This window comes from Vibrio plantisponsor (assembly GCF_013041605.1).
In the GTDB taxonomy this organism is placed as follows: Bacteria; Pseudomonadota; Gammaproteobacteria; order Enterobacterales; family Vibrionaceae; genus Vibrio; species Vibrio plantisponsor.
In genome coordinates, this window is the sequence record NZ_JABEQC010000015.1 from 1 (window position 1) to 90434 (window position 90434).

The following is a 90434-nucleotide window of genomic DNA, read 5'->3' on the forward strand; positions in this document are numbered from 1 at the left end:
CCTGAGCCGTACCTTGAGTATCGGTTCCCGTTGTGACTGCATCTAGTGCTGGCGCAGTCTCGTTTGGCTGGCTATTCCCTGTAATTCCTGTTTCAGGCACACCGTCAGATGGAGTACCTTCACCCGCTCCTTGATCGGGACTTAAAAGTTGCTCTGGCGCCTGAGGATTACTCTCCGGAACCTGAGCCGTGCCTTGAGTATCGGTTCCCGTCGTGACTGCATCTAGTGCTGGCGCAGTCTCGTTTGGCTGGCTATTCCCTGTAATTCCTGTTTCAGTCACACCGTCAGATGGAGTACCTTCACCCGCTCCTTGATCGGGACTTAAGACTTGCTCTGGCGCCAGAGGATTACTCTCTGGAACCTGAGCTGTGCCTTGTGTATCGGTTCCCGTCGTGACTGCATCTAGTGCTGGCGCAGTCTCGTTTGGCTGGCTATTCCCTGTAATTCCTGTTTCAGTCACACCGTCAGATGGAGTACCTTCACCCGCTCCTTGATCGGGACTTAAGACTTGCTCTGGCGCCAGAGGATTACTCTCTGGAACCTGAGCTGTGCCTTGCGTATCAGTACGCGTCGTTACTTCCAAAGTTGGGATTATCACTTTTACGGGAACAGACTCTTCAGTCTGATTGGGATGGCTAGTCTCCGTTGTTGTAGTCGGCGTCGAACCTTGATTATTAGGAACTGATAATCCGGTCTCGACTGACTGTTTGTTGTCACTTGCCCGTCTGACATCAGTCGTCACCGTTTGACCAACTACTACAGGTATTGGGTTTTCATCGCTTACATGTCCAAACTCTGCTTTTAATTTTTTAATAGAGCGATCGTTAAAAGCAGCAACCGCTGTTTCCAAATCAGGGTGAGATTGAACAAGTTGTAGATGTGTTAATGGGGTTTCAGATTCGGGCATCATACTCGACAAACTATAGGACAGAGCTTGAAGTTTTTTATTATCTTGCTTGTTAAGGAACTGTACTAGATCTTGCTCGCTAACCTCATCAATAATGTCAGCAACCGTCGTTGTCGCTTGTGCAAAATCGTAACCTTCAGCTTTTTGTTTGGAGTAGATTAGATGTGAAACAGGAGAGATTCTTTGAACCCCTGCTGGCGCTACCATCATGTAAGATTTACTGACTTTCTCACCTGTTGTTTTATTAATGGTGCGATCCTTTATTGCGGATGCAATTAAAGAATGGGCTTGAGGCACAGTGTAGATCGCTGTTACCTCAAGCAGCGCTTTTCCGGTCGAGTCTGTATATGAGTTTGGTTCTCCAGCATCCAGTTGGTAGTTGTTATTTATATCTAACCAAACAAGTGCATCTTGAAGATGCTCGTCGGCCACTTCGGCCTGATAAACTGTGGCTTTAGTCTTGGTATCCGATCCAGAAGAATCTTCGCCACCGCAGCCAACAATGGCACCAACAGACATGGCTACAATCGATAGTCTAAGTGATTTCACAATAACTCCTTATCAAAATACAATCAGTGCAATTTGTTGAACTAAGATCACATTCTGAAGAGGGTATTCAGTCGCCGAGCATGCGTAAACTTATGAACTAGTTTGCAGCGGCGCAGTTCTAGTTATTTATGTTTAATTGTTAAAAAACAGGAACCTATTCGCAAATATCCTAAAACCAGTCTCGATTTAAAGGCATAAAAAAACACCGAACCCTTTCGAGCTCGGTGTTGAGTAGATATTGCTTGATCAGCTTATAAGCATTAGCCGATATGAGTCGCGCCACCCATGTACTTCTGAAGCACTGTAGGAATTTCGATGCGACCATCTGCAAGTTGGTTGTTCTCAAGAATGGCAACCATTGTGCGGCCAACTGCTAGACCAGAACCATTTAGTGTGTGCACAAGTTCAGGTTTCTTCTCGCCTTTACGACGGAAGCGTGCTTGCATACGACGTGCTTGGAAATCCCACATGTTTGAACATGAAGAAATCTCACGGTAAGTTTGTTGTGCTGGAACCCAAACTTCTAAATCGTAAGTTTTACGAGAACCGAAGCCCATGTCACCAGTACATAGCACGACTTTACGGTATGGAAGCTCAAGAAGCTGCAGTACTTTCTCAGCGTGACCAGTCAATTCTTCTAGCGCTGACATAGAATCTTCAGGCTTAGTGATTTGTACTAGCTCAACTTTGTCGAACTGGTGCATACGAATCAAACCTCGAGTATCACGACCATATGAACCTGCTTCAGAACGGAAACAAGGTGTGTGAGCCGTCATCTTCAACGGTAGATCTGCTTCATCAGTGATGGTGTCACGCACTAGGTTTGTTACAGGCACTTCCGCAGTTGGAATCAATGAAAGCTTACGCGGCTCTTCATCGTTCACTTTTTCAGTTAGCGGTTCAGTGTGGAACAAGTCTTGACCAAACTTAGGAAGCTGACCAGTACCAAATAGGCTGTCCGCATTCACTAGGTAAGGAACGTACATTTCAGTGTAACCGTGCTGTTCTGTGTGCAGATCCAACATGAACTGAGCAATTGCACGATGTAGGCGCGCAAATTGGCCTTTCATTACGATGAAACGTGCGCCAGTGATTTTAGTTGCGCTCGCAAAATCTAAACCATCACCCATTTCGCCTAGGTCTACGTGATCTTTTAATTCAAAGTCGTAAGTCTTTGGCTCGCCCCAACGTGCAACTTCTACGTTGTCATTTTCATCTTTACCGTCTGGCACAGAATCATCTGGGATATTTGGTAGCGTTTGTGTAATCGCATCTAGCTGAGCTTGGACTTGGTCCAATTCAACTTTTTTAGCATCAAGGTCGTCACCCAATGTACCGATCTGCTTTTTGATCTCTTCAGCGCCTTCTTTGTCGCCTTTAGACATCAATTGACCGATTTGCTTAGAGATCGAGTTACGCGAGGATTGTAAATTTTCAACTTCTACTTGAATGGACTTACGTTGTTCTTCAAGTGTACGAATTGTATCGACGTCGAGTTTAAAACCGCGACGTGCCAGTTTTGCAGCTGTTTCATCCAGCTCTGTACGAAGTAATTTAGAATCCAGCATTGTTAATCCTATGCTTTTGAGTATCGAAAAGACGTAAGTGCTTGCTTTTTAAGCAAGCCATACGTATTGAATTTTTAACTTGTCAAAGATAACGAAAAGACACTATTTTTCATAGCGCTTTTGTGGGCTTTTTGCGTCTAAATCCGCCAGATAATCTAACTTTTCACCAATCTTAGTCTCTAAGCCTCGATTTGTTGGCTGATAATAGCGGGTTCCGGTCATTTCAGGCGGCAAATATTGTTCTCCGGCAGCGTACGCACCGGGTTCATCATGAGCATAGCGATATTCAGCACCATAGCCTAAATCTTTCATCAAACTGGTTGGCGCATTTCGTAAATGATGAGGCACTTCATATTCAGGCAAGTTATGAGCATCAGACAATGCTTGTTTCCATGCTGAATACACCGCATTGCTTTTTGGTGCGCAGGCTAAGTAGACAATTGCTTGAGCTATGGCTCGTTCGCCCTCGGCAGGACCTACGCGGGTGAAACAATCCCAAGCAGACAAAGCCACTTGCATTGCTCGCGGGTCAGCATTACCGATATCTTCAGACGCAATCGCCAACAAACGTCGAGCAATATATAACGGGTCACAACCTGCAGAAATCATACGTGCAGCCCAATACAAGGCTCCATCGGGGTTTGAACCTCGGATGGACTTATGAACCGCCGAGATTAAGTCGTACCAAATGTCACCTTTGTTATCAAAGCGAGAGACTTTCTCTCCTGCCACTTCAGCCAGAAGACTTAAAGTAATGAGCTTACTCCCGTCACTATCTTCTTCCGCCATGTCATAAAGCAGCTCAAGGTAGTTGAGCGACATTCGCGCATCGCCATTCACCAGCTCAGATAAGCGTTCTAAAACGTTGTCTTTAAATACGGCTTTGGTTTTGCCTAAGCCTCGCTCTGAATCATTAACCGCTTGCTCCAGTGCCTGAAGAATCTCCTCTTTACTTAAAGAGGTGAGCTTATAAACACGCGCTCGCGATAGCAGAGCGTTGTTAAGTTCAAACGAAGGGTTCTCTGTGGTCGCACCAATAAATGTTACAGTGCCGTCTTCAATATGAGGCAGAAAAGCGTCCTGCTGCGATTTGTTGAATCGGTGCACCTCGTCGACAAACAAGATGGTGCGGCGGCCAGTCAGCTTATTCTCGCGAGCTTTTTCAATCGCAAGACGTATCTCTTTAACACCCGAGGTCACCGCCGAAACACGCTCCACTTCCGCATTGGCATAATTTGCCGCCACTTCAGCCAGCGTTGTTTTACCGGTACCAGGAGGCCCCCACAAAATCATTGAGTGAATTTGTCCTGCTTCCAGAGCCTTACGCAATGGCTTACCGACACCCAATATGTGTTGCTGACCAATATACTGGTCAACGGTTTGCGGACGCATACGTGCGGCAAGGGGACGAAAATCTTCGTCCCCTGAAAAATCTAAAGAGTAGTTACTCACTGCACTAATTACCTAGATCCATCGTTAGTTACGTTGGTCATCAACTTCAACGCCGTCAGGCACATCAAATGTGAATCGATTCATTGCCGGCTTCTGTTGTTTTACATCATTAAAACTGAACAGACTTTTCTGACCATCTTGTTCTAATACATTAAAACCTTTTACCACACCTTTTTCATCAATCGTGATTTGAAATTGTCCCTGATTTGATTCAGCAGCCGTTGGTGTCAAGGTAAACACATCATTATCTTGTTCAACTTTGTAAGCATCCCAATCGCTGGTGCGGTTGCGAGTAAGCAATACAAATGGTGTCTGCTCCATCGCCTGTTCTTGGTTATAGATGGTGACCTGTTCGATAAATGGGCTGTAATACCAGAGAGATTCTCCATCAGAAACCAGCAAATTTTCATCTGGATCAAGTGTTTCCCAACGGAAAAGACTTGGGCGTGCGATATCCACTAGCCCACTACCATCCATAACGATTTCGCCATCTGGGCTGATCACTTGTTGTTCAAACTTGGCGCTGAACCCATCCGTCAGCGCAAGACGCTCACTTAAATTCTCTTTAGGTGTCGCCAATACAGAGAAACTACAGAATAAAAGAGCTAACCATTTTTTCATTGCTATTCGGCTCCTAGCCAATTGAAGTAAGGAAGTTATATCTAAGATTCTTCCTTGTTATGTCAACCTTGTGTCGAAAAAGTTCGAAGCTCGCCACTTTTAGCGCAAGTACCACAGTAAAAGAGGCTTAGTTTCCGCAACAGTGCTTAAACTTTTTACCACTTCCACATGGGCAGATTTCATTACGGCCGATGTCTTTATATGGATTTACGTTCTGAGTTTTTGTGCCAATCATGGCTTCATCTGCGGCCAAAGCGACTTCGTGAATCATCAGATCCAATTGCTTCACCATATTTTCAAGTTTTGGCAGATCACTAAAACCTGCCTGCTTCATCTGCTCATGAGTCTGTTCTTCGTCAATTACAAGCATCAGAGTGGTCAGCAGTGCTTGTAGCATGCGAATAGAACCATCTGACGTTGCCACTTCTTGCCATAACGGTTCAATAGCAGGCCATAAGGTCATAAAGCCTTCAGCAAAGTCCGCCAACGCTTCGTCAAAACCAACGTCTTGCTGCTCAAGCATCGAGAGCAAACCGTATTCGTTGAGCTTAAGCTCGTGATATTGAGCGTTGATTTGATCGGTAATCAGAGTCTTTAAAGTTTCAGCTTGGTCGCCAAATACTGAACTTAACCATGTTTCAGGATCTAAAGGCTTAGTTGCTAAGTTTGCAGCCAGAACAACACCTTCGATAAAAGCAGGTGATTCACTGCGCCCCACTGAACTTAAATTCACAAATTGATAACTCATTTAAACTCTTCTAGCTTTTGATAATTTTGATTGTTGCGGCATTATAACCTGAACTTTCCAATAAGTTCTCGTACGTATCACCCGAACTTTCTACGGATTATCTTCATCAACTCACATTTAGTGCCTTACGCGTATCTCGCAGACTAATCTAACAACGGTCTTAAGCGGATTTCGTGACTTTTCACCGCCATACCTCTACAATCTCGCCTCCATTTTAGACGGTAGTAATAAGATCTTAGTATGCGAGTTGTTTTAGGCCCGATGGAGGGCGTTTTAGATAGCCTGATGCGTGAAATGCTGACAGAAATCAATGATTATGATTTCTGCGTCACTGAGTTTGTGCGTGTCATCGACCAAACGCTTCCAGATCATATGTTCTATCGTCTCTGTCCGGAACTAAAGCAAGGCTCTGCGACTAAATCTGGTGTGCCTGTTAAAGTTCAGTTGCTTGGACAAGAGCCAGTTTGGATGGCAGAAAACGCAGTTCGCGCAGCAAGCCTAGGCGCATACGGTATCGACCTTAACTTTGGATGCCCAGCGAAAACCGTCAATAAGAGCAAAGGCGGCGCTGCTCTATTACAACAGCCTGAACTTATCTACCAAGTTGTCAAAGCATGTAGAGAGGCGGTTCCCGCGCACATCCCTGTTTCAGCCAAAATCCGTCTTGGATGGGAAAACCCTGATGACTGCTACGAGATCGTTGATGCTGTGTCCCAAGCCAAAGCCGATGAACTAACCATCCATGCTCGAACCAAAATGGGCGGCTATAAGGCAAGTGAAATCAAATGGGAATACATTGATAAGATCCGTCAGAAAACCTCTGTGCCGCTTATAGCGAATGGCGAAGTATGGAGCTATCAAGATGGTCAGGATTGTATCAAAACCACAGGTGTGGATTCCCTGATGGTATGCCGTGGTGCGCTTAACATTCCAAACCTAGGGAATATGGTGAAACATAATCACGTGCCGATGTCTTGGAATGACGTAGTGGAACTGCTGATTAAATACTCTGAATACGAAGTGAAGGGTGATAAAGCCAAATACTATCCAAACCGAGTGAAACAGTGGTTCTCCTATCTGCGTCAGGCTTATCCTGACGCAGCGGATCTGTTCAGAGAAATTCGTGTCAAAAATGACGTTGATGCGATGGTTGATCACTTAAAGCGCTACAGAGACGCGCTTTACGCCTAACCCCACCAATTAAAATACCAGTTTGTCTTTGCCCGTTGTTTTGGCTTGATATAGCTTCTCGTCTGCGATTTTGAACAGCTTATCGAAATCGCAGCCTTTGTCACTTTGTATAATCTCTACACCACCCGAAACAGTAAACCCATTCTCGACCACTTCTGAAGACTGACTAGTAATTGCCTCTTTGACACGCAGCATAATCTTTTTCAGAACGTCGCTATCATCGCCGGTTAAATAAACCACGAACTCTTCCCCACCGAAACGCGCTACAGCATCGGTATTACGAATACTTTTTTCTATTTGTTCGCCGAGATAGCAAATAACATCATCACCCACATCATGACCATAGGTGTCATTAATCGATTTAAAATTATCGATATCTAACACTGCTATGGACAGATATTGTTGATGAGTTTTTCCGCGCAAGAACTCTTCCATTCCCCTTCTGTTGAGAACGCCAGTCATAGGATCATGGGATGCTAAATCCGCGTAATAGCTTTTTTCAACTCGGGTGCCGAGATGTAATACGCCCATAACAGTCACTAAGTAACAAAGGAAAACTACCGCCAAACTCATGCTCGTCTCATTCACAAACTGCTTGAATTCGGTGCCCCAATCCCAGTAATAGTAAAGGTAATGATCCATGTTGGTGTAGCTAACTTCTAACTTGTGCGGCAAATAGACTGAACCATCTGTTGGCAGTGATTCCGTGCGAACTAACCTGATTTTCCCTGCTACAGGAGATAAATCACCGATAAGCTTATCAACGCTGACATCGAGTACAACCACACCTTTAAATACCGCGTTCTCAAAAACGGGCATTGCCAATGTCATGTTATTTCTTTGCATCAGCACTTCACTAAATGCACTCGGCCCTACGACAGAAATCACGTCTGGATTTTGTGATGCTTCTTGCCAGAAACTGCGTAGCCTGACGGTTTTTAATTGCTCTTGGGTGATACCTTGAATGGCTTCTTTAGGTGAAGAGATGATAAAGCCATGTTCATCGAGATAATGAACGCCGATAACATAATCATCGAGATCATGAAGAAATGAAATGATGGGAGCCAGAGTCACTTTCCTTAAGGCTAACTCAGTCACATCACTAGAGGCGTTACAATACTTTTCATCGCCTATCATCATATAACTGATGTTAATTGGCGGAGAGGAATGCGCGAGATTCTTAGTAATCATCAGCGACTCTTTTGGAGAGAGCTGGCAAACACCATTGACCACTTCCACATTAAAATCGGTCGCCTCTGTTAATGTGGACTCATAGTAACTGCTAAAACCGTAATCCAGTGCGACTAGTATTTTTCCCGCTCTTTGCAGCATGGCATTTACGTTTCGATATTCACTGGTAATCTGCTGGTTCAGCACCATTAAATACGAGTAAACCATCATCGACAAAATAGCGAAAACTAAAATCAGTGGTCCAAAAATAACGATTTTTTTATAGCTTTTCTTCGGTTGCATATACTTGCTTCGCACCAGTACCTAGTAAGGAAATCTTTTCAATCGACAGATTAGTACACTTAACACTTTTTTTATATGCATATTGTGTCGTTATTCTAAGCCGCAGCAACTCTTTTATGTGTATATCAATGGTGCAGCAGCGGCTTAGCGACCGGAGAAACCGAATTAAAGTAACTTATTCATTTTTATCATCAAACAATCAAGCGTTCTTGATTGAGCCCCAAAAATAGCCCTTGCTGCCAACTTCCACTGACAGGTTGCCCGACGTCACGTTCATTTCATTGCCGGACTTAGAACAAATGACCTTGCCACTTTCAACACCTAACTTCCAGATTGGAATGGAAATAGGCTGAGGAACATCAGAGGCGTTTATCACAACCAAGATAGCCTCTTCGCCATGGACTCGGGCATAAGCAATACAGCCATCTTGAGCATACAAAATCTGCAAAGCACCTTGTTGTAATGCCAAGTGATTTCTTCTCATTGCTACTAGCTTTTTGAATCGCTCTATTTGTTGAGAGTTTTGAATCTCTTCCCAAGGGAAACAACGACGATTATCAGGATCTAATCCACCTTGCAGATTCACCTCAGTACCATAGTAAATACATGGTGTACCAACCATGGTCATCAACAACACTAAACCTATTTCAATCAATGCATCCTCACCATTGACCAAGGTTGCCCAACGCATAGTATCGTGGCTGTCCAACTGATTAAGTTGTGCCAATTGATTAAGCCAAGGCACTTTCGCCTGAGCTTCAACAATCCACTCAACAAATTCCTCTGCGCTAATGGAAATAGGATCATAGGCTATATCTTTTCCTGTTAACCAAGCCCTGACAGGATGCGCAAAACCGTAGTAGTTCATCGCTCCGTCTTCTTGATCACCTTGAAGCCATTGTGTCGCTTCAAAGAAGTGTTCGCCTAAGACATAAGCTTGCTGATTCTCTTGTTTCACCGAATCGCGGAACTGTTTTACATAGTAGGCATTGTTGATGGCTCCTGAACCCTCACCTAGCATATGAATCACATCAAAACGCCATCCGTCAATCGAGTAAGGCGGGCGCAGCCAGTGTTTGATCACTGAATCCTTGGCCTGATAAATGTAATCACGTACCTCTTCGTTTAAGAAGTTCAACACGGGTAAATTTTCAACACCTTTCCAGCAAGCGTAGTGATTATTGGGGTCGAACAGATAATAGTTGCGATAAGGTGATTTCTCAGAGCAATACGCGCCATTGCCATAATGGTTGAAACGGTCAAACCAAGGATGTTCAGCAGAGGTATGATTGAACACGGCATCAAGCACAACCTTCATTCCACGCTGATGAATCTCAGCGCATAGCTGAGCAAACTCTTCGTTGGTTCCCAGATGAGGGTCAACATTGAAGTAATCCGTCGTATCATATTTATGATTACTCAATGAGGTAAAAATAGGATTCAGATAGACAGTAGTGATACCAAGTTGCTCTAGGTAATCTAACTTGCTTCTGACACCGGCTAAATCGCCACCATAGAATTCCAAAGAACCATGTGAGTTGTGAGAACTAACGGGCTCGCCCCACTGTTTAGCAATCACATTGCGTTTCCCGCCGCGAAAAGAATATTCATTTGTCTTGACGCTGATGTCAGGATTACCGTTGCAGAAACGGTCAGGAAATATCTGATAGAAAACTTGCTCGTTCACCCACTCAGGAGGCTGATACAAAGCGTCATACTTAAAATGATACTCTCGAGGTGGAATACGGTTATGCACACCTCTGGCATCTAGCCAATGTTGCGCACTGTCACTCAACATCTTAAACACATAGTGAGTAAGTGATTTATCCGGATTAACAGGGATGGTTGCGCTCCATTGGTTTAAGCGCCCTAACTTTCCACAGGGCTTCATTTCCACCAGTGATTCTTCGTTGTCCGGCTCATGTCTGACATACACTTTCTGATACAACTCAGACTCTGTGTTTAGGATCACTGTCAGTTGTCCATCTTGAAAAGATAAACCGTCGGATGTCTGGGCATGAAAAGCGAAAGGTAAGGACATGCTATTCCCTTAATAAATGATTCCTGTTGCTTGTTAACTTACCTCTTTGTTTAAAAAGAAAAATCCTCCTTACACAGTTAGCGTTTTGCGCATAGTGTAAGGAGGATCACGTTTAGTAGGATGAACTCGGGGATTAGTTCAGTAGCAAGCTATCGTCAGACAGTTCTTCACCACGAACTTTAGAGAACATCTCAAGTAGGTCAGGCACTTGCATGTTGGCACGTTGTTCACCAGATACATCCAGCACAATTTCACCTTGGTGAAGCATTACCGTTCTATCACCACACGCTAATGCGTCTTTCATTGAGTGAGTCACCATCATTACGGTCAGGTTAAACTCTTTAACGATTTTTTTGGTCAAATCGATAATGAAAGCGGCCATACGAGGATCCAGAGCTGCGGTATGTTCATCAAGTAACAATAACTTACTGTCTGAAAGTGTTGCCATCACAAGACTCACGGCCTGACGCTGACCACCAGAAAGCAAACCGATGTTATCACCAAGACGATCTTCCAAACCTAAGCCAAGAATACTGATTCGCTCTTGAAACAGTTTACGGCGATTGGTTGAAAGAGAATGTTTCCAACCACGACGTTTACCGCGCATGTACGCTAGTGCCATGTTCTCTTCAATAGTCAGAGCTCCACACGTACCCGCTAATGGGTCTTGGAATACACGCGCACAAAGGCTGGCACGTTGGTCAACACTGCGGCGAGTCACGTCAATATCATCGATATTAACTTTACCGCCGACCATAGGTGTTTCACCTGTTACCGCACCGAGCAGAGTTGATTTACCCGCACCATTCGAGCCGATAACGGTAAGAAATTGGTGCTCTGGCACTTTCAGATTCACACCTCTTAACGCACGGTTCTCAAGGATAGTGCCAGGATTAAATGTAACTTGAATATCTTCTAAATGGATCATAATGCTTCTCCTGACGCCTTAACCTGCTTAGATACTTCTAATTTCTTAGCAGGCCCACTACCCTTTTTTGGCTTTCGATTCCTTTTCATTTTCGGCATGATTAACGCCAGAGCAACAAGCACTGCAGTAACCAAGTTCAAATCAGATGCTTGCAGACCAAACATTCCCGAACTTAGTGCAAATGCAACAGCCAAACGATAGAGAACAGAACCTAGAATAACGGCAACGACAGCAACCCAAATTTTACGACCAGGAATCAGTGTTTGCCCCAAAATAACAGCAGCCAGACCAACGACTATGGTACCGACACCAGAAGTCACGTCCGCAAAGCTGTTGGTTTGTGCAAATAAAGCACCAGCAAAACCTACAAAGCCATTTGACAGTGCTAAGCAGAAATAAGTGTAGAACGCTGTGCTTGCGCCTTGCGCAGCAACCATACGAGCATTTACGCCTGTGGCGCGAAGCCCCAAGCCAAAATCACTGTTGAGTAGACGAACAACAAACAGAGCAGAAATAAGCACCAACACCGCTACAACCAAAGGACGAATAAGCATTGGATCGCCCATCGATTCAAATGGTGTCAGGATCGTATCTTCACCTAGCAAAGCTAAGTTAGGACGTCCCATAATGCGGATGTTAATGGAGAACGCAGCAATCATAGTTAGGATTGATGCTAATAGATGAAGAATTCCGCAACGAACTGTCAAAAACGCCGTTACCCATCCCGTTGCAGCACCAGCAATAATAGCTAAGCCAGTCGCGATCCATGGGTCAATACCAGAAACAATCGCGGTTGCAGCTACAGCAGCACCCATAGGGAAACTACCATCAACGCTCAAATCTGGGAAATCAAGAACTCGGAAAGTCAGGTAAACACCCAGTGCCACCAGACCGTAGATAAGGCCAACCTCTAAGGCGCCAAAAAAGGCAAAAGCAGACATACAAACTCCCTTCTCTGCTTAATCAAGTTGGCGTATTGCTACGCCAACTCTTTTAACAATGGTTCTATTTAACGCTTGTTGCGCGATCCATAACGGACTTAGGAATTTCCAGACCTAGCTTCTCAGCCGCAGTCTTGTTAATCACTAAATCAGAACCTTTAGCAACTTTAACATCCAAAGAACCAGGAGCAGCACCTTCTAGGATAGCAGCAACGTAATCCGCAGTTTGAACGCCGATTTGGTAGTAGTCGAAGCCAAGGCTAGCAACTGCACCACGCTCTACATAAGATGTAGCAGCGCCAAACACAGGTGTTTTAGCTTGGTTTGCAGCAACGATCATACCTTCAATTGCACTGGCAACTGTATTGTCAATCAGAGCGTAAATAACGTCTGATTTTGCAGAGATTGCTTGTGTCGCAGACTGTACGTCCGCACTTTTCAGAGCAGTAGCTTCAACCAGAGTAATGCCGTGTTTTTGTGTTGAAGCTTTTAGTAGCTCCATCAAGCTCACAGCGTTAGCTTCACCCGGGTTGTAAACCACACCAATTGATTTCACGTTTGGCATGATTTCTTTAATTAGCTCAACGTGTTGCTCAACTGGAGAAAGATCAGAAAGACCAGTAACGTTCTTTCCTGGCTGTTCCATTGAAGAAACCAGTTTAGCGCCTACAGGGTCTGTCACCGCAGTAAATACAACTGGAATGTTTTTAGTTGCTGACACTAGAGCTTGAGCCGTTGGTGTTGCAATACCAACAAGCACATCCGGATTTTCACCTACAAATTGACGCGCAATTTGTACTGCAATAGCTGGGTTACCTTGCGCTGTTTTGAAATCAAATTCTAGGTTTTTGCCCTCTTCATAGCCTTTTGCTTTTAGGCCATCAAGTAGACCTTGACGTGTTGCATCGAGTGCAGGGTGTTCTACGATCTGTGAAACCGCAACTTTAGCGGTTTTAGCCATAATGCTGTGGGAAGAAAGTAATGCAGCTCCGGCTAGAACGGCGGTAGCAATGACCTTGCTTGCTTTCATCTTAACTCCTTGATTTAAAGCATATAGTAATGTGATGTTGTGTGGTGTTTTTTAGTTATTGTGCAATTAGCATGCACTTATGGACATTATTACCAGTAACTATGCGTAAAGGGAAGAAACATTTAACAGCGAAATAACAAAAAGAGAGGAAGAAACAGTATCTTGTGCTTGGTGGCTAAATGAGGACAAATAACGGCTATTTTTTACTCATTTAAAAGCGACTGTAACAGTAGTGAGCAGGGCTGCATATCGGCAATAAAAAAGGCTCTAATCGATGAATTAGAGCCTTAAAAATTCGTTTAGTTAAAACCAGCGTTCTAAAGCAGTTTTATCAAGCTGACGGAATGCACGATTAAGTACCATTGCCAGCTCTTTGTATCGAGGCTTCGATTTTATCGGTTCGAGAGCAGAACCTGTTTCAACAATTTTTGCATGAATTTCGCGATACCAACCTGCAAGCGCAGGCGGCAACTGAGTATTCGCCCTATTACCTAACCACCACATACCTTGCAACGGTAAGCTAATAGCAAACAACGCAACGACAACCGCTTGTGGCATAGCTTGAACGTTTTGGAAACTCATTTGAGTTAACACGCTAATAGCGGCGACAGCTGGCATGACTTTGATGCCAAAACGCGTCGCTTTAATGATTCGCGATTCTGGAAAAAGCAAATTCAACTCTTTCCGCATAGGCCAAACTTGCATGTATTTCTGGCCGTCTTTCAAGCTGTGGATGATTCCGACACGATTACTCATACCACTTCCTCACTCTCAGTTATCGCCTCTTTGGGCGAATTCGCTAAAAAATAGTTGAATAGTTCAACGAATAACGTAAAAATTTGATAAAAGCTAATATAGTTTCAAATTTTTTTTGTTATATTACCCCATTATCGCTATCCTTTGCGGACTCTCAATCTCATTGTTGCCCTTATTTACAATTTAGGCAACTTTAAGACTAATCTGCAAGGAAAGCAGCAGACGATTTCAATGACGAAGTCACGTCTCTAGATAAGGAAGTTAAAGCTTTATTGATTAAGATTAGTACCAATTGCCTATGCATCTACTATTCTTGTCATTGATTTTGTCCTAACCGATTATTACAGGTAGTCACACATGTCTAAGCTAGTTTTAGTTTTAAACTGCGGTAGTTCTTCACTTAAATTCGCTGTTGTCGATGCACAAAATGGCGACGAGCACCTTTCTGGTCTTGCAGAATGTTTACACCTTCCAGAAGCGCGTATCAAGTGGAAACTTGATGGTAAGCACGAAGCACAACTAGGTGAAGGCGCTGCTCACGATGAAGCTCTTTCTTTCATCGTAGAAACTATTCTTGCTTCTAAGCCAGAACTTGCGGCACAACTTAAAGCTATCGGTCACCGTGTTGTACACGGCGGCGAAAAGTTCACTAAATCTGCTCTAATCGACGATGCTGTTCTTCAAGGTATTCAAGACTGTGCAACTCTAGCACCGTTACACAACCCAGCACACATCATCGGTATTAAAGCTGCTCAGAAAGCTTTCCCAGCACTGAAAAACGTTGCTGTATTCGATACTGCTTTCCACCAAACTATGCCTGAAGAAGCGTTCCTATACGCACTTCCATACAAACTATACAAAGAGCACGGTGTTCGTCGTTACGGCATGCACGGTACTTCTCACCTATTCATCGCTCGTGAAGCAGCTGAACGTCTAGGTAAACCAGCAAACGAACTAAACATCATTAACTGTCACCTAGGTAACGGTGCATCTGTTTGTGCAATTAAGAACGGTGAATCAGTTGATACTTCAATGGGTATGACTCCTCTTGAAGGTCTAGTAATGGGTACTCGTTGTGGTGATATCGATCCTGCGATCATTTTCCACCTACACGACGCTCTAGGTTACTCAGTTGAGCAAATCAACAACATGCTGACTAAAGAGTCTGGCCTTCTAGGTCTAACTGAAGTGACTTCTGACTGTCGTTTCGTTGAAGACAACTACGGCGCTAAAGAAGAAGCAACTCGTGCGATGGACGTATTCTGTCACCGCCTAGCTAAATACGTAGCTGGTTACACAGCTAGCCTAGACGGTCGTCTAGACGCTATCGTGTTCACTGGTGGTATCGGTGAAAACTCTGCACCAATCCGTGAAATGGTTCTTAACCGTCTAGCTATCTTCGGTATCGAAGTAGACAGTGAAGCAAACCTGAAAGCACGTTTCGGCGGCGAAGGTGTTATCACTACTGCTGACAGCCGTGTACCAGCGATGGTTATCTCAACCAACGAAGAGTTGGTGATTGCTGAAGACACCGCAACTCTAGCAGGTCTTTAAGTTTCTAACTGGCTAACCTAACGGTTAGCCAGATTTCTATAGGGGCTTCGTTAATATTCACTCTTGAATCTTTAACTAGGCTTTATTTCAATCCAATCTATCTCTTAGATTGCATCCAATAGTTTGAGGTACTTTACAGATGTCCCGTACTATTATGCTTATCCCTATCAGTGCTGGCGTGGGTTTAACCAGTGTGAGCATGGGTATTTTACGCGCTATGGAGCGTAAAGGCGTAAACGTTTCTTTCTACAAGCCTATTGCTCAACCACGTAGTGGTGAAGATCAACCAGATCTGACTTCAACGATTATCGGCCGTAACAGCGATATTAAGATTGCTGAACCACTTTCTATGTCTACAGCTGAAACGCTTATCGGCTCAGAGAAAATGGATGAGCTGCTAGAAACTATCGTTGAGCGTTACAACCAGATCAATAAAGACTCTGAAGTAACTTTGATTGAAGGTTTGGTTCCAACTCGTAAACACCCATTCGCTAACCAAGTGAACGCTGAGATTGCAGCTACACTTGGCGCTGAAATCGTGTTCGTTGCAACGCCTGGTACTAACAACCCAACACAGTTGAAGGAGCGTATTGAAATCGCTTGTTCAAACTTTGGCGGTACTAAGAACAAGAACATCAAAGGTGTTATCATCAACAAGCTTAATGCTCCTGTTGATGAAGCTGGTCGTACTCGCCCAGATCTGTCTGAAATGTTCGATGACGCAGACAGTGCGATTCAAACAAACCTTGAAGTGATGCAGATCTTCAATACTAGCCCTATTCGTGTTCTAGGTTGTGTGCCTTGGAACATTGAACTGATCGCGACGCGCGCTATCGATATGGCTAAGCACCTAAATGCAGAAATCATTAATGCTGGTGAAATCAAAACTCGCCGTATTAAGAGCATCACCTTCTGTGCACGTTCAATTCCTCACATGATTGAGCACTTCAAACCAGGTTCTCTGCTAGTAACTTCTGCAGACCGTCCTGACGTAATCGTTGCGGCTTCTCTTGCAGCAATGAACGGTGTTGAGATTGGTGCTGTACTTCTTACTGGTGGTTACGATATCCCTTCAGAAATCGTTGACCTATGTAAACCTGCATTTGACTCTGGCTTACCAATTTTCAAAGCGCAAGGTAACACTTGGCAGACTTCTCTGAACCTACAGAGCTTCAGCCTAGAAGTTCCAGCTGACGATAAAGAGCGTATCGAGTTCATCAGTGAACACGTAGCTAGCCACATTGACGGCCCTTGGATTGATTCTCTATCTGAAGGTACTCAAGGTATCCGTCGTCTAAGCCCTCCAGCATTCCGTTACCAGTTAACTGAATTTGCTCGTCGCGCAGGTAAACGTATCGTTCTTCCTGAAGGTGACGAACCACGTACAGTGAAAGCGGCAGCAATCTGTGCTGAACGCGGTATCGCAACGTGTGTGCTTTTAGGTAACCCTGACGAAATCCGTCGTGTTGCTGCACAACAGGGTGTTGAGCTAGGCGCTGGCGTTGAAATCATTGATGCGGATTCAGTTCGCGAAAACTACGTAGCTCGTTTAGTTGAACTACGTGGCGCGAAAGGTATGACTGAAGTTGTTGCTCGTGAAAAATTGGAAGACTCTGTTTTCCTAGGCACTATGATGCTTGAAGCGGACGAAGTTGACGGCCTAGTATCTGGTGCTGTTCACACAACTGCGAATACTATCGTTCCTCCGTTCCAAATCATTAAGACTGCACCAAATGCGTCTATCGTATCTTCAATCTTCTTCATGCTTCTGCCTGATCAAGTATTGGTATACGGTGACTGTGCAATCAACCCAGATCCAACGGCTGAACAGCTAGCGGAAATCGCTATCCAATCGGCTGACTCTGCGGCTGCGTTTGGTATCGACCCACGTGTTGCAATGATCTCTTACTCTACTGGTGAATCTGGTAAAGGTGCAGACGTTGATAAAGTACGTGAAGCAACTCGTATTGCTCAAGAGAAACGTCCAGATCTTATTATTGACGGCCCTCTACAATACGATGCAGCAATCATGGAAAACGTAGCAGCTTCTAAAGCTCCTAATTCTCCAGTTGCAGGTAAAGCAACAGTATTCGTATTCCCAGACCTAAACACAGGTAATACGACATACAAAGCGGTACAACGTTCAGCAGACCTAGTATCCATCGGTCCTATGCTACAAGGTATGCGTAAGCCAGTTAACGACCTTTCTCGTGGTGCGTTAGTTGACGATATCGTGTACACAATTGCTCTTACCGCTATCCAAGCAGACCAAGAAGCAAAATAGTCTTAATTTGAGCATTGCTTAGATACATATAACAAAAACCGCATCCTAAAGATGCGGTTTTTCTTTTAGGGCTTTCAACTTAAAAGTTATCTCTACCGTGCGGTGATTTTAAATCCAATTCGGGTCCTACAGGCACTACTTGCGTTGGATTGATACTTGTATGACTGAAGTAGTAATGTCGTTTGATATGGTAAAAGTCCGTGGTCTCTTTTACTCCCGGAACTTGGTATAGTTCTTTCAAATAACCATTCAAATTTGGATAATCTGCAATTCTCTTTTTGTTGCACTTAAAATGGCCAACATATACCGAGTCAAAGCGGATAAGAGTGGTAAACAAGCGCCAGTCTGCCTCTGTGATGCTAGAGCCCGCCAGATATCGATTATGAGCCAGATGTGCATCCACTTTGTCTAATGCTTCAAACAAAGACTCATACGCTTCTTCATAGGCTTCCTGAGTCGTTGCAAAGCCACAGCGATAAACACCATTGTTAATGTTTGGATAGATATAGTCGTTCCACTCATCGATAACATTGCGCAGTGCATCAGGATAGTAATCGACGTGATTATCAGTTAACTCATTAAACGCGCGGTTAAACATGCGAATAATTTCAGACGATTCGTTACTTACAATGGTTTGAAGTTTCTTGTCCCACAACACAGGTACCGTAACGCGGCCTGAATAGTCAGGTTTCGCTTGGGTATAGATTTGGTGAAGCTTAGTGTGCCCAAATAAAGGTTCAGGAATGCCAAATTTCCAACCGTCATGGAGCATGTCTGGGCAAACAATGGTGACATCGATAATATCTTGCAGTTGCTTGAGCTCGCGAAAAATCAATGTCCGGTGAGCCCAAGGACAAGCCAAAGAGACATACAAGTGATAACGACCAGCTTCGGGTGAAAACTTGGCGTCAGGGCGATTGTCTATCCAATCACGAAATCCTGCATCTTCTCGAATGAATCTTCCATCGCTGCTTTTTGTGTCGTACCAAACATCATGCCAGACACCTTCAACTAATTTACCCATTACTCACCCCTTCACTAATTCTTACGTCTGGGAGTCATTATAGTTGATGGAGCTGAATACTCACCCGAAGGGTTTTGGCTTAGTCATTCGAAATTTTTGAAGGTTTCTAGGGCACAAAAAAAGCGCGACTCAAAAAGAAGCCGCGCTTATGCCCGTCACAGGCTGAATTTACATCTCAACGTGTAAGCACGAAACTGCATGAGTATCACTACCCTGAATTTGTGGCTTAGTTTGAGCGCAGATCTCTGTCGCTTGAGGACAACGAGTTCTGAAAACACATCCCGATGGCGGGTTGATTGGTGAAGGCAGGTCGCCTTCGAGCATTTGGATCGTTTTTGCACGTTCCAGCTTTGGATCTGGAATCGGCACAGCCGACATCAATGCTTTAGTGTATGGGTGTTTAGGGTTTGCAAATAGTGCTTCAGATTCACCAAGCTCTACTGCATTACCTAAATACATTACCAATACACGGTCAGAAATATGTTTCACTACTGACAAGTCGTGCGCGATGAATACTAGGCTTAACCCTAGCTCACGTTGCAGTTGTTGCAGCAGGTTAACAACCTGAGCCTGAATCGATACGTCGAGTGCAGATACTGGTTCATCACAGATAATCATCTTTGGATTCAGAATCAATGCGCGGGCAATACCGATACGCTGACACTGACCACCAGAGAACTCATGCGGGTAACGGTTGATCACGTTCGGTAGTAGACCTACTTTCGCCATCATCTCTTTCACACGGTCTTTCACTTCTTGCTTAGAAAGCTCTGGATAGAAAGTCTGTAGTGGCTCAGCAATGATGTCCCCGACTGTCATACGTGGGTTCAATGATGCAAGTGGGTCTTGGAAAATCATCTGAATCTCTTTACGAGTTTCACGACGCTTCACCTCTTGCATACGAGTCAAGTCTTGGCCTAGCCAAACCACTTCACCCTCAGTCGCTTGTACCAAGCCGATGATTGCACGAGCAAATGTCGATTTACCACAGCCTGATTCACCTACAACGCCTAGAGTTTCACCTTCGTAAAGGCGAACATTAACGCCATCAACCGCTTTCAGTTTTACAGGTTTAGCCCAAGGCCATGCTGATTTAGTCGCAATGTCAAAGTGTACTTTTAGCTCTTTAACATCTAACAGTAATTTCTTATCTACACTCATTTCGTCCAAGTCTCCCAGTCAGAAAAACATGCGCGTTGACGATCATTGCCAAATGGCGTCAGGATCGGCGCTTCACGTTTACAGCGGTCCATTACGCGATGACAGCGTTCTTGATAAGGACAGCCCGGTGGCAGACGAAGTAAGTTTGGCGGGTTACCCGGAATGGTTGGTAACACATCACCTTCAGTATCCAAACGAGGAATTGCTTTCAACAAGCCTTCCGCATATGGGTGACTTGGTTGATAGAAAATCTCATCAACCGTACCGTATTCCATTGTGCGGCCAGCGTACATTACAAGCACTTTGTCACAAGAACCTGCAACCACACCCAAATCGTGAGTGATCATGATGATTGCCGTGTTGAATTCAGATTTCAGTTCATTCAGAAGATCCATAATCTGAGCCTGAACCGTTACGTCTAGTGCGGTTGTCGGTTCATCAGCAATCAACAGTTTAGGGCGACATAGCAGAGCCATCGCAATCATTACACGCTGACGCATACCGCCCGAGAACTCATGCGGATACATTGTGATACGTTTGCGAGCTTCCGGAATTTTAACTGCTTCCAGCATGCGAACAGACTCTTCAAACGCTTCTGCCTTGCTCATACCTTTGTGCAGCATTAACACTTCCATCAACTGGTCGCTAACCTTCATATAAGGGTTAAGCGACGTCATCGGGTCTTGGAAGATCATTGCAATTTGTTCTGCGCGAACTTTATTCAGCTCTTTTTCAGGCAAGTTTAGAATTTCCTTACCTTCAAACTTTGCGCTACCAGAAATGATACCGTTCTTAGCCAAAAGGCCCATGATTGAGAATACAGTTTGAGATTTACCCGAACCAGATTCACCAACGATACCTAATGTCTCACCCTGATTCAGTGAGAAGTTCAAATCGTTTACTGCGGTAACAATACCATCTTGGGTAGTGAACTCTACACGCAGGTCTTTGACATCTAATAAAGCCATTACTACTTCCTCAATTCTTATCTGTCTTTTGGATCCAGCGCGTCACGTAGACCGTCACCCACATAGTTAAAGCAGAACAGTGTGACCACCATGAACGCCGCAGGGAAGCCAAGCTGCCATACTGCAATTTCCATTGTGTTTGCACCTTCTTGCAATAGTGCTCCCCAGCTAGTCATAGGCTCTTGAACACCTAAACCAAGGAAAGATAAGAACGATTCCGTCAGAATCATGCTTGGAATCAGTAGCGTTGAGTAAACTGCAACAATACCTAATACGTTTGGAACGATATGACGAGTAATGATCTTCCAGTTACTTACACCACAAACGTGTGCCGCTTCGATGAACTCTTTGCTGCGAAGGCTCAGCGTTTGACCACGTACAATACGTGCCATATCAAGCCATGCAATAGCACCAATAGCGACAAAGATCAGAACGATATTACGCCCAAAGAAGGTTACCAATACGATAACCAAGAACATGAATGGTACTGCGTATAGGATTTCAAGAATACGCATCATGATACGGTCAACACGACCACCGATGAAACCAGACGCTGCGCCGTAAAGCGTACCGATCAATACTGCAACCAGTGCGCCCATGACACCAACCATCAGCGAGATTCGGCCACCGATCAAAGTACGAACGTAGATATCACGACCTAAACTGTCAGTTCCAAACCAATGCTCTGCATTTGGTGCAACGTGCATTGCATACCAGTCAGTATCGTCATAAGTAAAAGGAGCAATCATTGGCAGGAAAATAACCGCCAACGTCATCAGCATGAGAATAAATAAACTCACCATCGCTGCTTTATTTCGCATAAAGCGGATACGAGCGTCCTGCCACAGGCTGCGACCCTCGATTTCAAGATTTTCGGAAAACTTTTCAATCGCTTCCAGATTTTCTTTTTTCGTCAACATAGTAATACTTCCTTAGTAACGAATTTTCGGATCAATCGCTGCCAACAAGATATCTACAATTGCGTTGAACAGGATAAATAAGAAACCAATAAGAATGGTTACACCCATTACCAGAGAGTAGTCACGGTTAAATGCCGCGTTTACGAACAACTTACCAATACCCGGAAGACCAAAGATGGTTTCGATAACAACCGAACCAGTAATGATACCTACGAACGCAGGTCCCATATAAGAAACAACAGGCAACATAGCAGGTTTCAACGCGTGCTTAACAACGATGTATGGATAGCTCAACCCTTTTGCTCGCGCAGTTCGAATGAAGTTACTGTTTAGAGTTTCAATCATCGAACCACGTGTAATACGTGCAAACGTTGCTACGTATAGCAGAGACATACCAAGAACTGGCAGGGCCATATACTTGAAGGACCCGTCTAACCAGCCCCCTGCAGGGAACCAACCTAAATTAATAGAGAAAATGTAAATCAATACTGGTGCGAGAACGAATGAAGGCATTACGACGCCAATCATAGCCGTAGCCATAATTGAGTAATCTAGCCAAGTGTTTTGCCTTAAGGCGGCAAGTGTCCCGACCGTTACACCCATAATTACTGTGAAGATGAAAGCGGCAAAACCTACTTTCGCTGACACAGGAAGGGCTGCAAAAATCAACTCGTTTACCGAGTAATCAAGGTACTTGAATGAAGGACCGAAATCGCCTTGTAAAACGTTGGTCAGATAAGTGGTGTACTGCTCTAATACAGGCTTATCAAGTCCATATTTCGCTTCGATGTTCGCCATTACTTCTGGCGGTAAAGCGCGCTCGCTTGAGAAAGGGTTTCCTGGTGCGAAACGCATGAGAAAAAACGACACTGTAATCAACACCAACATAGTTGGGATTGCTTCCAGAACTCGTCTAATAATGAATTTAAACATAAACTCACTCTTCCAGTCTGTGACTATTTAAAACAAAAAAATACTGCATGTACCATCCGCGAACCTCAAGCACATGCAGAATATTACTTAATTATAGTTTTATAGCTTTGCTAATTTATTCAGCTTTGATGTACAGATCTTTTGAGTAGATCTTTTCTTCTGCGTTGTTCGCAGGGAAACCGCCTACTTTTGGAGATAGTAAACGAGTCTTAACATACTGATAAATTGGAGCGATTGGCATTTCTTTCGCCATTAGAGCTTCTGCATCTGCGTAAAGCTTTTGACGTTCTTCTTCAGAAGTAGAAGTCAGAGCTTTATCGATGATTGCATCGTACTCTTTGTTGCCCCAGTGTTGACCACCAGTAGTGTTGTTACTTGTCATCAAAGTTAGGAATGAAGACGCTTCGTTGTAGTCACCACACCAACCGGCACGAGCAACTTCGAAGTCACCTTGGTCTTTAGAAGATAGGTAAGTTTTCCACTCTTGGTTTTCTAGAGTGACATCTAGACCCAAAGTTTTCTTCCACATAGAACCAATCGCTACAGCAACCTTCTTGTGGTTTTCTGAAGTGTTGTATAGAAGAGTGAACTTAAGTGGGTTGTCTTTACCATAACCAGCTTCAGCAAGTAGACGAGCTGCTTCTTCGTTACGTTCTTTCTGAGTCATTTTGCCGTAAGCAGGCATAACTGGGTTGAAACCAGAAGTGATCTCAGGCGTTAGGAAGTATGCTGGTTTCTGGCCTTGACCCATGATTGCATCGCTAACAATGTTACGGTCAATCGCGTAAGAAATCGCTTTACGAACACGAACGTCATCAAATGGCTTTTTCTTGGTGTTGAAAGAGTAGTAGTAAGAACATAGGTTACCCACTACAGAAACGAATTCAGGGTGCTCTTTCTTAAGACGACGGAAATGCTCTACTGGCACTTCATAGCTGATATCGATCTCACCCGCTAGGAAGCGGTTCATTTCAGCAACTTGGTTTTCGATCGGAAGGAAAGTTACTTTATTGATAACTGTGTGCTCGTTATCCCAGTATTGTTCGTTACGTTTAAGAACTAAACGCTCGTTCACAACCCAGTTTTCAACTACATAAGCACCGTTACCAACGAAGTTTTCAGGTTTGGTCCATTGATCACCAAACTTCTCAACTGTCGCTTGATTAACTGGTTTCATTGTTGTGTGACCAGTCATCATAACGAAATATGGAACCGCAGAGTCTAATTCCACAACAAGAGTGTTTGCGTCTTTAGCGTATACGCCTAGCTCACTCTTGTCTTTTTTCCCTGCTACGATGTCTGCTGCATTCTTCATCTGGGTCATTTCCATGTACCAAGAGTATGGAGAAGCAGTTGCTGGATCAACAGCACGTTGCCAGCTGTATACGAAATCTTGTGCAGTTACAGGTTCGCCGTTAGACCACTTAGCGCCTTCACGAATATGGAAAGTGAACGTTTTGTTGTCTGATGTTTCCCAACGGTCTGCTACGCCAGGAATAACCTTACCGTCAGCGTCTTGGTTTACCAAGCCTTCTAGCAGGTCACGAATAACGTGTGATTCTGGAACACCTTGAGATTTGTGCGGGTCGATAGTAGCGACTTCTGTACCGTTACCACGAACAATCTCTTGCACTGGAGCTAGCTTAGTACCTGCTGGCACGTTTGCAGCAAAAGCTGTAAGAGAAGTTGTAGCCACCGCAAGGCCAGCACCTAGTAAAAGTGCTTGTGTGATTTTGTTCTTATACATCTGTATAAACTCCAAGTTTTATTTTTGCATCCATGACTTCTTTGTATTTCGGCTAGAACGGCTAACCTAAAAGACGATGGAATAGACTATATTTTCGTCATTTTCCATACAAAGAATGCGGCAAACATTATCAAGCATTGAAGCAATTTGCCATAAAATCAGAATAAAAAGAGATTATATTCTTATCAATACTGAATAATTAGACATAAAAACCAATACAAACCACAGTTACAGGACAACAATGGAAAGTAATCCTTTACATTAGATTTAAATATCGATTTATCTAGCTAAAACCGCATTCTCAGCATCTTGCACTAGAAAATACCAAGATATTTAACATTTTGTGCACAATCATAGGGAGGTTGTGTGATTTTCATCTCATCAGACAAGAAGGATTTGTGAGCAACCTCACTCGTTTGCACTAACATAGACACAAACGCCCAATTTAAGCGCATATGAAACCTCATCGTCTGTGCAAAATAGTTATGCAGAACCTTACTCTGCAACTACATGCGTCAAATATTGGTGATATCTTCAGCTACTTCGAATCAGCTCAGCCAAACTGGTCAAACGGCGTTTTGAATCCTTAACGTATGGATTATTGGTATCCCACGCATAGCCCGCCAATATTGAACAAATCATCTGTTTGATTCGTGAGTTAGGCTTTTCATAGTAGATGACATCTTGAAGCGTGCCGTCGTACCAACCTTCGACATAAGTCCTGAACGCATTTACACCAATCATCAGTGGTGTTTCATAATCACGTTTCCAGTCAACGCTTTCACCTTTTAACTGACGAACTACACACTGAGCAGCGATTTGTGCTGATTTCATAGCAATAGTCACGCCAGAAGAAAACACTGGATCTAAAAACTCACCGGCATTCCCTAACAGAGCGTAATGTTGAGTCGCCAAATGCTTCACATTGGCGGAATAGCCTTTCAGCTCACCTGCCGCATTCGGAAACTCTGCATTCTCAAGTAGCAATGCCAGATGTGGCTCTTCGCCAGCCAGTTGCTTTATCGCCTCGATTTTGTCTTCAGCATAACCTTCAAAAAACTCTGGTGTTGCAACCACACCAATGGAACAAACGCCATTTGAGAATGGAATGAGCCAATACCAAACGTCAGCATGCTGGGGATGAACAGATATAAGAATCTTATCTCTGTCATAGAGATGTTTATCGGCATCTATATGATCGATTGTGTGGGTAAAAATGGCTTTGCGAGCAGGCAAACAAGAAGGCTCTTCAAGATTTAACAGTCTCGGTAACACTCGACCAAATCCGCTAGCATCTAACACGTAAGAGGTTTGAAGTTGATAGCTCTTTCCATGTTCATCCTCCACCGTAAGCAGCGAATTCGACTCATCAAACTCTATGCTTTTCACTTCATGCTGGTAGCGAATTTCAACCCCTTGGCTTTGAGCACTATCGGCGAGAACTTTATCGAAGCTGGCTCTTTGCACCTGGAACGTGGTACCTGGGCCTGGAGTAAACTTGTTGCGAAAATCGAACTCTGTGTAGACTCCATTTTTGCGAAAAGATGCGCCGTTTTTAAACTGAAAACCAGCTTCCTCCACCGCTTGTAGCATACCCGCAGCCTCTACTACTTCCATACACGCGGGTAACAGGCTCTCTCCGATAGAGAAGCGAGGAAACTGCATTTTCTCAAGCACTAAAACATCGATACCTTGCTTGTTAAGCAAAGCTGCGGCCGTCGAACCAGACGGCCCCGCGCCAATAATAACGACTTGACGTTGCTGTATATCCATTACAATTATTCTCTGATTATTATTTTTACTTTGCTTTTAGTTCTAACAACGTATGCCCCAGACCAATGTGATCTGTACGTTCCACCACTTCTAGGCCAGCTGCATCAACGATCTCAAGAAAATCATCACTGCGATAAAAACGGCTATTACCATTTGCCAAGCAGGTAAAATAAAGCGAGGTAGCGTTCAAGCTGTAGGAAGCCGCATCATATTTCTGCGCATCCCAGAATAGCTCCAAAATATACACTTTTGAATCTGGTTTTAGCTGCTGTTTGACTCTTTGTAGAATGCTTAGAATTTCCATTGGCGAAAAACAGTCTAAAAACTGACTCATCCACCACACATCGGCTTGTTCTGGCAAAGCTTGGCTCTTATCCAACATGTTAGCTGGATAACCCTTTATACGTTGCGAAAAACCATTTTCTTCGGCATTTTTTAGTGCCATTTCAAGCTGTTGAGGAAGGTCAACAATCGTCACTTGAACATCTTTATCGTAGTGACAGCACTGCATCGCCCATTTACCTGTGTTGCCACCAATATCAACCAGAGTTTTAGGCTTGGAAGCAAAGACACGTTCAAGAAGGATCGGAAACGAACGATCTGAGTAAAAATGGTCGAACTGGAACCAGCTCTGCTTTGCTTTTTCAGGCAAACGAGAAAGACCTTGATAAATGGTTTCCCATTCGCCCAGCTCTTTAAGACCAGCGGGTTTACCTTCGGTAATAGACTCGGTTAGATGCATCATAGCGGCGTAACAAACATCTGCGGTGAAATCCATGTTTGCTTGAGTCATGCCGTCATGAAGAATGAAATGACCCAGATTTGCCAATATGTAATTGGGCTTTTGCCACAACACGATGTTGGCACTGATCGCCATATCCAGAAGAACTTTGACACCGTACTCAGATACACCCGTCGCTTTGGAAAGAGATTCAGCGCTCGCGCCTTGCGAACCCGCTTTATCCAATTCCATTAAAATACCTAAATCACGCAATGTACGTGCGGTATGAAAAATAATTGGCGCAAAAGATAACTTTTGCGCCTCGGTTTTCGCTTCTAGAGCGTTATAAGGGTCTTGTTTTTGTTCAAACACGAAAAAGCCTAATTAGATTTATTTGAAACTATTTTACTGACGCTCTAGCTAACTGTTTCTGAATATCGACATTCAGATTATTAACCCAGCGATTGTAATTACGGTGAATATTGCCGCCACCCGCTTTCAAATTCACAGAACCGACGTAGATGATGGAATAATATTTGTCACTATAAGGAATACGAATTTCCGCGCTATGATCTCGAGCCACTAGTTTGGCAGTTAATTCCGTTGGAGTGCTGTTTGAAATCACCCAACCTCTATTAGTTGCAGCAACAACAATCGCTGCTTTTACTTCATCGCTTTGAAGATTATAAGCAACAGGAGTATTCTCAACGTTCATGATTGGTTGAACGCGCCCACAGCCAGCTAAAAGAACAACTAACATAATCGAAATCGTATATTTTATTGCTTTCATTGCATTTCCTTGCTTTGATTGGGGAATTTTTATAAACGAGCATAGTATTTAATGTGCTCAACAACAAATCAATACGTTATGTCAAATCAGTTGCATTTAATCTCATTTAATATCGATGCTTGGTCAGCAAACAGTTTGGGTATCTCAGATTTGTCTGATTGGCAACAATGGTCCCAAAACCATCAATGGCCAGAAGATGAAACCATCGAAGCCGGTCTCATCCCTGCGATGATGCGCCGCCGCATGAGCCCTCTGAGTAAACTGGCGGTTCAAACGGCTATCCATCTTCTGCAGGAAGAATCCATTGATTACTTGGTTTTCTCAAGTCGTCATGGTGAACTGCGTCGAAGTGCTGAGTTAATTCGGAATATTCTTGCGGGTGAAGAAGCGTCGCCAATGAATTTTTCTCAATCGGTACACAACACAGCGGCAGGTTTATCAACCATTGCAACAAAACAAGCTATTCCAGTGACTTCTATTGCTGCTGGCGACAACACTTTTCACAGCGCACTTATCGAAGCTTGGATCTATCTCAAGCAAAATCCCAACGCTAAGGTATTACTGGTCGATTTTGATGAACCCCTACCTGACGATTATTCTGAATACGAAAATAAACAGTTCAAAGGATATGCATTGGGCTTGGTTTTGTCCGCGGGTCATACGTGGCAAGTTGCACAATGTAAAAAAACGGATACTATCAACACCCTACCTCAAGCACTTAGCTTTTTGACACACTATTTATGCAAACAACCTCACTGGATTATTGAAGGTGAAAGAACTTCATGGGAATGGCAGCAAGCATGAATGCTGTAAATAAATATTGGCGAATTTTTGCGACAGGGCTCTGTTTCGCAATTTTTGGTTTAGGCGGTTTAACACTCAGTTTTATTATTATTCCTTTAATTAGACTGACTACACCAAATACAACTCAGCGTGAATATCGAGTACAAAACGTCATTCGCATTACGTTTAATTTTTTCTGTCGCTTAATGAAATTCACCGGTGCGATTGATTACAGAATTGAAGGCGCAGAAATTCTAGCCAACGATAAGGACTGCCTTATTGTCGCAAACCACCCAAGCCTTATTGATTATGTGTTGGTCGCTTCTCAGCTAAAACAGTGTGACTGCTTAGTTAAAGCCGCTATCTGGTCAAACCCGTTTATGAAACACATTGTCAAAGCGGCCGGTTATATTCCCAACGAAACGCCTGATGATCTGCTTGATTTGTGTGAAGAGCGATTTGAACGAGGCAACGTGCTACTCGTATTTCCGGAAGGCACCCGCACGACACCGGGTGTAGCCTCAAAGCTTCAGCGCGGTGCGGCGCAGATAGCCATCCGCACACAAAGAGACTTACGCATAATACATATTTCCGTTTCTCCTAGCTTTCTCACAAAAGAAAAAAAATGGTATCAAGTTCCGGAAACCAAGCCTTTTTTCCATGTGGAAGTTAAGGATAAAGTTGAGGTCATGCCCTTTATAGAGCAAACTAATAACCCAACTTCAGCAGCAAGAAGGCTTAACAGTTATCTTGCTGAAGCAATTTTTCCATCTATTAATAATAACTAAGTAGGTCCTCGTGGAAGTACTACATAACGAAATTAAGCAGTTGATTATCGACGCCCTAAACCTTGAAGACATCTCAATTGATGAAATTGAAACAGAAGCGCCATTATTCGGGGATGGACTGGGACTAGACTCTATTGATGCACTTGAGCTTGGCTTGGCAATTAAAAAGAAATATAACATCGTAATCGATGCTGATGATTCAAATACGCGCCAACACTTCGCTTCTGTAGCTAACCTAGCAGCGTATATTTCATCTCAAACTAGCAACTAATTTGTAGAAAACGATTATGACAGATTTAAACAAGCAACAGGTTTTTGACCAAGTTAAAGAGGCTCTGGTAGAACTTTTCGAAATTGATGAAGCCGATATTCAACCTGAAGCTCACTTATACCAAGATCTCGATTTAGATAGCATCGACGCTGTTGACCTCGTGGTACACCTGCAAAACGTGACTGGTAAAAAAATCAAACCAGAAGAGTTTAAAATGGTGCGTACTGTCGATGACGTTGTTGAATCAGTAGTAGAACTGCTGAAGGAAGCCTGATGCGCCACTTGCTGACAGGTTTGTCTGCAATTGTTCTGCTCGCGTATCCATTTGCAATTTACTACGGTATCGATAAGTTCGGTCTGAGTATTTTAGGAGCAACGCTCGCTGTATTCTTTGTGTTACGCATTTTCACAGCAAGTCGAACCAAACTAAAAGAATTCAAACAGTTAGCAATTATAAGTGGTCTTATCGGGATCACTTTAATTGTTTTGGGCATTCTGTTCCGTAGTAAAGGCTGGTTGCTGTTTTATCCTGTTGCCGTCAACGCTTGCATGTTGATGGTGTTCGCAAGCAGCTTAAAGCAACCCCAAACCATCATCGAAAGACTCGCCAGATTACAAGAACCCGATCTTCCGCAAAGTGGCATTGACTACACGCGAAAAGTGACTCAAGTCTGGTGTCTGTTTTTCCTATTTAACGGAATCACGGCGTTATACACCTGTTTCTTACCAATTGAGATTTGGACGTTATATAACGGCCTGATTAGTTACCTTCTGATTGGAGTGCTGTTTGCAGCCGAGTGGTTGGTACGTCAATTTGTTCGCAAGGATTAGCAACTCAATGACATTAAGCGGCACAACATTTAGCTCACTTTCTCATTTGTTACTAGAAAAACGCGAAAATTCATTAGTCGCGTTTGGCGCTGAGGGTGACATTACATGGGCTCAGTTTGTCGCGGATGTGAGCTATCACATCAATCTGCTCATTGAGACGCCACAACAAAACATCGCACTGTGTGCTCGCGATAGCTATTTGTTTACTGTTGGACTGTTTGCCCTGTTCCATGCAGGGAAAACCGTCATTTTACCGGGCAACTATCAACCGGAAGCACTGGAAGAACTGAGTTCGCAATTTGACGTTTTATTGTGTGATGACGCGATCTCACCATTACGCAGCGCCGAGACTCAACTTATCACTACGGGCCACAACCCTAACCCGCACGCTTTTGCACCTCTTGACCCTGAAAGCATTCAGCTTATTTTGTTTACTTCTGGTTCAAGCGGCACACCGAAAGCCATCCATAAGACCCTAAATCAGCTCAGTGTTGAAGTTGAAATTCTGCATTCCTTATGGGGGGAGGAAATCCCTAACAGTCGGATAGAAAGTACGGTTTCCCACCAGCATATCTACGGTTTGTTGTTCAGAGTTCTGTGGCCGTTATGTGCAGGCAACTCATTCGCCCGACACAGTTTGGAGTTTCCTGAACAAATCACCCATCATGCCAATCAGAATACGGTGTTAGTCAGTAGTCCTGCACTGCTAAAACGCCTGACAGAAGAGCACCTACCAACTAGGCTCAGATGTCTCTTTTCATCGGGTGGGCCGCTGCCTTTTACCGCAGCAAACCATGCAGAAGAATTGTTTAACTTTAGGCCAATAGAAGTGTTCGGCAGCACTGAAACGGGTGGTATTGCCTATCGCCAGCAAGTCACCGAGCAAACCCCTTGGTCACTGTTTCCCAAGGTGGAAGCTGAGTTAAATCAAGAGAACTGCTTACGTTTACGTTCTGCCCATATTGACCCAACGGGTTGGTATCAAACGGCTGATGAATGTGAGTTCGTGTCTGAAAATCAGTTTATTTTGAAAGGTCGCACGGATCGGATAATCAAAGTTGAAGAGAAACGCGTGTCACTGGTAGAAGTAGAAAAACGCGTTGACCAGTTAGACTACGTTCAAGAGTGTGTCGTTATTCCGATGCAGCAGGCAGAACGATTGATTTTAGCCGCAGCCATTGTGCTGACTGATAGCGGTAACGCAAAGCTTGCCGAGCTTGGCAAAGGCAAGTTTTGGTTGCTGCTACGCAATGAACTGAGGCGTTGGCTTGAACCTATTGCTGTACCACGCAGTTTTAGAGTGGTAAAAGAGATCCCATTAAACAGTCAAGGTAAGCGCCAAGTCGCCGAACTTGAAAAATTATTCCAATAAAAACGAAGAAAACGCCGATTATATGATGGCTAAAAGAAAACCAACGTTACTGGCTTGCGAGCAATCAGAACACCACGTGCTACTGACATTTAAGGTAGACGAAGATATCGAAGATTTTAAGGGGCATTTCAATCACTTTCCCCTACTACCCGGTGTCACCCAAATTGATTGGGCGATCTTCTACGCTCGTCAATATTTGAACACACCAGCTCATTTCAAGGGCATGGAAGTGATTAAGTTCCAAGAACCCATTTTGCCTAACGCAGAAGTCACCCTGAGCTTAACGTGGGACGAAAGCAAACAAAAGCTGGCGTTCAGCTATCAATCTCAAAGAAATGACGAAGCCGTAACCCATTCATCAGGCAAAATGAAACTGGGAGATGCCAGTGAGTAAGCTTGATTACCGCCCATGTTTTTTAATCCCTTGTTATAACCATGGCGGAACTGTCGCGGCTGTGATTGATTCTCTGGCTGATTTCGATTTCCCCGTGTTTCTTGTGGATGACGGCAGCAACAAAGAGACCAAATTTGCTCTTTCGGAAGTCGCAAAACGCGATAACGTTTCACTGATTACCTTGCCTAAAAACCAAGGTAAAGGTGGTGCGGTCATGGCGGGCATACGCCATGCACATTGGCTCGGGTACAGCCATGTAATTCAGATAGATGCTGACGGTCAGCATGACATCAATGCATTACCGAATCTAATCGAAAAATCGAAGAATCACCCCCATCACCTAATTTCGGGACAGCCCGTTTACGACGAAAGTGTTCCGAAAGCTCGACTATACGGCCGATATGTCACCCATGTCTGGGTTTGGATTGAAACACTCTCGCTGGAAATCAAAGACAGCATGTGTGGCTTCCGCGCTTATCCGGTACAAGCAGCGATTGATGTGATGAATCGCAACGACATCGGCAGTCGTATGGATTTCGATACAGAAATCTTTGTTCGTATGTTCTGGAATGGCGTGCAGTTCAAGTTCATCAATACCCGTGTAATTTATCCAGAAGACGGCATTTCCCATTTCGATTCACTATGGGATAACGTCAAAATCAGCTGGATGCATACCCGACTGTTTTTCGGCATGTTGCCACGTATTCCTAAATTACTGACACGCAGAAATAACCGTAGCTCCGAAGCTCACTGGTCAAAACGCCAAGAACGCGGAACGGTGCTAGGTATTAAAGTGTTGATGGCAATCTACAAGTTATTGGGGAGAAGGGTTTTTCGCGCCATTTTAAAACTGGTAATGGGCTATTACCACCTCACAGGTAAGCAAGCAAAAACATCATCAGAGCAGTTTCTCACTCAGATAAAAACCTTTGCCGAGCAACAACAGTTGCCTGTTGGCAAAAACCTAACCAGCTATAACCATTTATTGTCGTTCGGTGAAACTATGCTCGACAAACTGGCGGCATGGCGAGGCGATTTTAACGTGGACAATCTTACCGTACATGGTCAGGAACAGCTTAAGCCATTAATCGACCAAAAACGCGGTGTACTTTTATTAGGATCTCATTTAGGCAACATTGAGTTATGCCGCGCGTTAAGTCGACGCCACACACATTTAAAGATAAACGCTTTGGTGTTTACCGAACATGCAGAGCGCTTTAACGCGGTAATGAAAGCGGTGAATCCGAAGTCAGAGCTGAATCTAATTCAGGTCAGCAAAATCGGTCCTGACACTGCGATTATGCTACAGCAAATGATAGAACGAGGTGAATGGGTCGTTATCGTTGGCGACAGAACCTCAACAAGTGTAGAAAGTCGCGTAGTGTGGGCAGATTTCCTCGGAAAACCAGCACCGTTTCCTCAAGGCCCATTTATGTTGGCTTCTGTCCTTGAAGCTCCTGTATACCTTATTTTTGGCCTGCGTGACGACCAGAGTAAACATCCGCACTTTGATGTCTACTTCGAGCATTTTAGTGACGGTATCCAATTGCCTCGCGCAACAAGGCAGCAATCTTTGCAACAAGTGGTTCAGCAGTACGCCAATCGCTTACAACACTACACAATGAAAGCACCACTGCAGTGGTACAACTTCTTCAACTTCTGGGAATTAAGCAAAAACCATGACGAAGACAAACGACAATAATATTTTATTCGGCGCGCAGCGTCTGACCATTGAGGACGTTGTTTCAATCGCACAAGGCGCTTCAGCTTCTATTAACTCTTCCGCCGAATTTACTGCGAAGATTGACCGAGGCGTAGCCTTTTTAGAACGCCTGCTGAAAGAAGAAGGTGTCATTTACGGTGTGACCACAGGTTATGGTGACTCTTGTACTGTCGCGATTCCACCTAATTTGGTTGAGGAACTGCCTCTGCACCTGACTCGTTTCCATGGATGCGGTTTGGGCGAAGTGCTTACTCACCAACAGTCACGCGCAGTATTGGCAACGCGTTTATGCTCACTCGCGCAGGGTGTATCTGGTGTATCTCACGATGTATTGAATCAAATCATAAATCTGATTAACCACGATATCGCGCCGCGTATTCCGCAAGAAGGTTCAGTTGGCGCAAGTGGTGACTTAACACCGCTTTCATACGTAGCCGCGACCTTGATTGGCGAACGTGAAGTGCTCTACAAAGGTGAAGTTCGTTCAACTCAAGAAGTGTTCGCAAAACTTGGTTTAACACCAATAAAACTTAAGCCAAAAGAAGGCCTAGCGTTAATGAACGGCACTTCAGTGATGACTGCCCTCGCCTGCTTGGCTTATCGGCGTGCTGAATATCTCGCTCAGCTGTGCACTAAAATTACAGCTCTTGTTTCTATTGGTATGCAAGGCAACGACTTCCATTTTGATGAAGCTCTGTTTGCGGTGAAGCCTCACCCAGGTCAGCAACAAATTGCGGCTTGGTTAAGAGCCGATCTACAAGCAGAGCGACCGCCTCGCAATAGTGACCGCTTACAAGATCGCTACTCACTGCGTTGTGCTCCGCATGTCATTGGTACGGTGCAAGATGCCCTACCTTGGTTGCGCCAGCTTATCGAAAATGAACTAAACAGCGCCAATGACAACCCGATCATTGATGGTGACAACGAGCGCGTACTGCACGGTGGTCACTTCTATGGCGGTCACATTGCAATGGCGATGGACACACTCAAAACCTGCGTTGCAAACCTCGCTGACCTGCTGGATCGTCAAATGGCACAATTGATGGATTACAAGTTCAACAACGGTCTGCCGTTTAACTTAACTGGAGCAGAAGGCGAACGTAAACCAATCAACCACGGCTTTAAAGCGGTACAAATTGGCATTTCAGCTTGGACAGCAGAAGCATTGAAACACACCATGCCTGCAAGCGTATTCTCGCGCTCAACAGAGTGTCACAACCAAGATAAAGTGAGCATGGGTACAATCGCCGCTCGCGACTGCTTACGCGTACTGCAATTGACTGAACAAGTGGCAGCGGCTTCTCTGCTTGCCTCCGTTCAAGCGATTGAGCTACGCAAGCGCCACAATGAGATCGATGAGCGTCATATGAGCGCCAGCGTGAATCAAATCATTGTTAATGTTCAGCAGGACTTTAAATTTGTGGTAGAAGATCGCCCGTTAGAAGCCGAGCTGCGTTTGTGTATTGAACGCATTCAAACCCAGCACTGGAAGCTTTACTAGGAGTGACAATGGAGAACATTCATTTCCCATTAGAAACCGAAGTGACAGTAACGACTTCGTTTCAAGATGCCGATCCTATGGGTGTGATTTATCACGGTAACTACTTCCGCTACTTTGAAGAAGCGCGTCGTGTATTACTGGATAAAATCGCTTACGGTTACATTGCGATGAGTGAATCAGGCCACATGTGGCCTGTTATTGATACTCGCGTGAAATATGTCAAAGCGATTCCGTTTAACCATGAAATCCGCATCAGCGCCAAATTGACCGAATGGGAAAACCGCCTGCGTATTGATTACGTCATTTTCGATGCAAAAACAGGTCAACGAATGTGTAAGGCACATACCACTCAGGTAGCGGTCAGCATTGCAGAGCAGGAAATGTGTTTTGTCTCGCCAAAACTGTTTTTGGATAAAGTTGAACATTGGCATCAAACCGGAGAGTGTTTGCAATGATTAAGGTGTTTAAAAGCTTCATCATGTCTGTTTGTCTAGGCTTTATGGCTACAACTAGCGTGTTAGCGCAAGTGACGGATTTGACCTCGTTGCAAGCTCAGCTTCAGCAGTCTCCGATTGTTCGTGGTGATTTTGCTCAAAGCCGCACCTTAGCCATGTTTGAACAACCTTTAGTATCAGAAGGCTCATTTCTGCTTGAAAGACAACACGGGTTACTGTGGCAGCAAAACACTCCGTTTCCTGTCAACTTGGTTTTAACACAGGACAAGTTACGCCAAACTTTCGCCAACCAACCCGCTCAAGTCATTACGGCCAAAGAAAACCCGATGGCGTTTTACTTCAGCAAAATCTTTTTGTCCGTTTTCCATGGCGATACAGAACAACTTCAGAGTCAGTTTGATCTGCAGTTTTCACCTCAGAATGAACACTGGCAGTTAGTTCTGAAACCAAAAGAAGCACCGCTGAATGCAGTGTTCAAATCGATCGTTTTGCAAGGCAATCAAGATATTGATTCATTGGTTTTAGAAGAAGTAAGAGGCGACAAAACGGAAATCACCTTCACTAATCAAACGCACCAACCTGAGAGTTTAACGGATGCTGAACAAGCTCAGTTCCAGTTTTAATCATTCCAAGCTGGCGATAATCTGGCTTGTTTTGGTGATACTAAGCTGCGCCCTACTGTTGAAACAGTGGGGCTTTAGCTCATCTGTACCCATTGAAACGGACATCATGAAGCTGCTTCCTCAAAGCCGCCAAGATCCGTTGGCTCAAGTGGCGTTTGATAGAGTCACCAGTAGTGTTAGTGACAAGGTGGTGTTTGTCCTTAAAGGCCGTAACGATCAGCAACTGTTTGCTGCTGCTGAAAGTTTACAAGATTCACTCTCAAGCCTGAGCGAATTTTCCCAAGTTTCCGGCAAAATTGATCAACAAAAGCAAAACGCTTGGAGCCGTTACTACTTCTCCCATCGTTTTCAGTTTTTAACCGACGAGCAGCGAACTCGTCTTGAACTCGCTCCAGAACAGCAAGTTCAGAAAGTGATTCAGACCATTTATAACCCTTTTTCCGGCGTTACCGGTTCAGAACTAAGCAGTGATCCGTTTTTGCTGTTTCGTGATTACTTAAGTCACTTAAACCAGCTGACAACGCAATTTCAGATCCAGCAAGGTTTCCTCACGACGCAATTTCAAAACGATACTTATGTGTTGATAACAGCGACGTTGGCAGATTCACCCTACAGTATGTCTGCACAGCAAGTTGTGCCCAAATTGAAGAGCTTGGAGCAGACGCTAAAAGCACAATACGATGTGGATAGCGCACACACCGGCGTGTTGTTTTATGCCGACTTTGGCACTCAAAGTGCGAAATCGGAAATCAGCACCATTGGTTTGTTCTCCCTACTCGGCGTTGTCGTCATTGTCCTGTTTGTCTTTCGCAGTGCTGCACCTCTGTTATTGGCACTGCTTTCCATCAGCGTTGGGCTTTTAGTTGCACTTGTTGCGACCACCGCCATCTTCGGCAAAGTGCATCTGTTCAGTTTGGTATTTGGCGCAAGCTTGATCGGTGTTTCTATCGACTACGCGTTTCACTATCTGACTGACCGCCTTGCGGCACAAGACAAATGGGATAGCATCCAAGGGCTGAAACATATCTTCACTGCGATTACTCTTGGTTTGATTACCAGCTTAATTGGCTACTTAGGTTTATTAGTTGCGCCATTTCCCGGTTTACAGCAACTGGCGCTATTCTCAGCCATCGGTTTAATTGCGGCCTACGCTACTGTTGTCGCTTGGTATCCCATCCTTGCACGCAAATCGACAGCAAATCGTCCGTTACCCGGCGAAATATTATGGCGTAGGTGGTTAGCAAAATGGCAAAAACGCAGTGTCAGAACTTCTCTACCTCTGGCGTTACTGATTTTCAGTGCCGTTCAATTAACGCAAGTGAACTACGACGATGACATTCGTCAGCTTCAAGCCATGCCTAAGGAACTTAAGCAGCAGGAAGAGTTAATTAATCAAGTCTCTGGTGTGAAATCGTCACAGCAGATGTTGGTGGTGCGCGCAGAGAGCGATGAACAGCTAGTGACAAAACTTGAACAGCTAGACCGCACACTTACGCAGTGGAAGCAGCAGCAAATAATCAGCGGCTATCAAAGTCTCAGTCAGTATCTACCCTCAATTGCGAGACAAGAATCCGACTATCAACTGGTGAGCAACCTCTATCAGAATTATGGTCCCTCACTTTCTGAGTCTTTAAAGTTGTCAGCTCAACCTACGCTGAGTGAACCCATGATTCCGGTCAGTTTATCGGACTACCTCAATCAAAGCGTTTCGGAACCCATTCAGTTCCTTTATCTGGGTAGAATTGAGGATAGCGTCGCTTCTGTCGTCATGCTTAGAGATGTGAGTAACGCTACTGAAATCATCGCTTTTAACAGCCAACGGGCTGACATCAGTTACTTGGATAAAGCAGGCGAAATCTCCGCCTTGTTTGGAGAATACAGAACCAAAGTGATGGAGCTGTTAGCTGCAGCGTTGATCGGTATATCTTTGCTACTGGCTAAGCGTTATGGTGTCGCTCATACAATACGAATTGTCTTCCCATGCGTGGTTGCCTGCTTAGTCGGCATTGCAGTTACCACATTAACCGGTTCAACACTCAACTTGTTTAACCTGTTGGCCTTGGTGCTCGTTGTCGGGATTGGTATTGACTACACGCTGTTTTTTGCCGAACAGGCACAAAGCCGGAGCACTTTATTGGCGATTACTCTGTCGGCGATGACCACCCTATTGTCATTTGGCTTGCTGTCACTGAGTGAAACTCACGCCATTCACAGTTTCGGCTTAACGACATTAAGCGGTATTTTCGTCGCCTGGCTGCTTTCACCATTAGCGATTAAGAGGCAAACAAATCAATGAAATGGCTAACCACACTCTTTGCTTGCCTATGGCTCAGTGGCTGTAGCTTGCAGCCTCAATCCTCTTCAACACAAGTGGAAATCGGTCAAGATGTTTGGGTAGAGCTGCCTTTACCCAATAAGCTGGAACAATCTCTTAGCGCGACACAATTGATATCCGCACAGTGGCAAGATGAGCAAGGCAATACGCAAACTCAACAGTTACCAGTGCAGTTACTAATTGATGACCAGCATATCGTGCTAGCGGGATTTTCTTCATGGGGAACTCGATTGCTGTCATTAGATTATGATGGTGAAAATATTTCCACCCAAGTGTTAAGCGGCCTAGAAAATACCCTTCCGAAACCGGAACAAGTGTTATTTAATCTGATGATCACCCTATGGCCTCGAAGTGCTTGGGAAGCACCTTTAAATAAGGTAAGGTGGTCAATCATTGATGACCCGCATCAACGCGTTATAAAGAACGAAGCTGGAGAGCCCGTACTGATCATTAGCTATGCTGGAAAAACACCACTTGATGGTGATATTCAGTTTTTAAATAAGCCATTGAACTATGCGATCACGATCCAGACATTAAGTCATCAAGCTAAATTAACAACCTCAGAACAGTAGAAAAACCTAGATGAATTCTTCAACTTCATTTCCAGTGTTTATTCATGATTGTGGTTTTCACTCTGCGCTAGGGAGTGAAGCGGTCGCTATTCACCAAGCGCTACAATCTGGGCAGTCAAAAGGCATGCTCATAGACAATGAGATTCTCAATACTCACACGTCCACAGTGATTGGGCGAGTTACTGAGGCGCTTCCACCAATTCCTCAGCCATTGTCACTGTATTCAACACGCAATAATCAGCTCGCTTTGTCTGCGCTTTTGCAGATCAAAACCAGCGTTAAAGATGCTATTGAGCAATACGGTGCAGATCGAATTGCCGTCATTGTCGGCACCAGTACCTCTGGTATTTCCGATGGTGAAGTAGCCTATGCGGAAAAAATCAACCAAGGCGCATTCCCAGAAGACTATCACTACACCAAACAAGAGCTGGGTGACAGTGCGAATTTCGTGGCGGATTACTTCAACATCACCGGTCCTTGTTACACCATTTCAACCGCTTGTTCTTCCAGTGGCCGTGTTTTTATCAGTGCAAAACGTATGCTTCAAGCAGGCATCGTCGATGCTGTTGTGGTCGGTGGTGTCGATTCCATTTGTAAACTGACACTGAACGGGTTCAACGGCTTAGAAGCACTTTCGAATCAGCTTTGCCAGCCGTTTAGCGCAGACCGTTCAGGCATTAATATTGGTGAATCAGCCGCATTTATGTTGTTGAGCGCCAAACCAAGCCATATCGCTTTGTTGGGTGCAGGTGACAGCTCTGATGCACACCATATTTCCGCCCCTCACCCAGAAGGTAACGGAGCAGAACAAGCCATGCGCGCAGCACTTGAAGATGCAGGCCTTACGCCAAAAGATATCGGTTATATCAATGCTCATGGCACAGCAACCCCACTGAATGACAGTATGGAAAGCAAAGCCATCTATCGAGTATTTGGCGATAGTGTACCTGTTAGCTCAACCAAGCCTTTAACGGGTCACACCCTTGGCGCTGCAAGTGCGACTGAAGCCGCTATCGCTTGGCACATTTTGCATCATCAATTACCGCTTCCTATGCAGCGTTGTGTCAACAAAGCAGACGACATTGAAATTGCACTGGTAGAAAGCGAACAATATCTGGGCGGAAAAGCCATTCTCAGTAACTCTTTTGCTTTTGGTGGCAACAACATCAGCTTAATTTTTGGATATTCCCATGACTGAACTACCTGCAATCGCAACACTGTTACCTCATGATAATCCAATGATTCTGGTTGACCGCGCTTTGTCTATCGGGGAGAAATCCATCCATAGCCAGGTGGATATTGATAAACATCTTATGTTCTTCAATGCCGAAACCAATACAGTACCGGCTTATGTAGGCATTGAGTTTATGGCGCAATCCATCGCGGCTTGGTCTGGCTATCAAGCATTACAAAAAGGCCAACAACCACCTATCGGATTTTTATTAGGCAGCCGTCGCTACACCACTGAGATTGACCAATTCACTCAGGGTCAGACACTGGATATCTTCGCTGAACAAGTGATGGAAGATAACGGAATGGCTGTTTTCTCCGGCCGTATAGAATACCAAGGGAATACAATTGCTCAGTGCCAACTGAACGTTTATGTTCCTACACAAGAAAAATTACAAGAAATGAAAATTAGGAGTCATGTATGACCCGACAAGTTCTCGTCACTGGTGCCAGTAAGGGAATAGGCAAAGCAATTGCTGTTGCGCTAGGTAAAGATGGCTTCAACGTCGTCGTTCATTACATGGGAGACCAGAATGGTGCCCAAGCAACACTTGATACCATTGTTGAAAACGGCGGTTCAGGCCGATTGATCAGATTTGATATTAGTAATCGTGCAGAGTGCCGAAGCCAGATTGAAGCCGACATTGCACAACACGGCGCTTACTACGGCGTTGTCAACAATGCGGGTATCACTCGTGATACAGCTTTCCCTGCTATGACAGAAGAAGAGTGGGACGGCGTTATCCATACCAACCTCGACAGCTTCTACAATGTGCTTCATCCTTGTGTGATGCCTATGGTTCAACTTCGTAAAGGCGGACGCATTGTTACTTTAGCGTCAGTCTCCGGCATTGCGGGCAACCGTGGCCAAACCAACTACAGCGCAGCAAAAGCCGGTGTGATTGGTGCAACAAAATCACTGGCATTAGAGCTGGCAAAACGCAAAATCACCGTAAACTGTGTTGCTCCGGGTTTAATTGATACCGGCATGGTTGATGAACACGTCAAAGAACATGCACTTCCGCTTGTACCACTGCGTCGCATGGGTGACCCAGAAGAAGTGGCAGGTCTGGTTAGTTATTTAATGTCTGATATCGCTGGATATGTCACTCGCCAAGTTATTTCTGTAAACGGAGGTCTCGTATGAATCGCAGAGTTGTTGTAACCGGTATGTCCGGTGTGACGGCGTTCGGTAACAACTGGGAAAGTATCGAACCTCGTTTGCGCGCTTGTGAAAACGCCACCCAGTACATGCCTTCTTATGAACAATATGACGGACTGAACACAAAACTGGCGGCACCGATCACTGATTTTGAATTACCGAAACACTACAAGCGCAAGCAAGTACGTGGTATGGGGCGCGTTTCTATGCTAGCAACCGTTGCCACAGAGAATGCACTGATTCAATCAGGCTTAATTGGTAACGAAGTGCTTACTAACGGTCAAACCGGTATTGCCTACGGCTCCTCAACGGGCAGTACTGATGCAGTGGGTGCGTTTGGTGTGATGCTAAATGAGAAAACCACCAGAGCGATTACCGCAACAACTTATGTGCAAATGATGCCGCACACCACAGCCGTCAACGTAGGTCTGTTTTTCGGCCTTCGTGGTCGTGTAATTCCGACCAGCAGTGCTTGTACTTCTGGAAGCCAAGCCATTGGTTATGCGTATGAAGCGATTAAGCACGGATACCAGACCGTTATGGTCGCTGGCGGTGGTGAAGAACTTTGCCCTACCGAATCAGCGGTATTCGATACCCTATTCGCAACCAGTTTGAAAAACGATGCTCCGAAAACCACACCTAGCCCATACGATAGAAATCGTGACGGTCTGGTGATTGGCGAAGGTGCGGGCACGCTAGTTTTAGAAGAGTATGAACACGCCAAAGCTCGTGGTGCCAAAATCTACGCAGAAATCGTTGGCTTTGCCAGCAACTGCGATGCGGCTCATGTTACGCAGCCTCAAATGGAAACCATGCAGATTTGTATGGAGCTAGCACTGAAAGACGCGAACCTTTCTCCGGATAAAATTGGTTATGTATCTGCTCATGGCACAGCAACCGATCGCGGTGATATTGCAGAGAGCAACGCAACCGAGAAAGCGGTAGGAAGAGTGCCAATCAGTTCCCTAAAGAGCTACTTCGGTCATACGTTAGGTGCATGTGGTGCTGTGGAAGCTTGGTTGGGCCTAGAGATGATGCATACCGGTTGGTTTAACCCGACACTTAACCTTAATAACCTTGACCCTGAGTGTGGCGATCTTGATTACATCACTGGCTCGGGTCGTGAAATGCAAATCGACTACCTGATGAGCAACAACTTCGCTTTCGGTGGTATTAATACCTCGATTATCTTCAAACGAGTTGCCGACTAAACGTCAGCCATCTTTTTAAGCTTCAGTAGTATGTTTTAAAGCCGTCCTTGTTTCTCACATAAGGGCGGCTTTTTTGTCTCCACCTCTATACTTCAATAAAAATTGTTAACGGGATTGGATAATTAAATCAATTTCGGGAACGTTACCGAAAACTAAATTATACTAACCGCATTTGAAAATAAGATTCGATGGAGAGACACAATGAATACTGTGTGGGTAACAGGCGACGCTGTCGTTGATTTAATTCCTGACGGGGAAAACCATTATCTCAAATGCCCAGGCGGAGCTCCGGCAAACGTCGCAGTGGCGATAGCGCGTCTTGGTGGTCAAAGTGCGTTCTTTGGCAGAGTGGGAAATGACCCGCTGGGAAGATTTATGAACCAGACGCTTTCACAAGAACAAGTGGATAGCCGCTATCTTATCTTGGATAACGACCAGCGCACGTCTACAGTGGTGGTCGATCTGGATGACAGCGGCGAACGCAGCTTCACTTTCATGGTGAAACCGAGCGCGGACCAGTTTCTGCAAACCAGTGACATCCCAAACTTCAAACAGGGTGACTGGCTGCATGTATGCTCTATTGCTCTGGCGAATGAACCTAGCCGAAGCAGTACTTTTGAAGCGATTGAACGAATTAAAAAGGCTGGCGGAAGCTTTAGCTTCGACCCTAACCTTCGTCCGGAAGTCTGGCAGAAACCGCAAGAGATGATTGCAACAGTGATGCATGCAGTAGCGAACGCTGATGTGGTTAAGTTTTCAGAAGAAGAACTTACCTTGCTTACACAGACCGACTCCATCGAACAAGGTTTGAATGCCATTAAAGCGTTGGAGATTCCTTTGGTGATCATCACTCAAGGCGCTAAAGGTGCACTTGTCGTGACCAAGGAAAGCCAAACACTCGTCAGCAGTAAAGTAGTGAAACCCGTTGATACCACGGGTGCTGGTGATGCCTTTGTCGGTGGATTGTTGTACCAGCTTTCTCAAACGCCAGACTGGCAAGAAGCAGAGAACATTGCTCTTGCTGTCGAATGTGCTCACGGCTGTGGTGCCTTAGCAACCACACAGAAGGGCGCAATGACGGCTTTACCAAATCAACAAGCGTTGAAAGCGTTCCTTGAGTAAGCATTTAAAATAAGCGTTTTTAAATACAACAAAGCCACCTATTACTAGGTGGCTTTCGTTTATCGGGCTTTAGTTTCTCTTTATCTACTCTCAGCTAGACAGCAGGAGCAAATGTCGATTCCACGACCGATTTCAAAGGTGCAAACTCAGCACTGACGTTCGCTCCTTCTAAAATAATTTGTGTTGCTGACTCTGGCGTAAAGACCCTACCCGTCATCACATGTTCACCATGGTTGATAAACACTTCCAGCGATGAGTTATCGGCCAGTATCTGCAAATGTACCGCTTTGTCAGTATCTAACGGCAGCTCACGAATGACATCACCTTCTCGAATTTGAGTTTGGCTTCGGTCGAAACGAAGTACACCTTTATCTGTATCAAGCTGCAACTTCACACCATAGTTGTCGTCAGACATCAGTGTAAGAGCACTTCCCCAAGGCAGTTCAACGTTAAGCTCAAAGCTTTTGGTTTGTGCATCGACAGGACTGATTCCCAGCTCCAAACTTGATACCGACTCTCTAAGCTCCGCAAGCTCACAAATTGGAGTTTGGACAATCTTGCCATTCTCCCATTTAAGCTCTCTTAATGCGGTGAGCTGGTGTATCCAGCCATTGTCACAACTTGGCTGGTTAACTTCATCGGGCAACCCCATCCAACCGACCATAACTCTTCGGCCGTCTTCTGTTTCCATGCTTTGTGGTGCATAGAAATCAAAACCCGCATCCAGTTTCCAACCTTCAAGGAAATGAATTTTCCCTTCACTATCCTGCTCAACATGATAAATGCGATTTTGGTGCTCAATCGTATGTTTCGGGTTATCGGATTTAATACCTTGTGGTCCAAATACAAAAAACAGGTCACCGTTCAGCTCAAACATATCTGGGCATTCCCACATATAGCCAAAAGGTGCGATTTCATCACCATAGAGGGAATCAAAATCCCAGTTCATTAAATCATTTGAATGATATACAGCCAACCGACCTTGCAGATCGGTAGTTTGCGCCCCTAGTAGCATGTGCCACTTGTTTTGGCGATAGAGTATTTTAGGGTCGCGGAAGTGTTCAGTAACACCAGCTGGTAAGGTGCGAATCACAGGCCCCAGTTTCTCAGCCGTATTGTCTTCGCTCAAACGAGCGACACATTGCATTGTTTGTCTCTGACGATCATGTCCCAAACGAGTGTTGCCAGTATAGAAAAGCAGTAACTCCCCGTCATGGCTTACGGCATGGCCAGAAAATACACCATGGCTATCAAACCAGTCTGAAGGCGTGAGAGCAATGGATTGCCAATTCCAATTGACCAAATTGCGGCTTTTTAAAAGCACCCAGTATTTATCTTTATGCTCACAAGCATAGGGATACCACTGATAGAACAAGTAGTATTCACCATTGTGGTAAACAAACCCGTTGGGATCATTTAACAGACCTTGTGGTGGGGAGATGTGCCATTGTGGGCGATAACTGCAAGTCGTAGGTTGCAGATGTTGTTGTGCTGATGCTATTTGCTTCTTGGCAATCAAACGACCTAAGGAAGCCAAATCCTCATCACTGATGTCCACTCTTGGCATGGATAGCTGCCACTCTCCTAACACGGACTCTGCTTGCACAGAATCGGGACAGGGCAATACTTTTTGAGCATCTTTAACGGCAACAACCACTCGCCCTTGGGGAGACAAAATACGTACGATGTTATCAACACCACCAGCGAGTTCGATAAGGAATTGTAGAGACATAGTCTTACCTAGTTAAATTCTAGCGAAAACGAAAACAGCCATTTTCTGAAAATTATTTCGGGAACGTTCTCAAAATATAAAACAACCATTAAATTAGCAAGTATTTAAGCGAATAGATGAAGAAAGAGTCTGGTTAGTGTGAAGCTGGGCACAAAGCCCAGCCATAATTGAGGAAGGAATCTAGCAGGTTTCGCGGTTTATATTTTGGAAAGTCAGTACGACTTTACTCATCTCCTGCCCTTTGCCAGCAATACGCTCTAACAGCATTTTGGCAGCATTTTCCCCAGCTTTATCAAAGGCATAATTGAAGGTAGATAGACTGGGCGTACTAACTGAAGAAAGCTCATCATTACCCACACCGAGTACTTTAATCTGTTTGCCCACTTTAACGCCTTGCTCTTGCAAAGCTCGGATAGCACCTAGAGCTATCCTGTCGGTGGCACAAAACAAACCGTCCATATCCGGAAATGCTTTCAGTTGTTGCTTCGCTAGTCGATATCCCGACTCAATGGAAAAGTCACCGTGAGCATGGAATAACAGCGATAGTTGATTAAAGCTTAATGATTGCTCTAAGCCTTGTGAACGCTGGATATCTACAGCAATGTCGTCCGCTTGCACACCGATAAAACCGATGCGTTTGCATCCTGCCGCCACTAAACGATTCCCCGCTTCAAAACCAACCCGCGTATCATCGTGGACCACACTTGGTATGTTATAAAGCGAACCGTCTTGACCGACGAGCACGACGGGCACATTGGAATTCTGGATTGCTTTAACCAGCGGCGCATCTAGATGTGTCGCGTAGAAAATGATTCCTTCGACACGTTTCTGGTTAAATATCTGAATATATTCAAGTTCTTTTTCGTGAACCTGATGAGTATTCGCCAGCAGAACGTGTTTTCCCGCTTGTTCAAAAATGGCTGTTAAACCATCAACGCCTTGCGCTGTGGCATGCGAGCTGACGCGCGGAACAATCACCCCGACTAAATTCGTCTTCTGAGATTTTAAGTCTTTTGCGACCTGATTAACGACGTAACCGCACTCTTTAACAGCCTGTAACACCTTGATTTTTGTTGATTCTTTAACGCCATACTCGTTGTTAATAACACGAGATACCGTAGATTTCGATACACCAGATAATCTAGCGACGTCGTGCAAACTTGCCATAAAGTACCCTACTCAGATCAAATTGGGATTGATTGCAAACTTATCTGCATTCTTCGATTTATATATCGTGATTCTACCCTTGTTTTTGGCATTCTCACCCACCCTTTTGGCGATCATCTTCACAATATTCACCGTTTACTTTTGACCATGAGCATTTTTTTAACAAGAATCAATCTTGCAAACGTTCCCAAAACAACAATTAAGAACCAATTTTTAATCTACCCAGTCAATCGGGCTTGCAGAAAGAACACAGATGAGCGACAACCAGTGACCAAACTGCAACTTAAAGTGAGACGGGTATCTATACTGACTATTAACATGAAACGGGGTGAGTTATGGACTATCCAGTCATAGCAAAACAGCTTCTCGAGCATTTGGGCGGTAAGTCCAACATCCAAGCTTTAGCGCACTGTGCTACACGCTTACGCTTAGCATTGAAAGACGATGCTTTAATTGATGAAGCCGCAATTGAGTCGCTTGAAGGCGTGAAAGGACAATTTAAAGTTGCTGGTCAGTACCAGATTATTTTCGGCTCTGGCATCGTAAACCAAGTTTACGCTGAGATGGCTAAACTAACCGGTATGAGCGAAATGTCGACCAGCGACGTAGCAAGTGCTGGCGCAGAAAAACAAAACATTGTGCAACGTGCAGTGAAAGGACTTTCAGATATCTTTGTTCCGATTATCCCTGCTATTGTAGCTGGCGGTCTGTTGATGGGTTTGTTCAACGTATTGACGGCGCAAGGTCTATTTATAGACGGACAATCGCTGATTGACGCAAACCCAGGTTTGGCTGATCTCGCTAGCATGATTAACACTTTTGCTAACGCCCCTTTTGTATACCTTCCGGTATTGCTAGCATTCTCAGCTTCTCGTAAGTTTGGCGGTAACCCTTTCCTTGGCGCAGCCCTTGGTATGTTGATGGTTCACCCAGATCTTCTCAATGGTTGGGGATTCGGTAGCGCATCGGTTTCGGGAACGGTACCCACTTGGAACATTCTTGGTCTAGAAATTCAAAAAGTAGGTTACCAAGGTTCAGTTCTACCTGTACTGGTATCAGCATTCATCCTTGCCAACGTTGAAAATGGTCTGCGTAAGTTTATTCCATCAGTGTTGGATAACCTTCTTACACCTATGCTGGCAATTTTCATCACAGGTTTTCTAACCTTCACTTTGGTAGGCCCTATAACTCGTGATGTTGGTTTCATGCTTGGTGATGGTCTGAACTGGCTATACGATTCTGCAGGTTTTGTTGGTGGCGCGCTATTTGGCTTCATCTATGCACCATTCGTAATTACAGGTATGCACCACAGCTTTATCGCAATCGAAACTCAGCTTCTTGCAGATATTGCAGTAACGGGCGGTACGTTCATCTTCCCTATCGCGGCAATGTCTAACGTAGCACAAGGTGCAGCGGCGCTGGCGGTGGGCTTCAGCACTAAAGATATCAAGCTAAAAGGGATTGCTATTCCTTCAGGAGTTACAGCGCTACTTGGTATTACTGAACCAGCGATGTTTGGTGTGAACCTTAAACTACGCTATCCGTTTATTGCAGCCATCACAGGTGCAGCAGTATCGAGCGCATTTATCACACTGTTCAACGTAAAAGCTCAAGCACTAGGTGCAGCGGGTTTACCGGGTATTATCTCTATCACTCCAGACAAAATTAGCTACTACGTTGTAGGCATGGCAATTTCGTTTGCAGTGGCATTCGGTATGACCATCCTTCTAGGTATGCGTGCGAAAGCAAAACAAAATACCCAAGCGTTAGCGTAATCCCCCTCAATTATTACGCTTTATATTGCCCACTACTTTTGTAGTGGGCATTTTTATTTTTGCAGACTGGCTGAATAACTATGAAAGGGCTGCGATGATTTGTGGACGGAAGATAAAAAACACTGCGCCCAACAAGCAAAGACCAGCCCAAACGAAATCCATTCTAAAGGGTTCTTTCATATAGATAAGCGCAAAAGGAACAAACACAGTTAGCGTGATCACTTCCTGCAATATTTTCAACTGCCCAAGATTTAATACGGTGTAACCAATACGGTTAGCCGGCACCTGAAAGAGATACTCAAACAGCGCAATTCCCCAGCTTAGCAAGGCTGCAATAATCCACGGCTTGTGGCTCAATTCACGCAGATGGGCATACCAAGCGAACGTCATGAAGACATTGCTGATGAGCAATAAACCAATCGTGATTAACATCGGAGGGATAGCGAACATTCAATAAAACTCCACGCAAATTTAGCGACATTATTTGCGCGGAGTGTGCTACTAACAAACGCTTTTAGCAATAGGGGTCATACTGTTACTTGGTTGAAAAATTGATTCGAACGTCGCGGCCATCAGCGAACTCTTCAATCGTAAAATCCCATTGATAGTGGCTTACGATTCTATTCGTTAGTTCAAGGCCTAAACCAAACCCAAGTTGGTTTTGAGTATCACCACAACTTTCGTCTCGGTTCATGATAGTGACTTGTGAACCAGACTGCTCTATCACCACTCTGCCACGCAAGGTATGTTGATAAGCATTTCTAATCAGGTTGCTGAGTACGATACGGCTCATGGTGGCAGGTAATTCAATGACACCGCCGGACAGGCTTACCTCAACATTGACGTCTTTGTCCTTAATCAGATAGTTCAAGTCTTGGCACAACTGCTTTATCAATTCACCGAGGTTGACTTGCGTCAGTTGCAACTCTTTGTGTCGCCCTCTGTTGAGCCACAGCAAGGTATCGCAGAGATCGGTCATGGTCACACCCGCTCTCAATATGCGTTCCAGCACTTCTTTCTGCTTTTCAATCGAATTGGGTTTATCGACCAGTTTCGCCATTAGCTCGGTATTACTACGAACCACAGCAATAGGCGTTCTAAGCTCATGGCTCGCATGTGCCAAAAACTTGTGTTCGCGGTGTAATGTTTCTTCAACCGAAGACAAGCTGTTCTTTACAATCATTGCCAACCGATTGAGTTCGTTATATTGGAAGTCAGGCATAGGGCGATTAAGTTGACAAGGCGTCAACGTTTTCGCCCACTTAGCTAAACGTTCTATAGGATTGGCAACCAATTGACCGACAAAATACATACACACTGCGAAGAGAGTTAACGCTATCGCTGCGTAGATAAGGATCTGGCATAAATGAGGAAGCTTATCTTTGTTGAGACGAGCGCTAAGATCAGCCACCTCAAGCTCATCGATAATGCGTGAGATATAGAGAACTTCATTGTCACTTCGTTCATATCGAAGCAAAAACATGGCTCTATTCGGTTCCGAATACCAATGATCTCGATAAACTCGTTTATTGAAATCCAGATGCTTGGTTGGCTTTGCAAACACTTGTCGGATTTCCAGAGTGACATCTTCCCATTGTCGAACCACTTGAAAACCGAGAATGTTTTTTTCCGATTCAACAGAAGTAAAACGACCGATTTCCTGCATGTTAATTCGCAGTCCGCTGTCCAGACCTTTCTCAAAGTAGTTCGCAGTGAGCGTAGAGAAACCCAAAACCGTGATGGTTGCCATTCCCATAATTGTGCAGACGATGAATATTTTTAGACTACGACGAACTTTCATGGCGCTTCCTGAGAAGTGATAGCAAAGCCAAAACCCGGAATTGTTTGAATTAAAGGTGCCCAATCATTCTGGTCGACCTGCTTTCTCAGGTTGAAAATGTGCACTTTTAAACTGTTGCTGTCCGGTTGTTCATCACCCCAAACTGTATGAATGATTCTTTCTCTAGAGACACCAGACGGGTATTCTCTCATCAATATTTCAAGAATTTTCAAGGCAATAGGAGAAAGTTTAAGCAGTGTCCCGGCTCTGGTTGCTTGGCGGTGACTGAGATCGAGTTCCAGATCGGCAATCACAAGTTTAGAAACTTGCCCGCTGCGACGTTTGGCCAGCACTTTCATGCGAACCAAAAGCTCTTCCATTGCAAACGGCTTCACCAGATAGTCATCCGCGCCGCGACTAAAACCTTGCAGCTTGTCGTCAAGAGTATCGCGAGCTGTCAGCATCAAAACAGGCGTTTCAACACCATTGTTGCGAATGCGTTCGCAGACTACCAAACCTTCAACTTTAGGCAGGTTAAGGTCGAGAATAATAACGTCGTAGCGATTAGACATAATCAGGTTATAACCAACCTGACCATCGGAAGCGTAGTCACAATCGATATCTTCCAATGACATATAGTCAATTAATGCCGTAGCAAGATCCAAATCATCTTCTACTAATAATGCCTTTAACATTTGCCGAACCTAACCTTCCTAACGCAACTTTACCGTTCGATGCCAAAACAGAAACGCCAAGGATACTATTTTAGCTACCCATCGTATAACGGTTCGGCGAATCTAATTCACAAATAACACTTTTAACAGCTAGCACACTAAATCATCCGAAGTTAAGGAGAGGTTAAAACACAAACGCCCGACATTCGTCGGGCGTTGAACATTAATATTGATTAACTTCTCGAGTTAGAAATCGTAGTTAAAACTCATAGTTAACCTTTAACTCGAAAGTACGCTCAGCGCCATACCAGCAGTTCGCACTGTCGTAGCAAGTGTAATACTCTTCATCAAACAAGTTACTGCTGATAAGTTCTGCTCTTGCACCCGTAAGTGAATCGCTGAGTTGTGCTAAGTCATAGCCAATTGACATGTCAGCCACTATGTAGCTTGGCACTTTGCCTTGAGTATTGGTTGCGTCCATGTTCATCTGCCCCACATAACGACCGCCAGCACTGATTCTCAAACCATTTAATGTCCCTTGTTCTACGTTATAGGTCGACCATAAGCTCGCACTGTGTGTGGGCACATAAATAGGCGTCGTACCCTGTAGGCCATTGGCACTGTCCTCAGTGACTTCAACATCCGCGTAAGTATAGTTGGCTGCCACATCCCAGTTTGGCATCAACCACCAGCGACCTTCCACTTCAAACCCTTGCGAACGCACTTCACCCACTTGCAGTTCATCTTGATAGGTTGCAGATGAAGGGTCTGTAACCACCATATTGCTTTTGACAATACGATACAGAGATGCTGTTAATTGTTGACTCATATCAGCAGAAAGATACTTAACACCTAGCTCAACCTGCTCACCAACCTCAGGTTCGAACGGCTTACCAAACTTGGCATCGACTCCAGCCACAGGCGAGAAACTGGTGGCAAAGTTGGCAAACGGCGAAATGCCTGACTCAAATTCGTATAAAGCGCCTACACGGTAAGAGAACTCGTTATGGTCTGCTTGGGTATTGCTTCCAGAAAAGTTATTGATACCTTTATAGTTGTCAAAACGACCACCGGCGATAAACACCCATTGGTTCCAGCGCAGTTGATCTTGAAAATACGCACCTAGCTGGTCGACTGACACTTGATCGTTACCGGCATAAACTTCACTGACATTAGAACGATTGAGCAAACTGTTATTGGCATTGTAGATATTGAACTGATAAAAACCGCTGTCACTGGTTGAGTACTCTTTGTAAGCAGAATCACCACTCAGTGTTTGATAATCCAAACCAAATAGCAGGTTATGTTCCACACTTCCCCAACGGACAACTCCAGATAGCTGGTTATCCACCACTAAGCCTTGGTAGTCTTCATCTGTGGTATAGATATTACGGCTTAAGGTTCCGGTCGTTTGATTAAACCCAGAAGCGGAGTGGTAAGTGTTTTCCTGATAGAGTGAAGCATCCGTATAACGTAAATTTTGTAGAAAGCCCCAATCATCATTGAATCGATGCTGAATTTTGTAGCCAAGCATCATGATTTCGCGTTCGAAATGGCTCCAGTTATTATCTCCAGCGAAGGTTGAAGGTGATGTTGAGCCATTCGTTATCGCCGCCAAAGGAAGTGAGGAGTTCATCCCCATTGCCGGATCCTTCTGATAATACATATTGAGATTAATCAGCGTATTTTCCGTTGCTTGCCAATCAATCGAAGGGGCTACCAAGTAACGCTCTTCCTCGGTGCCGTCCACCTGACCATCTTGCTTACGAGCTTTTGCAATCAAGCGATAAGAGACGCTGCTGTCGCCAAACTGCCCTGTAGTATCTAAAGTCGCTTGTGTTAGGTTACGCGAACCTGTGGAAGCAGATACCTCAGTGTGTTTCTGGCTTTGCGGTGACTTTGCAATGGTATTGATCATGCCGCCCGGCGGCATAGAGCCATAAAGCACGGATGTTGGCCCTTTGAACACTTCCACTCTTTGAATCGCAATCGGGTCGATTTGTGGCTGCAAATTCCAGCCTTTAAGATATTGGAGGACCAAACCATCGTAATAGGTTTGATCGATACGAAAACCACGAATGTAGAAGTTATCGTACATGGTGACCGCGCCGCCTTTGGTTTCGGTCACAACACCCGACGAGTAACGCAGCGCCTGACCTAAAGAAGTCACACCACGCTGTTCGAGTTCTTCGCTTTCAATAACTGAAATAGCTTGCGGTGTTTCTTCCGCCTCTAATGCGGTTTTGGTCGCTGTATTTCGGTAAGTCTGACCGAGAACGGTAACGGTTTCGACAGATTCTGAACTCTGGTCTTGAGCAAAACTCAGCGGTGAACAAAAAGCCGCCAATAAAGCCAATGTGAGCGGCGAGAAATGGATTTGTTTTTGTCTGTACATAATGTTTCAAATACCCTGCTTTCTTTTATAAGAATAAATATCATTTGCATCTTACTAATCACAGCAGGGAAAAAGTTAACAATTTGGAGCATCTTATGAGGGCGGAACTGGAGATTTTGTCGCTCATGAACCAGTCACTGGCGAAACAGGCAGCCAATATTCCATCTCTGCATCAAGGTCTTGGCAATCGTAACCTTGTGGGTAACGTTCAAGTTCAAATCCGTCCTCACCTCGATAATCAGACTGAGGTAACCAATGAAAAATGAACCACTCCAAGGTTTGAGCGAGGCCTGAAATCGGGCCTTTGTGTTTAATCACGGCGTAAATTTGAGTGGGTATTATTAATTTCTCGATAAGGATCTCTGAACTAGGCAGCCTTTCAGTCACACCCGCTAAATAACGAAGGCGATGACCATTAGAGCTTGCGCCGGTAACGTCAACCACACCGGTGAGAGGATATTGTTTAACATCAGGAAAGCTCTCGTACAAACGAGCCCAAAGCTTAGGAACTTGCTGCGAAAAGTTGGGCTCCGGCGAAAATAGGCCACGGATCTCCCCCATCACACCATAGCAATCAAAGTCGCTGGTAGTTTCTACTCTCACTTCAATCAGCGGTAGTGCAGTTTCTGTTTCTAGTCGGCTTTCCGTTGGCAGCGAGATTGGCGTCAATAAAGGCTTTCTCAATCCATATCGCTTACCTTGTTTTCGATACGAACGAGGACTTACACCAAAATGCTGTTTAAATGCACGGCTAAAACTCATTTCTGAATTGAAACCAAGCCCAATCGCGATATCTATAACGCGCTCAGAACCAGCTAATAACGATTCTGCGGCTGCACTCAGCTTAATTTCTCGAACATAGTGAGCAACGGATAATCCCGTTTCACTTTGAAATACACGTTGCAGCTGCCAACGAGACCAACAACTTTGTTGTGCTAACTCATCCAGACTGAATGCCTGTTCCATATTGGAGTGAATATAGTTAAGTAGTTTACAGACTCGCTGAAAAGACGCGCTGGAACGGTTCATGACTCAAAGTTAACAGTATAAAAGGATGGAGTATTGTCGCACACAACCGATACAAATAAGAACCATTATCACTAATAGACAGCAAAAAAGGGGCATCAGCAAAAAAGAGTTCCTTCTCTTCGCTTTAGCCCCGTGGATTAAAGGTAAAATCTTTAAAAATTAATGTGCTGCACCTGGGTCAACGGCATGTTGAGGTTTAGGTGCAAACCAGATGATGCATGCTGCGACAGCAAAGATAACAGCGATAACCATGAACAACTGATTAGTTGCCACCATGACGCTTTGTTTTTGCAGTAGCCAGTCCATAGAAGAACGTATCTGCCCTATTTCCATACCTGAGCTTTGCATCGCTTGTGTTGCAACACCTGCTCTGTCGGTTAAACCTGCAAGCTCCGCATGAACATACCGAGTCTGATGCTCCCAAGAGGTATTGATCATTGATGTCGCAAACGCGCCTGACAAAGTCCGAATGAAGTTCATCAAACCCGCCGCTGACTCCATCTCGCTAGGCTTCACACAACCTAGTGCAATCGCCGTTAGCGGTACGAAGAACAATGGCATACCAATACCTTGCAAGAACAGCGGATAACTCACTTGCTCAAAGGTCATATCCAAACTGCCAAAGCTACGCAGGAAGGTCCAAAGACCTAACCACATTACCCCGACAAACACGAATGGCCTCGGGTCAAACTTAGATGACAGATTGGCAATGATTGGCGCAAGGAATACAGCTAAAATCCCCATTGTTGCAGTCGCATAACCCGAGATCGTTGCGGTGTAACCCATATAGATTTGCAGCCACAACGGCGTGATAACCGAGATACTAAAGAACGCACCAAACGCCAGCGACAAAGTCATCATACTCATGGTGTACCCACGATGGCGGAACACTTTCAAGTCAACAACTGGGTCTCTTTCGGTCAGTTCCCAAATCAAGAAGGCAACAAACCCAATTACAGCAATGACAGCCAAGACAACAATTCGGCTTGATTCAAACCAATCGTGGTCTTTACCTTCATCTAGCATGATTTGCAGTGCTGCGACCCAAATAACCAATAGTGCCAAACCCACTTTATCGATTTTCGAACGTACGGTTTTGGTTTCGAATTGTTGAAGCAGTTTCCAACACAGTATCGCGGCAACAATAGCAAAAGGTGTTTTGACGAAGAAAATGTACGGCCAACTGAATTGGTCACACAGTACACCGCCTAAAATCGGTCCCATGATTGGCGCAACTAACGTTGTCATACTCCAAATACCTATCGCAGCATGACTCTTATCTTTCGGGAAGATTCGAATCATCAACGTTTGCGACAAAGGCATCAATGGGCCACCCGCTAAACCTAAGAATACGCGGAAAGCCACAAGCATCGTCATGCTGGTCGCCAGTCCACATAATATTGAGAAGACACCAAACAGCACGAAACAGGTAACGAATACACGAATTGAACCAAAGCGTCTGGATAACCATCCGGTCAGAGGTACCGAAATCGCCTCTGCCACCGCATAAGAGGTAATTACATAGGTACCTTGGCTGGTTGATGTACCCAAACTGCCTGCAATACTTGAAACCGAAACGTTAGCAATGGTGGTATCTAGAATGGCGAGAAAGTTCGCCATTGCCAGACACAGAGCGCCAATGAATAACGCTCCACCAGTCAAAGGTTTGATGTCATTGTCTGAGGAATGACTCATGATCCACCTTAACCTTGTTCAGATTGCTTAGATGCACGGTATTGAGCGATGGTTTGCTTGTTCACGTCCGCTTTGGTATCAATTTCTACTTGCATAGAAAGACCTACTTGCAGCGGATGAGCTTGCAAATCTTCTGGATCAAGTTCGATACGAACAGGAAGACGTTGAACCACTTTAATCCAGTTACCCGTTGCATTTTGTGCAGGGATCATAGAGAACGCAGAGCCCGTACCACCGGAGACACCCGCAACCACACCGTGATAAATGACTTCATCACCGTAAAGGTCAGCAGTAATTGACACTGGTAAACCGATTTTCACATCACGTAATTCAACTTCTTTGAAGTTTGCATCTACATAGATGTTTTGTACTGGCACAACCGTCATTAGCGGTGTACCCATTTGAACTTGGCGACCAACCTGTACCTGACGTTTCGCGACCACACCTGAGATCGGTGCGCGAATAATGGTGCGTTCTAGGTTAATTTTTGCCTGTTGTAGACGTGCTTTCGCTGCCAATACTTCAGGGTTATTTTCAACGGTTGTGTTGTCTGTCATCGCGGCATTCGCTTTTTGCGCACCGATAGTTGATAGACGGTTTGCTTGTGCCTGAGCTAATGCTGCTTTTGCTGCATTTAGGTTTGCTTGCGACTGCTCGAACGCTGTTTTCGCGTTTGTCAGTTCTTCACCCGATACTGAACCAGAACGCACTAAGTCTTCGCGGCGAGCTAAATCGATTTTCGCACGGTCAAAATCGGCTTTCGCTGCATTAAGTTGAGCCTTCGCACGAGTTTCGTTTGATTTTTGTGCTTCAACTTGAGCAGTAAGACCTTCATCATTTGCTAAGTAGCTACGTACACGACGCTCAGCCAGCGCCAAATTTGCTTGTGCTTGGTCTACAGCAATTTGCGCATCGGTATCTTCGATCTGTACCAGTACATCACCTTTGTGGACGTACTGTGTATCAACCACATTAACACTCGCGATGATACCGCCAACCGCTGGCGTGACTTCTGCAATTTCAGCTGCGGTGTACGCGTTATCGGTAGAAATGTAACGTGACCCCACTAAATACCAGTAAGAACCGTAGCTGCCACCTGCAACAATAATCGCCGCGGCTAACGCTAAGAACCCTTTTTTACGTGACTTGTTTGCACCAGACGCATCGAATTCTGCAGCGTCGTTTTGTGATGGATTTGAACTCATGAATAGAAACCTTTTAAAAATTAAGACTCTGTGGTCTGAAAACCGCCGCCTAAAGCGTGAATAAGAGCAAGATCAAGACTGAATGCGCGTGACTGTAAGTTAACCAACGCTCGTTGGTTATTGAGTAGCGACTCTTCAGCAACAAGCACATCTAGGTAAGTTGCCAAACCACCCTGATAGCGGTTAGAAGCAATCTTCAATGCTTGTTCTGCCGCATCCACCGCTTCTTGCGTTTTCGCAATACGAGCATCAAGTGCTTGAGTGCTGGTCACAACGTCCGCCACTTCATGAAGAGCCTGAGTCAGTGTTGCGTTATAACCACTTACGGCTTCCTCATAACGCGCTTCTGCTGATGTCAGTTGCCCATCAAGACGACCACCCGTAAACAACGGCAAATACAGGGCTGGACCGATGCTGCCCGCATCATTGCCGCTCTCAAATAAGTCATTAAGACCAAAAGCCTGATACCCGATGAAGGCAGAAATACTCAAGTCTGGGTAGTACATTGCTTCTGCAATACCGACTCGTTGTGCTGCTGCCTCTGCGCGCCAGCGAGCGGCGGTAATATCTGCGCGGTGACCAAGCAAACCAACACCTGCGTCTTGCGGCAAACCGTAGCGCGTATCCAATTGAATGTTAGGTTCTGAAATTGTTAATGCTCTATCTGGCCCTTGGCCTACTAGGGCTGCAAGCGCATTTTTCTGCAGTGCAATCGACTCATTAATGCCCAGCATTTCAGCTTCAACATTGGCTGCAATCGCTTTTGCTTGATTCACAGAGCCCAGTGTTTCTAAGCCGTTTTCATATCGCTTAGTCAACAGCTCTACCGTTTTATGGCGAATATCCAACGCGGTTTCTACCGTATGCTTATTCGCATACAAACGAGACAGTTCTGCATAAGCGTTTGATACCGCAGTTGCCAGCATCAAGCGAGCCGACACAGCTTCTGCTTCAGCCGCTGCGAGTTCGGAAGTTGCCGCAGCAACCGATGCACGATTCTTACCCCAAAAATCAAAATCGTATTGGAAGTTGAGTGTCAACGTTCCATAGTCATTCCAACCATGAGGTGGCATTGGAGCCTGATATTGGTAACTCACTTTGGTTTCAGAAGCACTAGCGGCTAATCCCACATTAACCGAGCGGCTCGCGCCTGCTTGCTCTGCGATACCTTGAGCGTTTTTCAGTCTGGCTTCAGCCATTTTCAAACTTGGCGCGCCAGTAAAAGCGTCATTGATAAGTTGGTTTAACTGAGGCTCTTGGTAGCGATACCACCAGTCCTGAGTTGGCCACGCCATGGTTTCTGCGGCAGAGAGACTTTGCTTAAACGCGTAGTCATTGGCTTGCGAAATTTCAGGCAAGTTTTCATTTTTCGAAACAGAGCAGCCCGCCAAAAGCGCTGCGCTGATCAGAGTTAGAGCGAAGTAAGGAACATTTTTGTTTCCGTTTTTTGAAAACTTTGAGTTAGAAAACCGTAAGTTAGAGAACCCAAGTTCGTTCCTTTGGATAGATCTTTTCACATTAGACAACCTTATAACTAAACCGTACAGTACAGTTATACTCTTGACAGAAAGATTTCGTCAAGCGAAACTTACCCACAATTTCCTCAAGGACTACAAAATATTCATGCGAGTTAAAAGCGACGAAAAACGACAAGCGATTATAGATATTGCAAAAGAATGCTTTTCACAACAGGGAGTTAGTGGAACTTCCATGTCTCAACTGGCAAAGCAAGTGGGGGGTTCTAAGGCGACTCTTTATAACTATTTCAGCTCTAAAGAAGAAATATTCGCCGAGGTGATGCAGTCATCTGCAACAGAGCAGATCTCTAATTCTTTTCTCTCTTTGGACGTAAATCGTGATGTTCGAACGTCTCTTTTAGAATTTGGTTACAATTTCCTAGACTCAATTTTAACCCCCGATGCTATCTCCATTTATCGCATGGCAGTCGCTGAAGCAGACCGATCTGATATAGGTCGCCATTTCTACAACAATGGCCCAAAAAAAGGCTGGAAACACTTAAGTGAGTACATCGAAAAGCAGTCGCTAAAAGGTGAATTAAGCCAGTGCAATCCATGGATCGCTGCTATGCAATTCAAAGCTTTGTTGTCGTCAGAATATGTTGAACAATATGCGTTTGCCGCCATCGATAAACCAAGCCAGCAGCAGATCAAAACCACTGTCGAACAGGCTGTGAATGCATTTATGAAGCTTTACGGAAACGAATAGCCCACTTGCAATCCCTCTCACAATCTTTTCTACATACAGCGATCTTGCCCTCATTCTAATTTTTCGAATAAGGGCAACAAATTCAGCGGCTGTGATCGCAGCGTCTAAAGCTCTAACATCTCTTCCATAGATTGGCATTGCTATTAATGACCCTGTCGTTAGTTAGCCAGCAAGCCAAGTGAGGAGAACACTATGATTGAAATTAGAAAAGCATCTCAACGCGGCCGAGCGAACTTCGGCTGGTTAGACAGCAAACACACATTTTCTTTTGGTAGCTACTTTGATCCTAAGCACATGGGATTTTCAGAGCTTAGAGTGATTAACGACGACACTGTTGCTCCTAGTGCTGGCTTTGAAACACACAGCCATCGTGACATGGAGATCATCAGTTACGTTCTTCAAGGCACCATCGCGCACAAAGACAGCGAAGGTAATGTTGAAACTCTTCCAGCGGGAGAATTTCAACTGATGTCCGCTGGTCGTGGAATTGCACACAGTGAATTCAATGCGTCTAGCACGGAAACGTTGAAGTTTTTGCAAATCTGGATTCAACCAAATAGCTATGGCGGTAAACCGGGATATCAGCAAAAAGATTTTGGTCAAGAGGCAGGTCTAACGACGATTGCAACACCAACGGGTGAAAACGGTACATTGCAAATCAAACAGGATGCGATGTTGCACCAACTCATTTTGGAGCCTCATACCGAGCTGAGCTATAAGGTTACTGAAGGTCGTCGTGTGTATGTTCACCAAATCACCAGCGAACTGTTTGTTAACGATACACAACTTACTCCGGGAGATGGCGCAAAGATCGTTTCTCAAGAGTATTTGAGCTTCTACAACAACAGCGATACACGTGCCATAGCGCTAGTGTTTGACCTACCATAACGTTCTTATAGTTTTTCGTTCCTTCCCTTTTCGCCACGAGCATTTCACTCGTGGCTTTTTTCTTTTAATCGAACATTTTTGTCTGTCTTTCATCACCATCTGAATCAGATTCATAATGGTAAATTTGTAAAAATCATTTTGTAACCGGTTTCATTTTGTTTTTTTCTGGATTAGAATGCAGCTAACTCACCTATTCTTATTAGGCTCACTTACTTTATTTGAGAAGGTATCACTATGTCACAACAAGGTTTTCCAAAAGATTTTCTCTGGGGCGGAGCGGTCGCAGCGCACCAAGTTGAAGGTGGTTGGAACAAAGATGGAAAAGGTCCTAGCGTCGTTGATGTACTTACGAAAGGTGCTCATGGTGTGCCTCGCGTCATCACAGAAACTGTTGAAGCCGATAAATTTTACCCAAACCACGAAGCGGTTGATTTCTACGGTCACTTCAAAGGTGACGTGGCTCTGTTCGCAGAAATGGGCTTTAAATGTTTCCGCACTTCCATCGCTTGGACACGTATTTTCCCAAATGGTGATGAAGAGACGCCAAACGAAGCAGGTCTTCAGTATTACGATGATCTTTTTGATGAACTGTTGAAATATGGCATTGAACCTGTCATCACCCTTTCTCACTTCGAAATGCCGAACCATTTAGTAAAAGAGTACGGCAGTTGGAAGAACCGTCAGGTAATGGATTTCTTTGTGAAGTTCAGCTTAACCGTGATGGAACGCTACAAAAACAAAGTGAAATACTGGATCACGTTCAACGAAATTAACAACCAACGTAACTGGAAACTTCCGATCTGGGGTTACTGTAACTCTGGGATGATTTACAGCGACTACGAAAATCCTGAACAAATGCTGTATCAAGTGCTTCACCACCAGTTCCTTGCAAGCGCACTCGTGGTTAAGCAAGGTCATGCTATCAACCCAGATTTTAAAATTGGCAGCATGATCCATATGATGCCGCTCTACCCTGCTTCATGCCGACCTGAAGATATGCTGCTTGCACAGGAAATGATGCGCGAGAAGTACCAATTCAGTGATGTGCAAGTTCGTGGTTACTACCCAAGTTACCTGCTCAAAGAATGGGAACGTAAAGGGATTACCGTCGAAATGCAACCAGGTGACGATGTTATTCTGCGTGAAGGTTGTGCAGATTACTTAGCGATCAGCTACTACATGACCAACATCGTTTCAGTAAAAATCGATGAAGCGACCAACACGCCTTCACTTTTCGAAGGTAGCCGCCTAAATCCATATTTACCAGCGTCTGACTGGGAGTGGCAAATTGACCCAGACGGTCTTCGCTATGCACTTTCTGAACTTTACGAGCGTTACCAAAAGCCAATCTTCATTGTAGAGAATGGACTTGGAGCATTAGATAAAATTGAACAAGACGGTTCAATCAACGATGACTATCGCATTGACTACCTTGGTTCACACATAAAAGCAGTGAAACAAGCGATCAGTTACGATGGCGTAGATGTGATGGGTTACACACCATGGGGTTGTATTGACTGTGTATCTTTCACCACTGGTGAATACAGAAAACGTTATGGATTTATCTACGTAGATAAACATGATGATGGCAGCGGTACAATGGCGCGTTCGAAGAAGAAGAGCTTCCATTGGTACAAGACGGTTATTGAAACCAACGGCGAAGTTATCTAACCGCCACATATACAGTAAATAAGCCTTTCAAAATTCAATTGAAATTGGCTAAACTTGTCTCCCTCTCGACATGCCTATCATGTTTAGGTATGTCGAGTCGGATAGATAAGGAAATGTATGGCAACTATAAATGATGTGTGCAAAGCCGCTGGCGTTTCAAAAGCGACGGTGTCACGAGTACTGAACAACAGCCCTCAGGTCAAAGAAGTCACCAGAAATGCGGTTCTTTCTGTAATGAAAGAGTTGGGATATCAACCCAATACACTTGCACAGGCTTTGGCAACCAATACTTCCAACTCTATCGGCCTCGTTCTTCCTGAATTTAGAAGCAGCTATTTTGGCAGCGTCCTCCATCATGCTGGGCAAGCAGCCCTTCAGGCAGGCAAAAAGCTGTTGGTTATTCGCAGCAAGAACAGCGCAGAAGGTGAACGCGAATCGGTTGAAACCATTGCTAACCAACGCTGTGATGCCATTCTGCTTTATAGTCGTCATCTGTCCGAATCTGAACTGGTTGAACTGCAACAAAAAATCGCCCAGCCACTAGTAATATTAAACCGCCAACTCAATGCGGAATCGCTATCGAGCTTTGGTTTAAAACAAACTCAGTTAGCCACATTAGCGATGGATCACCTCATTCAGTTAGGTCATAAAAACATCGCCTGTATTACATCACCACTTAATAGTGAAACAGGACGATTACGTTTAAAAGCATACCAACATCAGCTCAAACTGGCACAAGTTTCTGAGAACAAAAACTGGATTGTAGAAGGCGATAACACCTTAGAAGGTGGTTATAAAGGCGCGCAAATCCTGCTGCAAACTGGCGACAAATTCACTGCTGTTTTTGCCTGTAACGATGACATGGCGATTGGCGCTATTCGTGCGTTACACGATCACGGTTTGAGAGTGCCACAGGATGTGTCGGTTATCGGTATCGATAACGAACCCGCCGCGGCTTACGCTATTCCAAGCCTTTCTACTGTGTCGCTTCCTATCGTTCGCTTAACGCAAGATGCCACCGCACTCGCCTTGGCTCAGGCAAATAAGCAAGGTCATCTGCCAAGTCATCAGTCTTATCACGGAGAACTGGTTGCACGCGAGTCAACACAAGATATTAGTAACCGTTCAGAAGATATTTGAAGCAGTTCTAGCTATACATAATCGAAATAGTTAAAAGGCAGCCGAGGCTGCCTTTTGTCATTAGTGCGAACGATGAACAATTCATACCGTTAACGTATTAACGAATCGCGCTGTAGCGCTTCATCATAAATATAATCCAGAGTAGTGATAGCAGTGCAAACAATGCACTCACGTAGCCAATGCCTTCAAGCGACATAAACAGAATGACTTTACCGCCGATCAATGCACCTGCGCCGATACCTAAGTTAATGATGCCTGAGAACATAGACATGATCATATCTGATGCGTTGGCGTCGATATTGAGCACTTTCACCTGCATAACCAGACAGACAATCATCAATGCTGCACTCCAAACCACCAGCAATATACTGATAGACCACAAGTGCGGTACTGCGAAATATAGCATCGCGGTACAAACCATCACTGTCGCCGTACATCCGACCAATATCGGTGTATTCGGACGTTCGCCTAAGTTACCAAAAATCACACTACCTATAATTCCCGCAGAACCAAATAGCAGCAGAAGGAAGGTGGTAAAGTTTTCAGAGAGCAGCCCAATCGTCTTAAGGAAAGGTTCGATATAGCTGTAAGCCGAGTAATGCGCGGTAAAAATCATGAAGATGAATAGGTATAAACCCATCAAGGCTGGATTTTTCAATAGCTCTGGCAGCTTCTTCATGGAACCGGTAAACAAGCTCGGCATTACCGGCAATAAGCGATAAAGGCTGAACATTATGACTAAAGCGGTTATACCGATAACACCAAAGGTGACTCGCCAACCAAGCCATTGACCTATGATTCGACCGAGTGGAACCCCCAATACCATCGCCAGTGAGGTTCCCGTTGCCAAAATACTGAGAGCAAAGGTCTTCTTACCCGGAGGAGCAACTCGTATTGCGATAGAGGCGGTTATCGACCAGAACACCGCATGAGCAAAGGCTATACCAATTCGGCTGGCAACCAAAACTTCAAAGTTCCAGGCAAACACCGATAGACCGTGGCTGACAATAAACAGCGCAAACAGCGCGAGCAGTAATTTTTTACGCTCAATTCGACTGGTGAGCATCATCATTGGTAATGACATTAATGCGACTATCCAAGCGTAGATAGTCAGCATCCAGCCGACAGAAGCTGTCGATATAGAGAAATCATTCGCGATATCAGAAAGCAGTCCAACTGGCACAAATTCAGTAGTGTTAAAAATGAAGCCGCTGAAACCTAAAGCAAAAACGCGTAAGTATTGTGAACGACGAGAATTGTCATTGGTTGCGGACATGATTTGCGTCATATAACCGTGTAAAAGAAGATGAAAAAATGTGCACACATTGTGATTTAATTCACAATTAAAGCAATATGTTTATACAACTTTTTTAGTAGTAGTGAGAGGATTTTATGTTTTATTAACAGGCAAAATCCTCGATATCTACTTCCTCTTTTCCACGGCTATTTTTTTCAATTTTATCGAAGGCTGCTTTTGTTAAAGCAACGCTTCCGCTATCAAACTCACTGGATGAATACACTCTAGCTGAGTGTTTTCCTCAATTTGCCACTTACAGGTTTCGCAATCTGTAATGGCGTAATCAGCGTTTGAACGTCTAATCTTGCTAAACAGGTCATCCCCTATCTTCATAGAGACTTCGTAGTTTTCCTCTTTAAAACCATAAGTACCTGCCAGACCACAACATTCACTATCAAGCACAACCACTTCTAAACCTGGAATCATCTTCAGGACTTCAATGGTAAAAACGGCTCCCCCACTCCTTTCAAGGTGACAAGGCGTGTGATAAACAATTTTCTTATTGAGCGGTTTCATTTTTGGCAAGTTGCCACTCATAAACTCTTTCAACAGAAATCGGCTCACATAGTGGATCTTGTTCACTACATTTTCGTTTTCAACGCCGAGCACATGAGGATATTCCTCCTGCAAGGTGAAAGAACAGGTTGATGAGGTGGACAATACGGCAATACTGTCTTGTTCGATGGCTTTGCCGACATGATCAATATTAAACTCTGCGTTCTTTCTCGCTTTATCGTGGAAGCCGTTCGCGATCATCGCTACGCCACAGCATTTTTCTTTTTCCAGTAAACGCACACCTATGTTCATGGCGTTCATCACTCGAATAAAGTCTTTCCCCAGTTGAGGATGGTTATAGTTGACATAGCAGCCGTGGTAATAGCTGACCGCTCTGGGGTAAATTGACTGTTCGGTGACGTTTTTCTTAAACCAATTTCTAAACGTGCCATGCGAATACTTAGGTAAAGATTTATGTTCATGCACACCTATCGTCTTGTGCATGATCTTCTTCACCAGAGGCAACTGCGTCGCCGCATTCACGAGTGGTGCAAATGGAGTTGCGAGTGAGCCGAACAGATCGGTATGGCTTAAGACAAAATCACGCACCAGCTTAGGATTCATCGGGCGCTTGCCGAACTTGCCTCTTGCCACCGCAATAATATCGCCAATACGCACACCTGACGGGCAAGCCGTTTCACAGCGTTTGCAGTTGGTGCAGTGTTTCAACATGTCATCATAAAACTCTGGGCTTTTGATGCGTAGTCGCTCACCGTCTGGTCCGCATTGTTTTGGTCCCGGAAAATCTGGGTTCGCCTTTGCTACCGGACAGTACACAGTACAAACGGTGCATTTAATGCATTGGTCAAAGGTGGTATCTCTGCTTGCCACTGTCATGCACTCACCTCCTTCATTAGTAATTCGCTTCGTAAACCCGCAACAATTTGCTCGACAACCCAATAAGCGGTGCTGACTGCCACACCTCCGCCACAGCCGTGGGTAATAGGATTGTAGCCACTTAAAATCGCACCAATACAATGCAAGTTGTTCACCTTTTGCCCTTGGATAAACGGGGTAAAGTTCTTGTCAGTCACAACGCCAAAGGACAAGAATGGATGCGGCTTAGAGCTGAAGAAATCATGCTGATGCCACTCATTTCTTTCACCCGTTACTTCCGTATCCAAATTAAAGATTGGCTCTTTGATTGAGTTCTGGTTCGCTATCAAGCCTTTACTGAAGAAGCTACCGGACGCGAGTATGTAGTGTTTCGCCGTCAGATTCATTTCACCCATTTTTTTGGTTTGGATAGACGCCAAATTCATACTGCCGCCTTGATCCTCAAACTGACCACCAAGCACTTCATCACCTTTATGCAGCACACCGCCTTTTTTGATGAAGGTGTGCATCATGACATCCTCAATACGAATACCGAGCAATGAAGGCGGCATGGTTGGTACTTCATGCAAATGGAGTCCCGTATAACGGCTGAGTTTATGCATCAGCTCTAGACCATCACCATTACCCATAATCGATGGCATCATCAGTAAATCTTCAGGTGTGGCAACTTTCAGCAATTGATTGGCAAACTCGGTGAACTGAGCTTCATCTCTTAAGATCCTCGAAATATCTATCGACCTTAGATCGTACGGGTTGCGATTCAGTTGCCCAAACGCCGTTAAACTGACTTTGGCGGTTTTGATGGTTATATATTTAAACGCTGGATGTTGCTGCAAATTGCCAAGAGCAATATGCGGCTGAAAATCTCTGAAACCGTCGACAGCGATCATCACAATGCGTTTAAATTTCGCCAGATTTGAAAAATTTTGTTCTATTTTTTCAACATAGGGCTGAGAGAGCCAAGTCGATTTCAAGGTACCTAGCGTGGTAATTCGAAAATGGTTGTGTGACGAAGGCAAAGTGCTCATGGCAAGTCCATTTGCCGCAAGCATTTGTTGATACCAGTTCATGGCTGAACGAACATTTTTACCGCCGACTTTCGCATAAGGGTGCTGTGGAAGCGCAGTTGGTAAAGCGTCAATTTCAGCCCAAGGATCATCAATTAACTTATGCGTTAACGGGGAATGTGAAAGCAAATCAATAGAGCCGGATGAAAAATGTAAAGCACTCTGCCCGCTGCTCACCACCGCCGTTTTCAGCCCATGTTCTAAACATTTAATGGCAGCCGAATAGCCTGCAATTCCACTACCAATCACTATGACATCGTAATTCATCATTGCTGTTCTTGCTCCTGCGTTGACGGTGTAATGGTAGGTTTGTCGATACTCTCTGGCTCAATGTCTCCACAGCCAAACAACCCTTCATAGATCCAGTAACTGAACTCCGCCTCTCGTAGGGCATCACCCCAAAAAATGGGTTTAATTCCCTTCCAGCGCTCTTCCAAAAACTCTTTGAGCAGCAATGCCGATTCATGACCGCCAATGTCACCATATTCTTGGAACAAACTCGCTGCACGATAGGCACACAGTTCTCCCTGACACGGCCCCATTCCCAACCGAGTGCGTCGACGTAAATCCACGAGGTTTTTTACGTCCAGTTTTTTAATTGCGTACTCAATTTCACCCGCGGTGACCATTTCACATTCACACACAATCGCCTGACTGCGAGGTTGTTCAGAGAGAAAAGCTTCTGCCCTTTCTCCATGACGGTAGATGGCTGATTCATAAACCGGCTTAGCGATACTGGCACTTTTACGCAGCGCTTTCGGAGATTCGACGGACCCTGGTAATGGCTTAGTATGGGTAATACAAGGCGCAGTATTACCAAGCTTACTCGCAACAAGATCCGTTGCCTGTTCGGCCATCAAGCGGTAAGTCATTAACTTGCCGCCAGTAATTGTCGTGAGACCTTTAAGACCATCGCGTTCCTGATGGTCGAGCAGGACAATTCCGCGACTAATATTTCTGCCAGAACTGTCGCCACTGAGCGAAACTAAAGGCCTAACGCCTGCATAAGCTCTTAGCACTCGGGTATTTTTCATGATCGGCGCCAACTTGATACCTTCTTCCAGTAGCAAATCCACTTCTGCCGCAGTCACATGCAGGTCGTCAATCATGTCGTAATCGATATGTTCTGAGGTGGTACCAATCAAAGAGATGGTATCACCCGGCACTAAAATGTCTGCATCCGATGGTTTACGACAGCGGTTAATCACCAGATTATTGATTCGATAATCAAGGATCAGCAACGAGCCTTTTGCAGGGAACATTTTGATATCCAGCTCCGCGTATTCACAGATACCCTGTCCCCAAATACCCGCCGCGTTAATCACTTGCTGGGCAATCACTTCAAAAGGTTGGTTGGTTTGAGTATTGATACATTTCACGCCCAGTACGGTGTCGCCTTCACGGATCAGAGAAACGACGCGTGAATGGTTAAACAAACGTGCGCCGTGCTCTTTGGCATCAAGTACGTTAGACGAACAAAGGCGAAATGGGTCGAGCGTGCCATCTGGCACTTTGACGGCACCAATCAATTCAGGGTTAGTATTCGGTTCTAAACGAAGAGCATCTTTTGGCGAAAGAATTTCTACATCGATATCAGCGGCTTTGCATTGCTCGATAAAGGTCTTTTGAAAGCCCAAATCATCTTCAGGCAAAGTGATGAACAAACCACCAGTGTCTTCAATACAGTGTCGAGCGATTTTCTTCAGTATGCGGTTTTCTTGGATACATTCTTTTGCGGAATGTTGATCGGTGACGGCATAACGCGCACCAGAGTGTAATAAACCGTGATTTCGCCCTGTGGTACCTGACGCCAAATCGTCTTTTTCTAGCAAAATGCACTTTATGCCCCTCAGAGCACAATCACGCATAATCCCTGTACCTGTCGCACCACCACCAATGATGACAACGTCGGTTTCAAATCGAACTGTAGAATTCATTGTCGCCCCACCCTTAATTAACGCGTTTTTAGTGTGACATCAAAAAGATCAAATGTGCGAAAATTTAACTAAAAATGTTCGTTCGAGCACAAATTATGTTTATTTTAGCTAATGAATGGGGATAAATGATAAAAAAGAGAGTGAATTTCATAAGAATGACATATAAAAGACCTAAAAAAACCAGTCAAAACGATGACTGGTTTTTAAAACGAACATTATCAAACAATATCGAGCTGAATCTCATGCTCGCGGATAATGGCACAGATGCTCTCTGGCGGCATTTGATCGGTAATCACCAGATCAACCTCTTCGATTCCACCCAGTTTTACCATGGCATTACGCCCAAACTTAGTATGGTCAACGCCTAAATAGACACTGCGGCTATTCTCGATAATGGCTTTTTTAACTCTAACTTCATGATAATCAAAGTCTAAGAGTGAACCATCGAAATCAATGCCACTGATGCCCAAAATACCGAAGTCGAGACGAAACTGAGAAATAAAATCCATGGTCGCCTCGCCAGTCACACCGCCATCTCGGTTGCGAACTTCACCACCAGCCAGTATCACTTTGAAATCAGGCTTGGTCATGAGTAATGACGCAACATTAATATTGTTGGTCACAATGCGTAGGTTCTGATGGTTTTGCAGCAACGCTCTTGCTACTGCTTCTGGCGTGGTACCAATATCAATAAACAAAGTGGCGCCATCTGGAATATGTTGAGCCAGCTTCAATGCAATGCGTTGTTTTTCTTCTTGATGAGAGACTTTGCGCGTTTGATAAGAAGAGTTTTCAGAACTGGTGACTATGGTCGCGCCACCATGATTTCGTTTAATTTGGTTAAGGTCGGCAAGCTCATTGAGATCTCTTCGAATGGTTTGAGGGCTAACATTGAATCGCTCAACAAGATCTTCGGTGCTGACATATCCCTGAGCCTTGACTAGCTCGATGATTTCTTGATGACGTTTAATGGCTTTCAAAGTAGATCCTGATTGACTGTTTCCAATAACTAGCAGTGTACTTCTTCATGTTCACATTTGAAATATATAGATAAATACACTGTTGAATAAGTCACTTATTCTTAGCTGCTCTGCCCAACATTGATCGTTATCGACACTTCGCCTTATTGAACTAAATTGATACAAAACTGTGCATTGCTTAACATTTGCGAACATAAAATGAACATTTAATTGTTCGTTTGCTCATTTTGAGAGCGCCATATAGTTTCATGCGAATCCTTTTGATTAACATAATGCCCACATTGTCTGTATGGGATAATGCCAAATCAACGTCCAAGGAAATAAATTATGGCTAATAAAAAACAACATACTCTCATTGGTGAGTGTATTGCCGAGTTCATAGGTACGGGTTTGCTCATATTTTTTGGTGTCGGATGTGTAGCCGCACTCGTATTGACCAATGCTCAGTTTGGGCAATGGGAAATCTCTATCGTTTGGGGCCTTGCAGTTGCCATTGCTGTCTACTGCACTGCTGGTGTCTCAGGCGCACACATTAATCCTGCCGTAACCATAGCGCTTGCCGCTTTTCATGGCTTCGAAAAATCTAAAGTTATTCCTTACATCGCTTCTCAAGTTGCCGGAGCATTTTGTGCTGCCGCACTTGTTTATGCTCTTTACAGCAATTTATTTACCGCATGGGAAGTGACAAACGGTATTGCTCGTAATACACCTGAAGCACTTGCTACTGCAGGCATTTTTTCAACATACCCTAACGCTGCTTTATCTTTTTCTGGTGCATTTGCTGTAGAATTTGCCATTACAGCAGTACTGATGTTCGCAATTTTGGCTTTAGGTGATGAAAATAATGGTGCAGCACGCGGAGCGCTAAACCCACTGCTAATCGGTATCGTGGTTGCCACAATTGGTGGTTCGTTAGGTCCACTGACTGGTTTTGCGATGAATCCAGCTCGTGACTTTGGACCAAAATTATTTGCATACCTAGCAGGATGGGATTACGCATTAAGTGGTGCGAAAGATATTCCCTACTTTATCATTCCGATAGTCGCAACCGTTGCTGGCGCTTGTTTTGGTGGTTGGGCTTATCCTAAATTTATCGGTGCGTACGTACCGACCGTGGGTACAGGCTGTACCATTCCAAATCAATGTGAAGAGTGTGAAATCGCAGATGACTCAAAAGCTCAGGTTTGAGCAATAAAAAGAATAAATCCAATAAAGTGAAAAGGATCCCTACCTATGAATAATAAATATATTGTTGCTCTTGACCAAGGCACGACGAGCTCACGAGCAGTAGTGCTCGATCATGACGCAAATATCGTGAGTGTTGCACAACGCGAGTTTACTCAAATCTACCCTGAATCAGGTTGGGTGGAACACGACCCTCTCGAAATTTACGCAACACAAAGCTCCACACTGGTTGAAGCTTTAGGCCAAAAAGGCATTCGCTCAGACCAAGTAGCTGCGATTGGTATTACTAACCAACGTGAAACCACCATTGTTTGGAACAAAGAAACGGGCGAGCCTGTTTACAATGCGATTGTTTGGCAATGCCGCCGAACAGCTGATATCTGTGCAGAGCTGAAGAAAATTGACGGCTTTGAAGAGTATGTACGTGAAAACACAGGCTTGCTGCTAGACCCATATTTCTCAGGCACAAAAGTGAAATGGGTGCTTGAGAACGTTGCTGGCGCACGCGAACTTGCTCAAGAAGGCAAACTGCTGTTTGGTACGGTTGATACTTGGCTGGTGTGGAAAATGACTCAAGGTCGTGTCCATGTCACTGACTATACCAATGCTTCTCGTACCCTGCTATTTAACATCAATACCCTTCAATGGGATGAAAAAATCCTTAAAGAACTGGATATACCGCTATCAATGATGCCAGAAGTGAAAGCATCCTCTGAAGTCTATGGCGAAACTAACATCGGTGGTAAAGGTGGTACTCGTATTCCAATCGCAGGTATTGCTGGTGACCAACAAGCCGCGCTATTTGGTCAAATGTGTGTTCAACCGGGTCAAGCTAAGAACACGTATGGTACTGGCTGTTTCTTGTTAATGAACACTGGTAAAGAGAAAGTGACGTCGAAAAACGGCTTGTTAACAACGCTAGCCTGTGACCCAGAAGGTAAAGTCTCTTACGCGTTAGAAGGTTCAGTCTTTATTGGTGGCGCTGCTATTCAGTGGCTTCGCGATGAAATGAAGCTCATCACCGAAGCAAAAGACTCTGAATATTTTGCGACCAAAGTTGACTCCTCCAACGGCGTTTATGTGGTTCCTGCATTTACAGGCTTAGGCGCACCTTATTGGGATGCTTATGCTCGAGGCACTATTGTGGGTATGAGCCGAGGTACAGGCATAAACCATATCATTCGTGCAACGTTGGAAAGTATTGCTTACCAAAGCCGTGATGTTATTGATGCAATGCAGGCAGATTCTGGCATCAAGCTAGCAACACTGCGTGTTGACGGCGGAGCTGTGGCAAATAATTTCTTAATGCAATTCCAATCAGACATCCTGAATACCGATGTTCAAAGACCTAAGGTTACAGAAGTTACCGCATTAGGCGCAGCTTACTTAGCGGGTCTTGCGGTTGGATATTGGGATTCGTTAGATGAAGTGGCGGATAAAGCAGAAATCGACCGCGTCTTCGTGCCAGCACAAGACGAACAGAAACGAGCTCAACGCTACAACGGCTGGAAACGCGCAGTACGAGGTGTGCTGGCCGTTTCTCACGTCGATGACGAGTAACTTGTTCTCAGTCCCAACATTACTCGATACATCAAACGTTAAAGGGACGCATAGCGTCCCTTTTTATTTGCAGTGTCCCGTTCAAATAGTTGAAGCATGCAAAATCATCTAATAGGTTTTGCCGATTGATTCAATAAGAACAAGCAATTTTTCTAAACCATGACTTCATGTGAATATACATCTCGAAGGCAAGAGACAGAGATTGCCTAATCATAAAAACTCTTAGGAAGGTAAAAAAACATGATTAACACTACTATCAAACCATTTAACGCAACGGCATTTAAAGACGGCAAGTTTGTAGAAATTTCTGAAAAAGACGTACTAGGCAAATGGGCAGTATTCTTCTTTTACCCAGCTGACTTCACATTCGTATGTCCAACTGAGCTAGGCGACCTAGCTGACCACTACGAAGAGCTTCAATCTCGTGGCGTAGAAGTTTACTCAGTTTCAACTGACACTCACTTCACTCACAAAGCATGGCACGATAGCTCAGAAACAATCGGTAAGATCAACTACTTCATGGTTGGCGACCAAACTGGCAACATCACTAACAACTTCGGTGTTATGCGTGAAGGCCAAGGTCTAGCAGACCGCGCTACTTTCGTTATCGACCCACAAGGTGTTATCCAAGCTGTAGAAATCACAGCTGAAGGCATCGGTCGTGACGCAGAAGACCTACTACGTAAGATCAAAGCTGCACAATACGTTGCTTCTCACCCAGGTGAAGTATGTCCAGCTAAATGGAAAGAAGGCGAAGAAACTCTAGCTCCTTCTCTAGACCTAGTAGGCAAAATCTAAGCATAAAGCTTAAAACCTAATCCATTTGGAGCCCTTTAGCGGCTTCAAATAGGAAGGTTGCTGAATTAGAGAGCTGGTCAGGCAATGTACCTAACGACCTACGAGCTTGACTGGCTCTCCCCCTCAGCAAAATAAAAGAATTGAATTTATCCAGAGTGACCGCTCTCTTTAATAGAATTACGAATAGGTATAACAAAAAATGTTAGATCAGGCGATTAAACAACAATTAAAACAATATCTTAGCAACCTTAAAGAAGAAGTTCAGTTAGTGGTCAGCCTAGATGAAAGCAAGGCAGCAAATGATATCCAATCACTAGCTAACGAAATTGCAGAGCTAAGCGATTTAGTGACTGTGACTCGCGATGATGCAGCAAGCTCTCGCCGTCCAGTAATGGCTGTGACAAACCCTAAGAAAGGTACTCAGCTACGTTTTGCTGGTCTTCCAATGGGACACGAGTTTACTTCTCTAGTATTGGCTCTACTCCACTCAGGTGGTCACCCAATTAAGCTAGAAGCTGAAACTATCGAACAAATTGCTAAATTAAACAAAAAGCTAGATGTAGAAATCTTCATTTCTCTCTCTTGCCAAAACTGTCCAGACGTAGTGCAAGCGTTCAACATGATGTCGGCGATTAACCCTGACATTCGTACTACGATGATCGACGGTGCTCTATTCCAAGATGAAGTGAAATCTCGCGACATCATGGCTGTACCAAGCGTATTCGTGAATGGCGAACTCTTTGGTCAAGGTCGTATGTCACTGACTGAAATCTTGAACAAGATTGATGATGGCGCAGCTGAAAAAGCAGCAGCAAGCCTAAACGAAAAAGAACCTTATGATGTTCTTGTTATCGGCGGTGGCCCTGGTGGTAGTGCAGCTGCAGTATACGCTGCTCGTAAAGGCATCCGTACAGGTGTTGTAGCTAAGCGCTTGGGCGGTCAAGTAATGGATACAATGGCAATCGAAAACTTTATTTCGGTTAAGCATACTGAAGGTCCAAAACTTGCGCATGATTTAGGTGAACACCTAAAAGAGTACGGTGTAGACATCATCACTGAGCAACAAGCTGACAAGCTAATGGGTGCTACTTACACAGAAGATGGTTACATCCACGTAAACCTTGAAAGCGGTGCGACACTTAAGAGTAAGAGTGTCATCCTAAGCCCAGGTGCACGTTGGAGAGAAATGAACGTTCCTGGTGAACAAGAATACCGTAACAAAGGCGTGGCTTACTGCCCACACTGTGACGGCCCACTATTCAAAGGCAAGAAAACAGCGGTAATTGGTGGCGGTAACTCAGGCATCGAAGCGGCAATTGACTTAGCTGGTATCGTTGAACATGTTACTGTTCTTGAGTTCGCTGACACTCTACGCGCTGACCAAGTGTTGATTAACAAGGCAAACTCTCTGCCAAACGTTGAAATCATCACAATGGCACAAACGACTGAAGTTGTTGGTGACGGTAAACGCGTAACAAGTTTGAAATACAAAGATCGCAATACAGACGAAATCAAAGAAATTGAACTGTCGGGTATCTTTGTACAAATCGGCCTTGTACCAAACACTGAATGGTTAAAGGATTCTGAAGTTAAGTTGTCTGCTCGTGGTGAAATCGAAGTGGGCAACCGTGGCGAAACTAGCATGGAAGGTGTCTTTGCTGCTGGTGACGCAACTACCGTACCTTACAAGCAAATCATTATTGCTATGGGCGAAGGTGCAAAAGCGAGCCTAGGTGCGTTTGATTACCTAATTCGCAAACAAGCTTAAATCATACATTTTATCTCCTATTAACGACAAAGGGCTCTACTTCGGTAGAGCCTTTTTTTTCGGTTTTAGCAGCAACAGTGACGAGTGCCATCGCTGTATTTGTTACTTCACAACTGCCGAAGGAAAAGCATTGCTACCTAGCGTGTATCCATTCACCGATTTGCCGTAGAACCCATCATGAGCATGGTACTTTTTGCGATTCTCTTCGAGACTGCCCCTGTATCTCGGGTCTTGTGGTCGCTCTTGGCTGTTCACATAAGCGGATACATCCCAAGCTTCTTGTACAGTTAACTGAACGCTTTTACCCAATGGCATGTTTTCATAAATGAAGTAAGCCGCAGTATTAATACGGTGCATGCCCGCGCCCCAGTTATACGCATTTTTGCCCCACAGAGGCGGAATATAAGAATGCCCATCACTATCCGAGACGCCTTGTCCATCTTTCATATGACAAGCGGCGCAATTGTCTGCATACACCTGCATTCCGCGCTCAAGTGAAGGTTCCAGTTCAGGATTTGCGATCTTTGGATAACCTCGTCCTGCTAAGCTGCCACGTTTATCTGCCGGAAGAGCCTGAGCGATAACGTCTGGCATGGGAAACGATTCAGCCTTACCACCAATTTGCAACTGCTTATCGTCTAAAGCTGGCACTGGCTCATTTTCCAGACCATGCTGATCCATCAAACCACCCATGGCTAACCAATAAGCATAAGCACTTAACGCAACCAGTTCCGGAGAATCATAGGCTGGAGGTTTACCGTTCATCGAATAAGTAAAACACCCTTGAATTCGATCAGCGTAGCTATTCACGCGATCATTCTTTTTACGGTATGCAGGATAAGCCATATACGCAGCCCACAAAGGCGCTGAGTTTGCCTTGCGACCCGCTTCCATATGACAGTTCACACAGTTCTGGTTATTGCCGACGTACTTGCCACGCATCTGCTGTGAATTAACGAACAATGAGTAACCGAGTTTAACCTTCTCTCCAAATTCATCGTTGGTGATAGTGGTTAAATCTCTTGGGACAAGATATTCGGCTTGACTGTTTTTCTTTGCCGCAGGTAATTCAGCCTGACGGTCAGGCAATTCAGTATTTGCTTTTGCCGATACAGAAAGCATGCTGAACGCCAACAATGAATAAATGACTTTCATAGCAAACTCCTAGTATCGAAATGACGCAAAGTAGAACGACAAATTTTCTATTTCATCGTCTGTTAGCTTTTGGGCAATGGTAGACATCATATTGAGGGGATCGCCACTACGGGCACCCTTCTTCCAATCATGAAGTTGCTTCTTCAGATAATAAGCATGCTGACTTGCTAAGCGAGGGAACTGCCCCACGCCCATGCCACTGGCGGCATGACAAGTGGCGCACGCGGGTATATTTCTGTCCCAATCCCCTTGATAAACCAGTTTTCGATAAGGGTTGCTGATATCGGCCTGAGAACCGCGCTGTTCGAGATTGGTAAACTCGTAGCTAGGCAATGACGCATAGTATTCGGTCACTTCTTTGCGAATTTGAGGATCACTCAGCTCTTTTGCCATTGGGCTCATTAGGGGATCTTTACGTTCACCGGATAAGAACAGCTGAATTTGGCTATCCAGATATTCCGCACTTAACCCTGCAAGCATCGGAGCAATATTTGGCTGACCTTTCCCATCCTGCCCATGACAACTGGTACAGACGCCAGCTTTGGCAGGCATTTCCACCGCCTGAATACTGACTGAGGCAACCAGCATGGGCAAAGCGGCCCATAGTTGTAAATTTGACATGCTGACTCACTATTACTACTTCTATTATCACTCCTACTATTGTCAGTATTATTAGTAAGTCGACTATTGTGGATTTCCACATAACGACATAAAACACCGCCTCTATCACTACGACTAAAGGCGGTGTTGCTAGTCACTAAGTGCTCTGTTTTATGCTTTATAAATCCGAGCTGGCAGTGATTGACGTGCAGCAGCACCCACCACCCAGTCGAGCAATACGCCTTTGCCTTCTCGGGTTGGATCAATCATGCCAATATCGTTGATGTTGACACCATCACTGGTCTTCATTTTTACAGGCTGCTGTTTGTCGCCAATCCAGTGAGCGCGTTCGCCCAATTCGGTATGACCAAAGCCGTGCTCGAAACCTAATGTTCCCGGTTGAATACCATCAAGCACCATAGCTGTCGCCTTGATTTGAGCGCTCGGCGTTTCCACAACAAAAAGGTCTCCAGTTTCAATACCCGCATATTGAGCATCTTTCGGATGGATATAGACCGGATTGGTTCCTTTTATCGAATGCAGACGTTGTGACAAGTTCGAAACCGCGCTGTGAATGTTCGATTTAAAGTTGGTGAGTGACATTGGCCATTCGCTCTTAGGATATTTCTCCTCCATTGATGTACCGTCACTGAGTTTTTGCGGATGCCAGCTCGGGCAGCCTGTGTACAATTCACCGGTCATGGTATTACGCGAAGTACCCAACTTTTCATTCCAAATCGCCACCGGACGATTCCATTTATACTTCATCTCTTCGCCTTTATAGGCTTCCGTAGCGTTCTCAAATCTTCCTCCACGGGCAAAAATGAACGCAACTCTCTTCATCTCTTCAGGTGTTAACACTTTCTGCATCGCTGGTAGTAGTCTTTCCAATCCAGACCAAGCAATGTCTTCCGCAGAAACCTCCGGCACGCCACCTTTGACATAAGCTAAGTTGGCCGCCGAGCGTAAGTAAAAATCTTCGGCGCTATGAATGGCATGCCACTGCCCTTGTGCATCTTTAACGGCGTTTTCACCAAACCCGCCCAGCTGCATTTTCTTCGCTACATCGATCAAGAAATTTTCCAGACAGATTGGACGACCATCCGCTGTTTTTTCGGTGCGAGGCTCAACAATTGGCCAACGTGCGGTGACCGCTTTTACCGGTACACCATGCCATGGACCGGCCATCCCCCAGCTTTCATACGTCACGGTATCTGGAACCAGATAGTCAGACAGCGATGTGGTTTCGTTGATAAAGGCATCCACAGACACAATCAAACCCAACTGCTTTGGATCTTTTAGCTTATCTTCCAATAAGTTTTTTAGCCCCGGAACACCATAGAGTGGGTTCGCTATATGGTTTATCCACGCTTTTATGCGATAAGGGTAACCATCCACAGCGGCGGATAAATGTTCTGTTAAAAGCGGAGCGGATATTGGATACCAAGGCGCTCGTGTTGGGTATGGCGATTGCCCTGCAGCCACTCGTCGCTTGTATTCGCTGGTTTTCTGATAAGGGAACTTGCTACGCGATAGGAAAATACCTTTCGGGCCAACTTTACCTTCAAACTTTGTGAAATCGTAGCGAGGTCCATCCTCCGAAGTCGGATAACCACCCGCTTTTGCCATCGCGCCACCTTTGAGGTTGATGTTCCCCACCAGCGCATTCAACATCAAAATAGTGAACGAATTATAGAAGCCATTGCTGTGCATATTACCGCCGTGAGTATCGACGACCGCTTTCGTGCCATAGCTGGTAAAACGCTTAGCCAGTGCAATGATGTCTTCTTTAGCAATCCCGCATTGTTGGCTGTAAAAGTCCAAATCATATTTGAACGCCTCCTCTTTTAAACGTTGTAAAGAGGACTTCACCTTAACGAATACGCTTCCAAGCTTGACCTCTGTTTCAACAAACAAAGCCGCAGTGTCACTCTGAGTATGTAAAGCGAACTCACCACTTGTTGCGTTCACAACCACATAAGGGTCAGTGTCTGAACGAGGCTCACCCGTAAACGGTAAACCCATATCCGAAGCGCGAAGAAAGCTGCCGTTTCTAGGATGCGTTTCGTCACTGATGACTAAGTGAGTCGAGTTGCACCAGTGGGCGTTACCCGCCTTTTTCATTGCCTCAACACCCGGCTGGGCAAGAAAGCTTTGATTGTAACGTTGGTTTTCGATGATCCACTGAATCATCCCCAGCACTAAAGCAGAGTCAGTGCCCGGATTGATCGGTAGCCAGTTATTTCTGTCTGCGGCAGCAAGACTCGATGAACCAGCAGGCAAACTCGGCGTCACTATGGTGTATTCCAACTTGCCACTGGTTCTAGCATGCGCTAACTGACGCGCTTGACGTTTAAACGGATTACCCGCCTGAGCAGGCGACATTCCAATAAAAATCACATACTCTGCATTATCAAAATCAGGTTTTAGATGGGCATATTTGTCTAAATCATTGAGCAGAGCACCGCTGCCAGCACGAAACGCGTAACCACAGTACGAACCATGATGACCAAAGTTACGAGTGCCGAAACTGTTAAAGGCAAATCGCTTGATGATATCGTCACGCCCTTCATTCGAGGCATTAGTAACCAGCAATTGGTTAGCTTTAGGACCGTATTCAGGATTCTCTGGATCAAGCGGTGTTTTTACATCACGTATCGCTCGCAAACCATCCACATGTCCTTCTCCGAAAAGATCACCGCCTTCGATAATCTCTTCCAGCAATTGTTCGTAACTGATAGGAACCCAACGACCTTCGCCGCGCTTACCCACTCGTTTTAATGGCTGAGTAATACGATATGGGCTATTGCGAATCTCCAACATACCATTGCCGCGAGCACACGCGGTGGAGCGCCCTTCTAAGCCCGCTTCACCAGCCAAACTCAAATAAGCGTCTTTAACCGGTGTCTCAAATGGAATCGCATTTTGGTGCGACAACGGGTGATACGGATTGCCACTGATACGTAAAATCTCATCAGTTTTATTATCGATACGTACCCGCAAACCGCACAAAGTCCAACAACCAAAACACATTGAAGGCGCTACTCGCTGGTTTGGATTGGGAATCAAGTTGCCCTTTGCGTTGACCGTGTATTCAGCTTCCAGTGAATTACCATGATGAATGTCCTTAGTTGGGCTGCCAGCTTTACCTTCAACCACGCCTTCGACCATATGTTTGGTTGTGGTTGCATAACCTGCTGCAAACGCTCCTACACCACCAACGGCGAGGCCAGACTTCAAAAACTGACGACGTTTATTGTCCATAGAACTGTTCCTCTAATTATTGATGAGTAGATGTGAATCGTTGGTCACTGGATGAAACTAACTCGCTGGCAAGCAGAGCAAGAGCCAGCCATAGACCGAACATCCCTACAATGCCCAGTAAGCCATCAGATCCTAATGAGAGCTGATATGGAATCGGACCAATATCGTACTTGGCAATGGTCTGAACCTGCATCATGGTGACCCAACGTACAACCCATGCAGCGCCAAGAGCCAACAACGTCATCACTAGCAAACCTATTTTTCTGTAATGCTCACGCAGACAAAACATGCCCCAGACAACGCTGAGTAGCATCAAAACTGAAATCATTGCCAGCTGATGCACCCACTCGTTGCTGAGATATAGCGAAAATGTCTGATTATTCGACGCCCAAATCGGTACAAGCACCAAGGAAAGAACGCTGCTCAATGAGACCACTTTTTTCAGCAGATTGAGATCAAAGGACGTCAGTGAATCTTGCTTACTTTTGTTTGGGAAAAGCAGCCAGACAAATAGCGTAAAACCCACGGCACCTAAGAAGGCGGAAACAAACCAAAACAGTGGCGATGCAGGCTGATTCCATAAAGGGCGCGAATTTACCGCCATAATCTCAGCGCCGGTATACACCGCAATGGTTAAGCCAGAAAGAGCGGTGAACAGAGACACTACTAACATGTGTTTATGAGAGATCTGCCATTGGCCCAGAGTCAGTTTGGAAATCCATCTGAACACTTTTCCTTGGCTATCACTTAATTTCATCAAGTCATTACGCAAGTACAACCAAGCCGTGATTATCGCCAAGCCGGAAAACACGGGTAACAACAGAGAACCTAACGACATCCATGACCATGGTGTGAAATATACGTAGAAATGCCATGCTCGACCCGGCTGATGAAGATCGCCAGTCAGTGCAAGCGGGCCCACTACAGCGCCAATCGCCATAGTGAGCACCAACGCAGCACGCAGACGATGGCTACTTTGCTGATCAAACTTTAACGCAATCACAAACAGTATCGCTGCTGCATAGGCCGAACCGATGTAGAAGAAATACTGAACGGCCCATGGCAGCCAAGCAACAGCCTGAGGTTGAACGAGAACTTCGGTAATGTTCATGCTGGTTCTCCTTGCGGTTCAAAAATCGTAGGTTTCCCTTGCAATGGATGAACAAACCTTTCGTTCATACCTATGTAGAACACATGCGGACGAGTATTTTCATTCGGCTTTAGAACCTTAAGATCATCACCATGCTCTGCGATTAACTCACTGACGTGACTGTTCGGATCATTGATATCGCCAATCACCCTTGCACCGCCTACACAGGTTTCCACGCAAGCAGGCAACAGCCCTTTTTCAAGACGATGGGCACAGAAGGTACATTTATCGGCGGTCAACGTATCATGGTTGATGACGCGTGCATCATAGGGACAAGCCTGAACACAGTAAGCACAGGCAACACAACGGCTGTTATCGACCATCACAATGCCATCGTCACGCTGAAAGGTGGCTTGTACCGGACAAACCGCAACGCAAGGCGGGTTTTCACAGTGATTACACAAGCGGGGTAAGGTAAACGCTTTTACGTTTTGCGTTGAAGATGAGCCATCTTCAAGAGTCACTTCGTATTGTTTGACTGTGGTTCTGAACTGACCAATCGGCATCTGGTTTTCCACACTGCAAGCAACCGTACACGCCTGACAACCAACGCACTTACGCAAATCAATAACCATGGCGTAACGCTTACCGGTTTGACCTTTTCTGTCTGGCGACTGGTTATTTCGTATCACGGTACTTGCTGTTGCTGTTCCAACACCCGTGATTGGAATCAAAGCAGCGCCAGCAGTAACGGCACTCATTAAGCGTCTTTTGCTCGTATCCATCACTCACCTGCTAAATTTATAAGGGGTCTGTGTTTATTGTCAGAAAAGCCCCCACTTGCCGATATAGTGGATTTCCACATACCCAGATCAAAGTTGATCTAAAACAAATGTAGCTAGCAGTAAGATGCTGTTATCCTAAGCCATATAAGGATTTCAAACGGACAATTCAGGCGATGATGAGAACGGGTACACAGCACATTGCAGCTCTGCTTTTGGCAAGTATCTCTCTGCTGTTTTCTGCGTTCAGCTTTGGACAATCAACAGAGAAAAACTCTGTTGATATTGGTGTGTTAGCCATACGAGGCAACTTGTACGCACAGCAGCGTTGGCAACCGACAATGGATTGGCTGAACCAACAAATTCCTGATAGCGACTTTATCCTTCATCCTCTGGATCTTGAGAGTATGGCAACCGCCGTTCAGAATCAGAGCATGGATTTCATCCTGACCAATCCCGGTCAAGCGGTTCGTTTGGGCAGACAGTTTGAACTGTCGTGGTTAGCCACCCTCAACAGCGGCCTAACCGGTCATTTTAATCACACCATTGGTTCAGCCGTAGTGGTGCAAAAAGACGCTCCGTATTTCAAAATCGAAGAATTAGCAGGAAAACCGATGGCTGCGGTTTCAGAACGCGCGTTTGGGGGTTATCTGACGCTGCGCTATCAAGTGTTAGAAATGGGAATCAACCCGAATGACTTCTTCGCCAATGTTCGTTTTCTTGGCTTTCCGATCGACGCCAATCTCTACCAACTGCGAGACAAGATTGTTGACGCAGCAATAGTTCCAGTGTGCCTACTTGAAACCATGCAACAAGAAGGATTATTGGAAGCCAATGCTTATCGAGTGATCAATGTGCAGACACCGAGTGATTTCCCTTGTCAGGTATCGACTCGCCTTTATCCAAACTGGTCGTTTGCAAAAACTGAGCGTGCATCTTCTCAACTGGCAAAACAGGTCACTCGCGCCTTACTGGCAATGCCATCGGACAGCCAAGCGGCTATCGCTGCCGGAGCCTCTGGCTGGACATCTCCCGCCAGCCTTTTGTCCATTGATAAACTTTATCAGGCGTTAGACCTCCACCCATTTCAAGAACCTTGGTGGAAAGAAGCCTTTCGTTGGCTACGATTTCATCAGGAATGGGCATGGGCAGTTTTTGTATTTGTCATCGTTTTGAACGCTTATCACTTTTGGCTTGAATACCGTTTCAGCAAAAGTAAGCAGGCTCTGGAACAGACACAATCTCGACTTAAAGAAAAAAGTGAACAGCTTGAACACTCTCAGCGCGTAGCGATTGTCGATGAGCTGGGAAGTAGCCTTGCACATGAAATCAACCAACCTCTCGCTGCAATACGAAATTACAGCGAAGGTGGCTTATTGAGACTTTCTAAGCAAAGACCGAATGAAGATATCGTACCGGTCTTTCATAAAATTCAAAAAGAGGTGGATAGAGCAGATGCCATTATTCATCGTTTACGCAATCTCATTAAAAAACGCAGCATCGAAAAGCAACCGAACAATATAGAAGATCTGATAACCGACACCCTAGAGTTAATGCATTACCGCTTACAGAAACACTCGGTTTTACTGGTGCGCCAAACGGAAGGTGGCGTTATTGCCGCTGACATTGATTCCGTGGGCATGCAGCAAGTGTTCGTCAACTTGTTAAATAACGCCATTGATGCCTGTATCAGCTACCAACAACGCCATAAGACAGAAGACTATCAAGCGACCATTACTGTAGAGACTGAATACCATCAGGAAAACCTGCTGGTTAAGATCACAGACAATGGCACGGGGTTAGCGGGAATTGAAATAAACGACGCCTTCTTTACAACCAAAGAGAACGGACTTGGCTTAGGGTTAGCCATATGCCGAGAGGTTTTGGAAACCCACCATGGTCAGATGCAGTTGCAGTCTACAAAACCTCACGGCTGTATGGTCACTCTTTCGCTGCCCTATTTTTAATGGATCATCAGGAATATCACTTATGAACCACATCAATGCACAACTTCCTGTTTATGTCGTCGACGATGACGAGTCCGTCCGTGATTCGCTCGCCTTTATGCTTGAAGAACACGATTTTAAAGTGACTACATTTGCAGACGGCCAGCTGTTTCTGGATTCTATCGACATCACCAAACCGGGCTGTGTGATATTGGACAGCCGAATGCCAAAACTTCGAGGTCAGCAGGTTCATCAAATTCTTAACCAAGCTAACAGTCCTTTGGCGACCATTTACCTCACTGGCCATGGTGACATACCAATGGCAGTCGACGCTTTGCAAGAAGGTGCAATTCACTTTTTTCAAAAGCCGGTGAAAGGTGACGAACTGGTGCAAGCCATTATGGATGGACAAACCCAATCTGCGGCCAAACTCGACTGGGTTGACGCCAAGGCTTGCTATGACTCGCTAACCAAACGTGAAAAAGACATACTCAGACTGATTATTTCAGGCAAACGCAACATCCGTATTGCTGACGAACTATGTATTGCAATGCGCACCGTTGAAGTACACAGAGCAAGCCTGCTAAAGAAATTCTCGGCTCATACTGTTGCAGAACTCGCCTATATCTATGGAAAGCTGACAAACAATATTAAGGAGTAACCCAGTATCCGCTGACTTCGCCTCTTCATCCAGTTCACCACACACGGTTGTTTTTATTTTGTTAATGGATTGAAAAAGTTCCTTACAACCTCAACATAAGAAATCATAAGCATAATTGCCTTCTTTGTAAGCTAAGGAACTTCTTTTGTCTGAAACGGATTTAAACGATATCAAGTTTACTGCGCATCACTTTTATTCCGGTGTCCGCAAGTTTCTTCCCATCTCACTCTTTGTTGCTATCTTTGGTGCCGCTTTCGGATTGGCTGCTTCACAAACGGGTTTAGACAACGTTTCAACCGTACTGATGAGTGCTGCAGTTTTCGCTGGAGCGTCTCAGTTTGGTAGTTTGGATTTATGGGGTACTGAAGTGCCTATTCTCCCGCTGGTCGTCACTGTTTTTGCTATCAACGCCAGACATCTGTTGATGGGTGCCTCTCTTTACCCTTGGTTAAAACATCTCAATCCGCTAAAACGCTACGGCGTAATGATGGTGGCATCCGATTCCAACTGGGCGATGTCTTTGCAGGCCTTTAATCGCAGGGAATATGGCAAAGCGTTGGGCATATTGCTTGGTGGCGGTTTAACCATGTGGGTTTTCTGGATCGCAGGCACTTGGCTAGGCCTCTATTTCGGTAGTTCTATCAGCGACCCAAAAGCCTTTGGTCTCGATATGGTGATGTCGTGCTTTTTGCTCACCATGGTTCTGGAAGGTAAGAAAGATCAACGCACCATGATCATTTGGGGTGGCGCTGCCGTGGCGTCAGTTTTAGCTTATTTATATCTACCAGAAAACAGTCATGTTTTTGCTGGCGCTTTAGTCGGTGGTTTACTGGGTATTATTCTGAAGGAAGAAACACATGAGCATTGATACCGCAGGTTCTAGCACTCTACTAATCATTCTTATCATGGCACTGGTCACTCTCGTCACTCGCTGGGGCGGTGTGTTTGTCATGAGTTTTGTGCCAATTAATCACAAAGTACAACAATTCATTGCGGCAATGTCCGGCTCAGTGTTGGTTGCGATTATTGCGCCTCTGTTTATCCAAGGTGATATGGGAGCAAAACTTGCACTCGCGATGACAGCAATATTCGCTTTAACAACTAAAAGACCGTTAACCGCCATTGCCTTAGGCATTGCAATGGCAGCGGTAACAAGACAAATGGATATTTATTAAGTTTGATGTCCAAGAGCAATAATGAGCAATTTTGTTCAAGTTTTAGATTCAGCGAGTAACTATACTGGGAACTATAGGAATCACACGTTAAGGGAATCGTTTTGAGTGCCAAACAAGAAAATCGCTTTCAGTTCAGCAGTAGTCAAAAGCAACTAGTCACCGCACTAGAAGCGACTATGAGCGATTTTTCTTATACCAAACATGCGCATGAGGAGTATTCCCTTGGCGTTACTCTCAAAGGTCGCCAAGATTTTTTCTGCCAAAACGCTTTCCATAAAAGTCCAGCAGGCGGAGTACTGCTCTTCAATCCTGAAGATGTGCACGACGGTCATTCCGGTGTTAGTGAAAGCCTTGAATATGTCATGCTCTATATTCATCCCAATGAATTGAAGCCGCTTTTTCAAGCGTTAGGTTACGGAAAAGAGGCGACATTAAGAGTAGATCGTCCGTTACTCAATGACCCCGTGCTAAGACACCAAATTCTGGCAATGCACCAACTCGTCAGTGAGTCAAACCACTCGACTATCGAGTTTGAAAGCGGGCTATTTCATATTGCGCATTCTTTAGTGCGCAAAGCTGGAAAACTCAATCATGATTTCCATACACCTTTGTCAAAAAAAGATAGCCTGCTAACCAGAGCAAAAGATTTCATCATCGATCATATTGACCAAGATATTTCCATTGATGACGTGGCTCAAGCCGCAGCTATGTCGAAATATCATTTTATTCGCTTATTTCATCGTCAGTTCGGTATTACCCCTCATCAATACGTGCTGAACTGCCGAATTAATGCTGCGCGTAAATATTTAGAGACTGGCTTACCTTCCAGCCATGTCGCACAACTATCAGGCTTTGCCGATAACAGTCATCTCAATCGTCATTTTAAAAGAACATTTGGCATGACACCTAAGCAATACCAGCTACAACTCTGTTCTTAATTCCATACATTTGGAGCTTTCAATGTTAGAAATTCTCGCTTATGCCATTGGTGTAATGTACACCCCTGGCCCAATTAACCTATTAGGTCTACACAGTGGATTAAATGGTAAAACTCGTGAGCATATGGGCTTTTTCGCCGGAGTGGGATGTGCGATGCTGATCCTGTTCGTATTTCTAGGCTTTCTTGGGCTTAAATTTATTAACCCTTCACTACTGCCTTATATCAGCCTGATTGGTTGCAGTTATATTGTTTATATTGCTTGGAAAGTGTTGCATACAAACGTCAATGTCTCTGAGAAAACAGCTAGTGTGTCGATATTGAGTTTTACAAATGGCCTGATCATGCAATTGCTTAATCCGAAAGCACTGGTTGCGACAATGCCTATTTCGACCATTCAGTTTCCAGCCGTAGGTATCAGTGGCAGCTCTATTGTTATTTGGTCAATAGGCTTAGCGATTCTCGCGTTCGGCGCTCCAAGCAGTTATTCCTTGGCAGGAATGGCCATGGGGAAACGCATTGAGAACCCAATCTATTTCAAAACCTTCAATGTTTTGATGTTCGCATTATTGATTTTCGTTGCCACAAGTATTGGTTATGAGCATGTTTATCGTGCGCTTCTAGAATCACATTATTAAGAAATAATTATCACCCGTTGGCTTGTTCCAATCTTGCTGATTTCTATTTGAGTTCAATATACAGACCACATAATCACCCTGTTTCATATGAGGTTAACTCCGAAATTGACTCAAAATATGTTTTAGGAAAACTCTATAAATTTTGCCTACCGAATTAATTACAAAAAATATATAGTCGGCACAAATAGATTATCCATATGTAATGTATATATTTAAAGATTGCAAATAGCCAAATGAGGGAATCATGAATAGATTCAAATTACAAACTATCGGCACATTGAGTCTGCTCATTGCCGCTATTGTAATACTGATAGCAGCGTTAGATTACCGAGCTTTTAGGAATGAAAGCATTCATCAACATAAAGAAATGTTAAGGGAACAAAATGCGACTATGGAGGTAACACTTCACTCCAAATTTGAAAGCTATCGCAATGAGCTGGCAGCACTAAGCACTTTTGAAGGCGATACAGAAGGTGGCAGTTTAGCTACACATGTTATTCGTCAGTTAAGAACCTTGCAAAGAGTGCAACAAGACGTCAGTGAAGCCGTATCTATTGTGACTAAAGATGGCTCTCTCTTTAATTCAGATGGCGAAAAACTCCCAGTCAACGCTAAAGACATGAACCGCTCCTACTACAATGCAGTATTTAACGATGGCAAAGCGTTTTACGTCTCTGAGCCATTTAAATCTGCAACTAGTGGTAATCTGGTCATTGCCGTTATCTACAAATTGAATGACGAAACAGCAATTACAGCCAATGTAAAAGCCACCTCCGTATTAGGTACTTTTGCTGGTAAAACAAACATGTTCCTCTATGCTCACGACGGCACCATTTTACACTCACCGTACCCTGAATTGATTGGTAAAAATATCTTTAATGAACGCCCGCTTTATAAAGAGTTCAACGCTTCAAACCCTGAGCTAAGTTATAACGCAGCTGTAAATGGTAAAAATACAGATTTCACCGCTTTCTGGACCAACTTAGAGATCAGCGGTTGGAGCTTCGTCACCTTTACGCCAAACAGCGAAATAGAACAAGGTGCGAACGACCAACTCATTTATGCAGCTGTTACTGGTATTGTCTGCATTATTTTAGCTAGCGCAGTATTAATGATGATCATCAATAAGCTTGTGTTGAGACCTGTCGGTGGAGCTCCTGATGAAATCGCAGCGCTAATGGAAGAGATGGCCACGGGTAACCTTTCGCACAACTTTACTAAAACTGGTAAAGAAACGGGTATTTACCTCTCTCTTATCAACCTATCGGCTCAGTTGTCCACATTGATCAAAAACTCGTTGAGCATTTCAGAAAATGTCTCTTCGGCAGCGCAAGAACTGAACGTTGTGATGAATGAAACACAAAACAACGCTCAAGATGAATTGCAGCAAATGGAGCAGGTGTCGACTGCAATCAACGAGCTGTCTTCTACGTCTCAAGAAGTGAGCAATAAAGCCGTCATGGCAGAAGACGAAGCGAGAAAAACTCAAGACAGCGTTATAAGCGGTAAACAAACGCTCGAACAAAACATCGTCTTGACCGATAAGATCAGCGAATCGGTGACCAACACAGCAAGCATTGTCAGTGAGCTCAGCCAGTTGGTTTTGGAAATCGGCAGTGTTACTGAAGTTATCAATAACATCTCTGAACAAACTAACTTGCTCGCCCTAAATGCGGCAATTGAAGCTGCACGTGCTGGTGAACAAGGTCGCGGCTTCTCAGTTGTCGCTGATGAAGTCAGGGTTCTTGCTACTCGTACTCAAGAATCAACGGTCAGCATTCAGAAGATAATTGAAAGGTTGCGTGGGCAGTCTGAAAAAGCCAACAAGAACATGATGGAAAACGTTGATTTAATCGAGGACTCCGTTGCTCTGGCAGATCAAATCAAAGCAGCATTTGAAGAAATCGCAGCGGCTTCACAGTCGATTTCTGATATCAACACTCTGGTTGCCACCGCATCCCAACAACAGTTTGCGGTAACCGAAGAAATTTCTCAGTCCATCACCAACACATTTGATCTGGTGAACCGAAATGTTTCCGCTATCCATCAAACTCTGCAAGCGTCAACAGAACTTGCTCAGCTAGCTGAAGCTCAAACGAATGAACTGGAATATTTCAAAGTCTAGTTAAACACCCGCTCCTCTTTCTAAGTTTCTGGGAAGAGGAGTGTTTTCTCTCCTCCCCCTCCAAACAGGCGGGTAACAATTTGCACCGTGTGTCACTTATTGCTCGCTGACTAGTAAAAACTTGCCCACCACTTGATAACAAATCATTAAGCCACTGAAATTTAGCCACTTTATATTTGGCACTTCACTTGCCTACTCCCTCTACTCATATGCGATAAACGTTGTTCAGAGGGATACATGACAAAGC

77 protein-coding genes are annotated in these 90434 nt (G+C 44.7%); 37 read left to right on the top strand and 40 right to left on the bottom strand.

What is annotated here, in order from left to right; translation table 11 throughout:
* From HKI82_RS17635 to HKI82_RS17655, 5 genes are all read right to left on the bottom strand, one after another.
* A partial coding sequence (locus HKI82_RS17635; RefSeq protein WP_206361957.1) for a hypothetical protein occupies positions 1-1456 on the bottom strand: 1456 nt, incomplete at its 3' end.
* A 260-nt stretch (positions 1457-1716) separates the two neighbouring features.
* The gene (serS, locus tag HKI82_RS17640) at positions 1717-3024 is read right to left on the bottom strand and encodes a serine--tRNA ligase (protein ID WP_102942703.1); all 1308 of its coding nucleotides are present in this window, start codon (positions 3022-3024) and stop codon (positions 1717-1719) included.
* 102 nt (positions 3025-3126) lie between these two features.
* Positions 3127-4476, bottom strand: coding sequence for a replication-associated recombination protein A (locus HKI82_RS17645; RefSeq protein WP_171138735.1), 1350 nt, complete (start codon positions 4474-4476; stop codon positions 3127-3129).
* A 24-nt stretch (positions 4477-4500) separates the two neighbouring features.
* Positions 4501-5097: an outer membrane lipoprotein periplasmic chaperone LolA gene (gene lolA / locus HKI82_RS17650; protein ID WP_102942701.1), complete on the bottom strand. Its 597-nt coding sequence runs from the start codon at positions 5095-5097 to the stop codon at positions 4501-4503.
* A gap of 127 nt (positions 5098-5224) precedes the next feature.
* Positions 5225-5845: a YecA/YgfB family protein gene (locus HKI82_RS17655; protein ID WP_171138736.1), complete on the bottom strand. Its 621-nt coding sequence runs from the start codon at positions 5843-5845 to the stop codon at positions 5225-5227.
* A 240-nt stretch (positions 5846-6085) separates the two neighbouring features.
* Between HKI82_RS17655 and dusC the strand changes: the two genes are divergently transcribed.
* Positions 6086-7036 (top strand): tRNA dihydrouridine(16) synthase DusC, encoded by a 951-nt coding sequence (gene dusC, locus HKI82_RS17660; protein ID WP_171138737.1) that lies wholly within the window; start codon positions 6086-6088, stop codon positions 7034-7036.
* Between the two features lie 9 nt (positions 7037-7045).
* Here dusC and HKI82_RS17665 read toward each other — a convergent pair whose 3' ends face one another.
* From HKI82_RS17665 to yfbV, 6 genes are all read right to left on the bottom strand, one after another.
* Positions 7046-8509 (bottom strand): GGDEF domain-containing protein, encoded by a 1464-nt coding sequence (locus tag HKI82_RS17665; RefSeq protein ID WP_102942698.1) that lies wholly within the window; start codon positions 8507-8509, stop codon positions 7046-7048.
* Between the two features lie 199 nt (positions 8510-8708).
* On the bottom strand, positions 8709-10550 hold the full coding sequence (malZ, locus tag HKI82_RS17670; protein WP_171138738.1) for a maltodextrin glucosidase: 1842 nt from the start codon (positions 10548-10550) through the stop codon (positions 8709-8711).
* A gap of 133 nt (positions 10551-10683) precedes the next feature.
* Positions 10684-11478 (bottom strand): ABC transporter ATP-binding protein, encoded by a 795-nt coding sequence (locus HKI82_RS17675; protein WP_171138739.1) that lies wholly within the window; start codon positions 11476-11478, stop codon positions 10684-10686.
* Entirely contained in the window at positions 11475-12419 is a 945-nt protein-coding gene (locus tag HKI82_RS17680) for an ABC transporter permease (RefSeq protein ID WP_102942695.1), read from the bottom strand. The genes HKI82_RS17675 and HKI82_RS17680 overlap by 4 nt, the downstream gene beginning before the upstream one ends.
* Before the next feature lie 64 nt (positions 12420-12483).
* Positions 12484-13449 carry an ABC transporter substrate-binding protein gene (locus HKI82_RS17685; RefSeq protein WP_102942694.1) on the bottom strand — a complete coding sequence of 322 codons (966 nt, stop codon included), beginning with the start codon at positions 13447-13449 and terminating at the stop codon, positions 12484-12486.
* Positions 13450-13752: 303 nt separating this feature from the next.
* Entirely contained in the window at positions 13753-14205 is a 453-nt protein-coding gene (gene yfbV, locus HKI82_RS17690; RefSeq protein ID WP_102942693.1) for a terminus macrodomain insulation protein YfbV, read from the bottom strand.
* Between the two features lie 357 nt (positions 14206-14562).
* On the opposite strand from yfbV, the gene HKI82_RS17695 reads away from it, so the two are divergent.
* A complete protein-coding gene (locus HKI82_RS17695; protein ID WP_171138740.1) occupies positions 14563-15759 on the top strand; it encodes an acetate kinase in 1197 nt (398 codons plus the stop codon).
* Positions 15760-15898: 139 nt separating this feature from the next.
* Positions 15899-18043, top strand: coding sequence for a phosphate acetyltransferase (pta, locus tag HKI82_RS17700; protein WP_102942691.1), 2145 nt, complete (start codon positions 15899-15901; stop codon positions 18041-18043).
* Between the two features lie 79 nt (positions 18044-18122).
* On the opposite strand, the gene HKI82_RS17705 is transcribed toward pta, so the two are convergent.
* The 9 genes from HKI82_RS17705 to HKI82_RS17745 all read right to left on the bottom strand — a co-directional run bounded on the left by HKI82_RS17705 (position 18123) and on the right by HKI82_RS17745 (position 28080).
* Positions 18123-19067: a glutathione S-transferase family protein gene (locus HKI82_RS17705; RefSeq protein ID WP_171138741.1), complete on the bottom strand. Its 945-nt coding sequence runs from the start codon at positions 19065-19067 to the stop codon at positions 18123-18125.
* Positions 19068-19235: 168 nt separating this feature from the next.
* The gene (oppF, locus tag HKI82_RS17710; protein ID WP_277349894.1) at positions 19236-20228 is read right to left on the bottom strand and encodes a murein tripeptide/oligopeptide ABC transporter ATP binding protein OppF; all 993 of its coding nucleotides are present in this window, start codon (positions 20226-20228) and stop codon (positions 19236-19238) included.
* Positions 20225-21196, bottom strand: a complete 972-nt coding sequence (gene oppD, locus HKI82_RS17715) for an ABC transporter ATP-binding protein (protein WP_102942688.1) — start codon at positions 21194-21196, stop codon at positions 20225-20227. Before oppD ends, oppF begins: the two co-directional genes overlap by 4 nt.
* Before the next feature lie 17 nt (positions 21197-21213).
* Positions 21214-22116, bottom strand: a complete 903-nt coding sequence (oppC, locus tag HKI82_RS17720) for an oligopeptide ABC transporter permease OppC (protein WP_102942687.1) — start codon at positions 22114-22116, stop codon at positions 21214-21216.
* A gap of 12 nt (positions 22117-22128) precedes the next feature.
* A complete protein-coding gene (gene oppB / locus HKI82_RS17725) occupies positions 22129-23049 on the bottom strand; it encodes an oligopeptide ABC transporter permease OppB (protein ID WP_102942686.1) in 921 nt (306 codons plus the stop codon).
* A 115-nt stretch (positions 23050-23164) separates the two neighbouring features.
* Positions 23165-24796, bottom strand: coding sequence for an ABC transporter substrate-binding protein (locus tag HKI82_RS17730; RefSeq protein WP_171138743.1), 1632 nt, complete (start codon positions 24794-24796; stop codon positions 23165-23167).
* Positions 24797-25330: 534 nt separating this feature from the next.
* Entirely contained in the window at positions 25331-26569 is a 1239-nt protein-coding gene (locus HKI82_RS17735) for an NAD(P)/FAD-dependent oxidoreductase (RefSeq protein ID WP_171138744.1), read from the bottom strand.
* Between the two features lie 25 nt (positions 26570-26594).
* Complete coding sequence (locus tag HKI82_RS17740) at positions 26595-27662, bottom strand: methyltransferase (protein ID WP_171138745.1); 1068 nt, start codon at positions 27660-27662, stop codon at positions 26595-26597.
* A 28-nt stretch (positions 27663-27690) separates the two neighbouring features.
* The gene (locus HKI82_RS17745) at positions 27691-28080 is read right to left on the bottom strand and encodes a hypothetical protein (RefSeq protein WP_102942682.1); all 390 of its coding nucleotides are present in this window, start codon (positions 28078-28080) and stop codon (positions 27691-27693) included.
* A 78-nt stretch (positions 28081-28158) separates the two neighbouring features.
* On the opposite strand from HKI82_RS17745, the gene HKI82_RS17750 reads away from it, so the two are divergent.
* From HKI82_RS17750 to HKI82_RS17835, 18 genes are all read left to right on the top strand, one after another.
* Positions 28159-28884, top strand: a complete 726-nt coding sequence (locus tag HKI82_RS17750; RefSeq protein ID WP_171138746.1) for a beta-ketoacyl synthase chain length factor — start codon at positions 28159-28161, stop codon at positions 28882-28884.
* Positions 28881-29651: a lysophospholipid acyltransferase family protein gene (locus tag HKI82_RS17755; protein WP_112404348.1), complete on the top strand. Its 771-nt coding sequence runs from the start codon at positions 28881-28883 to the stop codon at positions 29649-29651. The genes HKI82_RS17750 and HKI82_RS17755 overlap by 4 nt, the downstream gene beginning before the upstream one ends.
* A gap of 10 nt (positions 29652-29661) precedes the next feature.
* Positions 29662-29922 (top strand): phosphopantetheine-binding protein, encoded by a 261-nt coding sequence (locus HKI82_RS17760; RefSeq protein WP_102942681.1) that lies wholly within the window; start codon positions 29662-29664, stop codon positions 29920-29922.
* A 16-nt stretch (positions 29923-29938) separates the two neighbouring features.
* Positions 29939-30196 carry an acyl carrier protein gene (locus HKI82_RS17765; protein WP_102942680.1) on the top strand — a complete coding sequence of 86 codons (258 nt, stop codon included), beginning with the start codon at positions 29939-29941 and terminating at the stop codon, positions 30194-30196.
* On the top strand, positions 30196-30753 hold the full coding sequence (locus tag HKI82_RS17770) for a COG4648 family protein (protein WP_112404312.1): 558 nt from the start codon (positions 30196-30198) through the stop codon (positions 30751-30753). The genes HKI82_RS17765 and HKI82_RS17770 overlap by 1 nt, the downstream gene beginning before the upstream one ends.
* Positions 30754-30760: 7 nt before the next feature.
* A complete protein-coding gene (locus HKI82_RS17775; protein ID WP_171138747.1) occupies positions 30761-32125 on the top strand; it encodes an AMP-binding protein in 1365 nt (454 codons plus the stop codon).
* 25 nt (positions 32126-32150) lie between these two features.
* Complete coding sequence (locus tag HKI82_RS17780; RefSeq protein ID WP_112404350.1) at positions 32151-32519, top strand: ApeI family dehydratase; 369 nt, start codon at positions 32151-32153, stop codon at positions 32517-32519.
* A complete protein-coding gene (locus tag HKI82_RS17785) occupies positions 32512-34221 on the top strand; it encodes a glycosyltransferase family 2 protein (RefSeq protein WP_261881161.1) in 1710 nt (569 codons plus the stop codon). Before HKI82_RS17780 ends, HKI82_RS17785 begins: the two co-directional genes overlap by 8 nt.
* Positions 34199-35743 carry an HAL/PAL/TAL family ammonia-lyase gene (locus tag HKI82_RS17790; protein WP_112404315.1) on the top strand — a complete coding sequence of 515 codons (1545 nt, stop codon included), beginning with the start codon at positions 34199-34201 and terminating at the stop codon, positions 35741-35743. Before HKI82_RS17785 ends, HKI82_RS17790 begins: the two co-directional genes overlap by 23 nt.
* An 8-nt stretch (positions 35744-35751) precedes the next feature.
* Positions 35752-36198 carry an acyl-CoA thioesterase gene (locus tag HKI82_RS17795; RefSeq protein ID WP_102942675.1) on the top strand — a complete coding sequence of 149 codons (447 nt, stop codon included), beginning with the start codon at positions 35752-35754 and terminating at the stop codon, positions 36196-36198.
* Between the two features lie 23 nt (positions 36199-36221).
* Positions 36222-36821: an outer membrane lipoprotein carrier protein LolA gene (locus HKI82_RS17800; RefSeq protein ID WP_240956752.1), complete on the top strand. Its 600-nt coding sequence runs from the start codon at positions 36222-36224 to the stop codon at positions 36819-36821.
* Positions 36793-39117, top strand: coding sequence for an MMPL family transporter (locus tag HKI82_RS17805; RefSeq protein ID WP_171138750.1), 2325 nt, complete (start codon positions 36793-36795; stop codon positions 39115-39117). The genes HKI82_RS17800 and HKI82_RS17805 overlap by 29 nt, the downstream gene beginning before the upstream one ends.
* Complete coding sequence (locus HKI82_RS17810; protein WP_112404318.1) at positions 39114-39728, top strand: DUF3261 domain-containing protein; 615 nt, start codon at positions 39114-39116, stop codon at positions 39726-39728. Before HKI82_RS17805 ends, HKI82_RS17810 begins: the two co-directional genes overlap by 4 nt.
* A gap of 10 nt (positions 39729-39738) precedes the next feature.
* Positions 39739-40926: a beta-ketoacyl-[acyl-carrier-protein] synthase family protein gene (locus HKI82_RS17815; protein WP_171138751.1), complete on the top strand. Its 1188-nt coding sequence runs from the start codon at positions 39739-39741 to the stop codon at positions 40924-40926.
* Positions 40919-41383, top strand: a complete 465-nt coding sequence (locus tag HKI82_RS17820; RefSeq protein WP_171138752.1) for a hotdog family protein — start codon at positions 40919-40921, stop codon at positions 41381-41383. The genes HKI82_RS17815 and HKI82_RS17820 overlap by 8 nt, the downstream gene beginning before the upstream one ends.
* Positions 41380-42105 carry a 3-ketoacyl-ACP reductase FabG2 gene (locus tag HKI82_RS17825; protein WP_171138753.1) on the top strand — a complete coding sequence of 242 codons (726 nt, stop codon included), beginning with the start codon at positions 41380-41382 and terminating at the stop codon, positions 42103-42105. Before HKI82_RS17820 ends, HKI82_RS17825 begins: the two co-directional genes overlap by 4 nt.
* Complete coding sequence (locus tag HKI82_RS17830; RefSeq protein ID WP_171138754.1) at positions 42102-43331, top strand: beta-ketoacyl-ACP synthase; 1230 nt, start codon at positions 42102-42104, stop codon at positions 43329-43331. The genes HKI82_RS17825 and HKI82_RS17830 overlap by 4 nt, the downstream gene beginning before the upstream one ends.
* 201 nt (positions 43332-43532) lie before the next feature.
* On the top strand, positions 43533-44453 hold the full coding sequence (locus HKI82_RS17835) for an aminoimidazole riboside kinase (protein ID WP_171138755.1): 921 nt from the start codon (positions 43533-43535) through the stop codon (positions 44451-44453).
* A 94-nt stretch (positions 44454-44547) separates the two neighbouring features.
* Here the strand turns inward: HKI82_RS17835 and HKI82_RS17840 are convergent, their stop codons facing one another.
* Positions 44548-46185 (bottom strand): glycoside hydrolase family 32 protein, encoded by a 1638-nt coding sequence (locus HKI82_RS17840; protein WP_102942666.1) that lies wholly within the window; start codon positions 46183-46185, stop codon positions 44548-44550.
* A gap of 180 nt (positions 46186-46365) precedes the next feature.
* Positions 46366-47352 (bottom strand): LacI family DNA-binding transcriptional regulator, encoded by a 987-nt coding sequence (locus HKI82_RS17845; protein ID WP_102942665.1) that lies wholly within the window; start codon positions 47350-47352, stop codon positions 46366-46368.
* Between the two features lie 335 nt (positions 47353-47687).
* Between HKI82_RS17845 and HKI82_RS17850 the strand changes: the two genes are divergently transcribed.
* Complete coding sequence (locus HKI82_RS17850) at positions 47688-49127, top strand: sucrose-specific PTS transporter subunit IIBC (RefSeq protein ID WP_171138756.1); 1440 nt, start codon at positions 47688-47690, stop codon at positions 49125-49127.
* Between the two features lie 78 nt (positions 49128-49205).
* On the opposite strand, the gene HKI82_RS17855 is transcribed toward HKI82_RS17850, so the two are convergent.
* From HKI82_RS17855 to HKI82_RS17890, 8 genes are all read right to left on the bottom strand, one after another.
* Positions 49206-49568 carry a DMT family protein gene (locus HKI82_RS17855; RefSeq protein ID WP_042482174.1) on the bottom strand — a complete coding sequence of 121 codons (363 nt, stop codon included), beginning with the start codon at positions 49566-49568 and terminating at the stop codon, positions 49206-49208.
* A 94-nt stretch (positions 49569-49662) separates the two neighbouring features.
* Entirely contained in the window at positions 49663-50928 is a 1266-nt protein-coding gene (locus HKI82_RS17860) for a sensor histidine kinase (RefSeq protein ID WP_171138757.1), read from the bottom strand.
* On the bottom strand, positions 50925-51602 hold the full coding sequence (locus HKI82_RS17865; protein WP_171138758.1) for a response regulator transcription factor: 678 nt from the start codon (positions 51600-51602) through the stop codon (positions 50925-50927). The genes HKI82_RS17860 and HKI82_RS17865 overlap by 4 nt, the downstream gene beginning before the upstream one ends.
* Positions 51603-51840: 238 nt before the next feature.
* Positions 51841-53976: a TonB-dependent siderophore receptor gene (locus tag HKI82_RS17870; RefSeq protein ID WP_171138759.1), complete on the bottom strand. Its 2136-nt coding sequence runs from the start codon at positions 53974-53976 to the stop codon at positions 51841-51843.
* Positions 53977-54099: 123 nt separating this feature from the next.
* A complete protein-coding gene (locus tag HKI82_RS17875; protein WP_171138760.1) occupies positions 54100-55005 on the bottom strand; it encodes a helix-turn-helix domain-containing protein in 906 nt (301 codons plus the stop codon).
* Between the two features lie 159 nt (positions 55006-55164).
* Positions 55165-56700, bottom strand: coding sequence for a multidrug efflux MFS transporter permease subunit VceB (gene vceB, locus HKI82_RS17880; protein WP_102942659.1), 1536 nt, complete (start codon positions 56698-56700; stop codon positions 55165-55167).
* Positions 56701-56708: 8 nt separating this feature from the next.
* Positions 56709-57905 carry an HlyD family secretion protein gene (locus tag HKI82_RS17885; RefSeq protein WP_171138761.1) on the bottom strand — a complete coding sequence of 399 codons (1197 nt, stop codon included), beginning with the start codon at positions 57903-57905 and terminating at the stop codon, positions 56709-56711.
* A gap of 20 nt (positions 57906-57925) precedes the next feature.
* The gene (locus HKI82_RS17890) at positions 57926-59422 is read right to left on the bottom strand and encodes an efflux transporter outer membrane subunit (protein WP_390632327.1); all 1497 of its coding nucleotides are present in this window, start codon (positions 59420-59422) and stop codon (positions 57926-57928) included.
* Between the two features lie 106 nt (positions 59423-59528).
* Between HKI82_RS17890 and HKI82_RS17895 the strand changes: the two genes are divergently transcribed.
* The 4 genes from HKI82_RS17895 (at position 59529) to HKI82_RS17910 (ending at position 63830) form a co-directional block, all read left to right on the top strand.
* Entirely contained in the window at positions 59529-60131 is a 603-nt protein-coding gene (locus HKI82_RS17895; protein ID WP_102942657.1) for a TetR/AcrR family transcriptional regulator, read from the top strand.
* A 192-nt stretch (positions 60132-60323) separates the two neighbouring features.
* A complete protein-coding gene (locus tag HKI82_RS17900) occupies positions 60324-61019 on the top strand; it encodes a pirin family protein (protein WP_171138762.1) in 696 nt (231 codons plus the stop codon).
* Positions 61020-61253: 234 nt separating this feature from the next.
* Positions 61254-62690 carry a 6-phospho-beta-glucosidase gene (locus HKI82_RS17905; RefSeq protein WP_171138763.1) on the top strand — a complete coding sequence of 479 codons (1437 nt, stop codon included), beginning with the start codon at positions 61254-61256 and terminating at the stop codon, positions 62688-62690.
* Between the two features lie 117 nt (positions 62691-62807).
* On the top strand, positions 62808-63830 hold the full coding sequence (locus HKI82_RS17910) for a LacI family DNA-binding transcriptional regulator (RefSeq protein ID WP_171138764.1): 1023 nt from the start codon (positions 62808-62810) through the stop codon (positions 63828-63830).
* 97 nt (positions 63831-63927) lie between these two features.
* Here the strand turns inward: HKI82_RS17910 and HKI82_RS17915 are convergent, their stop codons facing one another.
* The 5 genes from HKI82_RS17915 to HKI82_RS17935 form a co-directional block, all read right to left on the bottom strand.
* Complete coding sequence (locus HKI82_RS17915) at positions 63928-65106, bottom strand: sugar transporter (RefSeq protein WP_277349895.1); 1179 nt, start codon at positions 65104-65106, stop codon at positions 63928-63930.
* A gap of 201 nt (positions 65107-65307) precedes the next feature.
* Entirely contained in the window at positions 65308-66519 is a 1212-nt protein-coding gene (glpC, locus tag HKI82_RS17920; RefSeq protein WP_171138766.1) for an anaerobic glycerol-3-phosphate dehydrogenase subunit GlpC, read from the bottom strand.
* A complete protein-coding gene (gene glpB / locus HKI82_RS17925; RefSeq protein WP_171138767.1) occupies positions 66516-67856 on the bottom strand; it encodes a glycerol-3-phosphate dehydrogenase subunit GlpB in 1341 nt (446 codons plus the stop codon). The genes glpC and glpB overlap by 4 nt, the downstream gene beginning before the upstream one ends.
* Positions 67853-69523, bottom strand: coding sequence for an anaerobic glycerol-3-phosphate dehydrogenase subunit A (glpA, locus tag HKI82_RS17930; RefSeq protein WP_171138768.1), 1671 nt, complete (start codon positions 69521-69523; stop codon positions 67853-67855). The genes glpB and glpA overlap by 4 nt, the downstream gene beginning before the upstream one ends.
* Before the next feature lie 218 nt (positions 69524-69741).
* Positions 69742-70503 carry a DeoR/GlpR family transcriptional regulator gene (locus HKI82_RS17935; protein WP_042481714.1) on the bottom strand — a complete coding sequence of 254 codons (762 nt, stop codon included), beginning with the start codon at positions 70501-70503 and terminating at the stop codon, positions 69742-69744.
* A gap of 327 nt (positions 70504-70830) precedes the next feature.
* On the opposite strand from HKI82_RS17935, the gene HKI82_RS17940 reads away from it, so the two are divergent.
* The 4 genes from HKI82_RS17940 (at position 70831) to ahpF (ending at position 75814) form a co-directional block, all read left to right on the top strand.
* On the top strand, positions 70831-71691 hold the full coding sequence (locus HKI82_RS17940) for an MIP/aquaporin family protein (protein ID WP_102942649.1): 861 nt from the start codon (positions 70831-70833) through the stop codon (positions 71689-71691).
* 45 nt (positions 71692-71736) lie between these two features.
* Positions 71737-73248, top strand: coding sequence for a glycerol kinase GlpK (gene glpK, locus HKI82_RS17945; protein ID WP_171138769.1), 1512 nt, complete (start codon positions 71737-71739; stop codon positions 73246-73248).
* 240 nt (positions 73249-73488) lie between these two features.
* Entirely contained in the window at positions 73489-74046 is a 558-nt protein-coding gene (ahpC, locus tag HKI82_RS17950; protein WP_171138770.1) for an alkyl hydroperoxide reductase subunit C, read from the top strand.
* A gap of 199 nt (positions 74047-74245) precedes the next feature.
* Positions 74246-75814 carry an alkyl hydroperoxide reductase subunit F gene (gene ahpF, locus HKI82_RS17955; protein WP_171138771.1) on the top strand — a complete coding sequence of 523 codons (1569 nt, stop codon included), beginning with the start codon at positions 74246-74248 and terminating at the stop codon, positions 75812-75814.
* 102 nt (positions 75815-75916) lie between these two features.
* Here ahpF and HKI82_RS17960 read toward each other — a convergent pair whose 3' ends face one another.
* The 5 genes from HKI82_RS17960 to dsrO all read right to left on the bottom strand — a co-directional run bounded on the left by HKI82_RS17960 (position 75917) and on the right by dsrO (position 82708).
* The gene (locus tag HKI82_RS17960; RefSeq protein ID WP_171138772.1) at positions 75917-76969 is read right to left on the bottom strand and encodes a c-type cytochrome; all 1053 of its coding nucleotides are present in this window, start codon (positions 76967-76969) and stop codon (positions 75917-75919) included.
* A 9-nt stretch (positions 76970-76978) separates the two neighbouring features.
* Entirely contained in the window at positions 76979-77557 is a 579-nt protein-coding gene (locus HKI82_RS17965) for a c-type cytochrome (protein ID WP_240956754.1), read from the bottom strand.
* A 183-nt stretch (positions 77558-77740) separates the two neighbouring features.
* Entirely contained in the window at positions 77741-80833 is a 3093-nt protein-coding gene (locus tag HKI82_RS17970; protein WP_171138774.1) for a tetrathionate reductase subunit A, read from the bottom strand.
* A 16-nt stretch (positions 80834-80849) separates the two neighbouring features.
* Positions 80850-81944 (bottom strand): NrfD/PsrC family molybdoenzyme membrane anchor subunit, encoded by a 1095-nt coding sequence (gene nrfD / locus HKI82_RS17975; protein ID WP_171138775.1) that lies wholly within the window; start codon positions 81942-81944, stop codon positions 80850-80852.
* Positions 81941-82708: a sulfate reduction electron transfer complex DsrMKJOP subunit DsrO gene (gene dsrO, locus HKI82_RS17980; protein ID WP_171138776.1), complete on the bottom strand. Its 768-nt coding sequence runs from the start codon at positions 82706-82708 to the stop codon at positions 81941-81943. Before dsrO ends, nrfD begins: the two co-directional genes overlap by 4 nt.
* Positions 82709-82884: 176 nt before the next feature.
* On the opposite strand from dsrO, the gene HKI82_RS17985 reads away from it, so the two are divergent.
* The 7 genes from HKI82_RS17985 to HKI82_RS18015 all read left to right on the top strand — a co-directional run bounded on the left by HKI82_RS17985 (position 82885) and on the right by HKI82_RS18015 (position 90187).
* Positions 82885-84672, top strand: a complete 1788-nt coding sequence (locus HKI82_RS17985) for a sensor histidine kinase (protein ID WP_390632431.1) — start codon at positions 82885-82887, stop codon at positions 84670-84672.
* Between the two features lie 22 nt (positions 84673-84694).
* Positions 84695-85312, top strand: a complete 618-nt coding sequence (locus HKI82_RS17990; protein WP_171138778.1) for a response regulator transcription factor — start codon at positions 84695-84697, stop codon at positions 85310-85312.
* A 145-nt stretch (positions 85313-85457) separates the two neighbouring features.
* Positions 85458-86180 carry an AzlC family ABC transporter permease gene (locus HKI82_RS17995; protein ID WP_102942638.1) on the top strand — a complete coding sequence of 241 codons (723 nt, stop codon included), beginning with the start codon at positions 85458-85460 and terminating at the stop codon, positions 86178-86180.
* Positions 86170-86487 (top strand): AzlD family protein, encoded by a 318-nt coding sequence (locus tag HKI82_RS18000; RefSeq protein WP_171138779.1) that lies wholly within the window; start codon positions 86170-86172, stop codon positions 86485-86487. Before HKI82_RS17995 ends, HKI82_RS18000 begins: the two co-directional genes overlap by 11 nt.
* Positions 86488-86588: 101 nt before the next feature.
* Positions 86589-87425 carry an AraC family transcriptional regulator gene (locus HKI82_RS18005; protein WP_240956751.1) on the top strand — a complete coding sequence of 279 codons (837 nt, stop codon included), beginning with the start codon at positions 86589-86591 and terminating at the stop codon, positions 87423-87425.
* A gap of 22 nt (positions 87426-87447) precedes the next feature.
* Positions 87448-88062 (top strand): LysE family translocator, encoded by a 615-nt coding sequence (locus HKI82_RS18010; protein WP_102942636.1) that lies wholly within the window; start codon positions 87448-87450, stop codon positions 88060-88062.
* A gap of 244 nt (positions 88063-88306) precedes the next feature.
* Positions 88307-90187, top strand: coding sequence for a methyl-accepting chemotaxis protein (locus tag HKI82_RS18015; RefSeq protein WP_171138780.1), 1881 nt, complete (start codon positions 88307-88309; stop codon positions 90185-90187).
* Positions 90188-90434 lie beyond the last annotated feature (247 nt).

Coding starts and splice junctions, on each gene's coding strand:
- HKI82_RS17750 (WP_171138746.1), top strand. CDS start 28,159: ATGTCAAATCAGTTGCATTTAATCTCATTTAATATCGATGCTTGGTCA.
- HKI82_RS17790 (WP_112404315.1), top strand. CDS start 34,199: ATGACGAAGACAAACGACAATAATATTTTATTCGGCGCGCAGCGTCTG.
- serS (WP_102942703.1), bottom strand. CDS start 3,024: ATGCTGGATTCTAAATTACTTCGTACAGAGCTGGATGAAACAGCTGCA.
- HKI82_RS17970 (WP_171138774.1), bottom strand. CDS start 80,833: ATGGACAATAAACGTCGTCAGTTTTTGAAGTCTGGCCTCGCCGTTGGT.
- dsrO (WP_171138776.1), bottom strand. CDS start 82,708: ATGGATACGAGCAAAAGACGCTTAATGAGTGCCGTTACTGCTGGCGCT.
- glpK (WP_171138769.1), top strand. CDS start 71,737: ATGAATAATAAATATATTGTTGCTCTTGACCAAGGCACGACGAGCTCA.
- HKI82_RS17885 (WP_171138761.1), bottom strand. CDS start 57,905: ATGAGTTCAAATCCATCACAAAACGACGCTGCAGAATTCGATGCGTCT.
- HKI82_RS17775 (WP_171138747.1), top strand. CDS start 30,761: ATGACATTAAGCGGCACAACATTTAGCTCACTTTCTCATTTGTTACTA.
- yfbV (WP_102942693.1), bottom strand. CDS start 14,205: ATGAGTAATCGTGTCGGAATCATCCACAGCTTGAAAGACGGCCAGAAA.
- HKI82_RS17810 (WP_112404318.1), top strand. CDS start 39,114: ATGAAATGGCTAACCACACTCTTTGCTTGCCTATGGCTCAGTGGCTGT.
- HKI82_RS17695 (WP_171138740.1), top strand. CDS start 14,563: ATGTCTAAGCTAGTTTTAGTTTTAAACTGCGGTAGTTCTTCACTTAAA.
- HKI82_RS17825 (WP_171138753.1), top strand. CDS start 41,380: ATGACCCGACAAGTTCTCGTCACTGGTGCCAGTAAGGGAATAGGCAAA.
- HKI82_RS17985 (WP_390632431.1), top strand. CDS start 82,885: ATGAGAACGGGTACACAGCACATTGCAGCTCTGCTTTTGGCAAGTATC.
- oppD (WP_102942688.1), bottom strand. CDS start 21,196: ATGGCTTTATTAGATGTCAAAGACCTGCGTGTAGAGTTCACTACCCAA.
- HKI82_RS18015 (WP_171138780.1), top strand. CDS start 88,307: ATGAATAGATTCAAATTACAAACTATCGGCACATTGAGTCTGCTCATT.
- HKI82_RS17675 (WP_171138739.1), bottom strand. CDS start 11,478: ATGATCCATTTAGAAGATATTCAAGTTACATTTAATCCTGGCACTATC.
- HKI82_RS17665 (WP_102942698.1), bottom strand. CDS start 8,509: ATGCAACCGAAGAAAAGCTATAAAAAAATCGTTATTTTTGGACCACTG.
- dusC (WP_171138737.1), top strand. CDS start 6,086: ATGCGAGTTGTTTTAGGCCCGATGGAGGGCGTTTTAGATAGCCTGATG.
- HKI82_RS17900 (WP_171138762.1), top strand. CDS start 60,324: ATGATTGAAATTAGAAAAGCATCTCAACGCGGCCGAGCGAACTTCGGC.
- HKI82_RS17770 (WP_112404312.1), top strand. CDS start 30,196: ATGCGCCACTTGCTGACAGGTTTGTCTGCAATTGTTCTGCTCGCGTAT.
- HKI82_RS18010 (WP_102942636.1), top strand. CDS start 87,448: ATGTTAGAAATTCTCGCTTATGCCATTGGTGTAATGTACACCCCTGGC.
- ahpC (WP_171138770.1), top strand. CDS start 73,489: ATGATTAACACTACTATCAAACCATTTAACGCAACGGCATTTAAAGAC.
- HKI82_RS17735 (WP_171138744.1), bottom strand. CDS start 26,569: ATGGATATACAGCAACGTCAAGTCGTTATTATTGGCGCGGGGCCGTCT.
- ahpF (WP_171138771.1), top strand. CDS start 74,246: ATGTTAGATCAGGCGATTAAACAACAATTAAAACAATATCTTAGCAAC.
- oppC (WP_102942687.1), bottom strand. CDS start 22,116: ATGTTGACGAAAAAAGAAAATCTGGAAGCGATTGAAAAGTTTTCCGAA.
- HKI82_RS17800 (WP_240956752.1), top strand. CDS start 36,222: ATGTCTGTTTGTCTAGGCTTTATGGCTACAACTAGCGTGTTAGCGCAA.
- HKI82_RS17680 (WP_102942695.1), bottom strand. CDS start 12,419: ATGTCTGCTTTTGCCTTTTTTGGCGCCTTAGAGGTTGGCCTTATCTAC.
- HKI82_RS17895 (WP_102942657.1), top strand. CDS start 59,529: ATGCGAGTTAAAAGCGACGAAAAACGACAAGCGATTATAGATATTGCA.
- malZ (WP_171138738.1), bottom strand. CDS start 10,550: ATGTCCTTACCTTTCGCTTTTCATGCCCAGACATCCGACGGTTTATCT.
- nrfD (WP_171138775.1), bottom strand. CDS start 81,944: ATGAACATTACCGAAGTTCTCGTTCAACCTCAGGCTGTTGCTTGGCTG.
- HKI82_RS17990 (WP_171138778.1), top strand. CDS start 84,695: ATGAACCACATCAATGCACAACTTCCTGTTTATGTCGTCGACGATGAC.
- HKI82_RS17960 (WP_171138772.1), bottom strand. CDS start 76,969: ATGAAAGTCATTTATTCATTGTTGGCGTTCAGCATGCTTTCTGTATCG.
- HKI82_RS17765 (WP_102942680.1), top strand. CDS start 29,939: ATGACAGATTTAAACAAGCAACAGGTTTTTGACCAAGTTAAAGAGGCT.
- oppB (WP_102942686.1), bottom strand. CDS start 23,049: ATGTTTAAATTCATTATTAGACGAGTTCTGGAAGCAATCCCAACTATG.
- HKI82_RS17940 (WP_102942649.1), top strand. CDS start 70,831: ATGGCTAATAAAAAACAACATACTCTCATTGGTGAGTGTATTGCCGAG.
- HKI82_RS17910 (WP_171138764.1), top strand. CDS start 62,808: ATGGCAACTATAAATGATGTGTGCAAAGCCGCTGGCGTTTCAAAAGCG.
- HKI82_RS17915 (WP_277349895.1), bottom strand. CDS start 65,106: ATGTCCGCAACCAATGACAATTCTCGTCGTTCACAATACTTACGCGTT.
- HKI82_RS17780 (WP_112404350.1), top strand. CDS start 32,151: ATGGCTAAAAGAAAACCAACGTTACTGGCTTGCGAGCAATCAGAACAC.
- HKI82_RS17795 (WP_102942675.1), top strand. CDS start 35,752: ATGGAGAACATTCATTTCCCATTAGAAACCGAAGTGACAGTAACGACT.
- HKI82_RS17905 (WP_171138763.1), top strand. CDS start 61,254: ATGTCACAACAAGGTTTTCCAAAAGATTTTCTCTGGGGCGGAGCGGTC.
- HKI82_RS17815 (WP_171138751.1), top strand. CDS start 39,739: ATGAATTCTTCAACTTCATTTCCAGTGTTTATTCATGATTGTGGTTTT.
- pta (WP_102942691.1), top strand. CDS start 15,899: ATGTCCCGTACTATTATGCTTATCCCTATCAGTGCTGGCGTGGGTTTA.
- HKI82_RS17730 (WP_171138743.1), bottom strand. CDS start 24,796: ATGTATAAGAACAAAATCACACAAGCACTTTTACTAGGTGCTGGCCTT.
- HKI82_RS17965 (WP_240956754.1), bottom strand. CDS start 77,557: ATGCTGGTTGCCTCAGTCAGTATTCAGGCGGTGGAAATGCCTGCCAAA.
- oppF (WP_277349894.1), bottom strand. CDS start 20,228: ATGAGTGTAGATAAGAAATTACTGTTAGATGTTAAAGAGCTAAAAGTA.
- HKI82_RS17830 (WP_171138754.1), top strand. CDS start 42,102: ATGAATCGCAGAGTTGTTGTAACCGGTATGTCCGGTGTGACGGCGTTC.
- HKI82_RS17820 (WP_171138752.1), top strand. CDS start 40,919: ATGACTGAACTACCTGCAATCGCAACACTGTTACCTCATGATAATCCA.
- HKI82_RS17755 (WP_112404348.1), top strand. CDS start 28,881: ATGAATGCTGTAAATAAATATTGGCGAATTTTTGCGACAGGGCTCTGT.
- HKI82_RS17845 (WP_102942665.1), bottom strand. CDS start 47,352: ATGGCAAGTTTGCACGACGTCGCTAGATTATCTGGTGTATCGAAATCT.
- HKI82_RS17860 (WP_171138757.1), bottom strand. CDS start 50,928: ATGAAAGTTCGTCGTAGTCTAAAAATATTCATCGTCTGCACAATTATG.
- HKI82_RS17655 (WP_171138736.1), bottom strand. CDS start 5,845: ATGAGTTATCAATTTGTGAATTTAAGTTCAGTGGGGCGCAGTGAATCA.
- HKI82_RS17870 (WP_171138759.1), bottom strand. CDS start 53,976: ATGTACAGACAAAAACAAATCCATTTCTCGCCGCTCACATTGGCTTTA.
- glpC (WP_171138766.1), bottom strand. CDS start 66,519: ATGACAGTGGCAAGCAGAGATACCACCTTTGACCAATGCATTAAATGC.
- HKI82_RS17850 (WP_171138756.1), top strand. CDS start 47,688: ATGGACTATCCAGTCATAGCAAAACAGCTTCTCGAGCATTTGGGCGGT.
- HKI82_RS17875 (WP_171138760.1), bottom strand. CDS start 55,005: ATGAACCGTTCCAGCGCGTCTTTTCAGCGAGTCTGTAAACTACTTAAC.
- glpB (WP_171138767.1), bottom strand. CDS start 67,856: ATGATGAATTACGATGTCATAGTGATTGGTAGTGGAATTGCAGGCTAT.
- HKI82_RS17745 (WP_102942682.1), bottom strand. CDS start 28,080: ATGAAAGCAATAAAATATACGATTTCGATTATGTTAGTTGTTCTTTTA.
- lolA (WP_102942701.1), bottom strand. CDS start 5,097: ATGAAAAAATGGTTAGCTCTTTTATTCTGTAGTTTCTCTGTATTGGCG.
- HKI82_RS17865 (WP_171138758.1), bottom strand. CDS start 51,602: ATGTTAAAGGCATTATTAGTAGAAGATGATTTGGATCTTGCTACGGCA.
- vceB (WP_102942659.1), bottom strand. CDS start 56,700: ATGAGTCATTCCTCAGACAATGACATCAAACCTTTGACTGGTGGAGCG.
- glpA (WP_171138768.1), bottom strand. CDS start 69,523: ATGAATTCTACAGTTCGATTTGAAACCGACGTTGTCATCATTGGTGGT.
- HKI82_RS17835 (WP_171138755.1), top strand. CDS start 43,533: ATGAATACTGTGTGGGTAACAGGCGACGCTGTCGTTGATTTAATTCCT.
- HKI82_RS17705 (WP_171138741.1), bottom strand. CDS start 19,067: ATGGGTAAATTAGTTGAAGGTGTCTGGCATGATGTTTGGTACGACACA.
- HKI82_RS17685 (WP_102942694.1), bottom strand. CDS start 13,449: ATGAAAGCAAGCAAGGTCATTGCTACCGCCGTTCTAGCCGGAGCTGCA.
- HKI82_RS17805 (WP_171138750.1), top strand. CDS start 36,793: ATGCTGAACAAGCTCAGTTCCAGTTTTAATCATTCCAAGCTGGCGATA.
- HKI82_RS17840 (WP_102942666.1), bottom strand. CDS start 46,185: ATGTCTCTACAATTCCTTATCGAACTCGCTGGTGGTGTTGATAACATC.
- HKI82_RS18000 (WP_171138779.1), top strand. CDS start 86,170: ATGAGCATTGATACCGCAGGTTCTAGCACTCTACTAATCATTCTTATC.